Genomic DNA, 82,738 nt, shown 5'->3' on the forward strand with positions numbered 1-82,738 from the left:
AGTCCTTGCCACACTTCTGGTGACGGTGTCGGTGGGAATGAAGATCATCTCGCTCGTCCTGCTGCCCTTCGTGGCGCTACTGTGGGCTGCTGCCAGAAATGACCGTGAGATCGGCTGGTGGAGCAGGTTCACGTACTGGTTTTTCACCGCCGGAATAGCCGGCGTAGTTCTCCTGGGCGTGGGTTGGATCAACGGTTATGGGGTCCGATGGTTGATGGTGCTCGCCGGTACCGGCGATACGGGCAAGTCATTTTGGTCCCCACTGGGGATCATCGACGACACGTTGACGAATATCCTCAACGCTTTCGGTCAGGATGCCGATTGGACGTTGGATGCTCTCAGGCTGGTGGGCCGGCTGGCCAGCGTGCTCATAGTGGTGGCACTGATGTTCCTGGGCCGGGACCGACACATCATGCAACGTATGACATGGGCGTTTGCTGCACTCGTTGTGCTGTCTCCCATTATTCACCCGTGGTATCTGCTGTGGCTGCTACCCCTGTTCGCTGTGGTAGGCATCCGAAACGACTGGCAGACCAAGTGGGTCATTTTCACCGTCGGGTTCTTCATCTGTTACGGCGCCCAGGACCAGTTGTCAGTCTGGGAGTTCCTCAACCTTGATCAAGAGATGCTTCGGCTGTCACTTGCCACCTCAGTGGTGAGTATGACTGTCATTGCGCTTCTGCCCTCGGGTCGCTGGGTGTGGACGCGTGGGTGGTTGGCTACCCCCATCCTTTTCCGACTTCCTGGGCGCAGCCAGACCTATGCGCTGCACACCTATGAACACATCCACCTGGAGCCTCTCGCCTCTGACCGGGGGGAGAGCCCAGTAGCCCACACTGCGGAGCAGCTGCACACTGGGCAACTGCCGGTGACTGGTCCCCAGCGTAGGTCCTCGCAGTGACCCGGGGCTCGGCGAGACACCTCCTCGGAGTGGCTGCCGTGATGGCCGCTTTTGCGGCCCTTTACCTCACCCACTCCTTCCTCCGATTCCGCAATTTTGAGGCCCGGGGCTATGACCTCGGAATCTTCGACCAGGCGGTGCGCCGCTACGCACAGTTTGATGCGCCCATCGTCCCAATCAAAGGGGACGGCTTCCATCTCCTCGGTGATCACTTCCATCCGATCATCGCGCTACTCGCACCTCTCTACTGGCTTTGGGACGACCCGCGAGTCCTGAACATCGCGCTAGTAGCACTGCTGGTGTCGGCTGCTGTTCCGGTGTATTTGGTAGTCCGTGGGTGGTTCAGTCACCGCGTGGGCCTGCTGGCAGCTGCGGCCCTATTGGCTGGGTGGCCCTTTCAAGCCTTTATTGACTGGGACTTTCACGAGATTGCTTTTGGAGTGCCGATCCTCGGATGGGTCATCTGGGCGCTGGAACGTCAGAGACCCTGGACTGTTGTTGTTCTGGCTTCGGTGCTGCTGCTGGTGCGCGAAGATATGGGAGCCACCTGTCTAGCCATCGCTGTGGTGCTGCTGATCAGGCGGTACTGGGTTCAGGCTGGTGTCCTCGCCATTTTGGGCCTCGTCGGACTCTGGGTAGCAGTCGGCGTCGTTATTCCCCACTTTGCCCCGGATGGCGAATTCTCCTACTGGGACTACACAGCGCTGGGCCCAAGTGCCGGTGCCGCAGCTGTCTTTCTACTGACTCAACCGTGGAATGCGCTGCCGATCCTGGTGGATCATCCGTTGAAGGTTGCACTGCTCACTGCGCACCTGGTGCCACTGTGGCTGTTGCCGCTCGCCTCGCCCTACACGCTCATTGCGCTGCCCATGCTCCTGTCCAGGCTTTTCAATGACAGGCTAACCGTTTGGGGACTTGTTTATCACTATGATGCGGCCTTGGCGGTGATCTTCCTCCTGGCTGCTTTCGACACACTGCGGAGGATCCGCCGTCGCCCCAACAGCCAGAGGACTTTCCTACCTGCGGTCGTGCTTCCTGCGAGCCTGATCGTCTTGTCACTCGTGGGCGGTGCCGTGATGCAGTTCGCCACGGAGCGTGAGAACCATATCTTTCCGCTGCATTGGACCTACACCGGACAGGATTGGCAGATGACCGACCGCGCTGAGGCTCATCAGCGGGCGGTGGATCTCATCCCAGATGGTTCATGTGTCGAGGCTGCAGATACTGCAGTTCCGCATCTGACTGACCGTTCTTATGTGGGCTTGGCGGGCACCATTGATGAAGCGCGAGTGAACTGGCTCATCATCGACAGCTGGGCGGAGGAGCTGGGGGGCAATGACCCTCTCACTCCTGAGGAGGCCTTCGAGCGCGCCGAACGGTTAGGGTTCGAGGCGGTCACGCGGGACGATGAGGGCCTCTGGGTGTTTCACCGCGACATCACCAATGACCCGACCTGTACTGATTTCGTGAACTAGTCTTGTTCCCCGTGAAAGCTCAAGCCCCACGGATGCAGTGGATGGATTTCCTGCGCGGTCTCGCCGTGTTGCTGGTGGTCGTCCTGCACGCCAATAGCCAGAACATCGCCGGTGCAAGCGTTGAGTGGTGGGCTGATGTCAACCGCTACTTGACGCCTTTCCGTATGCCACTGCTGATGTTCATGTCCGGGATGCTCCTCTACCGGTCTCTGGCGAAGCCGCTGCCGCTCTACATCTGGGGCAAGGTTGCTGCAATCGCCTGGCCTCTTGTCATGTGGCTGTGCCTTTATGGGTTCTTCGTCCGCGGAGGCATCGGTGTCCCTAACATCTTAGAGTGGGCGTTCCATAGGGACTACTTATGGTTCCTGATGGCGCTGCTGCTCTGTTACACAGCGGCGATGGTGTTCAAGCCTCTGGTAGCTCGTGCGCCGACGGGCCATAGTTGGGCCTATCTAGCTATGTTCGCAGCCATGATCGGCACCTATGTCTCGACGAACGCCGTCCACGGCGGCCTGCTGGGCAGCACGTTCTGGTATGGGGCGTTCTTCTTTCTCGGTGCCTGGGCTACGCCTCAGGTTAACCGCTGGGTGAGAATGCCCTGGTTCCTCATCCTTCCGCTGACCGTTGCGGTAGCCGTGTTCGCCCATATGGGAGTCGATGATCGCAGTCTCCGGATCGGTTCGCTGACAGCCGCCGGCATCTCTGTACTGGGAATTTCAGTGGTCATATGGCTGGCACCTCGACTGCCACGGACACGAATGGTCCGATTCGTGGAGTGGTGCGGTCGGAGCTCAGTGGTCGTCTATGTGGCGCATTTCCCGATAATTGTGCTGCTCAGAGATCACGTTTTCTCACGAATGGACCTCACGGCTGGTATTCAGGTGATCTTCATGACAGTGATTTCATTGGTCCTCACCATAGCTCTAGTCTGGGCGCGGCCGTGGACGGCGTGGCTGTACGTGATGCCTCGACACCAACGAGTCGCTGCCAAACTCCGATAGGCTTCTGAATATGGCTGAATTCATTTACTCGATGGTAAAAGCACGCAAGAAGGTGGGCGACAAGGTCATCCTCGATGACGTGACGATGTCCTTCTACCCGGGAGCTAAGATTGGTGTGCTGGGCCCCAATGGGGCCGGTAAGTCGACGATCCTGAAGATCATGGCTGGGATGGACGAGCCCTCCAACGGTGAGGCCCGGCTCAGCCCGGGGTACTCCGTGGGCATCCTTCAGCAGGAACCTCCGTTGAACGAGGACAAAACTGTTCTGGGCAACGTCCAAGAGGGCCTAGGTGATATCTACACCAAGGTGGTTCGCTATAACGAAATCAGCGATGAGATGGCTAACCCGGACGCTGACTTTGAAGCGTTGATGGAAGAAATGGGCAAGCTGCAGGAAGAAATCGACGCCGCCAATGCGTGGGACATCGACTCTCAGCTTGACCAGGCTATGGACGCCCTGCGTTGCCCGCCCGGAGATGAGTCAGTCACACACCTCTCCGGTGGTGAACGACGCCGCGTGGCGCTGTGTAAGCTCCTGCTGTCCAAACCAGACTTATTGCTGCTGGACGAGCCGACAAACCACCTGGACGCAGAGTCGGTCCTGTGGTTGGAGCAGCACCTCGCCTCCTACGAGGGTGCTGTCCTTGCTGTGACGCACGATCGGTATTTTCTGGACCACGTCGCCGAGTGGATCTGCGAGGTCGACCGTGGCCGGCTCTACCCCTACGAAGGCAACTACACGACGTACCTGGAGAAGAAACAATCCCGCATGCAGGTCCAGGGCAAGAAGGACGCCAAACTTTCCAAACGGCTGGCGGAAGAACTTGAGTGGGTACGATCCAATGCGAAGGGTCGCCAGGCGAAATCCAAGGCGCGGCTGGCCCGCTATGAAGAAATGGCCGCCGAAGCTGAGCGGACCAAAAAACTCGACTTTGAAGAAATCCAAATCCCGCCCGGGCCCCGGCTCGGAACCCAGGTCATCGAGTCCAAGAACCTGCAGAAAGGTTTCGGGGACCGCATACTCATTGACGGGCTCTCCTTCTCTCTGCCCCGCAACGGTATTGTCGGCGTGATCGGGCCCAACGGTGTCGGCAAGTCCACGTTGTTCAAGACCATCGTAGGTATGGAAGATCTTGACGGCGGAGAACTCACCATCGGCGACTCGGTCAAGATGAGCTATGTGGACCAGTCACGTGCCGGTATCGACGCCGATAAGAGCCTCTGGGAGGTCGTCTCCGACGGCTTGGACTTCATCAAAGTCGGCAACGTGGAAATGCCCTCGCGGGCCTACGTCTCATCTTTCGGGTTCAAGGGCCCTGACCAGCAGAAGCGCGCTGGAGTCCTCTCCGGCGGCGAACGCAACCGCCTGAACCTGGCTCTGACACTGAAGCAGGGAGGCAACCTGCTTCTGCTTGATGAGCCCACCAACGACCTTGACGTCGAGACGCTGAGTTCGCTGGAGAATGCTCTTCTGGAGTTCCCCGGCTGCGCCGTTGTCATCTCCCACGACCGTTGGTTCCTGGACCGCGTAGCCACCCACGTGCTTGCCTGGGAGGGTACTGAAGAGAACCCCGCCAACTGGTATTGGTTTGAGGGGAACTTTGAGTCTTACACCCAAAACAAGGTCGAGCGCCTCGGTGCCGACGCAGCACGGCCTAGCCGGGTCACCCACCGGCGCCTGACCCGCGACTGAGCCGCGGACTTCTTAGGCTGCGCTTTGAAGGGCGGTTTCCCCCTCCCAGATCGCTGACGATACCGCGTCCTGGTGGTCCGGTGGCGTTGATTCCCCTTCCGGAGTCTCGTCACCGGCTGCGGGGTTCGGTGTCTCTTCCTCGGTAGGGGTGGGGCCGCTGCGGCTAACCTTGCGGTACTGCGTGGTCCCGAACTTCAGGTCGTGGCCGACACTCTGGGCACTGATCTCGATCTCGGCACCGGAGTCATTCTGGTCTGTTGTCCATGTGCGAACCTTGGGCCGCCCGACGACCACGGCCGGGTCGCCTTTGTGCAGCGAATCCGCGACATTGAGGGCAAGCCGTCCGAAACAAGCTACGGTGTACCAATTAGTCTCCCCGGACGTCCATTCGCCGGTCTGACTGCTGCGCCACCGAGGTGTAGCACCTAATCTGAACGTGGCCACAGGGTTTTCGGAATCGGGATTCTTCACCTCGGGTGTAGTGCCGGCGAAGCCCCGCACAGTGATGGATTCAGTCATGCCAATGATCACTCCTTATGTCCCACGGCCAGACTTTGAGCAGAGCCGGGGCGGGCCGTGACTAAGCGCATCCGACTCATATGTCGAGTCTGCGAGATGAAGTCACTGGACAGAGTGTTCAAGCCAGCCGCTGTGGACCGCCCGGTGTGGCACTCGCTCGTTCACTTCTCTGTGGATGATCCCGGAGCTTTTAGGAAGAGCGGGAGAGGATAAAACCGCCAGCCGATGTCAGCCTCACCCACTTGCCGTGGGTATGGATTGTGCTTGTGGCGTCCTCGGTATCCTGCAAGAAGCCCATTGACAGAGCGCCAAAAGCCGCTCCCTTAGGCATTCTGTGCTCGAGGGGAAGGCTCCAGACGTGTTCGCGGACTTGTTCGACCACATGCGGGCCGGCTGTCTGGGGCACGGCCTCGGCCACCTCTGTGATGCCCTCCTCAGCCGCCTGACGAAGATCAACGTCCCTCACGGAGCCTCGCAATTCCCAGCCGCTGCGTGGCGGGGTGACGGCAGCCCACGGAGCGTTGAGGCGACTCGGGGGCAGTGGGAGAGTGGTCTCGGCTGGGTTCATTCGCGCTAGCCGCTCCGTGACGGACGACAGTTCCACCGTGACGTCGGCCACGGACTCTTCGGCCAGCGCCATGGTGCGTAGTCCAAGTACTGCGGGGATCCGGGAGGTCAGCGTGGAGGGCGTCATCACAGGCAACCAAGCAGCCAGGACCTTCCCCACGGCTTGCAACCGGATCCCCTGTTCGTTGATTCGGCGACCGCGCGAAATGTAGGTGTTTAGGTCCTGGAGGATGGCTGCTTCGGCAAAGTGAAGGTGCTGGGTCATAGGATGTTCATTGTTTCATGCACAGACAGATGAAGGAGCCGGCGATGGCGGAACGAGAGTACCGAGTCCCGACCCCAGATGAGGCAGTCGACCGGTTGGTCGGGATGCTTGATCTGGAAGAGCTGCCGGACGACGGGGGGAGCGAGGACCGGTTCATAGCTCCCGTGTTCGAGCAGGCATTCTGGCGGGTCTTCGGCGGCCAGGTCCTGGCTCAGGCCACGACTGCTGCTATGCGCACAGTAGAGCCGGGGCGTGTGGTCCATTCCGTTCACGGGTACTTTCTGCGACCCGGAGACGCCACGAAACCTATCGAAGTGCGAGTCGAGCGGCTGCGTGACGGTGGATCATTCTCAGCCCGTCGATCGCAGGCATATCAGGACGACACACCCATCCTGTCGATGATCGCTAGCTTCCAGAGACCCTCGGGGGGGCCAGTTCACCAGGATGCGATGCCGGTCGCTGTCCCAGATCCTGAGGAACTTCCGACTCCGGAGGAGCTGCTGGGCCATATCAACCATCCTGTGATGAGAGAGTGGGGGCGCGGGCGTCCGTTCGAGCTTCGACACATTGATCGGCCCATCTACCTCGAGGCTGACCGTGACCGGCGTCCGGCGTCAGCAGTGTGGATGAAAACCAAGGCCCCGCTTCCTGATGACCCCAATGTTCACCGGGCGGCAATCCTCTATGCGTCTGACTACACACTCCTGGAGCCTGTCCTGCGGCAGCACGGATACTACTGGGCCAAACCCGGGATGAAGATTGCTTCTCTCGATCACGCCATGTGGTGGCATCGCCCGGCCCGTGCTGATGAATGGTTACTGTATATCAAGGACAGCCCTTCCGCGCAGAGTTCGCGTGGCCTGGGGACCGGAGCGATCTACACTCGCGCCGGAGAGTTGGTGGCTACAGTTGCTCAGGAGGGTATGATCCGTCCGCCGCAAGGGCTCAAATCGATGTTACGGGAGAAGGTCCAGCAGCGTGCTGTGTCATCGGGCAAGGCCCAGAGAGAGCTCAATCAGAAGTACAAGGCTGCTTGGCGATCGAGGTATATGGGCTGAGCGCACTCGCGTATGCCTGAAGTGCTTGCAGCGCTGTGGAGTCCCAGGAGTAGCTTTGTGCTAACTGCGCGGCGGCCTCGCTGAACGCCTTCCATTGGGTCCAGTCGCTGACCAGTCGCTGGATGGCTGCCGCCCATTGGTCGGGATCGAGACTGTCAATGAGCATGCCCGTAGCACCATGGTCTACAAGTTCGGCCAAACCTCCCACATTGTGAGCCAAGACGGGCGTACCGCACGCCTTGGCCTCCAATGCGACCAGTCCAAAGGACTCACTGTAGGAAGGGACAAGGAGGGCGTCCGAAGCGCGGAACAGTTCCGCCAAATCCGGGTGGGGGAGCGGTTTTCTCAGCGCAAGGATGTCGGAGATTCCTTCCTTCTCCGCCAGTTCCGCAATGTCGACACTGTCGAGTCCAGATTGTCTGCCCGCCACGGTGAGCTCCACTCTGAGACCCGGCAGCAGCGTGCGCAGCCTGCTGACTGCTGCCACGGCTACTTGGGGGCCCTTGTGAGGTTGAAGCCGCCCAGCGAACGTTAGGCGTAGTGGCCGGGGGTTGGGCGGCTCATCCCGGGGATCAGCGCCTGTAGGAGGGTGGAACGTCTCTAGTGCTGTACCTGGCTGGACCATGGCTATGCGCCGCACTGGCAGCTCAAAGATTCGCTGCAGGTCTTCGGCCTCTCGGCGCGTGTTGGCCGTCAGAGTGGAGGCAGTCGCTGTGATGAGCTGCTCTGCTTCATGCCGGCGGGGATCTTCTGCGGCGGTGGGGTCCCGCTCCTTCTTGACCGCTCCGATGGTGTGCATTGTGTGGACGAGCTTGGCGTCCAGTGACGCCGCGAGGCTTATCCCTGCAAGCCCAGAGATCCAATAATGCGAGTGCACCAGGTCTACGGGCTGAGAATCAGCTTCTAGGAGCGAGGCAAGAGCACGTGCCGAGAGATCCTCGATGCATTGCAACAGCCGCGATTTGTCCTCACGGCACCGTTTACACACGCGCAGGACATGGACCCTTAGCCCCGGTTGGAGGGTGCGGACCCGGTCTCTGGCCTCGTCTTGGAAGGCTGAGCCGTCCTCTCTGCAACCACCGTCTAGGTCGGTGGTGACAATGTCCACCGTGGTGCCCCTTTTCGCCAAGGCATGTGCCAGTTCGTTGACGTAGACGTTCAGCCCACCGGCGTCACCGGTACCGGCTTGAGCCAGAGGTGACGTGTGAAGACTGAGCATGACCACACGTCGGGCCGCCGTCTGGGAGGCGGCTCCGGACTCTATGGGCATGCGGTGCTTTCGACGACGTTGGGGATCACGGTGGCCCGAGAAGAGATTCGAACTCTCCGGACTGAGTGAGTCTACCACCACCGTATCCCGTGCAAATAAAGGGAAGTAGGCCGATTTGGGCGGTATGTATGGGCCACACGTTTACAGCGGCATAGAGGCCATAGGGCGGCATGGTGGTCCCGAGCGGGATCAACCTAATGTGACGCGATTATGACAGAGCAGTCTTCCCCATTGCGTGCCTGGAGCCTGCGCGGCAGGCGATCGGCCTCGGCCCAGTCTGAGATAACGTCCTCGTTCGTCGAGTTCACTGATGGAAACCGCAACGTCCGGCGCACCCTTGAGGGGTTAGCGGTCGCAGTTGAGCAGGGAGTAAGTAGTCTTGGATCTGTCCCAGGAATTATTACTGTTAGTGATTTCCGTACGTTCGTAAATGTCACATCCGCGCACAGCCGCATCCGAAATCTCACTTGGCCACTGGAGTGTGTAGGAGGCGCCGCAAGCGGCTCCCCAGCCTGCTGGTAAGCCTTTGCAGAGGATGCTGACAAGTGAGCCCTGATTCTGCATCTGCTGTACCTCGTTGTGGCTGATATAGGTCGTCACCACGCTGGCAGAGTCCGGGCTACCGCCACCTTCATACACAGTCGCATTTGCTGGGGTGCCGACGGCCAGAACTGCACCGCCACTGAGTACTGCAGTAGCCGCCATCGACATGATGCGCTTCTTCACGAATCTCAACTCCATCACTTGTTATAACCATATTGTGTCCAGCTCGCGGGCTGGATAACCAAGACACTATGGCTTAGAAATTACAAGGACAACGAAAACTCCAACTTTCATACCAAACGTTTACTGTGTGATCAGAAAGACATAAGGTGGCGAGTCCGGCCTCTAGAGTGCCCTTCTCGTCCACGGACGATCTGCATGAGGGGGAGCGGCCCTGAGGGGACAGGCGGGATCACCCGCGAGCTCGGCAGAGGTGAAGTTACTCGGCGGCACAAACTCGGACGCCGATGGCACCCGACAGTAGCGGGCATGGATTGTCGTACATGGCGGCGATGGTTCTTCTACCGTTGGTGTATCGAAGAGAGGACTGGGTTTGGAACGTTGGAACCAAGCGATGAGCGCCATTGAAGAACACCTCGATGGAACCCTTGACGTGCCCAAGATTGCCCGATCGGCACTGACGTCGGAATACCACTTCCGAAGAATGTTCTCCGCCCTATCGGGGATGCCCTTGTCGGAGTACGTACGTCGGCGGCGCCTGACAGTGGCAGCGGCTGCCGTGGTCGAGGGGCGTGAGTCCGTACAGGACATAGCGGTTCGTTTCGGCTACGGGTCGGCTGATGCCTTCGCTCGCGCATTCAAAGCGATGCACGGGGTCGGGCCCGAGGAGGCTCGCCAGCCGGGAGTCACATTTCGGTCCCAGTCCCAGTTGTCCTTTCACCTCAGAGTCGATGGGAGTCGAGACATCGAATACCGCATTCTCACCAAGGACGCGTTTCGGATCGTCGGCATGAAAACAAGCATTCCGCTGGTCAAAGAAGGACGTAACGGAGCGATCGCCGCATTCGAAGCGAGTATCAACGATAAGGACTACGAACGGATTGGCGCGCTATGCGACCAGGAGCCCTCAGGAGTTCTCGCCGTTTGTGACAATTTTGACCAGACACACATCGATGGCACGGACCTCGACTACTACGTAGCGGTGACCACCAGCCTTCCTACTCCTACCGGGCTCAGCGGAATTGATGTTGCTGCGGGAAGCTGGGTCGTCTTCCACACGGCCGGGCCGTTTCCCGAGACGCTCCAGCAGCTCTGGACCCAGGCATACAGCGAGTGGTTTCCCTCGAATCCTTATCGGTTGGCGCCTGGTCCGGAAATTGTCCGCGCCGATCTCCGCGAGGACGACAACTATGCAGAGGCTGAGCTCTGGTTCCCCGTGGAGCCGACATCATGACCCACCCTCTCCGGTATGTGGAAGGGATGACAAGCATGTTCTTCTTACTCGGCTAGCACTCCGCTAGCCACACGCTTGAGGCTCCGCGCCCGCGGCTAGCGATGCGGGAGCAGTCGTCCGTCAGCTCCCGAACGCTGACCGGAAGAACTTGTCATGCCTTCTACGCGCGCACACACTGCGCTTACGCCCCGTTTGCTGCCGCCTGGCTCGAAGGTCGTCGTACGCGCCACGACCGGCCTCGAACAGGTCCTTGTGTCCGAGATCGCCGAAACAGGTCATACGGTCGAGGCGGTGTCGAAACGGCAACTGATCGTTTCGCCCGCCAACGCCTCCCTGCTGAGCCACCCGCCTCGTTTGGCCGACGACCTCTTCCTCCTCGCCGCCGAAGCCCCTGACCCGGGGGTTACGCGTGCTGCCCTGTCCCGGGTCGCCGAAGCCCTCCACTTCGAGGGCCCACAGCTCGCCCTGACCACGCCGACGGTTTTCGCGGTGTCGGCGTCATTCATCGGACGCCGGAACTATTCGCGCTTCGATATTGAGGATGCGATCGGTCGGCGGTTGTCTCGTCAGGGCATTGGTTCCTACTTCTCTCGTCGCGATGGGGCAAGACCACCACATGGTGCCGCGCAATGGCGGATCACCCTCGATGGCACCACGATGCGCCTGGGCGTCCGTCCATTCGCCGCTCCGCTACACCGTCGCCCATGGCGCACCCGTACCGTTGTCGGCAGCGTGCACCCACCGGTCGCAGCAGCCATGGCACGCCTGGCCAACATCCAAGACCACCACGTGGTTCTCGATCCCTGTTGCGGCGCGGGTACTGTTCTCCTCGAAGCTCACGCCCAACGACCTGCGGCCACATTCGCTGGACGAGACATTGACTCCCGCGCCATCGCCGCAGCCGAACACAACGGCTCCGGTCTCCGCATCAGCTGGAGCCTCGGCGATGCGGGCAACACCCAGGAGGCTCCAGGAACTGTTGACCGCATCATTGTGAACCCACCTTGGGGTGTCCGCCGGCATGCGGGTGACCTCGAGGGCTTCCTCAGCGAGTGGCACAGAATCATGCACCCCAACGGGTTGCTCGTCGCGTTACTTGACGAATCTCAGGAACCGGCACTCGCGGCGGATCCGAGCTGGAGGCTAGCTTCCACCTACCCGCTGAGTCTCGCAGGCAGGCACCCTCGAATCTTCCTCGCCCGCCCCAATACGATCCGCTGACTCATACAGCTCCGCCTCGGGGCCCGGTTTGAAGGTGCCTCCGGCTGCGCTTATGGATCACCCGCCAGGCAGCAGGTGAAACAGGGCACCTCAAGCCCTAAATCTCGCTGCTGTGAACGACGATGCGCTGGTGCCCGAGGAGGGATTCGAACCCCCGACCGGCGGATTAGAAGGCCGCTGCTCTATCCCCTGAGCTACTCGGGCATGGATCGCAGGCGATCCGACAGTACATCCTACCGTCAGCTATTGACCATCGAGTGCGCGGCACGTTCCAGGTAGTCCCACAGCTCAGCTTCGTGCATCGGCGACAGCTCTGCGGCCTTCACCGCGTTGTGCATGTACCTCAACCACGTGTCGCGGGCAGTGGCATCGACTCGGAAGGGCATATGCCGCATGCGCAGGCGAGGATGTCCGCGCTGGGCCTGGTAGCGGCGTGGTCCGCCCCAGTACTGCTCCAGGAACATCAGCAGCCGTTCCTTGGCGGGGCCGAGATCTTCCTCTGGATACAGCGCCTTGAACTCAGAATCCTCGGCCACCTGGTCGTAGAAGACATCAACGATCTTCTGGAATGTCTCGCGGCCACCCACCTGGGCGTAGAAGCTGCGCGGGTCCACGGCGTCCGGATTCTCCTCCTGCGGAACAGGGCGCCCATCAGGTCCCGGCATATGTCCCAGGTCCTTCGGCAGGGGAGGACCAGGCTGGTGGGGGACAGCCGGTCCGTCCGTAGCTCCCGGGCGCCCGGTCACCCGGGAGGCAGGCTTACCGGCTGGCCGGACTGTTGCTATTGGGGCCCCTAGCCGGCGGGAGAATTCAGGCAGCTGCGGTTCCTGAGGGGCGGAGGCGTCATCGTTCTGCTCGTCGGTCATAGTCCCTTCAGCATATGATGGTCAGCGCTTGTTCCCGAAGTTGTCAGAGAGGGTTGACCATGCGCGTCCACATAGCCACCGACCACGCCGGTATGGAAGTTTCCGCGCACTTGGTCCAGCAACTCACCGCCCAAGGTTATGAGGTCATCGACCACGGGCCCCGCGAATACGACGCCCAGGATGACTACCCAGGCTTCTGCCTGCGCGCAGCGGAGGCGGTCGCTGAGGACTGGAGACACCACGACGACGCCGCAGCACCGGACTCAGCCCCTGCGCTGGGTATTGTGCTCGGCGGCTCCGGCAACGGTGAGCAGATCGCTGCAAATAAGGTCACCGGAATCCGGGCAGCCTTAGCGTGGAACCGAGAGACGGCGAGATTGGCACGGGAACACAACAACGCCAATGTGGTCGGCATCGGCGGACGGCAGCACAGTCTTGATGAGGCCGCCGGCATCGTAGAGGAATTCTTGACGGCGAGCTGGAGCGGCGACGAACGGCACTGCCGGCGCATCGGCAAGATCCGCCACTACGAAACCACCGGCGAAATCCTGGACTGAGTCCGCTGTGCCCGAAGGTCACACTATTCACCGGCTCGCTGGGCGGATTCAAAAACTGTTTGTTGGTCAGACGTGGCAGGTCAGCTCGCCACAGGGCCGCTTTGCCGCCGGGGCCGCCCGCTTGACGGACCGGACACCCAATCGGGCTGAAGCCTGGGGCAAGCACCTCATCGTGCACATCGACGCGGACATCTGGCAGGTGCACTTAGGGCTCTACGGGTCGTTCGGGTTCCGCGGCGACGACCACTTTGTCACAGCTGATGCGCTGGGGGAGGAGCGGCCTGTCTCACGGGTGGCCGCTCCGCAGTATGACGACGCCGGGTGGATCATTCCGGATGCTCCCAAGGGAGCTGTCCGAACCAGAATTCACGTGCCCCACGGGTGGGCGGATCTGCGCGGTCCGGTCAAGTGCCGGCTGCTGAACCCCATGCAGTATGAGGTGCTGATGGGACGGCTCGGACCTGACCCTTTGTGTCAGGCTGAAGGGAAGATCGATTCCCGCATGGTCGGCAGGTTTCAGAGCAACCTGGAACGACGCCGCATCAGCATTGCCGCTGCCCTCATGGACCAGGGTGTGATCGCCGGGGTAGGTAACATCTACCGGGCAGAATCATTGTTTGTGGAACGCATCGACCCGGACCTTCCGTCACAGGAGCTCAATGCTGAGCAGATTCTCGCGCTGTGGACCACGATCAGCAAGCAGCTGCACACCGGTGTTCGCGAAGGCTCCATCCGCACTCTGCGGCCAGAGGATCCCGAGCTGGGACTTCGCGGAGCGAACGTCCATGGTGACCCGCGGGGCCGGGCCCAGAATGCTGGCGCATCGGTACGCGGCCATTGGGTTTACCGGCACCAGGGCACACCGTGTCTGCGGTGTGGGCACACAATCCTCATGCGCGAACTGCAGGGACGTCGGCTCTACTGGTGCCCCGGCTGCCAAAAGAGGTAACGGCGCCGTCGTCGTGGGCCACGGCTAGCGCGTAGAATCGCGTGGTCAGTGTTTTCCACCAACTGTAGGAGATTCGAAGACTCGTGTCCGAGCAGATCAGCATCACCCTCAATGGCGCACCTACGACCCTTGAGGCGGGCACTACAGGCAGCACCCTCTTCGAAGACTCACCCACAGTTGTGGTGATGAAGGTCGGCGGTGAGCTCTGGGATCTCTCCCGTGAGATACCCGACGGCGCTGCCATTGAGCCTGTCGAGATCTCAGCGGAGGACGGGCTCAACGTCCTGAGGCACTCCACCGCACACGTGATGGCTCAGGCAGTGCAGCAGCTCTTCCCCGGCTCAAAACTGGGAATCGGCCCCTATATCACCGATGGCTTCTACTTCGACTTCGATGTGGAGCACCCCTTTACGCCGGATGATCTGAAGAAGATCGAAAAGTCGATGCAGAAGATTATCAACCAGACCCAGACTTTCGAGCGTGAGGTCGTCACGCTTGACGAAGCCAAAAGTCGAATGGCTGATGAGCCGTACAAGCTGGAACTGCTGGGCGTGCGCGACGAGGCGGAAGAAGCCGCAGAAGGTGCCGCTATGGAAGTCGGCGGCGACACCATCACCCTCTACCACAACGTCGACAGACGCGGGGAGCGTGTCTGGACCGACCTCTGCCGTGGTCCCCACCTGCCGCATACCAAGCTGATCGCTAACGCGTACTCTGTCATGCGTGCGGCCGGCGCCTATTGGCGGGGCAAAGAGACCAACCCGCAGCTGCAGCGTCTCTACGGCACGGCCTGGCCCACCAAGGAAGACCTCAAGGCCTACAAAGAACGCCTAGCCGAGGCCGAACGACGCGACCATCGCCGGCTGGGTAAGGAGCTGGACCTCTTCAGCTTCCCCGATGACATCGGTTCAGGCCTCTCTGTGTGGCACCCCAACGGAGGCATTCTCCGCGGAGAGATGGAACAGCACGCTCGACGCCGCCACCTCGCGGCCGGGTACAGCTACGTCTATACCCCGCACATCACCAAGCGAGACCTCTTCGAACGCTCCGGCCACATACCTACCTATGAAGAAGACATTTGGCCGCCCATCAGGATGGACGAGGAGCGCGACGAGGCAGGTAACGTCACGAAGCAGGGTCAGGAGTACTTCCTGAAGCCCATGAACTGCCCCATGCACATCCTGATCTACAAGGAACGCGGACGCAGCTACCGCGACCTGCCGATGAAGCTCGCCGAAAACGGCACGGTATACCGCAATGAACGCTCCGGAGCGTTGCACGGGCTGACCAGGGTGCGCGGCTTCACCCAGGATGACGCCCACCTCTTCGTCACTGCAGACCAGCTCGAGGATGAAATCCAGGGTGTCGTTGAGTTCGTGATTTCTCTGTTGCGGGACTTTGGTCTGGAGAATTTTGAGCTGGAACTGTCCATGAAGGATGAGGAAAAGTCTAAGTGGATAGGTTCAGACGAGCACTGGGAGGCTGCGACGAACGCGCTGCGCAACGTCGGCCGAAACTCAGGTCTAAAACTCACTGAAATTCCGGGTGAAGCGGCATTCTACGGTCCCAAGATCGACCTCAAAGTCACCGACGCCATCGGTCGAAAGTGGCAGTTGTCGACTGTGCAGGTCGACCTGAACCTTCCTGAGCGGTTCGAGATGGAGTACACCGCCGCAGACGGCACAAGGCAGCGCCCGATCATGATCCACCGGGCGCTCTTCGGCTCCATCGAACGTTTCGCTGCCATCCTCCTGGAGCACTACGCCGGAGCGTTCCCTGCCTGGCTTTCCCCGGTGCAGGTCCGCGGCGTTCCCGTGGCCGAGCCGTTCAATGACTACCTCGCTGATGTAGTGAATCAGCTGAAGCGTCTAGGCGTGCGCGCCGAGCTGGATGATAGTAGCGAACGCTTTCCCAAGAAGATCCGCACAGCATCGAAGGACAAGGTCCCGTTTGTGCTGATTGCCGGGGGAGACGACGCCGAGGCGGGTGCGGTCTCCTTCCGCTTCCGTGACGGCAGCCAGGAGAACCAAATCCCCATCGATGAGGCGATCGAGCGGATTGTGCGGGCGATCGAGAGCCGGGAAGCCTGAATCAGCGTGGCCGAGCCCCAGTACCAGGACGCATCAGAACTGGCCGGGGTGCCTGATGCCTTCCAACGGTTGTGGAACCCACACCGTGCTGCTTACCAGACGCGCGGTCAGGATCAGGTCACCCATGAAAACAACTGTCCCTTCTGTCAAGGGCCGCAGCGCAGTGATGAGCAGTCGCTGATCGTTCACCGTGGGGTCACCTGCTTCGTCCTGCTGAACCTCTACCCCTATAACCCCGGGCATCTGCTGGTCTGTCCCTACCGGCACATCCCTGACCTGACTGATCTGCAAGAACAGGAAGCCGGCGAATTCATCACCTTGGCGCAGACCGCCATGGAGGTGCTTCGCCGAGTCGCCCAACCTGCCGGTTTTAACTTAGGGATCAATCAGGGCAAGGTGGGCGGCGCAGGTATCGCCGCCCACCTGCATCAGCACATCGTTCCGCGATGGGGCGGGGACACGAACTTCTTGCCTATCGTGGCCCAAACGAAGAACCTCTCCGCCACCCTCGGAGAGACACGACGCCTGGTGGCTGAAGCCTGGGCGGAGGGAGCTGGCACCTGATGCTCCGGTACTTGCGTACGTTCTTCTCTGCCGTCTTCACCCCCCTTGCCCGGTTCTTGCTGAGATTGGGCCTGACGCCCAATGCGGTGACGGTGATCGGAACAGTGGGAGTGAGCCTTGGGGCCCTGATCTTCTATCCCTTGGGGCAGCTGTTCTGGGGCACTGTGATTATCACGCTGTTCGTCTTCAGCGACCTTGTTGACGGCCTCATGGCACGGCTCGGAGATAAGAGGAGCGAAATCGGCGGATTCCTGGACTCCGTCTTCGACAGGATCCAGGACAGCGCCGTCTTCCTGGGTTTGATGCTGTGGTTTTTCGGCACCGGTGACGACTACTGGATCGGGGTGGCTGCCGGCATCTGCCTCATCCTCGGGCTGCTGGTTTCCTATATTCGAGCCCGAGCAGAATCTCTTGGCTATGACGCCAACACCGGAATCGCTGAACGACCCGAGCGGATGGTGCTGACCCTGGTCTTCACCGGATTCGTCGGTCTCGGCGTGCCACAGACAGCGCTTCTAGTCGTGCTGACGCTTCTTGCAGCCGCTTCTTTAGTCACCGTCATTCAACGGATCACGACGGTCGTCCGCCAGTCCCGCTAGGCGCCCGCGGTGGTCATAGGCTTACCGGTTTCTAGCAGCGTCTTGAGGCTGGAGAGCTCCCATGGCCACCCACCGCCGCCATTTTCAACATTTCCGTTGCCCGCAACGTCCTTAGCGGTGCCCGGTGACTGCGGAAGTTCGTGTGTCAAGGTCACCCGGGTCAGGCCCGAGGGTCCTTCGACGATCTCGTAGGTGAGCCGGCTCGGCGGCTCGTCATGCCAGACGGCTGACCAATCCAAGACCAGCTTGTTCGGCGGATCGGCCTCCACCACTGTCCCGGTAACCGCCACCTCGCCCATGCCCATCTTCTTCATCACATCAGTGGTCAGATGACGCAAAGCCCCGCCGGGCACGAGATCAATCTCGATGTCGCCGCCGTATCCGTATTGGTTGCTGTACTCGGAGGAGGTCAGGGCTGCCCAGACCTTCTCCGCGGGGGCATCGATGTAGATGCCGTGGACCTGTGTGCTCAGATCATTCATGGTGATTCTCTGCTCTCTGTTTCAGATTCGTGAGTGCCCGCACCTGAGACTCGGTGTACTTGTCGATCCACCTGTCGTAGATCACACGGATGGGTACGGGGTTGAGGTAGTGCAGCTTCTGGCGTCCTTGTTTGCGAACAATCACGAGATCGGCGGCTTCGAGAACCTTCAGATGTTTTGAGACACCGAAACGTGACATATCTGTGTGGCCTGCCACGATCTCCTCCAAGGCGCCCAGAGACTGGCCGCTCTGTTCGTGCAGGGCGTCCAGCATGAGACGGCGGGTGCTGTCTGCTAGAGCCTTGAAGACGAGATCCTGATCGGTCACAATCACACAATAGGTGACTATTTAGTCACGTGTCAAGAGGTGGGTATCCAACACTACTCAGCGCATCTGCGGCTCATCGAGAGTCTCCCGGGCGAGGAGCAACGGCCTCCGGAGCCAAAGTCCGTAGGAGCGGTTCGGGATCGGGATCCCGGCCCAGCGCTGCGCGGAAGGAGTCAAGCGGATCACGAGTATTGCCTCGGGCGAGTAGTTCATGGCGGAAATGGGCGCCCCTCTGGGCCAGGGCGGCGTCGTCGGTGAGAACCTCTCGGAACCACTCATTGGCATCCTCAGCCAACACCTCAGCCCACAAATACGAGTAGTACCCTGCGGCATAACCTGCACTGGCAAAGATATGTTTGAAGCAGCCGCCGTGATAGCGCGCAGGCACCAGCGGCAGGTCGAGACCCCAGTTGGCCACCACGCGCTGCTCAAATCCTTGGGGATCTTCAGCGGCTGTCTCAGCCTCAGCGGGGGAGAGCGTGTGCCAGGCGAGATCGATCACCACGGCCGACACATGCTCTGCGGTGGAAGTGCCCTTGCCCCAGAGCTGATCCTCTGACGGCACTGTCCCGGCAGGCACCGGGTCACGATAGAGCTCCTGAAAGACCTCGTTGACCTGCGAGGGAAACTCCACGTTGTCTCGGGGAACGGCAGTCCCGGAGAGCTGTGGAAACTCAGCGACGGCCAAGAGTGCGTGCAGCGCGTGTCCGAACTCGTGAAAGAGAGTGCGCTGCTCCCCCTTACTCAGCATTGTCTGCTCGCCTACCGCCGGTGGGGCGACGTTCATGTTATTCGTCACAACAGCATGCGAGCCCGCAAGCGAGGACGGAACGGAGAAGCCGTTCATCCAGGCACCGCCCGATTTGGTGGATCGGGAGTAGACATCAAGCAGGAAGAGGCCGAGTCCAGAACCTGGCGTTGTGGCTTCACCGTCGAACACCTCGAAGCTGCGGGCACCTGCAACGTACCCAGGCAGATCATCTCGTTCCACCACAGTGATGCCATAAGTGCGGCGAGCGGCGTCGAAAAGCCGGTGCAGCGCATCATCCAGAGAAAGGTCAGCAGAGGCTGTGCCGTCGTGCTGCCTCTGGCGAACTTGTTCGATCCCGAACGTCACATCCCAGGGTTCGGGCTCGTACCCCAAATACTCAGCGATACGCCGGGCTTCCTTCTCGGCACGGTCCGTGGCCTCCGCGGCAATTCGGCGCAGCATAGACTCCACAGCGTTACGACTCGGTGCGGTACGCAGCGGCAGTACGGATTCCATAAAATTCTCATATCCCAATAACCTGGCCTTCCGGGCGCGCAGCACCGCGATCCGGCTGCCGATTTGCCGGGTGGTCCGACCGTCGGCACCAGCCAGCGAACCGCGACCCACGGAGGCTTGGTGCACCTTTCTGCGCGTGGCGCGATGCCTCAGGGAGCTCAAGACCGGCTGTTGGGCCGGCATGGTGAGGTGCAGGAGATACCCGGAATCGTGACCTGCCTGCAGAGCTGCTGTGCGCGCTGCGGAAATTTTGCTCGCACTGAGGCCAGTGAGCTCCTCAGCCGACTCGATGAAGACCGCAGACTGCGCGGCCTCGTGGACCTGGAGGCGCGAATACGCGGTTTCCTCTTGTGCTAATTGCTGGTTGAGGGCCTTAAGCTGCTGCTGGTCTGCATCGCTGAGATCTGCACCGGCCACTGTGGATTTCAGGATGAGCTGATCCAGGAACCACCTCTGCTCCGCAGTCGACTCCTCCTGACCGGAAGCGATACGTTCTTGGAGCTGCCGGAAACGGGCGAACAGTCCGGGATGCAGAGTGAGCCAGTCTGTATGAGCGGCTATCATCGGTGCGGCCTCGGTGCGTACCTGTTGTCGCGCCTCGGTACCGTCGGCGGCGACCACGACGCCGAAGGCACGCTGCAATCGGTCTAGTTCTTTGCCGGAGAGCGCAAAGGCGCGCAGAACATTGCTCACGGTGGCCGGCTCAGCCGTAGCGGCGATCTCCTCCACCCGGGTTCTCTGGGCTTCTATGGCGGCTTCACGCGCGGGGGCCCAGGCGGCGTCGTCGACCGTGGTCATATCCGGATAGTCATAATCCAGCGTCCGCGTCCAAGGTGTCTCTGCCACAGCATCTCCTTCGTTACGAGTAGTCTGGAAATCAGACTACCGAAACGTTGCCTGTTGCAACCAAAATGCACGAGGAGAACTATGGCCGGTCACTCCAAATGGGCCAATACCAAACATCGCAAAGCCGCAGTAGATGCTAAGCGCGCAAAGATCAACGGCAGGTACATCAAGCACATCGAAGTTGCTGCACGTAATGGGGGCCCGGACGTTGAGGGAAATCCCGCCCTGGCGCTGGCTGTTCAGAAAGCCAAGAAAGAGTCGGTGCCCAATGACAACATTGATCGAGCGATCAAGCGCGGTGCTGGGCTGACAGGTGACGCTGTCGAATACGAAGAGATCACCTATGAGGTCCGCGGTCCAGCAGGTTCTGCGCTGCTGGTGGAATGCCTCACCGATAACCGCAACCGTGCCGCCGCCGATGTGCGTACCGCAGTCACCCGTTCCGGGGGGACGGTCGCAGATCCCGGCTCGGTGGCTTATATGTTCCAGCGCAAGGGTGTGGTCACGGTGCCCACCGCCGACGGGGTGACGGAGGATGACCTCCTCGCAGCCGTTCTGGAGGCAGGCGTGGAAGAGGTGCTGGAACGTGAGGAGCACTTCGAGGTGCACTCTGAGCCCACCGACCTGCAAGAGGTGGTCAAGGGGCTCGACGACGCCGGCATTCGGTATGACTCCGATGATGTTGCCTTTGTGTCAGAGATGAAGATTGACCTGGAGCTCGATGACGCCAAGAAGTTCATCCGACTCCACGATGCCTTAGATGATCTGGACGATGTGCAGAGCATCCACACCAATGCTGACCTGAGCTCCGAGACACTCGCTGCTCTTGAGGCCGAGACCTAGGAGCAGAATAATCGCAGTCCAACGCGTAGCCTCCACTGCTGGAACGTCCCATGTGGCCCAGCGGATCATGGGCGTTGATCCAGGTCTGACCCGCTGCGGGTTCGCCGTGGTCGAGATGCAGCCCAACCGGTCGGGCGAGTCTCTGCATGTGGAGGTCAAAGGCACCAACAGCGCCGAGGACCTGGCAGTCCGGATACTGGAGATCCAGCGGGCGGCTGAGACCCTGCTGGACCGATTCGCTCCGGATGTGCTTGCCATCGAACGCGTATTCGCCTCTTCCAACGCCCCGACGGCGATCGCCACAGCCCAGGCTTCTGGTGTGGTGATCGCTGCTGCGGCCGCCCGGGGGATTCCGGTAGCTTGGCATACGCCCTCAGAGGTGAAAGCCGCGGTCACTTCCGACGGCCGAGCGGAGAAAGGCGCGGTGGCCAGAATGGTGCAAAAAATCCTCAGTCTTCCGGGGCTTCCCAAGCCCGTAGACGCTACCGATGCCTACGCTGTCGCGATCTGCCACGGGTGGCGTTCCGGAGTGGGCGCGAAATACAGCATGACCGCAACAACCCAGACCCACCAGGGGTCACGTACTGCACTGCAGAAGGCGGCAGCAAACAACGCAGGAGCTCTCACTGCCGCGCAACGCGCCTGGCAGGAAGCCGAGCGGCGCGCCACGCGGCGCTGATTCACCCTGCGATGGGTAAGGAACCGATATCCTAATCGAAGATAGTTTCTATTCCGCAGCGTCCGATTCACATGAGGTGACCGATGATCTCCAGTATCCGTGGTGAGGTGCTCCATGTGGGGCTCGACCGAACAGTGGTGGAAGTCTCCGGCTTCGGGTTGACTGTTCACGCCACTCCTCAGACGCTCGGGGGCCTGCGTGCTGGACAGCACGCTTTCCTGCACACCAATTTCGTGCCGCGGCAGGATGAGGCCCCTTTGCTGTTCGGCTTCGCCGATTCAGACGAGCGCGAGATTTTCACCACTCTGCTCGGCATCTCTGGCGTCGGACCCCGGCTGGCGCTGGCCGTACTGAGCGTCCACACTCCTCATGAGGTGCGTCTAGCGATTCGCGACTCGGACACTTCAGCATTCACCAAGGTGCCTGGTATCGGGAAGAAGACCGCTCAACGCATTCTGCTTGAGCTCGCCGGCAAACTCATCATCGACCCAGAAACACCTGCCCCCGGGGAAAGGCAGAAAGCTGCTTCTTTGCCGACTGACGTCACCAAGGCGGAAGTCCGGGCCGCCCTCACATCGCTGGGGTGGACGGAAAGAGATGCAACTCAAGCCCTAGACGACGCGCTCTCGGCTGATCCGGATCTGATTGACGCCGGCACATCCACTGTGCTCCGGACGGTGCTCCGAGCGCTGGGTACCGCGAAAGCGAGCACCGGATGACCGTGGCGGGAACCCGAGAATTGGAAGGCACTCTAAGGGCTGAGGAGGACCGTGAGCGGTACTGATCCACGGGAGCTGGTCGGGGCAGCTCCGGCCGTTGAGGAGAAAGCTCTTGAAGCTGCTCTGCGGCCCAAAGCTCTGGATGATTTTGTCGGGCAGACCACCGTGCGCACTCAGCTGTCCCTGGTTCTGCAGTCTTCGCGGATGCGGAACACGGCCGCTGACCATGTGCTCCTGTCAGGCCCGCCAGGCTTAGGCAAGACCACATTGGCCATGATCATCGCAGGTGAGATGCAGGCGGCCCTACGCATCACCTCGGGTCCCGCTATCCAACATGCCGGTGATCTGGCTGCGATTTTGTCGTCGTTGACCGACGGTGAGGTCCTGTTCATTGACGAGATTCACCGAATGTCCCGACCCGCCGAAGAGATGCTCTACATCGCGATGGAAGACTTCCGGGTAGACATCATTGTTGGGAAGGGAGCTGGCGCGACCTCAATACCTCTTGAGCTTTCTCCCTTCACGCTGGTCGGAGCGACCACCCGGGCGGGGCTGCTTCCAGGGCCGCTGCGTGACCGATTTGGTTTCACCGGCCACCTGGAGTTCTACAGCCCGGAGGAGCTTCAGAAAGTGCTGCGCCGCTCGGCCGGAATGCTGGACACGCAGGTCACCTCCGAAGGTTTCGTCGAGATCTCATCACGTTCGCGGGGCACACCCCGTATCGCCAACCGCCTGCTGCGCCGAGTACGGGACTGGGCACTAGTGCATGGGGTGGACCTGGTGGACATTGAGGCGGCCTCCCAGGCGCTTGACACCTACGAGGTGGATTCACTGGGTCTGGACCGCCTGGACCGTGCGGTGCTGGAGGCCCTGTGCAAGAAGTTTCGTGGTGGCCCAGTTGGACTGTCCACTCTTGCCATCCTGGTAGGTGAGGAGACCGAGACCGTTGAAACAGTCGCCGAACCATATCTGGTGCGCGAAGGTCTCCTGGCGCGCACTCCACGAGGGCGGGTTGCTACTCAGGCGGCCTGGGAGCACCTCGGGCTCACTCCGCCTGCGGAGAGTGACGAAAAGACGTCTCCGCTGTGGAATGAGTAAATGTACAGCTTGTACTGTTAGGGTGGCCGGTTGTGATTGACTCCTTGACACTGCATCTGTTCCCCGTGGCCGCAAACACCCCCGTTGCTGGCGGAGAAGGCGGTGAAGCCGGCGGCAGCGCAATCTTCATGCTCTTGATGTTCGGGCTGTTGGCGCTGTTTATCTTTGCGACGTGGCGGCGCAGTCGTAAAATGCGCGAAGATGTGCGCAAAGCCAATGAGGGAGCCGTTGTAGGTGCTGAAGTAGTGACAGCCGGCGGGATCGTTGGCCGGGTGATCAGCCGCGATGACGAACGTCAGCGCATTACCCTCGAATTCTCCCATGGAGATCGTATGGACTTTCTCCTTCAGGCCGTTCAGCAGGTCATTGAGCCGGATCCCGACCTGGCAGCTGACATCCATGCGTTGGACCCGGATCAGACAGACACTGACCCCACCGCACCTGACAACTCCGATCCTCGATAGCAGCAGCACTGATGGCCGCATCAAAACCCGTGCGGAGGGCACGCGCCGCACTCGTCGTCCTCTTTCTGCTGCTCATCGGCATGGGCGGCGGACTAGCGTATGGCGTCCAGCAAGGACAGGCCCAGTGGGCCCCGCTGCTGGCCCTCGACCTCGAGGGCGGAACCCAAATGGTGCTCTCTCCGCAGGTCGAGACGGGTGAAGAGATTGACGACGATCAGCTTGAACAGGCGGTGGAGATCATCCGCCAGCGTGTCGATGGTACCGGTGTGGCCGAGGCGGAGATCGCAGTCCAAGGTGCTGAGAACGTCGTGGTGGGAATGCCGGGGGTACCCGATGAAGAGACCCGCGAACTGATCCAAGCCAGTGCCGCCATGGAGTTTCGGCCGCTGCTCGACTCCCGGTTCGACACGAACTATGTCGAAGAGATGCGCATCGAAGAAATTGCGGAGAACCCCGATCTGACAGATGAGGAAAGAGAAGAGATCCTCAGTCAAGTCGAGGCCCTGGAAGAGGACGAGGAATTCGAAGAAGATGAGCAGGCCAGACCTGAGGACTTCGACGAACCCACCGCCGAACCAGAACACAATTCAGACCTGAACTGGATCACCCCTGAACGTGCCGCTGACTTTTACAACTACGAGTGCACTCGGGACCTGCCTCTGGCCGAACGCGAAGCCCAGGAGCCCGATGAGCCACTGATTACCTGCAACCCGGATACTGGTGAGGTGCTCCTGCTGGGTCCGGTTGATGTGGACGGTGACAATATCGACGACGCCAGTTGGGGTACCGAATCCCGTCAGGACGGCACCCCCACGGGAGCATACGAGACTGTCATCCATTTCGACTCCACCGGTACGGAGCAGTTCCGGGAGTCTTCGACCCGCCTCTTCGGCTACGAGCAGGGGACTCCACAAAACCGATTCGGGATTGTCCTGGACGGTCAGGTCGTCGTGGCGCCGAACATGATCAGCCCGATCACCGACGGCAACGCCCGCATCACAGGCGGCTACACCGATGAGGAAGCCCGCAATCTCGCTGAACAGCTGCGCTACGGCTCACTGCCCATCTCCTTCCAGATTGAGTCCGAACAGCAGATTTCAGCCACACTCGGGTCCGACCAGTTGCGTATGGGCCTTCTCGCCGGCATCATTGGGCTGATCCTCACTGCTGGCTACGCCGTGTACCAGTACCGGGCACTGGCCTTGGCCGTGACTATCCCATCCCTCATTGTGGTGGGTCTCATCACGTGGTGGGCCATCTCGCTTTTAGGATGGTCAGACGGCTACCGGCTTTCGCTGGCCGGCATCGCTGGGTTGATCCTCTCCATCGGCCTCACCGCGGACTCCTTTGTGGTGTACTTTGAGCGCGTCAAAGACGAGCTGAGAGAAGGACGGTCCCTCGCGGGGGCCGTTGAAGCTGGTTGGTCCCGAGCCAGGCGAACCATTCTCGCGTCCAAAGCAGTGAACATCATCGCCGCTGTCGTGCTGTATCTGGTGGCGGTAGGCAATGTGCGGGGTTTTGCGTTCACCCTCGGACTCACAGCGCTGATCGATGTGATCCTCGTCTTCCTCTTCACGCATCCGCTGATGCAGCTATTGGCCCGGCGCAAGTTCTTCGCCGCCGGTAAACGATTCTCAGGTCTCAGCGCTAGAGAGCTGGGCGTGGACGTCCTCTACAAGGGGGCCGGGCGCTTTGCCCGATCTCAGGTGGTCTACTCCGACCACGCTGCTGCGGCCGTCGTCGGCGGTGCCAGGGAAGGGGAGGCCTCACCGCTCGGGGGTGCCGCGGATGGCGCCAGGTCCGACTCGCGACGCGATGTTCCAGATATATCGGACGAACAGTGGGCAAATATGACAATCGCCGAGCGGCGGAAGGCCCGGCAAGACCGCCTTCACGAGCAGGAGCAGTCAATGGCAGAGGGGGCTGATCGCTGATGGCCGCAGGATTCGCCACAGCAGGCAATCAGCTCTACACCGGTGAGCGGTCTTATCCGTTCGTGCAGCGGTCGAACCTGTGGTTCCTCCTTGCAGCGCTGCTGGTTGCCGTTTCCATCGCGATACCTTTCGTCCGCGGGGGTTTCAACTTCGGCATCGAATTCACTGGAGGCAGTGAGTTCACCATTTCCCAGACTGAGAACACGGACATTGCCATCGGCGAAGATGCGGTCCAGGATGTCTCCGGTCAGGAAGCTGTTGTCACTCAGATCACGGATCAGACGATTCGTGTGCAGACTGAAGAGCTCGATGAAGAACAGACTCTAGAGGTCGGTCAGGCTCTCCAGGAGGGTTACGGAGTCGGACCGGACCAGGTGTCCTCCACTTTCATCGGCCCTGTCTGGGGTGAGCACGTCTCGCAGCAGATGATGATCGGCTTAGGGGTCTTCCTGCTGCTTGTATCGGTCTACATGGCCCTGTACTTCCGAACCTGGAAGATGTCCGTAGCGGCCATAGGGGGACTCGGGTTCGTCGTCGTGGTGACGGTTGGCATCTATTCAGCCACTGGGTTCGAAGTCACCCCAAGTGCGATTATCGGTTTCCTCACCATCTTGTCCTACGCGTTGTACGACACGATGGTGGTGTTCGACAAGATACGCGAAAACGTTCGACCGCTGAAAGAGCAGAAGGACCAGACGTTTACGGAGCGGGTAAACCTCGCGATTAATCAAACTTTGGTCAGATCAATCAACACCTCCGTAGTAGGCATACTCCCGGTAGGCTCCATCCTCTTCATCGGCTCCTGGCTCCTAGGCGCTGGCACGCTGAGGGACATTGCCCTCGCATTGTTCACGGGGATTATCGTGGGCACCATCGCGACCATTTTCGTACAGGCCCCGCTGTACGCCCGGATGCGGCGCGGTGATTCTGATGTCGTTGCTCACACTGAGCTCGTCCTCAACCTGCGTAAGGACCGAGAGGTCGGCGCCGTGACGTACTCGGGGACTCCCATGGATGAGAACGGGAAACCAGTGGCGTTCCCGCCGCTGCCCGAACCGGACGAACCTGATGACGTTGAGGATGTAGAGATTCTGGATTGGGACTTGGTCGTCAGTGGCGACACGCCGGAATCTTCAGGCGATGAACAGCGTTAGACTGTCTCCACATTGCATGCCAATTGTCATGAGGGAGCAGGCACCACGAGCGTGAACAGTAACAGCGCACCGGTTACAGGGGCGGCGGCCACAGCCTCCGAACAAGACCCCACCACAACAGCGGGTACTCACACAGCACCCGTTCGCCGGTCGCGCGCTGTTGGGTCGCTCGCCCAGTCCGAGGACTCCCCACTATTGGAGCCCCTGCTCAGGGCAGTGCGGGCCAACCGCGCAGAGAATGACTTCCCGCTGATCCGTAGAGCTTTTGCCGCCGCAGAGCATCACCACAGAGGCCAGAAGCGCAAATCAGGCGATCCCTACATCACCCACCCCGTTGCGGTCGCCACCATCCTTGCCGAACTGGGCCTCAATGGGTCGACACTGGCTGCTGCGCTGCTCCACGACACCGTGGAGGACACCGACTACAGCCTGGAGGAGCTCACTACCGAATTTGGGGAGGAGATCAGCCAGCTGGTAGACGGGGTGACCAAGCTGGACAAACTGAAGTTCGGCGACGCCGCACAGGCCGAAACAGTGCGCAAGATGGTCTTGGCAATGGCCAAAGACATTCGGGTGCTGATGATTAAGCTCGCCGACCGGCTCCACAACGCCCGGACATGGCGCTACGTGCCACCGGAGAAGAGCGCGCGCAAAGCCAAAGAGACCCTGGAGATCTTTTCTCCATTGGCTCACCGACTCGGCATGAATACTCTGAAGTGGGAACTGGAGGATCTGTCTTTCGCTGCCCTCTATCCAAAGGTGTATGAGGAGATCGTCCGGTTGGTGGGTGATCGCACACCGCAGCGGGAGAAGTTCCTCTCCCAGGTACGCGAAACCATTGCCGATGACCTCAACGGGTCAAGTATCTCGGCAACCATAACGGGCCGACCCAAGCACTACTACTCGATCTACCAGAAGATGATCGTGCGAGGAAAAGAATTCGACGACATTCATGACCTGATGGGTGTCCGCGTTCTCGTTGATTCGGTGCGGGACTGCTATGCAGCTCTTGGTGCACTCCACGCGCGGTGGTCCCCGCTGCCTGGCAGGTTCAAAGACTATATCGCCATGCCGAAGTTCAACATGTATCAGTCACTGCACACGACAGTTCTGGGCCCGGCCGGGAAGCCCGTTGAGGTGCAGATCCGCACTCATGAGATGCACAGGCGAGCCGAGTACGGTGTGGCAGCTCATTGGAAGTACAAACAGGACCAGCGTCCTAGCCAAGGCGGACAACAGGACGACGCCGCAGCCTCGGCTTCACCAGCTAAGGGCGCCACTCAACAGTCACAAGCCACTGAGGACATCGGTTGGCTGCGCTCCCTTGTGGACTGGCAGTCCGAAACGACTGACCCAGATGAATTCCTAGAGTCACTGCGCAACGAGATCAATACCCGTGAGGTGTTCGTCTACACCCCCAAAGGGGAGGTCATTTCGTTGCCTGCTGGGGCCACGCCGGTGGACTTCGCGTACGCGATCCATACCGATGTGGGACACAAGACAATTGGTGCGCGGGTCAACGGCAAACTGGTGCCGCTGAGCTCGGAGCTCAATCATGGTGACTGGGTCGAGATCTTCACCTCGAAAGCAGAAGGCGCGGGTCCTTCTAACGATTGGCTGATGTTCGTTAAGTCAGCCCGGGCTCGGAATAAGATTCGGCATTGGTTCTCCAAAGAACGCCGCGAAGAATCAATCGAGCGCGGCAAGGAAATGCTCACCAAAGCAACTCGGAAATCAAATCTTCCCCTACAGAAGGTCATGAACCCCGATGTGCTGCTGACAGTGGCTGAAGAGCTTCACTACACCGATATCTCCGGCCTTTACGCAGGAATCGGCGAAGAGCACGTCTCTATCCAGAACGTCCTTGATCACCTCAGCTCACTCTTCGACACGGACGAAGAGGAGTCCGAGGAGCACGACATCACCCCCATTACCTCGCCGTCAACTCGACCCTCGGAGTACTCCGATGCAGGGGTGACGGTCAGAGGTGCCGGCAATGTCCTGGCCAAATTGGCCCGATGTTGCACCCCGGTGCCGCCCGATGACATCGAGGGGTTTGTCACACGAGGCCAAGGAGTCTCGGTTCACCGTGCCGACTGCCGCAACGTCAAGCAGCTCAGGGAACAACCGGGCCGTCTTGTAGAAGTGGATTGGGCACCCACCAAATCTTCGGTCTTCTTAGTGGAAATTCAGGTAGAGGCCCTCGACCGGAAGTCACTCCTCTCAGACGTCACTCGCACGCTTGCCGAGTCTCAAGTCAATATTCTCTCCGCCACGGTTCAGACCTCTCGAGACCGAGTGGCAGTGTCGCGTTTCAGTTTTGAGATGGGCGACCCACGCTATCTGAACCATGTGCTGAACTCGGTGCGGCGGATCGACGGGGTCTATGACGTCTACCGGACTGTCGGTAAGCGGCGCGAAACGCACTGATTCACTAGTTGCCGGATCCTCTCTCGACGGCGATGATCCCAGCTGGTCCGGGATACGATCCGCATCACCGTATCCGCCAGCTCCTCAGCACTTGCATCCGTTTGCCGCATCAGCTGGGAGATCAAGTACCAACGCTGATGCAGAGTGCTCTCATCTTCAGCCCCGATAGCGACGACGTCCTCATCTCTACCCAGCAGAGGTTCGTGGGCTGCCGGCCACTGCTGAAGAATCCGATCAACGCGAGATCCGCCCTCCAGCAGCAAGTCTAGGGCCCGTCTGAGGTGCCGCACACCGATCCCACAGAACAGATCCCCTGCGGTACGCAGAGCAGTTGTGCAGCACAGCGGCCCGTAGATCTGTTTCTCATCATCGCTGAGCGCGGCCCTATGCACTTGTACGCCTAGAGGTGATGATTGGTGAATGGTATGCCGGCCTACAATGACGCTGACCCGCTCCGGGGCAGAGATGCCCAAGTGGACCCAGGCCGCGCTCTCACCGCAGAGAATAGACGTTTCGGCCAATGACGGATTCAGCAGTGCGTGGGCACCGGCGGCGCGCAGCTCTGGCGAGTCAGTGAGGACAGATTCTGTATACACATCAGCGATGAGATGCCGCATGATTCCACGATGGGTCATGGTCTGCAGCTCTTCGGAGGAGAAGGGGAGACCGGGACGGTACAGATGGTCCTTGAGCGAGAACTCTCCTGAGACGGGACATGTAACCTGCATAGGTTCAGCATGACCGTTCGGGGGTCACGGCGACAAGGACCTAGGCCGAGTTGTGGATAACCAGAGTACCTGGTTCTGCTCCCTGGGCGGCGCGTATATCGAGGGCGTGGGTGAGAATTTCCACGGCCGCAGCCTGATCAATGGCCGCGCGTTGATTCCGCGATTCGACCCCCGAGGCGCGCATCTTCTCCGATGCCGAGACTGTTGACAGACGCTCATCGATGAGCCGTACCTGCACATGGTGCAGCTCTGCAGAGCAGTACTCCACCAGCGCCCGGGCAAACTCACGTGCCTTTTGAGTGGATGGGGTCTCGACTCCTGAGAGTGAAAGCGGAAGCCCCACATACACCACCTTGCAGTCACGGTCCTGGATAATTCGGGTGATCATCCGCAGGTCGGATCCCTGGTTCTTATCGCGACGAAGCGTCATCACCGGGGTTGCCAGTAGTGCATCCGGATCTGAGGCTGCCAGTCCCACCCGAGCGTCGCCTACGTCGACTGCAAGTCGCACACCTGCGCGTTCAGAAGTCATAGCGCTGCGATCATCGGTTCTGCACGGCGGCAAGCACGGAACGAAGCGCATCGTCGATCTTAGCGGGATCTTGGCCACCGCCCTGGGCTAGGTCAGGCTTTCCTCCGCCACCACCGCCGAGGACAGCACAAGCTTGCTTGACCAAATCACCGGCTGAAAGACCTTCAGTGCGGGCAGCGTCCGTAGTGCCCACCACCACGACCGGTCGGCCTTTCGCCTCAGCAGCGACTGCGACCACCGCCGCCTGGGCCCCAAAACGGCCACGAAGGTCCATGACCAACTGCCGCAGATCATCACTCTCAGCCGACCCGGCGTGGTAGGTGAGAACGGTGACTCCGCCGGCGTCGACAGCCTGATCCAGAAGCTGACCGGCCTGGTGACGAAGCTGCTCAGATCGGAGTCGTTCCAACTCGCGCTCAGCGTCCTTCAGCTTCTGGAGGGTGGCGGAAATGCGGTCCGGTACCTGATCGGCTGGCACTTTGAGCATTTCTGTCAGCTGGTTGACAAGAGTCCGTTCGGCCGCGAAGTGCTTGAAAGCGTCGAGCCCCACGAGGGCCTCAACACGACGGTTGCCGGACCCGACGGAGGCCTCCGAGAGCAGGGCGAGAGTGCCGATTTCGGCGGTGGACGTTACGTGAGTGCCGCCGCAGAGTTCGCGAGACCAGGGGCCGTTGACCTCGACGACTCGGACTTCATCGCTGTACTTCTCACCGAAGAGCATCATAGCCCCTAGCGCTTTGGCCTCGTCTAGGGCCATGGTCTTAGTCTCTACGGCATAGTTGTCTCTGATCGAGAGGTTCGATATCTCTTCCAGCTCTTGGCGGGCACCGGGGGAGAGGGCGTCGTCGTGTGTGAAGTCGAAGCGCAGGTATCCTTCCTTATTGAAGGAGCCAGCCTGCACGGCGTCGGGACCCAACACATCGTGAAGAGCCGCATGCACAATGTGGGTGGCGGTGTGGGCCTTCTGCGCGTCGAGCCGTCGCCGGACATCGATGGCGCCAAGCGCACGGGCGCCCACCGACACTTCGCCGTCGATGACTCTGGCTCGATGAACTGAAAGTCCCTTGATGGGCGACTGGACGTCCTGGACATCAATGACGAAGCCATCGCCGGTAATTTGGCCGGTATCGGCCGCCTGGCCACCAGCCTCAGCGTAGAAGGGTGTGGCGTCCAGGACCACTTCAATCTCCTGGCCAGCTGTCGCACTGGACTGAGCCTGGCCCGCGGCGAGGATTCCTATCACGGTCGCCTCTGTGGCGTGCTCAGTGTACCCCGTGAAATGAGTGGCAGAACCGCCCAGTATCTGCCGGTACAGCTCAGTGTCGGCGTGGCCTGACTTCTTGGCCTTGGCGTCAGCCTGGGCACGTCTGCGCTGCTCGGCCATCAACTTTCGGAACGTCTCTTGATCTACACGCACTTCCGCCTCCTCAGCCATTTCCAGGGTGAGGTCGATCGGGAAGCCGTAGGTGTCGTGCAGGGCGAATGCGTCATCCCCGGCTAGCGGCGTTCCTGAGGCTTTTGCGGCGGCGACCGCTGATTCCAGCCGCGCGGTGCCCGCACTGATGGTTCGCAGAAAGGCCTGCTCTTCCTTCACTGCGGTCGCATGGATGGTGTTGAAGCGTTCCGCAACGTCTGGGTAGACGCCTTTCATGGCGTCCTTGGAGACGGGGATGAGTTCGCCGAATACAGGCTTCTCCACACCCAACAGACGCATACCAAGGATGACGCGCCGGATGAGCCGACGCAGAATGTAGCCGCCGCCTTCATTGGATGGTCGAACACCATCGGATATCAGCATCAGCGCGCTTCGGGTGTGATCGGCGATCATCCGCAACCGAACATCAGTTGCGTGGTTCGGATCAGAGGGATCTTCAGTTGAGGTATACGTGACACCAGCCATTTGCGCGGCGCGGTCCAGGACAGGGCGGACTTGGTCCGTTTCATACATGTTCTCGGCGCCCTGGAGGATCATCGCCAGGCGTTCGAGACCGAGGCCGGTGTCGATGTTCTTGTTCTCCAGCGGTCCAGCAACCTCGAAGTCAGACTTGGAGTGGACGGCCGAGAGGCGGTACTGCATAAAGACCAGGTTCCAGATCTCCACATACCGGTCCTCATCGGCTGCAGGCCCGCCTTCAGCTCCATACGATGGGCCTCTGTCGTAGTAGATCTCTGAGCACGGTCCGCCCGGACCAGGCTGACCGGTGTTCCAGTAGTTGTCCTCTGGGCCGAACCGCTGGATGCGCGTCTCGGGCACACCCACTGTGTCCCGCCAGATTTGGAAGGCTTCGTCGTCGTGCTCGTAGACGGTAACCCACAACCGGTCAGGGTCTAGGCCAAATCCGCGCAGCCCGGTCTGGGGGTCCCCTGCGATGGGGGTGGTAAGCAGCTCCCATGCCATAGGGATGGCAGTCTCTTTGAAGTAATCGCCGAAGCTGAAGTTGCCGCACATTTGGAAGAAGGTTCCGTGGCGGGCAGTCTTGCCCACTTCTTCGATGTCTTCGGTCCGGATGCACTTTTGGACCGAGACAGCTCGTGGGTAGGGCGGGGTCTCAGCACCGGTGAAGTAAGGGATGAACGGCACCATGCCTGCAATGGTGAACAGCAGGGAAGGTTCCGGGGACACCAGCGAGGCTGACGGCACAATAGTGTGCTTCTTCGCACTGAAGTAGTCATACCAGGTGCGGGTGATGTCCTGCGACTTCATCGGGGGGTTCTCTCCTGCGGGTCAGACTTAACGACGACGGGGCGTGCCGAGTGTGTGGCGCCCGGCTCAGTTTACGTGAGGGGGAGTACGCAGAAAGCCCGCCGCATCCACCGGGGGACACGACGGGCTCTGCGTTGGCTCTGTGGGTGTGAACGGGTCCGCAGAGCGGATCACTTCACACCCCATGGGCCCATGGCCCAGAACCGATCAGCGTGCGTAGTACTCGACGACAAGCTGCTCTTCGCAAGTGACTGGAACCTCGGCGCGCTCTGGCCTGCGGACGAGAGTTGCCTGCAGAGAATCCAGGTCCACCTTCAAGTAACCCGGTACTGCCGGAAGAACTTCCTGGTGTGCACCTGCGGCCGCGATCTGGAAAGGCTCAAACTTCTCACTGCGCTCGTGAACGTGGACCATTTGGCCAGGCTTGACGCGGAAGGACGGACGGTCCACGCGCTTGCCGTTGACGAGAATATGGCGGTGCACCACGAACTGGCGCGCCTGTGCGATGGTGCGAGCGAATCCTGCGCGCAGCACGAGGGCGTCAAGACGTGATTCCAGGAGCTCGATCAGGTTTTCACCGGTGAGGCCTTCGCTCTGGCGTTTGGCTTCCTCGTAGTAACGGGTCAGCTGAGCCTCGCGAATGCCGTACTGGGCGCGCAGCTTCTGCTTCTCACGCAGACGCACTGCGTAGTCAGAGTCAGTGCGGCGGCGTGTGCGACCGTGCTGACCGGGGCCGTAGGGACGGCGGTCCAGGTATTTTTGAGCCTTGGGCGTCAGCGCGATGCCAAGTGCCCGGGAGGCCTTGACCGTGCGGCGCGCACGCAAAGGAGTTTTTGGCATAAAACGATACTTCTTTCTGCTTTCGGCATGTGTGTTTATTCGCTGTCATGGCAGTGGCATGACATGACCTGGCCTCCGAAGAAAAACTGAGGAGAGTCCGAGCTGCCGGTCGCTCGGTAACTACGGCGAAAGGTTCGCATTCGCCTGCCAGACAATCAGTGAGTCTATCAAAGATAGCGGCATGAGATGTCCAGGCTGGCTGGACAAGCGAGAGCTAGCCGCGCAACGCCTTGCGATCGGGCCGAGCACGCCACGGATCGACCCCCTTGGGGATGGGAGGTCTGCCGATTGGGAGGGTGGAGAGACGCCGCTCGACGGCGTGGACCTCGTGCTTGTTCAGTGACTTGTCCAGTTTCTTGATGTGCTTGGTGAGCTTGGACAGCGGGACCTGCTCGTGGCCGCGTCCAGTCTGAACAATATGCACTGGAACTTCATCTCTGAGAACCGGGCGTAGTCGCTTCTGGGCCTTGCTTGCCAGCTTTTTAGCACGCGCCGGTGGACCTTCGGTCACGAGCACCACGCCTGGCTTGCCGATGGCACGGAAGACGGCGTCTTGAGTCTTGGGGTCCATCTGAATGGGTTCCTCTGTGACGACCCATCCGCGGCGGAGAGTGTTCAGGGCAGCGGCCGCGGCGCCTGGACGTCCCTCGATACGGGCGAAAGCCGCCTTCTCCGCACGGCGGTTCATGATGATCATGGCAACGAGCAGTGCGAACGGCAACGACACGAATAGTGCCACAATCCAGTGGAAGAGGAACTGCGTGATGACAAAGACAACTGCAAACGTGACGACAGCGGCAAGCAGCATCCACCATGCGATGTTTGGGTCGTAGGTGCGGGTCATATTGAAGACCTGCTTGATGCGTGAGAAGAAGCCCTCGCCTGAGGCCTTCTTGGCCTTCCGGGACGCTTTGCGCTGCTTCTTTTCGGTCTTCTGCTGCTCGCGGAGCTTTTTCAGCTCAGCCTTAGCCTGCTGTTTGGAAATTCTGGAATCTGCCATGATGCACCCAGTCTACCGCAGGGCAGGTGAGGATTCGCCGTGGTGGTCCGGTCCGATTCCGCTTACCTTAGTGGTGGAATGCCAGCGCAGATCGGCACCCCGCTCCGCTAGAACCCGGCGGCCACGAGGGTGGCGGCCTCCTGCTTCGTCTGCCCGGAGGGTTCGATGTGAGAGAGCTCGTCCGGGATGGGCCAGCCCTTTTTCTGCATGGCCTTTGCCCAGAGCGACCCGGCCCGGTAGGAGGAGCGAACCAGAGGCCCGGACATCACACCGAGGAATCCGATTTCCTCCGCTTCCTGAGATATCTCCAAGAACTCCTGGGGCTTTACCCATCGGTCCACTGGCAAGTGGCGGGGTGTCGGCCGCAGATACTGCGTAATGGTGAGGAGGTCGCAGCCGGCGTCGTGCAAGTCCTGAAGAGCTTCTGAAATTTCCTCTCGGGTTTCACCCATACCGAGAATGAGATTGGACTTGGTGATCATCCCGTGGCTGCGGCCCTGCGTCAGAACGTCCATAGAGCGCTCGTAGCGGAATGCTGGGCGAATTCGGCGGAAGATACGTGGCACCGTTTCCACGTTGTGTGCAAAGACCTCAGGCTTGGACTCGCAGATACCAGCGATGTTCTCAGGCCGACCAGAGAAGTCGGGAATGAGAATCTCGACCCCGGTCCCAGGGTTGAGCTCGTGGATCTTTCGAATCGTCTCGGCGTAGAGCCACACTCCTTCATCGGGGAGGTCGTCGCGGGCGACACCGGTCACGGTGGCGTAGCGCAGTTGCATCTCCCGGACTGACTCGGCTACTTGCAGCGGCTCTGACTCGTCCAGGGCTGCTGGGCGGCCAGTGTCGATCTCGCAGAAATCGCACCGTCGCGTGCACGCGGAGCCGCCGATGAGGAACGTCGCCTCCCGATCTTCCCAGCATTCGAAAATATTGGGGCAGCCTGCTTCTTCGCAGACAGTGTGGAGCCCTTTTCCACCGACGCGCTTCTTCATGTCAGCAAACTCAGGGCCCATTTTGACCTTGGTGCGCATCCACTCGGGTTTGCGTTCCACCGGCACTGCGGCGTTCTTGGCTTCGACCCGGAGCATCCTGCGGCCCTCCGGGGCTATGGTTCCAGTTGCTGCCGCTGCTGGGGCGCATCCACTCACCGTGAGACCTCTTCCTCGAGCGTTGACTCTTTCTTGGCAGTGAGCAAGTCAGTGACACCAGAACTGGCTGCATCTGCCCGTGATGACACATAACGTGGGAGCACTGCCTGTAATTCCTCCGCAATCCGGGGAGCGATGTCGGCAGGCGTGACGGTCCGGCCGAGTTCGGCGCTGATCGTCGTCGTAGCAGCGTCGCTGATACCGCAGGGGATGATTTTTCCGAACGGGGCGAGGTCATTGGAACAGTTCAGTGCGAAGCCATGCATAGTCACCGAGCGGTGCACCCGGATACCGATTGCGGCGATTTTTCGAACATCGCCGTTGTCAGTGAGCCACACTCCGGAACGTCCCTCGACGCGGGTCGCGCTGATGCCGTAGTTCTCGGACAGGATCTTGATGATCACATTCTCGAGAGTGCAGACATAGTCCTTGACTGAGCTTCGATCTTGGAGGTGCAACAGTGGGTATCCCACCAGTTGTCCACGTCCGTGCCAGGTGAGTTTCCCTCCCCGGTCGACGTCAATAACGGGTGTGCCGTCTACCGGGCAGTCTTGCGGCTCCGTGCGTTTACCGGCTGTATACACATCGGCATGCTCAAGCAGAAGCAGCGTCGAGTCAGCCTCTCCACTGAGGATCTGGCTATGAAGCCGGCGTTGGAGCTCCCAGGCTTCGGCGTAGTCGACGAGCGCTGGATCGAAGCCAAGGTACCGGGTCTGCAAAACGGTCATGTCAATAGCGTAGCCCCTCGCTGCGAACATGACAGCTATGGGTCGCTTGATGGCTTCTGACGAGAAGTTGTGGATAACTCCTGCAGCCGCAGAGAATTGGGTGCATCCTGACTCTATGCACTATGACGACGACGCCCCGCCTCGAAATTTCAGTCCCCTACCTTCGCAGACTCCATGCGTTCCGGGTCTCGTTACGGAGCGTCTGTTGGGGATAGGGGGCCGAAGTTCGGTCTGGCTGGTGCGGCAAGGTCCCTCCGTTGCGCCAACTATTACGTGGGCAGGGGAGAACCCACCAAGAACTCTTGCTCTGAAAGTGCCCCTAGGTGCTCTCCGCACCGCCCCACCGCTGAGGTCGGCGCAGCGTGAGCTGGAAGCGATGCTGCCTCTGATGCATCAGTATCTTGTGCGACCCTGGGGTGTCGTAAGAACCTCAGATGGCCAGCCGGGACTGCTGCTGCAGCCCTTCACAGCCGGGTCACTAGCCCAACTGCGACGGGCTGTGGGAGTGCTGAATGCGGGGGAGTGTGTGACTGCTGTGAGTCCTATTGCACAGGCACTTGCACATCTCCACGAGTCGGGTGCAGCCCATGGTGATGTCACCGCAGCCAATATCCTGCTCACTCCGGAAGGCCGTCCTGCCCTAGGAGATTTGGGGGATTCCGTACTGCTGGGGATGGACAGCGCTCACGGGACACCAGAATCAGATGTGAAGTCCCTCGCAGCTGTGGCGTGGAGTTGTCTCACGGGTAGAGAGCCGGAAAGCGTGGATCGAAGACCACCGCTACAAAGTCTGGTGCCGGGGGTGTCTGATCAATTCGCGGAACTTCTCGAAGCAGCCCTGAGCGCTACACCGTCGCAACGCCCACTTGCTGGAGAGTTCGCGGCAGACCTTCATGAATGTGCATCTCCCGAACCGCTCGACATACTGTCAGCGGCGGATGACCACGCCTTGACGGAGGTGCCCACTGTGATCCCGCAGATGAGGCTGAGCAGCCCAGGGCGCAGTGCATGGAAGTGTCTGATTCGGCGCCTGCGCATACTCGTGCGGGGACCCGCCCGTAGGCGAGTCCCCGCACATTGAGTTGTCTCGAGCTAGCTCTGAAGCGTGCGCCCCGTCGCCACGGTTACAGGCCGAGCTGAGCGTCGAAGTTACCCTCTTCTAGGCGCCCCTTGAGGGTCTGCAGGAAGCGGCCAGCGTCTGCGCCGTCGACAATTCTGTGATCGTAGGTCAGCGACAGGTACATCATGTGGCGAATGCCGATGCTTTCCTGGCCTTCTTCGTCCGTGACGACCATTGGGCGTTTGACGATGGCACCAGGACCGAGAATGGCGACCTGTGGCTGGTTGATGATCGGAGTGTCGAACAACGCGCCGAAGGAGCCCAGATTGGTGATAGTAAAGGTGCCGCCGGAGAGCTCTTCGGGGCCTATCTTGTTCTCGCGTGTCCGTTTAGCCACATCGGATATCTTCTTTGCCATACCAGCCAGTGAGAGATCCCCTGCATCAGCAATCACTGGGACCATGAGTCCCTTTTCAGTGTCGACTGCGAAGCTCAGGTGCTCCGAGTCGTGATAGGTGATCTGCTTCTGGTCCTGGCTGTACTCAGCATTCAACACCGGATGCTGCTTAAGCGCTTCGGTGACCGCGACTGCGATGAAGGCCAAATAGGTGAGGTTCGCACCGTTCTGTTCTTTGAAGGCGTTCTTCGCCTTGGCCCGGAGATTCACGATTCGTGTCATGTCGATTTCGTGTACCTGGGTAAGCTGCGCCGAAATCTCCAGCGACTCGTTCATGCGCTGGGCGATGACCTGGCGGATACGCGGAGCTTTCTGTGTTGTGCCACGCTTCGCTGTGTCGACCTTCACTTCCGGTGCTGGCTTGGACGACTCCGCTGGTGCTTCAGCCGGTGATTCTGACTTCTTTGCCTCAGCAGCGTCGAGAACGTCCTGTTTGCGAATCCGTCCACCCACACCAGTGCCCTTGACGGACGACAGGTCCACGTCTTCTTTCTTTGCCAGACGCCGTACTAGGGGTGTGACATACCCCTCGGCTGAAGTGTCCTCAGAATCCTCAGACTTGGGTTTGGCCTTTGGCTCTTCCTTAGATTCAGCCTTGTCGGCCTTTTCCTTCGGCGCCTCCTCCTCGGCATCGTCAGCAGCCTGAGATTCCTCGGTGTCCGGCTCTGCCTCTTGCGTTTCGGGCTCAGGCTCTGAGGCCTCCTCAGCCTCGGGAGTGGGCTCCTCCGACGTGGTGGAGCCGGAAGAGCCGGAACCGACCAGTGCCAGCACGGCACCGACCTCGACTGTTTCGTCCTCAGAGACTTTGAGCTCCTGGACAGTACCGGCGACCGGAGACGGCACCTCGGTGTCAACCTTGTCGGTAGACACCTCCAGGAGAGGTTGGTCGACTTCCACCTCGTCGCCGACCTCGACCAGCCACCGAGTGACAGTGCCTTCGGTCACGGACTCACCCAAGGCAGGGAGCGTGACCTCTTCAGATTCTCCTCCGGTGTCGCCGGCAGGACTCTCCTCCTCCGGAGTCGCTTCGCCGCCTGCTGACTCGCCTGCTGCTGGAGTAGGGGCTTCCTCTTCAGCGGCCTCTTGCGTCTCTTCGGGCTCTTCGGCCTCAGTAGCAGCCTCTTCCTCTTCAGCTTCGGCGGCGTCGCCGTCCGAATCATCAGCACCTGCGTCAGACCCACTGCCTATCTTGATGAGGGGCGCACCGACCTCCACGGTCTCGTCCTCAGCTACGAGGAGCTCGTCCACAGTTCCGGCAACCGGTGAGGGGACCTCTGTGTCCACTTTGTCAGTGGAGACCTCCACGATGGGTTGGTCGACCTCTACCTCCTCTCCGACCTCGACGAGCCAGCGGGTGATAGTGCCTTCGGTGACTGACTCACCTAGTGCGGGAAGATTGACGGTCTCAGACATGGGTCCGGCTCCTACTCATGAGTTCTCTTGGATGCTTCTCAGCCGTGGAGGGGGTGACCGAAGAGAGCCATAGCGGCCTCTCCGAGTGCTTCGTTTTGTGTCGGGTGTGCGTGAAGGAGCGTTGCAACATCCTCGGGGTAGGCCTCCCAGTTGACGATGAGTTGAGCCTCACCGATCTGCTCACCAATCCGGCTTCCGATGCCATGAACGCCGACGATCGGACCGCCTTTTACAGCGATCATCTTAATGATTCCGGAAGTGCCCAGGATGGAGGACTTTCCGTTGCCGGCGAGGTTGTACTCGGTGACTTCGATGTCGTCCTTGCCGAACTTCTCCTCAGCCATAGGCTGGGTATACCCGATGGACATGATCTCGGGTTCGGAGTAAGTCACTTTGGGAATGTTGATGTCCTCAACAATCATCGGATTGTTGCCGGCGATTTCTTCTGCGACGAAGATGCCGTGCTGGAAGCCACGGTGAGCCAGTTGCAAGCCGGGGACGATGTCGCCGACGGCGTAGATGTTGCCCACTCCTGTGTGCAGTCGCTTGTCTGTCATAACGAAACCCCGGTCCAGGGTGATGCCCTGTTCCTCGAGCCCGAGGCCTTCTGTGACGGGGCCACGTCCGACCGCGACGAGGCAAATCTCTGCTTCAAAGGTTTTGCCGTCTTCGAGGGTGACTTTGACGCCGTCGGAGGTTTCCTCGACGTCTTTGAAGAAGGTGCCGACATTGAACGTGATGCCGCGCTTCTTGAAGGTCCGTTCCATGATTTTGATGATTGAGGGATCCTCATTGGGAACCAGGGTGGGCAGCCCCTCAATGATCGTGACGTCAACGCCGTAGGAGTTCCATGCGGAGGCGAACTCTGAGCCGATGACGCCGCCGCCGAGCACGATGGCCGATTTCGGAGTGTAGTCGAGCTCGAGAGCCTCTGTGGAGGTGATGATCTTGTCAGAGAGGGGCAGGCCGAATGTCTTGGAGGTGGAGCCGGTGGCGAGCACGATGTTCTTCGCCTTATATGTGGTGCCGTCAACCTCGACTTCATTCTGGGAGACGAGCTTGCCTTCTCCCTCGATGACCTGCACTTTGCGCATCTTCAGCAGCCCGGTGAGCCCCTTGAATTTTCCGGCAACGATGCCGTCCTTGTACTCCTTGATCTTGGCCATATCGACGCCGTTGAAATCGACGTGGACGCCGTATTTCTCTGACGATCGAGCTTCGTCGGCGATCTCTGCGGCATGCAGGTACGCCTTTGTCGGAATACACCCGGTGTGCAGGCAGGTGCCGCCCACCTTGCTCTTCTCCACAAGTGCTACGGAATAGCCGTGCTGGACACTGCGTAGAGCTGCGGCGTATCCAGCGCTGCCACCTCCGAGGACCAGTACGTCGAATTCTTCGGCCACGAGTCAGGCTCCTTTGGGGTGAGACGTTTGTCGCTTCATTGCTTGGTCGTCAGACTATCAGCGGGACAGGCCTTCGAGGTATGAAACCAGGGTTCGCACGGTCACACCCGTACCGCCCTTCGGTACATAGTTGTAGGCACCCTTTTCATTGAAGGCCGGGCCCGCGAGGTCAATATGTGCCCATGGGATCCTGTTGGACTCAGGGTCCAGAGCATCCTTGTCGGCATCGGTTCGCTGCGGAACAAACTCACGCAGGAAAGCCGCTGCGTTGAGCATCCCGCCTTCCCTGGCACCCAGATTTGTCAGGTCTGCGATGGGGGATTCGAAGCTGGTAATGGCTTCTTCGGGAATGGGCATGGCCCAGTGTGACTCGCCAGCGTCTTTGGAGGCTTCCACGATCCTGTCGCGCAGAGCGTCCTGCCCCATGACGCCGACAGTGCGCAGCCCGAGTGCGATCATTTGCGCGCCTGTCAGGGTGGCGACGTCAATGATTGCATCAGGGCTCTCCTCGCCAGCGGCGACGATCCCGTCAGCCATGACCAACCTGCCCTCTGCGTCTGTATTGAGCACCTCAACGGTCTTTCCACCATAGATAGTGATGACGTCTTCGGGGCGCTGGGCGGTCGATGAGGGCATATTCTCAGCCAGGCAGAGCCAACCCGTGACTTTCACGGGCAGATCCAAGTCGGCGGCAGCTCTCACCACGGCGGCTACGGTTGCGGCACCTGCCATGTCGAGTTTCATGGTGGTCATTGCGTTGGCCGGCTTCAGAGAAATGCCGCCGGTGTCGAATGTGATGCCTTTGCCAACCAGCGCTATATGGGCCACCGGTCGGGATGGGGAGTGCTCGATACGCACCAGGCGCGGTTTTCGGGACGAACCATTGCCCACACCCAGGAGGCCTCCGAAGCCATCCTTCTCCAGGTCTTTGTGGTCCCAGACCTTCACCTTGAGCTTGGTGCCCTTGGCGTTGGCTTTCACCACATCAGCAAAGGACTCGGGGTAGAGGTGGCTCGGCGGTGTGTTGACCAGATCCCGAGTCGCGCGCACAGCTGCAGCCACGACGCTGGCGCGAGCTACAGCTGGTTTCGTATGTTTGTCACGAAGCTCAGTGAGAACAGCGATCTCAGAGACGGGAGTCTTCGCCTTTGCCTCTTCTGAACCCTTGAAATGGGGAAAGTTGTAGGCCCCCAGTGCGGCCCCCTCGGCGACGGCGGCAACCTGTTCGACTGTCGCGGCGGGCAGTGCAAGAGCGACAGACTGCGCAGACGACAGTTGCCTTACGGCCGAACCGGCAGCCCGGCGCAGCGCTTCCAAGGACACTCCTCCATCAGGTTCTCCTGTGAGCTTGCCCACGCCGACTAGCACGAGAGTCTCCGACCGGTAACCGTCGACACCGGGAAGCCGCAACAACTGATCTGCAGCGCCCGAGGCGCCCAGCGCGGTGAGCGAGTCCGAGACTCCCTTAGCCGCTTTCTCGGCCAGTGGATTGGGCAGCAGCACCGGTCCCTCCGGGCCTTTGGCAACACCAAGCACTAGTGCGTCAGCGTCGACTTTCTGAATTGCAGAGGAAACGGCGGTCACGGTGGGAGCAAATTCACTAATCACAACTCTGATCCTATCCACATTCTGCGACCGAATGTCATTGTCGGCGGGAATGGGATGCTATGGAGAAACTGTTACTCCACAGAAGACTTAGTCCGCGTGCGCTGCACACCCAACTAACACCAGAGGGAGGATCCACAGCCGGTGAGCAATCCTTATGAGTTTGATCTGCTGCATATCCATACCGAGGACCCTGAGCAGGAACCGGGGGAGACCTCCTCCGAGAAGGAGATGGTGCTCCACGGCGAGCACGGTGGTGGCCCCCGGCGTCCGATGGTGATCTCCGTAGCCGGCCACACTGATGCGGGGTCGCTCTCAGAGCAGCTGGCAGAGGGCTTGTTGGGTGCTCTGCCGCACAGGCAGGTCGCCAGCTTCGATGTTGATGAACTTTTTGACTACCGCTCCCGACGACCGCAAGTCACCTTTACCGAGAACAGATTCTCCGACTACCGGGGCCCTCGGCTCGATCTCTTCGAAGTTCGGGATGCCATGGATCGCCCCTTCCTGCTGCTGACTGGCGATGAGCCGGACTTCCAGTGGGAACGAGTAGCAGAGACTGTACTGAACCTGATTGAGCACCTTGATGTGAAGCTTGTTGTGACCGTGGACTCGTTGGGCCTTCCTACACCCCACACCCGCCCCGTGGGAGTGACCGCGCACGGCAACCGCGCCGACCTCATCGAAGGCATGTCGACATGGTCGCCCAATGCGCAGATCGAGGCTGGTCTGTCGCAGATGCTTGAGCTACGAGTCGATGAGGCTGGGCGGGACGTCGTTGGCTACACCCTGCACGTGCCTCACTACCTTGCCTCAGGGAGGTATCCGCAGGTGGCTGTGGCGGCTTTGGAATACGCAGGAGCGGCTTGCGAACTGATGCTGCCCACGGATGAGCTGCGTGAGGCTGCTCGTTCCGTGGAGGTCGATGTCTCCCGCCAGGTGGAGCAGGCTCCAGAGATCGCACAGGTGGTTCAGAAGCTAGAGGCCAACTTCGATCAGTATTCCTCCACAGCTCAGCGTTCCCTCCTTCTTGGGCAGGATGACGTTGTCCCAGATGCAGAAGAGCTGGGAGCGGCCGTTGAGGAGTTCCTCCGAAGCCGCCCCGATGATGTGATTCCGGGTTCCGCCGAAGGAACTGATACACCAGAGAGCGACGACGACGGCCCCCACCCCGAGCAGTCGACGGACTAGATTTTTCCCCAAGCTGTGTGAGTCAGCAGCGACACGCCGAATGCTCCCCAACGGCAGACTTCAACCCTGTGAGTTAGTACGGGTATTCGGGAACGTGGGGGGCATGAACGATTCATCCACACCCTACAATCCCGAACAAGCTGAACCTGGAAAAGCGTCGCGCCGCTCTGCGCAGCCACTATGCGTCGATCGCCCCGGGGACGCGCTGGCCCTGGTTCAGCACACCTTCGGATATTTGCCCGCGGAGTCTCTCGTCGTCATCGGTCTCAGCGCAGGGGTTACCGGCGGTCACCTCCGCGTGGACCTGGCTCCAGTCCTCGAGCAGCCAGAACGCATGGGAGCCCAGTGCGCTGCGTGGATCGCTGGGCCTGAGGCGGCGCCAGCTCCGGAGGCGGCTATGGCTATCATCTTCGACTCTGAGCTTCCCGCCCCCGACTCACCCGACCAGTACGAGGTCCTCATGGCCCGATTGGCGGAGGGGCTGTTTGAACAAGCTGGTGCCTCCTTGGTGAAGGTGTGGCACGTGGGTCAGGGTTTCATCCGGGACTACAGATGTTCCGACGTGAGTGAGGCACGGTCGTTTCCCGGAGAAGATGCTGATTCAGTGCTGCAAGCGACGCTTCAACGTCTCCCGGAATTGGCCTGGAGCCGCGCTGCTAGCCCCGCAGAGGCGCTCAGCGGGTTTCTGGCTGCCCCTTCGCGTGCAACACATGCTCAGCAGCGGGCTGTTCGAGAGCACACGGCCCCGCCGCCGAACAGAGCAGAAGCAGTGACCGCCCTCTGGGACGCCGCGCTGCGCCGGTGCATCCGGGAAGCCCATGGCGGAAGCAGGACCGAGGCTTCATGGATTCATCAGTCGCCAGAACAGGCCTCAGCGCTACTCCGGACCTTGGAACAGGCGGAGAACCTCGAGTTGCTGATGGCGCTGACCGTGAGCAGTGTCGATGCTGTGGGGGACGCCCTTGAGTTGGTTGGATCAGGTGCTGTTCACAGTGGATCCATGGAGTTGGCATGGGGATTTTCACCGCATCCGCCGCGATGGGAACGCGTTGAAGGACTCTCCGAACTGCTCTATCACCTGCTGCCCTATGCTCGAGGTGTTCAACGTGCTGAGATTCTGGGTCTGCGGTCCTGGATCGAGTGGCTTCGCGGGAGCTCGAGCACTGCCACTGTCTTTGCTGAAGAAGTGCGTCAACAGCATCCGGAATTGTGGGCAAGCATCACTGCTCCGCCTGTGGCGCGCAGCGTCGTGCACTGCATCAGAGCCTTGGGCATATGCCCCTGGGCGCGTGTCAAAGAGTCGAGTTACTCATGGTGGTTGGGCCATCGATAATTTTTTCTCGGACCAGGGAATGTATCGGACTATGGCACTGTTGGACCCCGTAAGACCCTGCAGCCCGAGGACGATTTTGCTCCGAATCGGGACTTGACAGGGTCATAGGCGCGTTGAGCGCTTGAACCTCAGTAAACGAGACGGAAGGTCATCGTGCCCACCACTGCGTCGAAGTCCACACAAGAGACTGCCGCCGCTGAGGAAGCCGAGAAGACCGCTGCCAAGAAGTCAACACAGACCTCGTCCACTAAGACGACGGCCAAAAAGACGACTTCCCAGGCAAGCGGAAAATCCCGGTCCTCCTCCGCAAAGCAGAGCAGTCCACCATCGACAACCAAGACAGCGCCCGGTCCTGCAAAGAAGACCGGTGGCCGAAAGAAGGCTGCTGACCCAGTCGATGAAATTCTTGCAGAAGAAGCCGCCTCACCGACTGAGGCTCTGGAAACAGCTGTTGCCAAAGCCGAAGAGTCCGGTGAGGACGCTGAAAAGATCATGGAGCCGAAGTCCGGGGCGAATGAGGAAGATGGCTCAGGCCGAGGATTCGTCATCTCCAACGCTGATGATGACGATGCCCCTGCCGTGCAGGTCGTCTCCGCCGGTGCGACTGCAGATCCTGTCAAGGACTATCTGAAGCAAATCGGTAAAGTTGCACTCCTCAACGCCGAACAAGAAGTGGATCTAGCACTTCGCATTGAAGCCGGTCTCTTCGCAGAGCATAAGCTCAAGAACGACACGGTGAAGGACAAGCGGCTCAGGCGAGACTATGAGCTAGTCGTCGCTGATGGGAGGAAGGCCAAGAACCACCTGCTGGAAGCTAACCTCCGACTTGTTGTGTCATTGGCGAAACGGTATACCGGGCGCGGCATGCTCTTCCTGGATCTGATCCAGGAAGGAAACCTAGGACTGATTCGTGCAGTCGAGAAGTTCGACTACACCAAGGGTTTCAAATTCTCGACCTACGCCACCTGGTGGATCCGTCAGGCGATTACCCGCGCCATGGCCGACCAGGCACGGACCATCCGCATCCCGGTGCACATGGTGGAAGTGATCAACAAGCTGGCCCGCGTCCAGCGCCAAATGCTCCAAGACCTCGGTCGAGAGCCTGCACCTGAAGAACTCGCCGCCGAACTCGACATGACTCCTGAGAAAGTCGTTGAAGTTCAGAAGTATGGTCGCGAGCCGATCTCACTACACACGCCACTCGGTGAAGATGGTGACTCCGAGTTTGGGGATCTCATCGAAGACTCGGAGGCGGTCGTGCCATCCGACGCGGTGAGCTTTACCCTGTTGCAGGAGCAACTGCACTCGGTGCTGGACACCCTGGCCGAGCGGGAAGCCGGAGTCGTCGCAATGCGCTTCGGACTGACTGACGGCCAGCCGAAGACTTTAGACGAAATCGGAAAAGTCTATGGGGTGACTCGTGAGCGTATAAGGCAAATCGAATCTAAGACCATGTCGAAGCTGCGGCACCCCAGTCGTAGCCAGGTCCTCCGGGATTACCTGGACTGATCAACCCCATGGTCGTGGTGAGGAGTATCTCCTCACCGGCTTAATAGGCCCGCACAACTGAATACAACGCAAAAAAGATTCCCCGGGGTAGGCCCCCGGGGAATCTTTTTTGTAATCTGGAAAATCAGAACTGAGAACAGATGCGCATCCGAGACGAACTACCTACGGACAGCGTGCACAGCGCAGCTGGTCAGCTGATTCTTTCAGACTCGTCAGTCCACTCAACAGTCTGTGGGCGAAGCTTAGGCTCCACATCGCGACCGTGGTGGTTGCAAAACAGAAGCGCGCCGCCAGAAGCGAGCACAGCACGAATATAAGCCTGAGCTCCGCAGCGGTCGCAGCGGTCCAGGGCAGTCAGCGTGGGAGTGGCTTCGAGGGTGCCGGATGTAGCTGTCATGCTCTCGCCTCCTAGCGTTACGTGATGATGTCACCTATACAACCACGTCATAGGGCTGCGCATTCGCGATTTCGCTGACAAAGGCGTGGCTTTCGCCACCGGCGAATCATGGGGGAGAGCTCAGCGGCGCTTCTGCACGGAAGCACCAGGACGTCGACGTAGCCTGGGAGATAAGTTCCTTTCACCAATCAATGGAGGCCCCTGTTGGCTCAACGTGACGAATACAGTGCCCGGCACTTATCGGTCCTCGAAGGGCTCGAGGCCGTGCGGAAGCGGCCCGGCATGTACATCGGCTCCACCGACTCCCGGGGCCTGATGCACTGCGTCTGGGAAGTCATTGACAATTCCGTCGACGAGGCGCTTGCCGGTCATGCATCCAATATCCACATCACCCTCCACCCCGACGACTCGGTCGAGGTCTCTGACGATGGGCGCGGGATCCCAGTTGACATCGAACCCCGCACCGGGCTTTCCGGGCTGGAGGTCGTCTTCACGAAGCTCCACGCTGGGGGCAAGTTCGGCGGCGGCTCCTACAACGCCGTTGGTGGTCTCCATGGTGTAGGTGCCTCAGTAGTCAACGCGCTCTCCTCCCGTTTGGACGCGCATGTCACCCGGGGTGGCAAAGTTCATACGATGAGCTTTAGGCGCGGTGAGCCTGGCACATTTGCCGGACACAAGCCGTCTGACGCATTCACTCCGGCTGAGAAGGGCTCCCCGCTGCAAGTGTCGGGGAAGGCTAAGCGAGGCTTGACCGGGACAACCGTACGCTATTGGGCGGACCGGGAAATTTTCTCCCCGGAGGCGCAGTTCTTGGAGCAGGAGTTGGTGAACCGCGCAAGACAGACCGCATTCTTGGTCCCGGGCCTGCGCATTGTGATTCATGACCAGCGTCGCACTGAGCATCTGGAGGAGGTCTTTCAGTATGACGGAGGTATCAGCGAGTTCGTCGATCACCTCTCCACAGACTCAGCTGTGACGGACATCTGGCGAATTCAGGGTCACGGCGGCTTCACCGAACGCATTTCGGTAGAGGGTGTGATGACAGATGTGGAACGCGACTGTGAGGTGGACATTGCGCTGCGGTGGGGCGTCGGCTACGACACCACGGTGAAATCATTTGCCAATATCATCGCCACGCCCAAGGGCGGCACCCACGTCACTGGTTTCGAACAAGCCCTGGTCAAAGTCTTCCGTAAGGTCATCGACTCCAACGCCCGCCGGCTCAAGGCCGGGAGCGACAAAGTGGACAAGGATGATGTTCTTGCTGGTCTCACAGCGGTGATGACAGTTCGAATTGCGGAACCGCAGTTTGAAGGTCAGACAAAAGAGATTCTTGGCACCCCAGCGGCTAAGCAGATTGTCAACAAAGTGGTTTCCGATGCGCTCGAGCGGCGCCTGACCTCAGCCAAAAAAGCGGAGAAGCAAGAAGCCACCGCAGTGCTGGAGAAGGTGGTGTCCGAGATGAAGTCCAGAATCGCGGCCCGTCAGCACAAAGAGACCCAGCGACGAAAAAACGCACTCGAAAACTCCACTATGCCGGCAAAGCTGGTCGAGTGCAGAAACAAGGACGTCGAATCCAGTGAGCTGTTCATTGTGGAGGGGGACTCCGCGCTCGGCACTGCAAAGCTTGCCCGGTCCTCAGACTTTCAGGCGTTGCTGCCCATCCGCGGAAAGATCCTCAATGTGCAGAAGGCCTCCGTCTCCGACATGCTGTCGAACACCGAATGCGCCGCCTTGCTGCAAGTCATCGGAGCAGGTTCGGGACGTAGCTTCGATCTTGATGCTGCGCGCTATGGCAAAGTCGTCTTGATGACAGACGCCGATGTGGATGGAGCGCATATTCGTACTCTGCTCTTGACTCTCTTCTTCCGCTACATGCGCCCCATGATCGAAGCCGGCCGAGTTTTTGCCGCCGTGCCTCCGCTCCACCGTGTGGAAATCATCAACTCAGGCAAAAAGCCGAATGAAGTCCGTTACACCTATTCCGAGAACGAGCTCGTCACACTTCTTGCAGACCTGGAGACCTCAGGGCAGCGATATAAGGAACCCATTCAGCGGTACAAGGGGCTGGGAGAAATGGATGCAGATCAGTTGTCAGAAACCACCATGGACCCGGTGTACCGATCCCTGCGCCGAATTAGAGTGCAGGACGCTGAAGCCGCTGAGCGCGTGTTCGACCTTCTTATGGGGTCTGTCGTCGCACCCCGCAAGGAGTTCATTATTGAAGGAGCGGCTGCCTTAGACCGTGAAAAGATCGATGCGTAATGCGACTCGCACCAATTTCTACAGTCGGTAGAACAAGGTAGACTGTCCCAGTGACCGATTTGAGCACTCGTACCTCTGACAACAAGGCCGCCTCAACGGCACCGGTGTCAGGGCAGAGGCTCGGTTTCAAGCGCAAAGCCGCTGCCTACCTGTCGCTCACCAAGCCCCGAGTTATCGAGTTGCTCTTGGTGACGACTCTTCCCACCATGTTCTTCGCCCAGGGCGGACTTCCCAATTTTTGGCTGGCGTTGGCCACCATGATTGGTGGTGCTTTCGCCGCGGGTTCCTCAGGTGCGTTCAATTGTTACCTGGATCGTGACATGGACCGGTTGATGAACCGGACCAAGAAACGCCCGCTGGTCACGGGTGAGCTTTCGCCTCGGGAAGCGCTGGTCTTCGCCTCTCTGCTCGGGGTCGCCGCAATCGCTGTTCTGTGGTTCGGCGCAAATCCCCTCGCCGCAGCTCTCGGGGCTACCGCCATGTTCTTCTACGTGGTGATTTACACCATGCTGTTGAAACGGCGGACGGAACAGAACATCATTTGGGGCGGACTTGCAGGCTGCTTCCCAGTCCTGATCGCCTGGGCCGCTGTGCGCGAAGCTGTCGAGTGGCCGGCGGTGGTCCTGTTTTTCATCATCTTCCTCTGGACTCCTCCCCATTACTGGCCATTGTCGATGAAGTACCGTACGGACTACCAAAATGCGGATGTCCCCATGTTGGGAGCTGTCGCTTCAGCAAAAACGGTCTCCGTCCAAGTGGTGCTGTACTCGTGGGCGACCGTCGCATGTTCATTGCTGCTCATCCCACTCGGATGGGCTGGCATCACGTATTCGGCATTCGCAGTCGTCGCCGGGGCGTGGTTCATCTACGAGTCCCATGTACTGTACCGGCGGGCTCAGAACGAGTCACTGACTGATAAGCGCGCCATGAAGCTGTTCCACCTTTCTATTCTTTACCTGACGATGCTCTTCATCGGACTCTGGATTGACCCGTTTGTCGGCAGCCCACTCATGGGCTGATGACAGTCACCGTTGAATGTCGAGGCCTGGGTGTCTGGACTGACGACTCCATTCTCCTCCCCGAGACCACCTTTTCACTCTTTACTCCTGGACTTGTGCCGCTCACCGGGGCGAACGGGGCAGGAAAAACCACACTGCTGAAAACTCTTGCGGGAAGGCAGCTCCCCAGCGCAGGGGAGTGTCGCGTCAATGGCCAGGTTCCAAACGAATTTGATCCCAGCTTTCGAGCATGCGTCGCGTCCCTTATCGATACTCCACCGATGGCTCGGGATATGACTCTGATCGAACAGTTGTCCCTTGTGCGAGTGTCCTGGGGAGATGGGGTGTCAGCGGCGTTCAGCGCTGCAGAACATACCCTGGAACAGCTGACCATAGCGCAGCTGGGCGAACGTTTTCCGTATGAGCTCTCAGCTGGACAACTGCAACTGTTCGGTGTGGCTTTGACCCTGAGCCGGCCTTTCAAACTGCTGCTGCTCGATGAACCGGAACGCCATCTGGACGAAGAACGGGTGGAAGCACTGGTGCAGATTCTGGAGTCTCTAGCCGATGACGGAGGCCTAATCATCGCTGCAACCCACCGGGCTGAGATCCTCGACCGTGCCTCAGTGATCGAGGATGTGCCTGTGCGGGTCGACCTGGTGGGGCCCTCCAGTGCCGACGAGATCTGATAATCTCCGGCTCAGGGCAGCCAAAGGAATCTACCTGGGACGTGAAGGCGCTCCCACCTCAGGGGACCGTTGGTTTTCGCTCTACCTCATAGTGTTCGTCCTAGGTTCTTACGTCGTGCCGGTGGCATACGCCATCGGACAGTTTCTTGATTTCGAACTGGCTGCTCTTTTGGTGTCACCCGCATCCGCCCCCTACGTGTTCGGTGCATTGACGCTAATGGCTGCGGTCTCCCTATGGGTGGGGCGGGTGCAAGGTCCAACATTCCTGACACCGTATCTAGCTCACACCTTGCTCTCGACGGACATTAGCCGACGCCGGGTGCTCGTCCGGCCAACTACAACATCAGTTCTTGGGATTGGTCTGCTGGTTGGCGGGATTGTCACAGTGGGAGTCTTTGCCCTCACCCAGGCTGGCGCCTCGGACTGGGTGAGGTTCGGGCTGCTGAGTCTCACTGGGGGATTGGCTGCAGTGCATGGAGGACTTCTAGCGTTTCTCGGACAACGTCTCACCACAAGGTGGCTAGGGATCCTGACGTGCACCATTGCAGGCTTAGGTGGCTTGGGAAAGCTGATTCCCGGAATGTTCCTCATTACTCCAGTAGGGTGGACCGCAGCCTTGTGGGCCGGAGGAAACGCCTGGCTAGTGGTCCTCCTGGGGCTGACGGCAACCACTGGTCTGGTGGTTCTGTTGGTTGTGCCCAGAGCGCTGGGCCGTATGCCAGCGTCGCGGATCGTCACTCAGAGTATTCGGCTCTCCGAGGCTCGGCTTTTTACCTCGACCGGCAACGTCAACGATGCAATGCAGGCTTTCCGCGCCCCGCCGCGCCACCGCTTTGGAGGCTTGGCTGTAGGGGCCGGCTTTCCCCTTGCCAGTGGACTGCGACAAGACTTTGTCACCGCGTGCCGCACCCCTCTCTCATTGGCGAGCGCATGTGTTCTGATTCCCTGCGGTGCAGCACTCCTAACGTTGGTGGTCCCCGCGATTGGTGCAGAGCTCTTCGATAGCCGGCTGGTGGTGACGGTACCCTTGGCCGTTGCTGGAGCGCTTCTCATGTTCTTCGGCACTGGGGGTCTTACAGAGGGTTGGCGTCATCTGAAAAACGAGTTTGACGCCTCTGCGCTATTTGGCTGGGGGCCTAGGACTGCAATGATGCGCCGTTTGCCGTGGCCTGTGGTCGGGACAATCGTCCTGACTCTGGCAGGTGCGCTACCGACTGTGGCTGTTTCTATGGACGCTGCGTCGGTTGTGCATGCCGTGGTCTGGTCCCTGATAATTTCGGTCGCAATACTCTGCGCGAGGTTTTTTCAGTCGATGCGCAGCCGAGATATTCCAGTGGATTTTCTGGCTCCAACTGTGATCCCAGGTGGTATTGATTTCTCGGCGGTGAAAATCCTGATCTGGCTTGGTGACGGCATCATCGTCTCGGTGACATCGGTGCTGGCACTCGTTCTCCTGCCGTGGGATCACGGGACACTCGTGGCAGTGCTGGGTGGGCTTGTTATTGTGACGGTGATGTGGGCCTGGGCCCGGACAGGGCAAGCATTCTCCGCCACCGCGCCTTCAGCAGTCTCGGATAGCTAGTTCGGTGAACATAGCTAATGAGTTTAGTGCACAGTTCTTCATCGGCCGGGTGGAGTTAAGGACGTCGGAACCGTTGCAACGTCCACACGTTTCCAGAGTCAGTCTGACGCTCGAGCCGATCCAGCACCATCGTTGATATGACGAGACCTCGGCCGGACTCTTCCAAGACATCGTCCGGCAACGAGAGGTTATCGAGAGCCACATTAATTGGTTCTGCTGTATCGCGAAGAAAAGCTTGCAGTTGGTGAGGGTCGACACAGATCTTTGCGTGAATGGCGATTTCGGCCGCTCCGGGATGTGCCCGGCCATGTGTGATCATGTTAGTGAGGATCTCACTTACCGCAAGTGCAAACTGCATCTGGTCTTCGTCTGCAACTCCGCCCGAGCCCTCACACAACTGATCGAACGCGTCAAGGACCTCCTCGACGATTCCTAACTCCGCCGATCCGTCTATCTCACAGCATTTCTGTGCGTCAACTGGCATGGTAGGCAGTCTCCGCGGTGGGATACGCCCTGAGAACCTTGTCTAGGTTGGTCAGCTTCAAAACACTGCTCACGGCCGGTGTAGGAGCGGCGATTCGGAGATCGCCTTGCGCAAGCCGGGCAGACTTCAGCCCACCGATGAGGGCGCCCAGTCCTGAAGAGTCGATGAACGCCGTCTCTGAGAGGTCGACAACAATGCGAACACTTCCTTGCTCCAGAAGACGCTCTAGGGCCTGGCGCAATGTCGGCGCGCCCACCGCTGTGAGTCGACCCTGCGGTGCTATGACCGCGTAATTGCGCATTTTATTCACTTTGAGGTCCATGTGTCTCCTTCTGTGTGATCGAGGACCGCTGCCGGACCACGATAGCGGGCTGCTTGGATGATGACGCTGAGGGCAAGCAGGATATAAATGACCCATACGGTGTTGACGAGGGTACCCGTGCCGTCCAGAGTGCCGAGCATGACACGAGTCGCCCCGATGATGAGAGATATGGCCAGCAGCGCCATGACAGTCAACTGCGGCCAGATTTCACGCCAGGGGACGCCACCTTCGGCTTTTCCATCTTTACGTGTAACCACGAAACCCAGGGGTTTTCCCAAAACTACGTTCGCGAAGGTCGTCCAACAAGCTTTGATCCACAGCGGAAAGAGCGCTAGAGAATACTGTTGGCCGCGCCACGTGCGCATTCCTCGAGCTACGTAGATGAACAATATCTGGTTAATCAAGAAATACGGCAGGAACCTCGCGAAGAACTCCACGCTCCAGGCATTGACCGGCATCACACCAAGCATCAGATACATGATGGGCGCTGCCATGTACGCCAGGGCTGCGAAGCCCGCCAAGTAACTCCACATCGTTCCGAAGTACATCAGCCGCTGACCCGCCGATAGTCCCTTCTTGACGAGTGGGTTGTCACGCAGCATGACTTGGAGAGTCCCCTGGGCCCAACGCAACCGCTGTTTGAGCATGGTGTTGAGGTCTTCTGGGGCCAAGCCGCGGGCAAGGACTTCATGGTGGTAGACGCTGCGCCATCCCATCGAGTGCATTTGCATAGCAGTGGCCATATCCTCGGTGATAGAGATGGTGGCCAACGGCTGGACCGGTTGTGCTTCGTCAGGGCGGTCCACTCTGAGTTGCTCGAGCAATGCCACGACGGACTCAACGGCGCCAAGCGGTGAATGTTCCTGAGCTGTGAGTGCATCAAGAGAAGCCTGATCAATCACGACCGCCCCGAGCTCCTCATCACGTTGAACAGGAACGTGACCGAGAGACTCCAGGTCTGCGTACATAGTGGCCAGGTCGTTCTCAAATAGGCGACGAGAGGCTGCCGTGGCAGCCTCTTGGACTCGGTAGACCACTTCCGCAGCTGGTTCGCCTCGGCGGAAGTCCGCAAGTGACTCAGCTGTGAGGGCATGCAGTTGCTGAAGCTCTTCGCTCAGTTCAGGGATATTGTGGTGACGTTTGGCCTCCCGTCCCAGGAGTTTTTCGGCAGCGCGAAGTGTGCGCTTGGTGGATTCCTGAAGGTCGTGGACGTACCCCACGATCCCCAACTGCATGAGGGCGTCTCGTCACAAAACAGCATTGGACCCACAGAAGAACGCTGCGTTCCACCCGTCTTTACCCTGCTGAATTGGACCGTAGAACAGCGGTGCCTGACTTCCCAGCGGGTCAGCTTCGTCAACGTTGCTGAACCACTGCGGTGTCTGAACCAGAGCCACCTGCGGATCATCCGCGAAGTAACCCAATGTGCGGTGAAGAATAAGCGGATCGGGGACCTGGTCGGCATCAAGAATGAGGAGGAACTCACCATCAGTGCGAAACAGTGCATTGTTGAGGTTGCCAGCCTTGGCGTGACGAGGTTTGTCCAGCCAGTCCTGGGACCGGGTGATGTAACCTAGGCCCGCACTCTGTGCTGCGGCGGCCATCTCCGAGCGATCACCATCATCGAGGATCCACGTCTTATGCGGGTAGGTGATCCTCTGGGCAGCCTGGGCAGTCTTCATCACCATTTCGATAGGTTCGTTGTATGTGGTGATGAGGACATCCACCGTGCCTTCAGGTGCAGATTTGGGGCCCTCTCTCTCCTTAGACTTCCACATAGTGGCTGCGAAAAGGAAGGTATCTATCAGGCTGAACGTTTCAGCCACGATCAGCGGGACGGCAATCCACCAGGCCTCCCAATTAACAGACTCGAGCCACCGCCAGGTGACGTAGTTAATGCCTGTCAGGACGGCTAGAACTGCCAGGATCCGAATGATGATCATGCGCCGGGTCATGAATCGCATCTCACAACTACGATGGTGACGTCATCTGTAGCTTTGGCAGTCTCTGCGAGGTTGAGAACCTGCTGTACTGCCATCTCTGGCTCGGTATCGCGGAAGAGACGTTCGATTTCTTGCTCGCCGGATTCGAGATTAATGATGTCTAGCAGTCCGTCGCTGCTGCAAATGAAAAGATCACCCGGGTTGAGCTGAATAGAGGCTTCCTTATGCTCGGTTTCCATCCCCATCCCCAGGGGTAGGCCGTCAGTGCGGATCCGCTCCTGTTCGCCTGTGGTTCGCAAAACGAAACTGAGGTTGTGACCTGCATCCACGAAGGTCAGTTGCCCAGTAGAAACATCAAGTTCACTGTGAAAGGCAGTAACAAAGATGTTCAAGTCCCCGATTTCTTCTTCAAGGAGCTTGTCAGTCTCGGTGACAGCGCGTGATAGTGGGCGGTCCGGAGCTGTGCGCAGTGCGGCACGGACAGCTGAGGCGACAATGCTTGGGCCCATTCCTTTGCCCATGACGTCCGCTACTGTCAGACGCAACCCGCGTTCAGAGCGGTGGAGGTCATGGAAGTCTCCCGCGATATCCCCGGCCGACCGCGCCCCGGCGGCCACTGTGTAGCCAGGGACCTGCGGGACGCTTCGTGGTCTGAGTGTTCGCTGTATGACAGCAAGGTCATCCAACTCAGACTGCCTGGCCATTTCGGTTTGGACCCATAGGCTGAGGTCCTGAAGGAGGCCCCGCTGGCGCTCGTTAAGAACGCGAGGCGTAGTGTCCATAATGCACAGCGTGCCGACCTGTTCGCCGCAAGGCGCGTGAAGAGCGTTGCCTGCGTAGAACCTCAGGTGAGGATCGCCGGTCACAAAAGGACTAGCGGAGAATTCAGCGTCCTGTGAAGCGTCTTCGATCACGAGACTGCCGCCGCGGCGAAGTGTCGCGTCACAAAAGGAATCCGTCCGCGGAGCTTCAGGGCCGCCCAGGCCAATTTCTGATTTACGCCACTGACGTTCCCGGTCAATCAGCGTCACACTAACCATGGGAACTTGAAAGAGCTCCTGAGCGAGCCTCGTTACCCGGTCGATTCTTTCATCGGGCGCAGTATCAAGGATTCGTAGCGAGTCAACGGCTTTTTGTCGGCGTTCCTCGTCTGATAACAACATATGCTCCCAAGCAATTCGAGCGGGTCCGATCCCCGCAATCCTATCCTCTTGAATGTGCCGCTGACCTGTCGGCCAGCAGGTGGAGCTGAGATCAAGTGTCTGAACGTATATCGCGCCACTCGTAGGAAGTCGGATTAAGTTCAGCGTCTCCACCGCTGAGCGTGGCAACCAGTGAGCTAAGCCTATGAAGCGCCGCGTGGTCGTCTGGAATGGCAGCGTCCATTATTGCCACCCCCGTTTGGGAGGTGTAGTCAACGTTGTTCACTGTGATGCTGGAATGCCTGAGCCGGTGCTCCCAGCGGCCAGCCTCCCCGATGGGAGCGACAAGCTGAAATGTGCGCATCCGTTGCCGCGCTCGAAAGGCATCGAGTTCACGCGCTTGTTCCAACGCTGTGACCACAGAGTCCGAGTAGGCACTTACCAGACCCCCGGCGCCCAGCAGCGTTCCACCGAACCACCGGATGACCACCACGCAAACGTCGCTGAAGTCCTGGCTGCCGCCGGGGGTCTCAGCTTTCATGAGCGCTTCCAGCATCGGTGCTCCGGCGGTACCTGAGGGTTCGCCGTCGTCATTTCCCCTCTGGTGCTGGCGGTCATGTCCGATGACCCAGGCAGAGCAACAGTGGCGGGCGCCGCTGTTCTCCTTCCGGAGCCTGTCGACGAGATCTTGGGCTTCGCCTGGTGACCGGGTCCGGCGCATGACAGTCAGAAACCGAGATCTTTTCCGAACAAGCTCCGTCACCACCTCGACGTCGGGCGAGAGCACTGTATAGACCGAATCTGCAGGCACGGTTCCCCACTCTATGCCGGTCTCGCCAGGGTGGTAGAAAGTCTGCTGTGGTCCAGTCAGCGTGTGATGGAGTTCTCAGGAGGTTGAATAGTCGATGACAACGCGGCCATCGATCTTCCCGTGGTGCATCTCATCGAACACGGCGTTGATGTCCTTCAGGGGACGCTTGGAAATGGTCGGATGGATCAGCCCACGTGCGTAAAACTCGAGAGCTTCGACCATGTCCTGTCGGGTGCCCACGATAGATCCGCGGATGGTGAGTCCCTTCAGGACGATGTCGAAAATAGGTGCGGGGAAGTCGCCAGGGGGTAGACCGTTGAACACAATGGTGCCGCCGCGTCGTGTCATGTTGATCGCCTGGCCGAACGCACTGGGGTGCACAGCAGTTACGAGAACTCCATGGGTCCCGCCCACCTGCTGTTGAATCTCATGGGCTGGGTCTACACCCATTGCATTGAGGCAGAGTTCGGCACCATGCCTTTTGGCGAGTGCGAGCTTGTCATCAGCGATGTCCACTGCGATGACCCGCATCCCCATTGCGACCGCGTATTGGACCGCAATATGGCCCAATCCACCGATCCCAGAGATCACGACCCATTGCCCCGGGCGCACATTGGTCAGCTTGAGCCCTTTATAGACAGTCACGCCGGCACAGAGAACCGGGGCGATCTCATGGGGGTCTGAACCGGCAGGGATCAATGCCGCATATCGGGCGTCAACCAACATGTACTGTCCGAAGGACCCATCTGTTGAGTAGCCACCGTTGGTCTGCTCCTCGCACAGAGTCTCCCAACCGGTCCGGCAGTATTCACATGAGCCGCACGCGCTCCAGAGCCAGGCGTTTCCCACGACATCACCGACGGCGATATTGGTGACCTCGGCCCCTAGTTTCTCTACGATTCCCACTCCTTCGTGGCCCGGGATGAAAGGCGGAGTGGGCTTCACCGGCCAGTCTCCTTCCATGGCATGCAGGTCGGTGTGGCACACACCTGAGGCGATGAGTTTCACCAGTGCCTGATGAGGTGCTGGTTCTGGAAGCGGATACTCGGTGATAGTTAGATCTTTGCCGAAGTCTTCAACGACGGCTGCGGTCATGGTGGTCATGGCGGCTCCTTTGTCACAGGTGTGTACAAGTGGTGCCACTGACGTTATGTGCAAAAAGGTTGCGTTAGGGTTGCACACTCGCCACTAGGGTGGCCCGCTGCGGGGAATCGGCAGGAAGGACACGCAGTGCGGTGTACATCACCTGCTGGTCTGTCGCGGCTTCGCGGAGCTGCAGATATCGGCACAGCTCATCGGGACCACCGTCAGCGAGCAGGGCTTCGCGCAGAACGGCCGATATGTGCTCCCTCAGGGAGCGAATGCCTGGAGCTTCAGAGGCTGGCAGCAGCGGGCCGGTGTACATATCTAAAGCAGCAGACCGGTCTCCCGCGGTGAGTGCAGTCATGGCGGTGAGGGCATCTAGGTCCACCGGAGCGGACAACCGGTAGGGCTTGGACTGAAGATCCAAACCAGCGGAGACCGGAGTGGACCGCAAGAATCTGCGCAGACGGACGATCTCAGCTCGGAGCGTCACCTCATGGCCCATTTCGCCAAAGAGCAGTTCCGCCAACTCCCCGGCACTCAAACCCCTCTGGTGCTTCGTTGAATACCAGGCTAAGAGTGTGAGGATCTCCGCGTGGCGGAGGCAGAGTGTCTGGCGAGCTGTTCTAAGGCCCAGCTGCGGTTGCGCAGTGCCCAGTGTGGTCAGGTGAACCACCCCAGTGTCCGCAGGCAGTGACTTCAGCTCAGCTTCTGCGGCGGATACTGCGGCACAGACCAGAGCCAACGAGTGCGTGGCTACGGCTTTTTCGTCGCCTGTCAGATCTACCACGCCTAGTATCCTCCCGGTCTGAGGATGCCGGATGGGCGCAGCTGAGCAGGAGAACTGATGTGCCGACGTCGCGAAGTGCTCATCCTGGTGAACTTGAGCTCCACGCCCTGTGGCTAGGGCTATACCGGGTGCCGAAGTGCCGATAGCTTCCTCTGACCAGGTGGCACCAGGGTGGAAGGCCGAAGACTCTGCCCGTCGCAGTGAGGCACGGTCGCCATCAACCCACAGCAGTCGCCCAGCTGCATCTCCAATCGCAACTATCAGCCCGGCCTCGGCAGCTGGTTGAATCAGAAGTTTTTCGAACACCGGCAAAACGTGACGCAGGGGGTGCGACATCCGGTAGTCAGTAAGATCTGCGTCACTGATACCCACCGGCGCCACAGCACGCCCGGGATCAGCCAGGAACTGTGCCGATCGAATCCACGAATCACGCAGCAGAGGTTTCAGCACCTCCCACGTTTGGGGCTCGTCGGGGACAGCCTTCATCATCCACTCCTTCCCGGGCCAAGAGTGTGCGGCACGTCACAGCTTACGCCACATATCTTCGGGCTCCGCCCGATGCAACGTCGATGCAACTCCACGCACCATATGATGAAAATAATAGTGATCCAAGTCACTATCTGTACTAGCCGACGAAGGAGTCGCCATGACGGTCTATGCACAACCCGGCGCTGAAGGCAGCGTTGTCAGCTTCAAGTCACGCTACGAGAACTACATCGGAGGTGAGTGGGAGGCCCCGGTCAAAGGCCAGTACTTCGAAAACCCATCCCCGGTCACAGGCAAGCCATTTACCGAGGTGGCCCGTTCAACGGCGGAAGACATTGAGCTAGCTCTCGACGCGGCCCATAAGGCAGCTCCCGCCTGGGGCAAGACGTCGGTGGCCGAACGCGCAGTGATCCTCAATAAGATCGCTGATCGTATTGAAAACAATCTCGAGATGCTCGCCGTGGCAGAAACTTGGGACAACGGTAAGCCCGTTCGAGAGTGTCTCGCCGCAGATCTTCCGTTGGCTGTTGACCACTTCCGTTATTTCGCGGGAGCGATCCGGGCCCAGGAGGGCGGCAACAGTGAGATCGACGCCACCACGGTGGCCTATCATTTTCATGAGCCTCTGGGAGTAGTCGGACAGATCATCCCCTGGAACTTCCCCATCCTGATGGCGGTCTGGAAACTTGCCCCGGCCCTCGCCGCTGGCAATGCGGTCGTTCTCAAACCTGCTGAGCAGACTCCAGTTTCAATCCTCCTCCTGATGGAGCTCGTCGGCGATCTACTTCCTGAAGGTGTGATCAACGTCGTCAACGGTTTCGGCACCGAGGCGGGCGCACCACTGGCGTCCAGCCCCCGTATCCGGAAGATCGCCTTCACCGGAGAGACGACTACCGGCCGGCTGATCATGCAGTACGCGAGCCAGAACCTCATCCCTGTCACACTCGAGCTCGGCGGCAAGTCACCCAATATTTTCTTCGAAGACGTCGCCGCTCGCGATGACGCCTTCTATGACAAAGCTCTGGAGGGCTTCACCATGTTCGCCCTGAACCAGGGCGAGGTATGCACGTGTCCCTCCCGGGCGCTCATCCAATCGACCATCATTGACGAGTTCCTCGAGGCCGCGGTCGAGCGCACTAGGGCGGTCAGACAGGGAAACCCGCTGGACACGGAGACCCAGGTCGGCGCCCAAGCTTCGAATGACCAGTTGGAGAAGATCCTCAGCTACCTGGACATCGGCCAGAAGGAAGGCGCGGAGGTCCTCATCGGCGGCCATCAGGCCAACCTCGGAGGAGACCTGGCTGAGGGATACTACGTGGAGCCGACGATCTTCCGCGGACACAACTCGATGCGCATCTTCCAGGAGGAAATTTTCGGCCCCGTCGTGTCAGTGACGGAATTCTCAGATTACGACGACGCCATCTCTCTGGCCAATGACACGCTCTACGGCCTGGGAGCCGGGGTGTGGTCCAGGGAGCAGAACATTGCCTACCGCGCCGGTAGAGATATCCAGGCTGGCCGAGTCTGGACCAACTGCTACCACCAGTACCCCGCCCATGCCGCCTTTGGCGGGTACAAGCACTCAGGGATCGGCCGCGAAAATCACCTGATGATGCTGGCCCACTACCAGCAGACCAAGAACCTCCTGGTGAGCTACTCGGAAGACAAACTCGGGTTCTTCTAGGCAAACCGGACAACCCACCTACAAGAAAGTGAGACAGCCATGGATGCTGAGCGTGTCGCAGTAACAGATGAAGCTGCCGCTCTGCTCCGTCGACTTCGTGACGAGCACGGCAAGCCGCTGATGTTCCACCAATCCGGCGGATGCTGCGACGGCTCAGCACCCATGTGTTACACGCAGGGCACCTTCATGACCGGACCTCAGGACGTTTTGCTGGGTGAATTGGAGCCCGGTACGCCTGAGTCGGTGCCGGTGTGGATATCCAAACCTCAGTATGAGTACTGGTCTCACACACACATCACTATCGACGTCACGAAGGGGCGGGGGTCAGGCTTCAGCATTGAGGGGCCCACCGGGAACCGATTCATCGTCCGCTCCCGTCTTTTCACCGAAGAGGAGACAGCGGCTCTCCCACCGGTGACCTTCGGCTCGCTGACCTGAACCTCGGGATGGCTCAGATGACGCCCTGGGCAAGCATGGCGTCAGCGACCTGAATGAAACCGGCAATGTTGGCACCTGCTACATAGTCACCCGGGGCACCATACTCAGCGGCGGTCTCTGCGCAGCGGGTATGGATGTTCTCCATGATGTTCGACAGCCTCTGCTCGGTGTACTCACTGGACCAGGTGTCGCGACTGGCGTTCTGCTGCATCTCCAAAGCGGATGTCGCAACACCGCCGGCATTGGCAGCCTTACCGGGGCCGAATAGGACGCCGGCTGCTTGCAGCGCGTCGATAGCCCGCGGCGTGGTGGGCATGTTGGCACCCTCAGCCACAGCCTTTACTCCTCCGGAGATCAGTGTGGCGGCGTCGTTCTCATCGAGTTCGTTCTGTGTGGCGCACGGTAGCGCTACATCGACTGAGATTCTCTCTGCTATGGACCAGGCGTTCTTCCCCTCCAGGTACTCTGCGTGAGGGCGTTGATGCACGTATTCACTGATCCGGCCGCGGCGTTCCAGCTTGATGTGCTGAAGCAGAGCCAAGTCGATGCCATCTGCGTCGTAGATGCTGCCGCCGGAATCCGATGCCCCGAGCACGGTGCCGCCGAGTTCATGGACCTTTTCGATGGCGTAGATTGCCACGTTTCCAGAACCGGAGACGAGAACATTTCTGCCGTCGAATCCCCGGCCATCAACCCTGAGCATGTGTTCTGTGAAGAAGACAGTCCCGTACCCTGTCGCCTCTGTCCGGAGCCGCGAACCACCCCAGGTGACGCCCTTGCCCGTGATGACACCGGCTTCGTACCGGTTAGCGATGCGCTTGTACTGACCAAACAGGTAGCCAATCTCGCGCCGGCCTACGCCGATGTCCCCGGCGGGGACATCAAGCCGATCTCCTAGGTGCCGGTAAGCCTCAGTCATGAATGACTGGCAGAAACGCATGATCTCAGCGTCACTTCGTCCCTTAGGGTCGAAGTCGCTGCCGCCCTTGCCTCCGCCGATGGGCAGACCAGTCAGCGCGTTTTTGAACACCTGTTCGAAACCCAGGAACTTGACCGTGCCCAACAAGACGTCCGGATGGAAGCGTAACCCACCCTTATAAGGTCCCAACGCGGAGTTGTACTGCACACGGAAGCCTCGATTGATGCGAACAGTACCGTTGTCCTCAGTCCACGGGACCCTGAAAATGATCTGGCGTTCGGGTTCGCAGAGACGTTCCAGGATGGACGCTTCCACATACTCGGGATGTCTGGTGAGCAGCTGCGGCAGAGAGTCAAAGACTTCCCGGACGGCCTGATGAAACTCACGTTCTCCCGGGTTGCGGCTGGTGACCTGCTTAAAAACTTCTTCGATCCGCTGCCGACTGGGACTCACTGCTGCCCTCTCTGGTGGACGTTTCCACGATGCGAAAGCCATGCTATCGGTTCGAGCGGTCGAGGCCCGGCATATGACGGTGAGCAGCTCACCGAGACTGTTTAGTTATCGAGCAGGCACCATGACTCCGGGAACACTCCATAGACCACAACTTGGGCCAGTGGCATGGATCCATACTCCATCGGCGGTGGAGGTGAGCTCCGCTGTGCCCCATAGACGGTCTGGAGTTGCCGCAGCTGAGAACACATCATGGGGCAGCAAGACTGAGTGCTGATGCTGACTATTAGGACCGGATGCGAAGACCAGCACAGATTCGTCAGCCGTCTCCCGCAGGAAGGCGAGGCTGTGGTGGTCAGTGTGCAGCCAGCGCATGCCACCGCATCTCAGCGCATCGTGCTCCCGGCGGAGCGCAATGAGGTCACGGTAGAGACCGATGCGTTCCTCCACCTCAGGTTCGTTCAGCCGGGCCCACGGCAGGGGAGTGCGGCTGAGCTCGCCGTCTGCACCAGTCAGTCCGAATTCATCCCCAGCGAAGAGCGTAGGCAGTCCTGGAAGAGTCATCTGCAGAGCGACCGCCACGGGAACCGTCCCAGGGGCGGCATTCTGTGCGAATCGAGCAGTGTCATGGGTATCCAGGGGATGCATGTTCCCCAACCGCACACGCCAGGGGATCGGTGCGTTGAAGCGATCGACAGCGGTGGAGAACTCCCGGGCCGTACCGGCGGGAATCCCGCCAACCGGCTGACCGAAGAACCAGGGAACAGTTTCCTCAGTACCCGCTGCGGTGCGGTAGGAAGAGAGTCCCGGGGCGGACAGCCAGCTCCACAGGGGCCGGGTGAAGGATGGATAGGTCATGGCCCCGTGCCATGCATCTCCTGTGAGATCTCCAGTGGCGTCATTGGTGGACTCCGCCAGCAGGATCGAGTCCGGCTTTGTCTCACACATTGTGCGTTGAAGAATTGTTCTGACCTCTGTGTTGAGATCGACGTCGCGGAGACGGCCAGTCATATTCGCCACATCGATACGCCAACCATCAAGGTTGAACGGCGGTTTCAGCCACTTCGCGACCACAGAGTCGGGCCCCTCGATGAAGACCTCGCGGAGTTGCTGTGACGCCCAGTTGAACTTGGGGAGGGTGGGGGCGCCCAGCCACGATTCGTACTCAGGTACTGAGCTCTCATCAGAGAAGTAGTAGAAGCTGCGCTCCGAAGAGTCAGGATCCCTAAGTGCTCGTTGAAACCACTCGTGGCAGTCTCCGGAGTGGTTTGTTGTCAGATCTCCGATAACCTTCATGCCCATGCGATGAGCGGTTTCGACCAGCCGGATCAGAGCGTCTTCACCACCCAGGTGAGGATCCACGGTGGTGAAGCTGGTGGCGTCGTAACGGTGGTTGGAGGCGCCGGGAAAGAACGGAGTCAGGTAGATGATCCCGATGCCAAGGGCCTGAAGGTGAACGAGCCGGTCGGTGATACCGTCGAGGTCCCCTCCGAAGAACTGACGTACCCGTGCCGGCATGACAGGATCCACTGGGTCATCCCACTGTGCAGGCTGAGCCCAATCCGGCGGTGTTCGTTGACGGCCTGCCGAGGACTGGGAGTATCGGTCGGGAAAGATCTGATACATCACCGAATCGGTGAGCCAGTCCGGAGGTGACGTCTGCGTCACGAGGCTGAAGTCAGAGGCATCGAGCACCTCTCCGGTGTGCACACCAGACTGGTTGACCCACACGATCTTTGGTGATGCCCTCGTGGCGTCGTCGTCGTGCATCAGCATCCACCGGTAGCCGTGGCGCGGGTTCGCCACGGTGATTTCGGCCTCCCACCAGTCCCAGCCTTGGGCAGAGCCGAGCCTCCAGGCTGTGTCCCAGTGCGGTTCATGATCCGGGTTTGAACGGACCGTCACGTGGCGCAAACTCGGATAGCTCTCGGGCACGCGGAGTCGGACGGCTACCTTCTCGCCGAGTTCTGGGGTCTGGGTGGAGACGTGAAGCGCTGAACCATCGTGGTGGGGGAGAGGAGCGTGTGTCATTTCACACTTCCTGCAGTGAGACCGGAGACGATGTAGCGCTGCAGTAGGAGGAAGAGCGCTACCGGGATGAGAGCGGCCAGGACTGCCCCGGCGGCAAAGACCGACCAGTTCTGGGAGGTCTCCTGGGAGATGAATTGGAAGAGACCCACAGCCAAAGTCTGGCGCTCTGGGTCACGCAGGAGTACTGAGGCGATGACGAATTCGCTGAGTGTGGCGACAAGTGACAGCAGAGCGACCACCGCCAATATTGGGGAGACCAGGGGAAGGATGATCGTGAAGAAGATCCTCGCGTGTCCGGCACCGTCGATATGTGCTGCCTCGTCGATCGATGTCGGCACAGTGTTGAAGAAGCCGTACATCAGGTAGGTGTTCACCCCAAGAGCACCGCCCAGATAGACCATGATCAGACCGATCTGGCTGTTGAGCCCAATGGCGGGGAAGACTTCACTGATGCCCATCATCAGCAAGAAGATCGCGACCATGGCCAGCAGTTGCGGAAACATCTGGACCAACACCAGGGTAATGAGACCCACACGGCGTCCGGTGAACCGCATCCGAGAGAACGCGTAAGCTGCCAACGCGCCTAGCAGAACGGAGCCGGCTGAAGCAGTCAGTCCGATGACGAGTGTATTGAGAAACCATGCCGCATAGGGTTGCTGAGGACGGTTGAAGAGTTCCACATAACTGCCCAGGCTGATGCTGCTGAACAGGCTGTTGGCCGAGATGAGGGTGCCGCCTGGATTGAGCGAAGCAGACAGGACGTACACCAAAGGGAACACGGAAAAGACCACGACGGCCGCGCCCACGAGGTGCCGCCATCCAGTTTCTCTCCACCACTTTTTGAAAGGACGCCGAGGGAGCCTAGTGTCCTCGGTGCGGCCGAACCGCCACCATTGCAGAGGGTCAGAGCCCACTTTCTGGCGTGCGGGAGTTATTGGGGCTGCCGAGCCAGGAGCCGTTACGGCCATATCAGTTCAGCTCCTCTAGTGCTTTAGTCTTGCGGAACGCAAGTACGGAGATCGTGCCGACGATGATGAAAATCAAGATCGAGAACGCACTGGCGAGTCCGTAGTCTGCTTGCGCCCCGACGAATGCCACCTTGTAGACCATGGAGATCAGAATGTCGGTGGATCCGACGCTCACTCCGGCAGAGACATCGCGAGGACCGCCGCCGGTGAGCATGTAGACCAGATTGAAGTTATTGAAATTGAAGGCGAAGGAGCTGATCAGCAGCGGAGCTAGTGCGGTGAGAAGCAGTGGGAGTTTGATGCTCTTGAAGGCCTGGAATGCTTTAGCTCCGTCCACCTGGGCCGCTTCGGTCAGTTCTTCAGGAATGGATTGAAGCGCGCCGGTGCAGACCAAGAACATGTAGGGGAAGCCAAGCCAGAGGTTGACGATAAGAATGCTGACTTTGGCCAGCCAAGGGTCAGTCAGCCAGGGAATCGAGGCGCCTCCGAAGAGAACATTGTTCAGGAAACCGAACTCCTGGTTCATCATGCCGGCCCAGACCAATGCAGATAAGAACCCTGGAAATGCGTAGGGCAGTATCATCACTAGCCGGTAGTACTTCCGGGACTTCATCTGCTTGTCGTTGAACACCATTGCCAAGAACAGTCCAAGTGCGAACGTCGTTGCTACCGAGAGGAAAGCGAAGGCGAAGGTCCAGAGGGTGACGTAGATGAGGGGACCGCGAATGGACTCCTCGGTGACGGCTCGGACAAAGTTGTCCATCCCCACATTGATCTGCCAACCCGGCAGAAGTTGTTCTCCGTCATCTGCGATGAACGCCCCGTCACCGGTATCTCGGTAGACCGCACCGGTCTCCGTGCTGGTCATAGTGTCGGCGGCGTCGTCGTAAATGTACCGGGATGTGTACACGTAGGCTCTCTGCCCGTCCTGGGTGCGGAGGTATCCGTCATTGGGATCCTCGCTCACAGCAACCGAGAGGTCTGTGATATCAGTTTGGCGCTCCAGCAGGTCACCAAACTCCAAGACCTCGTAACCGTCGACCGCTACGACGCGACCTTCCTCGACTTCGGCTTCAGTACTCTGCTCCAATGGCTGGTCCGCGCTTCCGATGAGAACTTCGTCCTCACTGGAGACGATCGCGAAGAAGAGATCATCCGAGGCCAGGAGATCTCCGGACTCCTCCAGGACAGAGACGGCGTAGGTGGGGGAGTCTGGGACCCGGTCCTGGGACTGAAGCATGATGGCCTGGATCGCGTGGTCCTTAGTGGAGTTATGGCCAGTGCCGTAGTTAGTGAAGGCCACGTAGCCCGAATAGAGCACCACGAAAATCTGAAAGATCAGCAGGAAAACGAGTCCCGGTGCCAGATATTTGGCAGGGAGGACGCCGCGTTTGAGGTAGATCCATGTCAATGCGGCGGCCCCCACCAGGACTAACGAACCCACCAGCCAACGGTCGTTCATGAACAACACAAGTGCGGCATAGACCGCCGTGGCACAAAGCAAGCCAAGGACGATGATCTTGAACAACATCATCTTCCACCCAACGGTGGTGGCATCGACGAACGCCGAAGCCTGCTTCTGCCGTCGAGTCAGCTTCTGTGAAGTGGTGATCCGTCCTGACTCGCCGGTGGTGGTTTCGTCAACCATGAATTACTCCGTGGCCTCAGCGATGTCTTCAGCCATCTGATCCCACAGTCCAGCCGGATCACCTTCGCCGTTAATGATCGCTGCCTGACTCGCGCCCCAGTAGTCCCACACAGCACCCATCTCAGGAATGGCAGGCATGGGCACGGCTTCCGCTCCCACTTCTCCAAAGCCGGCAACGATGTCATCGTCGGCCATCGCCGCCTCGAAGGCCTCAGTCAGCGCAGGTGCACGGCCGCCGACTTCGTACAGGGACTGCTGGACCTCAGGGGAGCCGACATAGTCGACCAAGAAGGTGGTTGCGGCCAATGTGTTCTCACTCTGAGCGGAGAGGAAGAATCCCTGGACGCCAGCAAAAGGTTGTGCCTCTTCGTCACCAGCAGGGGGGATGGCATCGACTTCAACGTTGATGCCGGCCTCTTCAGCCGCCGGTACGTTCCACGGTCCGGTGAGCAGGAACGGTGATTCCCCGTCGATGAAGTTCTCGCGGGCCAGGTCACCATCAATGTTGGTGTTCAGCACGCCTGCCTCACCTTGCTCAGAAAGCCATTCGGCGAACGCTGTACCTCCCTCATTGCCGATCATCAGTTCCTCGGCGTTGTAGGATCCGTCCTCATTCTGTCCAAACACTGGCGCCCCGAAGGACATCTGGAAGGGATACAGATGGTATGGGTCGGCGGTCTGCGCATCGAGCCCGACAAGGAACGGGTATGAGGCATCTGCCTCCTCGCCCAATTCGATCATTTCATCGAAGGAGCCGGGAGCCTGGTCCACCAGATCTGCGTTGCGAAGCAGCGCAATGTTCTCAATGGAAATTGGTACCCCATACACCTGCCCCTCATATGTCCAAGCTTCGACCGCTACGTCTTCGAAGTCCTCGGCGGCATCACCGAGCTCAACGGGTGCCACAACACCATTGGTGACCAGGACCCCCAACCAGTCGTGAGCTCCGACTGCGATGTCCGGGCCTTCTCCGGTGGGGACTTGGGAGACAAACTGATCACGCACCTCTTCAAAGTCCTGCTGCACCAAGGTGACGGCGATACCGGTATCGTCTTCGAAATCGCTTGCTGCGTCAGCTAGGTCGTCGGCACGCTCAGCGTCGACCCATACCGTCAACTCCCCGGTGGCGTCTTCAGCGGTGTTGTCATCGGTGTTGTCACTGGCGGTGTCGGTGTCCGCTGCGGCGTCACCTTCGTCGGTGCCGTTACCGCCGCAGGATGTCAGCACCAAAGCGGAGATGCCGAGCACTGACGTAAACCGAAAAAGATCTGGTGCGTGTGTCCTCATGGTGTGCCTCTCTGGATGGAGTCTTAAGGCTTGATCAGGGAGATTCAAACTGCAAGCGCTTCCAGTATGCCGTCATAATGTGACGCACGCAACTCACGCCAAGCGGCGGCATTAGTGAAATATCTCGAGTAAATACATGAACTAACCCTTCAGGCGCGGCCATGAGTGGAGTATGGAATCGCTTCCATATAGGGTGGAGTCATGACCTCACAGCATGACGTGTATCACTTCAGGGATGCATCGGACGGCAGCGAATGGTGGCGCAGCGCTGTCATCTATCAGATTTATCCCCGTTCGTTCGCTGATGCCAGCGGTGACGGTGTGGGTGACCTGCGCGGGATCGCGTCCCGCCTTCCGGAGCTCCAAGATCTCGGAGTCGATGCCATCTGGCTGAGTCCATTCATGACTTCTCCGCAGAAAGATGCCGGATACGACGTCGCCGACTACTGTGACGTCGATCCGATCTTCGGTACCCTGGCTGACTTCGATGCGCTTCTGGCTCAAGCCCATGCGCGAAGCATCCGCGTGATCGTTGATCTAGTGCCGAATCACTCCTCCGACCAGCACCTGTGGTTCCGACAAGCGCTTGAGTCGGCCCCGGGTAGTCCCGAGCGAAACCGGTACATCTTCCGCGACGGCACCGGAGAGAACGGCGAGCACCCACCAAATAATTGGGAGTCCATTTTCGGAGGGCGGGCTTGGACACGGATTCGAGAAAAGGACGGCTCTCCGGGTCAGTGGTATCTGCATCTGTTCGACTCGAGCCAGCCCGACTTCGACTGGTCCAACGAAGAGGTCAAAGCGGAATTCCGCAGGATCCTGCGCTTCTGGCTCGACAGGGGAGTTGACGGCTTCCGGGTCGACGTCGCGCACGGCCTCGTCAAGGACCAGGACTTCCCGGACTACACACCTAATCCTGACTCGGCTTCTATGGGTGGAGAGGAGACGCCAGCGCCGTATTTCGAGCAGGTTGGGGTCCACGAGATCTACCGCGACTGGAGGCTTGTCCTGGAGGAGTATGACGGTGATCGCGCTCTGTGCGGTGAGGCGTGGGTCTCGTCAGTGGACAAGATGGCGCTGTGGGTCCGTCCTGATGAGATGCACCAGACCTTCAACTTCGAGTATTTGCTTGCTCCATGGGAGGCCTCGGAATTGAGGTCCATCATTCATCGGTCCCTTGCCGCATTCTCAGCCGTGGGCGCCCCCGGCACCTGGGTGTTGTCGAATCACGATGTGATCCGGCACGCCACCAGGCTCTCTTTAGTGGAGGAGAGCCCCCAGGGAAGCGGAATCGGACCGGACTTCCCAGACGTCCCTTCACATAGCGAATTTCTCCCTCGGGCCCACGCGGCGACAGCACTGATGCTGGCACTTCCCGGTTCCGCATACTTGTATCAGGGAGAGGAACTGGGTCTTGACGAGGTACACGACATGCCACCCGAGGTGCGACAAGACCCCACCTGGTTCCGGACGAAGGGCCATAGGTACGGCCGTGACGGATGCCGCGTCCCCATTCCATGGGAGGCCGGGGAGCCTGCCTTCGGCTTCAACGCCACGGGTCGATCATGGCTTCCCCAGCCGGAGCGCTGGCGATCTCTTGCCCGTGATGTTCAGCAGGGCGATGAAAGGTCCACCCTAAGCCTGTACAGGCGGCTCCTCAGGCTCCGGAAACAGTTCGGGATGGGACAGGGAACATTGGAATGGGCCGCGGGTTATCCTGAGGGCGTGGTGGCGTTCCGCAACGGGGACATCCTCGTGATCGCTAATATCAGCGCCTCACCCGTCACGATTCCAGCAGACGCCCGGGTGCTGGCTGCAAGCATGCCGTTGTCCGGTCACCAGCTCGAAGCTGACACCGCAGTATGGTTGGAGCTCCAAGGCGATATCTGAAGGGGAGTAGCGACGTGGTCAGTCTGGATGAAGTCGCCCACGCGGCAGGAGTCTCGGCGGCCACCGCCTCGCGTGCTCTGAGCGGTCGTGGGCATGTCTCTGCGGCCGCCCGGCAGCGGGTAACTGAAGCGGCTGAGCGGCTCGGGTACGTCGTGTCCTCGGCAGCTTCCACGCTGGCATCAGGGAGAAGCAGAAGCATCGGGGTGATGATCCCAGACCTCCACCGATGGTTCTTCAACTCGGTGCTTAGCGGCATTTCAGACACCCTGACCCGGTCCGGGTATGACCTGACGCTCTATAACGTCACCCGAGATGTCCAACTGCGCAGGGAGATTTTCCGTGCATTCCTTCACCGACGCCGTGTCGACGGAGTGATCGTCGTTGCTCTGGAACTTGATGACTGGGAGACTAAGCAGCTCCAGGAACTCGGCCTCCCTGTGATCGTGTTGGGCGGCCCGCTTCACGAGCTGCCGAGTATGGCCATTGACGATCAGGCTGTCACTCAGCTTGCTGCGGACCATCTGCTCGCATTGGGGCATCGCAAGATTGGCTATATCGGTGGAGATCAGGCGTTCGATGCGGACTACCACGTACCAAGCCGACGTCGCCAAGGATTCATCTCAGCGCTGCACCGCTACGGCATCGAAGCCGATGAGTCACTTGTGCAGTCTGCGGACTTTACGATCGAGGGTGGCTACGCCGCTGCCAAGCAGCTCTACGGTGCCCCAGGAAATCACATGACGGGAATTGTCGCCGCCTCCGATGAAATGGCCATCGGTGCACTCTTGGCCGCTAGGGATCTGGGCGTCTCCGTCCCACAGCAGATGTCAGTTATCGGTATTGACGGCCACGAGTTGGGTCACTTGTTTCAGCTCACGACGGTGGATCAGCAGCCAGTCAGTCAGGGACACACTGCCGCGGAGCATATGCTCAGAAGGGTCGAAAGCGATGACAAGGTGACGATCGATCTCCCGTACTCTCTGGTGGTGCGGGGAAGTACCGCCGTCCCGGCTCATGATGCGCCGAATCCCTGTGTCTAGTCGATGAGGCCGGCTCGACGGCGGGTGGCCCTATTGGCGTGGTCGGAGTAGCGCGGGAGCCAACGCTGCATCCCTATGGCGGCCAAGGGGCCAACGGCTGACGCTGCCCACACGCCTGCGGCCAATGAACCTGCAGCAGCGCCGGCTGCCAAGATCAAGGGGCCCGACCCCAGGCCGATATCGGTCAGAAGCCGCCACGCTCCGAGGAACTGCGGGCGTGCCTCTGGCGGCGAGATGTCAGAAGAGATAGTCATCATAATGCCCGACCCCAAACCATTGGCGAAGCCCAGCAGCATCGAGACCAGGGCCAATTCGGCTGCTGTGGAGGTCAGGGGAAACAGCGCCATCGCGACCCCCAACATCGTCATGGCTGGGACTCCCACCCAGAGGCGGCCCAACTTATCCATCACCCTGCCCGCAGGGTAGAACAGCAACATGTCGATGCCCCCGGCAAGCCCGAACAGGAGCGAGATCGTGGTGGGGTCGAGCTCGATGTGTTGCCCCCACAGTGGGATTACCTGTTGTCGGGCGCCCCGAATTGCTCCGACCATCATGCCCACAGACCCCAAGGTGACAAGCATTTGCCGGTGATCGCTGAGCACTCTCCAGAACCGGGGTGTGGTGATCTTCTCGGCGACTACGACAGTGGGGGAGTGCTCGGTGCCGCGCTTGGGCGGGCGTGCAAGCCAGACTGTGACGGTAGCCGCCAGGGCGGTGGCCACCGCTAAGAAAAACACTGCACCCATATCGAAGAAATGGATCACTCCAGCACCAAGGAACGGACCGATGAACTGCCCAATACGGTGGACTCCGCCGAGAGTCGACAGCACCGTCGCGCGATTCTGCGCCGGCGTCACGTCGGTGAGATACGAATGCCGTGCCAGATGAAAGACGGCATTGGAGGCGCCAACCAACAACACAGCAGCAGCCAGGGTCAGGACCGAGGGTGCGAACGCGGCGAGAAGAAACCCGAGGGCGGCCACACACCCAGCTGCAAGCATGGCTGGTCGGTCACCAATTTTGGCTGCCAGCTGTCCTGCGGGTAGATCAGCGAGGATCTGCCCCACCGGCAGCATCGCGGCCACCACCCCAGCAGTTGCGAGCGTGGCGCCACGTTCGACGCTATAGGGAGCGATGATGGGCAAGAGTGCGCCAATTCCGGTGCTGAAGATAAACGCAGGAATGAGCGCGCCCAACACCACCTCCCTGAAGGGGAGGGTAGGACCGGCGGAGATACTCTTCACGTTCACCCACACTACTTCCTCGGCGCATCGGTAGTTGCTTCGCGCAACAGACATGGTGGGCGGATTATCGCCCCGTGTCAGCTAGGAATGAATATCCAGGTATCGATCTCCACGTCCCGTTAGGCTGTCATGAGAGAGTCGGCACCCCGGCTCGGACAATGCCGAAGGAGGGAACCGAGCGAGCCATGAGTTCACCGGCCCAGCGCTACGCAGAATCCAGACGCCGCGCAGCCGAGGCCAAGACGGAGCTCGGTGTTTTCAAGGCGCAGCAGACCTTTGAGCTGGATGAGTTCCAGCTGCAGGCCTGCCGTCATCTTGAGTCAGGCAAGGCCGTGTTGGTGGCGGCACCCACCGGGGCGGGTAAGACCGTTGTTGGGGAGTTCGCGGTTCATCTGTCATTGACTCAGAATAAGAAGACGTTCTACACCACCCCCATCAAAGCCCTGAGCAATCAGAAATTCCACGAGTTGCGTCAGATCCATGGCAGTGACCGGGTGGGACTGCTCACCGGAGACACCTCCATCAACTCTGAGGCAGATGTGGTGGTCATGACCACCGAGGTCCTGCGCAATATGCTGTACCAGGAATCCACGACCCTGGATGATCTGGGATTCGTAGTGATGGATGAAGTGCACTATTTAGCCGACCGCTTCCGCGGAGCGGTCTGGGAAGAAGTGATCATCCACCTCCCGGAGTCGGTCCAGGTAGCGGCTCTGTCGGCCACCGTTTCCAACGCTGAAGAGTTCGGTGCGTGGCTGGACACTGTCCGCGGTGAGACTGCCGTGGTCGTCTCCGAGCACCGGCCGGTTCCCCTTTCGCAGCACATGATGGTCGACTACCACCTCTATGACTTGTTTGTTTTGGACCAGGGCACCGGTGGCACCGATCCAGACATTGGGCCGGCCCAGGGCGCGAAAGGGAAATCCGCGCAGACCCAGCTGGTCAACCCCGAACTTCAAAGGTTGGCTCACATTTCCCAGGCGCCCGCTTCGCGCCGTTCAGGAGGGCATCGTGGAAGGGGGAGGGGGCGGCGTGATCGGCGCCGCGAGTTCGGCCGCTCGAGCCAGAACACCGGGGGCGAGGTGTCTCGGCTGTCAGGCTCTCCGCAGGGGGCACCCCGTCTCAGCCGTCCACGGATGATCCGAGCGCTTGACCGTGAAGGGCTGCTGCCCTGCATTACCTTCATTTTTTCCCGAGCCGGTTGTGAGGCCGCGGTTGAGCAGTGTCTGCATCATGGGATCCAACTGACCTCTGCGCACGAGGCCAAGCAGATTGCGTCCCGGGTTGAAGAGATGGGGTGGGAACTACCGGCCGAAGATCTCTCCGTCCTCGGTTTCGACAGCTTCCGCGAGGCCCTCATCAACGGTGTAGCCTCCCATCATGCCGGTATGCTGCCCCCCTTTAAAGAGCTGGTGGAGAACCTCTACGCCGAGGGGCTCCTGAAGGCGGTGTTCGCCACTGAAACGTTGGCCTTGGGCATCAACATGCCTGCGCGCACGGTGGTGCTGGAGAAGCTGGACAAATTCAATGGGGAAAGCCACCAGGACATCACACCTGGTGAATACACTCAGCTCACCGGTAGGGCCGGCCGGCGGGGCATCGACGTTGAGGGACACGCGGTTGTCATCTGGCAACCCGGAATGGATCCCCGCCAAGTGGCGGGTCTGGCATCGAAGCGGACCTACCCGCTGAATTCCAGTTTCAGCCCCAGCTACAACATGGCGGTTAACCTCACCGCCCAGTTCGGTCGTCGACGAGCACGCACAATTTTGGAGTCTTCCTTCGCGCAGTTCCAGGCCGACCGCGGGGTTGTCGGAATGGCTCGCGACGTCGCGAAACGCGAGTCATCGCTAGCTGGCTATGAGGAATCCATGGCCTGTCACCTCGGATCGTTTCTAGAATATTCGGAGCTGCGCCGCCGGCTCAGCGAGCAGCAGAAGGATCAGGCCAAGGCCCGCACTCGCCAACGCAAACGAGAAATCGTTCGGGTTCTGAGTGCCCTGGAGCCTGGCGACGTGATCGAGATCGGCGGGCGTCGTCGTCTTGGAACCTGCCTCGTGGTGCATTCCGCTCCAGAACACGATCCTCGACCGGGTGTGATCACTGAGGACGGGAAATTGCGCAACGTCACGGTCGAGGACTTTGCTCAGCCACCGGAGGTGGTGACCAGCATTCGCCTACCCCGCAAGCCTCAGGTCAAAGTACCTAAGATTCGGCGGGACCTTGCTTCGGCTATGCGCAGCGCATTGCGGGACCGAACACCACCACGGAAGAACGCTCCTCAGCCTGGATTTGGTTTTGTCGGAGATGAGGATGCCGACTTAGGAATAGGTGTGGAGGAACTGCAGGCACAACTGCGACGGCACCCCTGCCACTCCTGCCCGGAACGCGAAGACCATGCACGCTGGGCTGATCGTTGGTGGACTCTACGCCGTGAGACTGACCAGTTGAAGACCAAGATCGACCGGCGGACCGGAACTATTGCCAAGACCTTCGACCGAGTGTGTGGTGTCCTCTTCGAGCTCGGGCACCTGCAACCAGCCCAGGAGGAGCGGATCCCCACTGCAGATCCACTTCCGGATGAGTTCCAGGCGGAGGAGTTCTTGGTTACCGAGCGCGGACAACGATTGCGCAGAATCTACGGAGAGCGCGACCTCTTCACTGAGCTCTTGATGGATAGGGGAGTGCTGGGCCAACTCAGCGCCGAAGAGCTTGCGTCCTTCTCTACGCTGTTGGTCTATCAGGCCAAGCGGGACGATGAGGGGGCCATGCCCCAACTGCCCACGAAGAAGCTCTCCCAGGCTGTCCGCGCTGGGCTTGAAGTTCATGCTGAACTTGAGGCTCTCGAGAAGCGGCATCATGTGGAGCCCACCGCGGGACCTGAGCTCGGACTAGCAGGTCCTATGTACCATTGGGCCACCGGTGCAAGCCTGCGAACGGCCTTGGCGGAGTCCCCCCTCGCTGCTGGAGACTTCGTACGCTGGACCAAGCAGTGCATTGACGTGCTGGACCAGCTTTCTGCGGTGCCGACCGCCACTGCGAAATTCGCCAACCGCTGCCGAGACGCCGTGGATCTCATTGCCAGGGGAGTGGTCTCCTACTCCTCAGTCACCTACCAGCCCCAAGAGGAAGATTTTGACGACGATGTCTTCGACGGTTTCTGATCTCGCCCCCCACGCTCCGAAGCTGCTGCACAACGGCACTATCCACTCCACCGCGGAACCCTATGCGGAGGCCATGATCGTCGAAGACGGTCAGGTGGCCTGGCTGGGTTCTGATGAGACCGCTGAGCGGATGCGTAACGAGCGTCTGGAAGTTCAAGACCTGAACCGCGGCCTTGTGGCTCCCGGGTTCGTCGGTATGGTGGGTCTGGAGTTGGGCCAGCTCAGTGCTGGTGCAGTCGCGGAGGTCCTGGACGTGGCGGCACACGAGCTCGGATACTCCGGAGTGCGCTTGCGAGTCGATCTGGCAAGCGATGACATCAATGCGGAGAATGCAGCTGCTACCGCCCAGCGACTGACAGAGACACTGAGCGCGGCCGCCGGGCATCCTGTGGAGGTATGGCCCACCGTTCACCTCCATGATGTGGAGGCCGATGGTGGTGCGCCGTCGATTGCGCCGGTCAACCATCTGTTGGACATGCTGGAGTCTCTTGATGCATTGGGCCGGGAGACGGCCGTGCAATTCACCATCGGGGAGATCCTGCCAAACCTCCTGGGAGTGCGTTCCTGGTGCGCGGAAGCCGGACGGCAACTCCTCCTGGAGTGCTCAGCGACCGAAGCAAGCGTCGTCGTTGACGCCATCACCACTTCTCAGAAACACCTTCGTGAGCTGAAGCAGAGCCCCTCGCCCATCACCCCCACGGTCTTAGTTGGGTTTGACACTGCCGAGCGCGGCCATTGGGAGCAACTACTCAACACTGGTGTGCATGTTCTCCTGACCACACCGGGTCACCTGGCCACGGCACTCAGCGTGGGAGTGCCGACCGCCGCGGCGCCACCGGAGGGCGAGAACCCATGGCAGCTGGTTGCTGCCCATGTTCACCACAGCTCTGATCCGGTTTCGGTGAGGGCCGGATTTAACGCGCAGACCAGGGGAGCGTTCCGCTCGCTCCCGGACTCGCGGCCCATGGCGGGTCAACTGAACCCCGGCACTGAGGCCACCTATGCGGTGTGGGAGGTCGAGCAGTTGTCCGTCCAGACACCTCATTCGACAGTCTCCGCATGGAGCACCGATCAGCGGGCGCGCACTCCGCTACTGCCGTATCTGGACGGGGAAACGCTTCCTCAGCTGGTCAGCACTGTGATTCAGGGACGGTAAATTGGAACCTATGAAGTCCTTAACCGTCATCCCCACCTATAACGAGATCGATTCGCTTCCCACTATTATTGACCGGTTGCGGGCTGCAGTACCGGAGACGGACGTGCTGATTGTGGACGACAACAGTCCCGACGGCACTGGCGAGCTGGCCGATCAAATGAGTGCAGGCGATGAGCAGATCCACGTCTTGCACAGAGTGAAGAAGGACGGACTCGGTGGAGCGTATATCGCGGGCTTCAAGTGGGGCCTAGACCGGGACTACGAGACGTTCATCGAGCTCGACGCTGATGGCTCGCATCAACCTGAACAACTCCCTGATCTGCTTGCCGTCCTCGATGAGGCGGATTTGGTCATAGGATCGCGGTGGGTGCCTGGGGGATCCGTGGTCAACTGGCCTCTGCACCGGGAGCTGATCTCTCGCGCAGGAAGCCTGTACTCGCGGACCCTCCTGGGGTTGCGGGTTCGGGATATTACAGCTGGTTTCCGCGTATTCCGCCGCAGCGCCCTAGAGGAGATCGACCTGAACTCCATTGAGTCCGTTGGTTATGGTTTTCAAGTTGATATGACGTTCCGAGTGGCTCGACTGGGGAAGACCATCAAGGAAGTTCCTATAACGTTTGTGGAGCGGACGGTGGGGGAGTCCAAGATGAGCGGGAATATCGTGGTTGAAGCGGTCCTCAATGTCACAAAGTGGGGACTCTCGGCACGCGCAAAGGCCCTGGCTGCGAGAGCCAGGGCCTTTAGACGATGATGACGGCGTGCTAGACCTTCTCGCCGCGCTTACTACGGAGAATCTTTAGCCGATCTTTGAGGATGTCTTCAAGCTCCTCTTCGCTGCGCCGTTCAAGAAGCATGTCCCAGTGAGTGCGAACTGGCTTATCTGGTTCGGCGGCGGGCGCTTCGCCCTCAGCGAGGACTCCGACCTTGCCCGCTGAGGATGACCAGGTTGCCGGGATGTCAGCATCTGCGGCGAAGGTGACGGTAATCTTCTCGCCATCTTCGCAGACGTAATCCACGTTCTGTCTTGGGGCCGGCTCGACGCCGGACTCAGTCTCCATAGACTGTGCGCCCAGGCGCATGCCGCGCAGGCTGCGATCGCTCATCGCTGCTCCTTTATCACTTAATCGGACAGGTATTATCGTTTCGCAGAGTCAACGACTCAGCGCGCTCAGTTATTCCGGTCCTGCTCGGAGGTCTCATCGTCGAGCTCATCTGCTGAGGCATCGAGGTCGAAATCAGGCGTGGTTTCTGGGGGAGCGGTTTCTGCCACACGCCGAAGGGCTGCACTGCTGTCTTCTTCTAGACCAGGCACCTTGGAGCCGCGTGCCGCAGTCGCGTTGCCGTGTTCAGCTTTCCGAGCCTCCTCTTCCAACTCCTTAGAGCTCAAGTAGCTCGCGTGATCGTCTGTCACGGACGTCGAACGGGCTGACTCGGCCAAATCTGCGATGGCTGAAGAGATGCCCGGTTTGCCGGTGCCGCCGCGGGCTTCGTCAGCGCGGCGTTTCCGCAGCCGCTCGGCCCGAGACTCCAGTGCCTTTTCCCGCTCTTCGAAGGAGAGGTTACCGCTTTCGTCCTTGCCGCCGAACGCTCCTGAGAGTGATTTCAGGGCCTCTCCAAACTCGCCCGGGATGACGAACATGGTGTTGGACTCAGACTTCGCCATTTCGGGAAGTGTCTGAAGGTACTGGTAGGAGAGCAGCTCCGGGCTGGGCTCGGAGGCATGTACGGCGTTGAACACAGTCTCAATTGCCTGCGCCTCAGCGTTGGCTGAGAGGATGCGTGACTGGGCATCGCCCTCAGCCTGGAGGATGGCTGCCTGACGTTCGCCTTCGGCGTTGAGGATTGAAGACTGCTTATTGCCCTCGGCGGTGAGGATCGCTGCACGACGGCTTCTTTCGGCGCGCATCTGCTGTTCCATGGAGTCCTGGATGCTGTGCGGAGGATCAATGGCCTTTAGCTCCACTCGGGCGACCCGAATACCCCACCGTCCAGTTACCTTGTCCAGCTCACCGCGCAGCATAGAGTTGATCTGGTCACGGGAGGTGAGTGCCTCTTCGAGGTTCATGCCGCCAACGACGTTGCGCAATGTGGTGGTAGTCAACTGTTCGACGGCCACGATGTAGTTCTGAATCTCGTAAGTCGCGGCTTTAGGGTCAGTGATCTGGAAGTACACCACAGTGTCGATGGAGACTACGAGGTTGTCTTCAGTGATGACCGGCTGGGGTGGGAAGGAGACCACCTGTTCACGCATGTCCAGCATGGGCAAGAGTCGGTCAATGAAGGGGACAAGTAGGGTCAGACCCGGACCCTGAGTGCGCTGGTACTTTCCGAGGCGTTCGATAATGCCGGCGCGGGCTTGGGGGACGATGCGTACGCTTTGGGCGAGCACCACCACCACGAAGGCCACAAGCGCCAGGAGTACGACGATCACGACTATTTCAGGCATGTCGGCTATCCGTCCTGTTGAGTTGCGGTATACATATTAGGCTTCACGTGTTTGTGGATCGTTCCACTCAATACTAGGGGCCGGCCTGAGATAGACGGTGGCGCCGTCCACCGATTCCACCACCGCCGTGGTCCCAGGCTCAATCTGGAAGTTCCCGGCCGCTCGCGCGGTCCAGGTGTCTCCATCGACTTCGGCCAGACCCGCTGTTTCAGTCACAGCTTCGATGGCTTGGGCTTCCATGCCTTCCATCCGGTCAATATTGGTGAGCTGGTCTGCTGAGCCCTTTTTCAGGTGCTTGAGAGCAATGGGCCGCACCGCGCCCAGCATGAGGAGGGCGGTCACGGAGCCGACGACAACCTGCATCCAGGCTGCACCTCCGGCCAGCGATACTGTCATGGCGGCTAGAGCGCCGACAGCAAGCATGAGGAACATCAGATCCAGCAGGAAGGACTCCACGACTGCCAGCACAAATGTCAGAGCAAGCCAGGCGGCCCAGAGGTTTTCACCGAACCACTCGATCATTCCAAAACCTCCTGATTCTGTGACGCGAATCTCTCTAAGGACCCTGTGACCTGCGTCTGCATTACCTGATAACTCTATCGAGCGCTCCTGGGAACGTCGAGGTCACTGCGGCGGCGGTCACACTGTCTGCTGCTCTTCACACTACGCGCAAATGCTGCGAGCCCAGCATTACGGGACGAAAAGTGTCACGCCACGATGCGCCGAAGCTGGGTGTCTCTGTGCGATGGCTGCTCTGAGCTGCTTGAGAAGCCCATGACCGGAACTCCTCTAGTCCGATAATCTACATTATGTCAGGTTGTGTCTCTTGCTTGGCTAGTAAGGGCTACCCCGTCCCAGACACGAGGGCTACGACTAGTTGTCGGCATATGGACTGCCCGATTAGAGCTGTCTTCTTACGGTCACTACAGACACATCATCGGAGGCCTTTCGGCGTTCTGCGAATGCCAGCGCCTCCGCGACAGACCCATCGACGCCGTGCTCGGCCAATATTCTGCTGACTTCCTGGAAGGGATCGTCTGGATCCAGCAGATCCAAAACACCGTCACTGCAGCATAAGAGCGCGTCTCCAGGATTCAGTTGCGCACTGTTGACCCCGTAGGGCTCCCCCAGACCCATCGCCAGCGGCAGGCCCGTCGAGTGCAGATGTTCCCACGATCCGTCGGCGCGGTAGATGAAGCTCAGACTGTGTCCGCCGTCAACGTATTGAATGTGTCCGCTAGTGACATCTATGTCTGCGCAGAAAATTGTGGCGAACATGTTGAGGTCCCCGATGTCCTCCTGAAGCAGCGCATCAATGTCAGTCACAGTTTCCAGGAGCGTCCGAGTCGGCACAGTGCGCATTGAGGAGCGCACCGCAGAGGCGATGATCCCCGCTCCAGTCCCTTTGCCCATGACGTCTGCCAAGGTGATACGAAGACGACCGTCGCGCAGAATGACAACGTGAAAGTCACCTGAGACGCCGTCGGCCGGCCTCGATCCTGCCCTGACAGTAAATCTTGATGGTTGAGGCAAGTCGCGCGGATGAAGTGCGCGCTGGATAACAGCTGCGTGATCAATTTCTTGCTGTTGCGCCAACTCAGTCTGTACCCACCGGGCGAGGTCCCGAAGCAGTTGGCGATCCTGCTCGTCGAGCCGCCGAGGCTTAGTATCCATAAGGCACAGTGCTCCGACGCGTTCACCGCCGGGTGCCTCTAGCGGGTGCCCCGCGTAGAAGCGGAGATTGGGTGCGCCAGTGACGTAGCGACTATCGGCGAAGGGCGCATAGAGTTCCAAGTCTTCAATCACCAGGCTGTCCGGCTCTTGAATCGTGGTGTCACAGAAGGTCTCTTGGCGAGGTACGTCCTCGGCTTCAAAACCCATCGCAGATTTGCTCCACTGACGTTCTCGGTCTATCAGATTCACGCTGGCCATAGGGA

At 59.8% G+C, this 82,738-nt stretch carries 72 protein-coding genes and 1 tRNA gene (1 of these 73 only partly in view); 35 read left to right on the forward strand and 38 right to left on the reverse strand.

Annotated elements, in window-relative coordinates; all coding sequences use genetic code 11:
- The 4 genes in view from mptB to ettA are tightly spaced (at most 11 nt apart) and all read left to right on the forward strand, a layout consistent with a single transcriptional unit that may run on beyond the window.
- A protein-coding gene (gene mptB, locus FH975_RS01335) for a polyprenol phosphomannose-dependent alpha 1,6 mannosyltransferase MptB (protein ID WP_162319695.1) crosses the window boundary here: on the forward strand, positions 1 to 901 show its 3' portion. The gene continues 818 nt to the left of window position 1, outside the view; only the last 901 of its 1,719 coding nucleotides appear in the window; the start codon falls outside the window, past its left edge; it ends in the stop codon at positions 899 to 901.
- Positions 898 to 2,376 carry a DUF2079 domain-containing protein gene (locus FH975_RS01340; RefSeq protein ID WP_328821722.1) on the forward strand — a complete coding sequence of 493 codons (1,479 nt, stop codon included), beginning with the start codon at positions 898 to 900 and terminating at the stop codon, positions 2,374 to 2,376. Before mptB ends, FH975_RS01340 begins: the two co-directional genes overlap by 4 nt.
- Before the next feature lie 11 nt (positions 2,377 to 2,387).
- Positions 2,388 to 3,377, forward strand: a complete 990-nt coding sequence (locus FH975_RS01345) for an acyltransferase family protein (RefSeq protein WP_162319696.1) — start codon at positions 2,388 to 2,390, stop codon at positions 3,375 to 3,377.
- A 10-nt stretch (positions 3,378 to 3,387) separates the two neighbouring features.
- Positions 3,388 to 5,070 (forward strand): energy-dependent translational throttle protein EttA, encoded by a 1,683-nt coding sequence (gene ettA / locus FH975_RS01350; RefSeq protein ID WP_153077575.1) that lies wholly within the window; start codon positions 3,388 to 3,390, stop codon positions 5,068 to 5,070.
- 12 nt (positions 5,071 to 5,082) lie between these two features.
- On the opposite strand, the gene FH975_RS01355 is transcribed toward ettA, so the two are convergent.
- A complete protein-coding gene (locus tag FH975_RS01355) occupies positions 5,083 to 5,589 on the reverse strand; it encodes a single-stranded DNA-binding protein (RefSeq protein ID WP_153077576.1) in 507 nt (168 codons plus the stop codon).
- A 190-nt stretch (positions 5,590 to 5,779) separates the two neighbouring features.
- The gene (locus FH975_RS01360) at positions 5,780 to 6,421 is read right to left on the reverse strand and encodes a hypothetical protein (protein WP_153077577.1); all 642 of its coding nucleotides are present in this window, start codon (positions 6,419 to 6,421) and stop codon (positions 5,780 to 5,782) included.
- A gap of 44 nt (positions 6,422 to 6,465) precedes the next feature.
- On the opposite strand from FH975_RS01360, the gene FH975_RS01365 reads away from it, so the two are divergent.
- Complete coding sequence (locus FH975_RS01365) at positions 6,466 to 7,479, forward strand: acyl-CoA thioesterase (RefSeq protein ID WP_153077578.1); 1,014 nt, start codon at positions 6,466 to 6,468, stop codon at positions 7,477 to 7,479.
- Here the strand turns inward: FH975_RS01365 and FH975_RS01370 are convergent.
- Positions 7,433 to 8,749: a glycosyltransferase gene (locus FH975_RS01370; protein ID WP_162319697.1), complete on the reverse strand. Its 1,317-nt coding sequence runs from the start codon at positions 8,747 to 8,749 to the stop codon at positions 7,433 to 7,435. The genes FH975_RS01365 and FH975_RS01370 overlap by 47 nt on opposite strands.
- Before the next feature lie 345 nt (positions 8,750 to 9,094).
- Complete coding sequence (locus tag FH975_RS01375) at positions 9,095 to 9,475, reverse strand: hypothetical protein (protein WP_162319698.1); 381 nt, start codon at positions 9,473 to 9,475, stop codon at positions 9,095 to 9,097.
- A 391-nt stretch (positions 9,476 to 9,866) separates the two neighbouring features.
- On the opposite strand from FH975_RS01375, the gene FH975_RS01380 reads away from it, so the two are divergent.
- Positions 9,867 to 10,706 (forward strand): AraC family transcriptional regulator, encoded by an 840-nt coding sequence (locus FH975_RS01380; RefSeq protein WP_162319699.1) that lies wholly within the window; start codon positions 9,867 to 9,869, stop codon positions 10,704 to 10,706.
- A gap of 153 nt (positions 10,707 to 10,859) precedes the next feature.
- On the forward strand, positions 10,860 to 11,927 hold the full coding sequence (locus tag FH975_RS01385) for a methyltransferase domain-containing protein (protein WP_162319700.1): 1,068 nt from the start codon (positions 10,860 to 10,862) through the stop codon (positions 11,925 to 11,927).
- 128 nt (positions 11,928 to 12,055) lie between these two features.
- Here the strand turns inward: FH975_RS01385 and FH975_RS01390 are convergent.
- Both FH975_RS01390 and FH975_RS01395 read right to left on the reverse strand, forming a co-directional pair.
- Positions 12,056 to 12,131, reverse strand: a tRNA-Arg gene (locus FH975_RS01390).
- A 35-nt stretch (positions 12,132 to 12,166) separates the two neighbouring features.
- Positions 12,167 to 12,541 (reverse strand): globin, encoded by a 375-nt coding sequence (locus FH975_RS01395; RefSeq protein ID WP_328821760.1) that lies wholly within the window; start codon positions 12,539 to 12,541, stop codon positions 12,167 to 12,169.
- Between the two features lie 311 nt (positions 12,542 to 12,852).
- Between FH975_RS01395 and FH975_RS01400 the strand changes: the two genes are divergently transcribed.
- The 5 genes from FH975_RS01400 to pgsA all read left to right on the forward strand — a co-directional run bounded on the left by FH975_RS01400 (position 12,853) and on the right by pgsA (position 17,552).
- On the forward strand, positions 12,853 to 13,350 hold the full coding sequence (locus FH975_RS01400; RefSeq protein WP_153077580.1) for a ribose-5-phosphate isomerase: 498 nt from the start codon (positions 12,853 to 12,855) through the stop codon (positions 13,348 to 13,350).
- A 7-nt stretch (positions 13,351 to 13,357) separates the two neighbouring features.
- The gene (locus FH975_RS16845) at positions 13,358 to 14,299 is read left to right on the forward strand and encodes an Fpg/Nei family DNA glycosylase (protein WP_162319701.1); all 942 of its coding nucleotides are present in this window, start codon (positions 13,358 to 13,360) and stop codon (positions 14,297 to 14,299) included.
- Positions 14,300 to 14,382: 83 nt separating this feature from the next.
- The gene (gene thrS / locus FH975_RS01410; protein WP_162319702.1) at positions 14,383 to 16,389 is read left to right on the forward strand and encodes a threonine--tRNA ligase; all 2,007 of its coding nucleotides are present in this window, start codon (positions 14,383 to 14,385) and stop codon (positions 16,387 to 16,389) included.
- Between the two features lie 6 nt (positions 16,390 to 16,395).
- Complete coding sequence (locus FH975_RS01415) at positions 16,396 to 16,953, forward strand: HIT family protein (RefSeq protein WP_328821723.1); 558 nt, start codon at positions 16,396 to 16,398, stop codon at positions 16,951 to 16,953.
- Positions 16,950 to 17,552 (forward strand): phosphatidylinositol phosphate synthase, encoded by a 603-nt coding sequence (pgsA, locus tag FH975_RS01420; RefSeq protein ID WP_162320030.1) that lies wholly within the window; start codon positions 16,950 to 16,952, stop codon positions 17,550 to 17,552. The genes FH975_RS01415 and pgsA overlap by 4 nt, the downstream gene beginning before the upstream one ends.
- Here pgsA and FH975_RS01425 read toward each other — a convergent pair.
- From FH975_RS01425 to FH975_RS01435, 3 genes are all read right to left on the reverse strand, one after another.
- Complete coding sequence (locus FH975_RS01425; RefSeq protein WP_153077585.1) at positions 17,549 to 18,034, reverse strand: SRPBCC domain-containing protein; 486 nt, start codon at positions 18,032 to 18,034, stop codon at positions 17,549 to 17,551. The two genes, pgsA and FH975_RS01425, sit on opposite strands and share 4 nt — an antisense overlap.
- Entirely contained in the window at positions 18,027 to 18,362 is a 336-nt protein-coding gene (locus FH975_RS01430) for an ArsR/SmtB family transcription factor (protein ID WP_162319703.1), read from the reverse strand. Before FH975_RS01430 ends, FH975_RS01425 begins: the two co-directional genes overlap by 8 nt.
- 73 nt (positions 18,363 to 18,435) lie before the next feature.
- Positions 18,436 to 20,475, reverse strand: coding sequence for a M3 family metallopeptidase (locus FH975_RS01435; protein WP_162319704.1), 2,040 nt, complete (start codon positions 20,473 to 20,475; stop codon positions 18,436 to 18,438).
- Positions 20,476 to 20,556: 81 nt separating this feature from the next.
- Here FH975_RS01435 and FH975_RS01440 point away from each other — a divergent pair, with 81 nt between their 5' ends.
- The 8 genes from FH975_RS01440 to FH975_RS01475 all read left to right on the forward strand — a co-directional run bounded on the left by FH975_RS01440 (position 20,557) and on the right by FH975_RS01475 (position 29,796).
- Entirely contained in the window at positions 20,557 to 21,318 is a 762-nt protein-coding gene (locus FH975_RS01440) for a YebC/PmpR family DNA-binding transcriptional regulator (protein ID WP_153077588.1), read from the forward strand.
- Between the two features lie 52 nt (positions 21,319 to 21,370).
- Positions 21,371 to 21,997, forward strand: coding sequence for a crossover junction endodeoxyribonuclease RuvC (gene ruvC / locus FH975_RS01445; RefSeq protein WP_328821724.1), 627 nt, complete (start codon positions 21,371 to 21,373; stop codon positions 21,995 to 21,997).
- Between the two features lie 83 nt (positions 21,998 to 22,080).
- Positions 22,081 to 22,716 carry a Holliday junction branch migration protein RuvA gene (ruvA, locus tag FH975_RS01450; protein WP_162319705.1) on the forward strand — a complete coding sequence of 212 codons (636 nt, stop codon included), beginning with the start codon at positions 22,081 to 22,083 and terminating at the stop codon, positions 22,714 to 22,716.
- A 75-nt stretch (positions 22,717 to 22,791) separates the two neighbouring features.
- Positions 22,792 to 23,814: a Holliday junction branch migration DNA helicase RuvB gene (gene ruvB, locus FH975_RS01455; RefSeq protein ID WP_162320031.1), complete on the forward strand. Its 1,023-nt coding sequence runs from the start codon at positions 22,792 to 22,794 to the stop codon at positions 23,812 to 23,814.
- Positions 23,815 to 23,846: 32 nt separating this feature from the next.
- Complete coding sequence (locus FH975_RS01460; RefSeq protein ID WP_162319706.1) at positions 23,847 to 24,278, forward strand: preprotein translocase subunit YajC; 432 nt, start codon at positions 23,847 to 23,849, stop codon at positions 24,276 to 24,278.
- Between the two features lie 11 nt (positions 24,279 to 24,289).
- Positions 24,290 to 26,212: a protein translocase subunit SecD gene (gene secD, locus FH975_RS01465; RefSeq protein ID WP_162319707.1), complete on the forward strand. Its 1,923-nt coding sequence runs from the start codon at positions 24,290 to 24,292 to the stop codon at positions 26,210 to 26,212.
- Positions 26,212 to 27,366, forward strand: a complete 1,155-nt coding sequence (secF, locus tag FH975_RS01470) for a protein translocase subunit SecF (protein WP_162319708.1) — start codon at positions 26,212 to 26,214, stop codon at positions 27,364 to 27,366. The genes secD and secF overlap by 1 nt, the downstream gene beginning before the upstream one ends.
- A gap of 51 nt (positions 27,367 to 27,417) precedes the next feature.
- On the forward strand, positions 27,418 to 29,796 hold the full coding sequence (locus FH975_RS01475; protein ID WP_194250981.1) for a RelA/SpoT family protein: 2,379 nt from the start codon (positions 27,418 to 27,420) through the stop codon (positions 29,794 to 29,796).
- Here the strand turns inward: FH975_RS01475 and FH975_RS01480 are convergent.
- The 7 genes from FH975_RS01480 to lipB form a co-directional block, all read right to left on the reverse strand.
- Complete coding sequence (locus FH975_RS01480; RefSeq protein ID WP_153077594.1) at positions 29,760 to 30,524, reverse strand: hypothetical protein; 765 nt, start codon at positions 30,522 to 30,524, stop codon at positions 29,760 to 29,762. The two genes, FH975_RS01475 and FH975_RS01480, sit on opposite strands and share 37 nt — an antisense overlap.
- 40 nt (positions 30,525 to 30,564) lie before the next feature.
- The gene (gene ruvX / locus FH975_RS01485) at positions 30,565 to 31,056 is read right to left on the reverse strand and encodes a Holliday junction resolvase RuvX (protein WP_153077595.1); all 492 of its coding nucleotides are present in this window, start codon (positions 31,054 to 31,056) and stop codon (positions 30,565 to 30,567) included.
- A gap of 10 nt (positions 31,057 to 31,066) precedes the next feature.
- The gene (gene alaS / locus FH975_RS01490) at positions 31,067 to 33,760 is read right to left on the reverse strand and encodes an alanine--tRNA ligase (RefSeq protein WP_162319709.1); all 2,694 of its coding nucleotides are present in this window, start codon (positions 33,758 to 33,760) and stop codon (positions 31,067 to 31,069) included.
- 207 nt (positions 33,761 to 33,967) lie between these two features.
- Complete coding sequence (gene rpsD / locus FH975_RS01495; RefSeq protein WP_162319710.1) at positions 33,968 to 34,600, reverse strand: 30S ribosomal protein S4; 633 nt, start codon at positions 34,598 to 34,600, stop codon at positions 33,968 to 33,970.
- Between the two features lie 214 nt (positions 34,601 to 34,814).
- Positions 34,815 to 35,600: a DUF4191 domain-containing protein gene (locus FH975_RS01500; protein WP_162319711.1), complete on the reverse strand. Its 786-nt coding sequence runs from the start codon at positions 35,598 to 35,600 to the stop codon at positions 34,815 to 34,817.
- 107 nt (positions 35,601 to 35,707) lie between these two features.
- Complete coding sequence (lipA, locus tag FH975_RS01505) at positions 35,708 to 36,688, reverse strand: lipoyl synthase (RefSeq protein ID WP_162319712.1); 981 nt, start codon at positions 36,686 to 36,688, stop codon at positions 35,708 to 35,710.
- A 56-nt stretch (positions 36,689 to 36,744) separates the two neighbouring features.
- Positions 36,745 to 37,476, reverse strand: coding sequence for a lipoyl(octanoyl) transferase LipB (gene lipB, locus FH975_RS01510; RefSeq protein ID WP_162319713.1), 732 nt, complete (start codon positions 37,474 to 37,476; stop codon positions 36,745 to 36,747).
- Positions 37,477 to 37,591: 115 nt separating this feature from the next.
- On the opposite strand from lipB, the gene FH975_RS01515 reads away from it, so the two are divergent.
- On the forward strand, positions 37,592 to 38,557 hold the full coding sequence (locus tag FH975_RS01515; RefSeq protein ID WP_268896655.1) for a protein kinase domain-containing protein: 966 nt from the start codon (positions 37,592 to 37,594) through the stop codon (positions 38,555 to 38,557).
- Positions 38,558 to 38,600: 43 nt separating this feature from the next.
- On the opposite strand, the gene sucB is transcribed toward FH975_RS01515, so the two are convergent.
- From sucB to FH975_RS01530, 3 genes are read right to left on the reverse strand one after another with little or no spacing between them, the layout of a single operon-like run.
- Complete coding sequence (gene sucB / locus FH975_RS01520) at positions 38,601 to 40,406, reverse strand: 2-oxoglutarate dehydrogenase, E2 component, dihydrolipoamide succinyltransferase (RefSeq protein WP_162319715.1); 1,806 nt, start codon at positions 40,404 to 40,406, stop codon at positions 38,601 to 38,603.
- Positions 40,407 to 40,444: 38 nt separating this feature from the next.
- Positions 40,445 to 41,809, reverse strand: a complete 1,365-nt coding sequence (gene lpdA, locus FH975_RS01525) for a dihydrolipoyl dehydrogenase (RefSeq protein ID WP_162319716.1) — start codon at positions 41,807 to 41,809, stop codon at positions 40,445 to 40,447.
- A gap of 57 nt (positions 41,810 to 41,866) precedes the next feature.
- Positions 41,867 to 43,417, reverse strand: a complete 1,551-nt coding sequence (locus tag FH975_RS01530) for a leucyl aminopeptidase (RefSeq protein WP_162319717.1) — start codon at positions 43,415 to 43,417, stop codon at positions 41,867 to 41,869.
- Between the two features lie 141 nt (positions 43,418 to 43,558).
- Between FH975_RS01530 and FH975_RS01535 the strand changes: the two genes are divergently transcribed.
- The 3 genes from FH975_RS01535 (at position 43,559) to FH975_RS01545 (ending at position 47,444) form a co-directional block, all read left to right on the forward strand.
- Positions 43,559 to 44,602 carry a PAC2 family protein gene (locus FH975_RS01535; protein ID WP_328821725.1) on the forward strand — a complete coding sequence of 348 codons (1,044 nt, stop codon included), beginning with the start codon at positions 43,559 to 43,561 and terminating at the stop codon, positions 44,600 to 44,602.
- Between the two features lie 103 nt (positions 44,603 to 44,705).
- Positions 44,706 to 45,935: a DUF4192 family protein gene (locus FH975_RS01540; RefSeq protein WP_162319718.1), complete on the forward strand. Its 1,230-nt coding sequence runs from the start codon at positions 44,706 to 44,708 to the stop codon at positions 45,933 to 45,935.
- Positions 45,936 to 46,088: 153 nt separating this feature from the next.
- The gene (locus tag FH975_RS01545) at positions 46,089 to 47,444 is read left to right on the forward strand and encodes an RNA polymerase sigma factor (protein ID WP_162319719.1); all 1,356 of its coding nucleotides are present in this window, start codon (positions 46,089 to 46,091) and stop codon (positions 47,442 to 47,444) included.
- A gap of 190 nt (positions 47,445 to 47,634) precedes the next feature.
- On the opposite strand, the gene FH975_RS01550 is transcribed toward FH975_RS01545, so the two are convergent.
- Positions 47,635 to 47,841: a DUF7455 domain-containing protein gene (locus FH975_RS01550; RefSeq protein ID WP_162319720.1), complete on the reverse strand. Its 207-nt coding sequence runs from the start codon at positions 47,839 to 47,841 to the stop codon at positions 47,635 to 47,637.
- Positions 47,842 to 48,045: 204 nt separating this feature from the next.
- On the opposite strand from FH975_RS01550, the gene FH975_RS01555 reads away from it, so the two are divergent.
- From FH975_RS01555 to FH975_RS01570, 4 genes are read left to right on the forward strand one after another with little or no spacing between them, the layout of a single operon-like run.
- Complete coding sequence (locus FH975_RS01555) at positions 48,046 to 50,106, forward strand: DNA gyrase/topoisomerase IV subunit B (RefSeq protein WP_162319721.1); 2,061 nt, start codon at positions 48,046 to 48,048, stop codon at positions 50,104 to 50,106.
- 59 nt (positions 50,107 to 50,165) lie between these two features.
- Positions 50,166 to 51,125 carry a heme o synthase gene (locus tag FH975_RS01560; RefSeq protein WP_202922974.1) on the forward strand — a complete coding sequence of 320 codons (960 nt, stop codon included), beginning with the start codon at positions 50,166 to 50,168 and terminating at the stop codon, positions 51,123 to 51,125.
- Entirely contained in the window at positions 51,125 to 51,793 is a 669-nt protein-coding gene (locus FH975_RS01565) for an ABC transporter ATP-binding protein (RefSeq protein WP_162319723.1), read from the forward strand. Before FH975_RS01560 ends, FH975_RS01565 begins: the two co-directional genes overlap by 1 nt.
- Entirely contained in the window at positions 51,777 to 53,375 is a 1,599-nt protein-coding gene (locus FH975_RS01570) for a hypothetical protein (RefSeq protein ID WP_162319724.1), read from the forward strand. The genes FH975_RS01565 and FH975_RS01570 overlap by 17 nt, the downstream gene beginning before the upstream one ends.
- Before the next feature lie 55 nt (positions 53,376 to 53,430).
- On the opposite strand, the gene FH975_RS01575 is transcribed toward FH975_RS01570, so the two are convergent.
- The 8 genes from FH975_RS01575 to FH975_RS01605 all read right to left on the reverse strand — a co-directional run bounded on the left by FH975_RS01575 (position 53,431) and on the right by FH975_RS01605 (position 60,439).
- A complete protein-coding gene (locus FH975_RS01575) occupies positions 53,431 to 53,859 on the reverse strand; it encodes an ATP-binding protein (RefSeq protein ID WP_162319725.1) in 429 nt (142 codons plus the stop codon).
- Complete coding sequence (locus FH975_RS01580) at positions 53,849 to 54,181, reverse strand: STAS domain-containing protein (protein WP_162319726.1); 333 nt, start codon at positions 54,179 to 54,181, stop codon at positions 53,849 to 53,851. The genes FH975_RS01575 and FH975_RS01580 overlap by 11 nt, the downstream gene beginning before the upstream one ends.
- Positions 54,166 to 55,416, reverse strand: a complete 1,251-nt coding sequence (locus FH975_RS16850; RefSeq protein ID WP_328821726.1) for a glycosyltransferase family 2 protein — start codon at positions 55,414 to 55,416, stop codon at positions 54,166 to 54,168. The genes FH975_RS01580 and FH975_RS16850 overlap by 16 nt, the downstream gene beginning before the upstream one ends.
- Before the next feature lie 12 nt (positions 55,417 to 55,428).
- The gene (locus FH975_RS16855; RefSeq protein ID WP_328821727.1) at positions 55,429 to 56,136 is read right to left on the reverse strand and encodes a glycosyltransferase; all 708 of its coding nucleotides are present in this window, start codon (positions 56,134 to 56,136) and stop codon (positions 55,429 to 55,431) included.
- Positions 56,133 to 57,287 (reverse strand): PP2C family protein-serine/threonine phosphatase, encoded by a 1,155-nt coding sequence (locus FH975_RS01590; RefSeq protein WP_162319727.1) that lies wholly within the window; start codon positions 57,285 to 57,287, stop codon positions 56,133 to 56,135. The genes FH975_RS16855 and FH975_RS01590 overlap by 4 nt, the downstream gene beginning before the upstream one ends.
- Positions 57,288 to 57,378: 91 nt before the next feature.
- A complete protein-coding gene (locus tag FH975_RS01595; RefSeq protein ID WP_328821728.1) occupies positions 57,379 to 58,077 on the reverse strand; it encodes an IMPACT family protein in 699 nt (232 codons plus the stop codon).
- Positions 58,078 to 58,152: 75 nt separating this feature from the next.
- Positions 58,153 to 59,181 (reverse strand): alcohol dehydrogenase AdhP, encoded by a 1,029-nt coding sequence (gene adhP / locus FH975_RS01600; RefSeq protein WP_162319728.1) that lies wholly within the window; start codon positions 59,179 to 59,181, stop codon positions 58,153 to 58,155.
- Positions 59,182 to 59,245: 64 nt separating this feature from the next.
- Positions 59,246 to 60,439, reverse strand: a complete 1,194-nt coding sequence (locus FH975_RS01605) for a GAF domain-containing protein (protein WP_162319729.1) — start codon at positions 60,437 to 60,439, stop codon at positions 59,246 to 59,248.
- Positions 60,440 to 60,596: 157 nt separating this feature from the next.
- Between FH975_RS01605 and exaC the strand changes: the two genes are divergently transcribed.
- A complete protein-coding gene (gene exaC, locus FH975_RS01610; RefSeq protein ID WP_162319730.1) occupies positions 60,597 to 62,120 on the forward strand; it encodes an acetaldehyde dehydrogenase ExaC in 1,524 nt (507 codons plus the stop codon).
- A gap of 39 nt (positions 62,121 to 62,159) precedes the next feature.
- Positions 62,160 to 62,558, forward strand: coding sequence for a DUF779 domain-containing protein (locus FH975_RS01615; RefSeq protein WP_162319731.1), 399 nt, complete (start codon positions 62,160 to 62,162; stop codon positions 62,556 to 62,558).
- A gap of 13 nt (positions 62,559 to 62,571) precedes the next feature.
- On the opposite strand, the gene gdhA is transcribed toward FH975_RS01615, so the two are convergent.
- From gdhA to FH975_RS01640, 5 genes are all read right to left on the reverse strand, one after another.
- Entirely contained in the window at positions 62,572 to 63,972 is a 1,401-nt protein-coding gene (gdhA, locus tag FH975_RS01620) for an NADP-specific glutamate dehydrogenase (protein ID WP_162319732.1), read from the reverse strand.
- Positions 63,973 to 64,035: 63 nt separating this feature from the next.
- A complete protein-coding gene (locus FH975_RS01625; protein ID WP_162319733.1) occupies positions 64,036 to 65,958 on the reverse strand; it encodes a glycoside hydrolase family 13 protein in 1,923 nt (640 codons plus the stop codon).
- Positions 65,955 to 66,926, reverse strand: a complete 972-nt coding sequence (locus FH975_RS01630) for a sugar ABC transporter permease (protein ID WP_162319734.1) — start codon at positions 66,924 to 66,926, stop codon at positions 65,955 to 65,957. Before FH975_RS01630 ends, FH975_RS01625 begins: the two co-directional genes overlap by 4 nt.
- 1 nt (position 66,927) lies before the next feature.
- A complete protein-coding gene (locus FH975_RS01635; protein WP_162319735.1) occupies positions 66,928 to 68,574 on the reverse strand; it encodes an ABC transporter permease subunit in 1,647 nt (548 codons plus the stop codon).
- Between the two features lie 3 nt (positions 68,575 to 68,577).
- Positions 68,578 to 69,861, reverse strand: coding sequence for a sugar ABC transporter substrate-binding protein (locus FH975_RS01640; protein WP_162319736.1), 1,284 nt, complete (start codon positions 69,859 to 69,861; stop codon positions 68,578 to 68,580).
- A 201-nt stretch (positions 69,862 to 70,062) separates the two neighbouring features.
- Here FH975_RS01640 and FH975_RS01645 point away from each other — a divergent pair, with 201 nt between their 5' ends.
- Both FH975_RS01645 and FH975_RS01650 read left to right on the forward strand, forming a co-directional pair.
- Positions 70,063 to 71,751 carry a glycoside hydrolase family 13 protein gene (locus FH975_RS01645; RefSeq protein ID WP_162319737.1) on the forward strand — a complete coding sequence of 563 codons (1,689 nt, stop codon included), beginning with the start codon at positions 70,063 to 70,065 and terminating at the stop codon, positions 71,749 to 71,751.
- 14 nt (positions 71,752 to 71,765) lie between these two features.
- A complete protein-coding gene (locus FH975_RS01650) occupies positions 71,766 to 72,791 on the forward strand; it encodes a LacI family DNA-binding transcriptional regulator (protein WP_162319738.1) in 1,026 nt (341 codons plus the stop codon).
- Here the strand turns inward: FH975_RS01650 and FH975_RS01655 are convergent.
- Positions 72,788 to 74,035, reverse strand: coding sequence for an MFS transporter (locus FH975_RS01655; RefSeq protein WP_328821729.1), 1,248 nt, complete (start codon positions 74,033 to 74,035; stop codon positions 72,788 to 72,790). The two genes, FH975_RS01650 and FH975_RS01655, sit on opposite strands and share 4 nt — an antisense overlap.
- A gap of 185 nt (positions 74,036 to 74,220) precedes the next feature.
- Here FH975_RS01655 and FH975_RS01660 point away from each other — a divergent pair, with 185 nt between their 5' ends.
- Genes FH975_RS01660 through FH975_RS01670 form a run of 3 tightly spaced genes read left to right on the forward strand, consistent with a single transcriptional unit; the run spans position 74,221 to position 79,106 of the window.
- Complete coding sequence (locus FH975_RS01660; RefSeq protein WP_162319740.1) at positions 74,221 to 77,199, forward strand: DEAD/DEAH box helicase; 2,979 nt, start codon at positions 74,221 to 74,223, stop codon at positions 77,197 to 77,199.
- A complete protein-coding gene (locus FH975_RS01665) occupies positions 77,180 to 78,355 on the forward strand; it encodes a hypothetical protein (RefSeq protein WP_162319741.1) in 1,176 nt (391 codons plus the stop codon). Before FH975_RS01660 ends, FH975_RS01665 begins: the two co-directional genes overlap by 20 nt.
- 10 nt (positions 78,356 to 78,365) lie before the next feature.
- Positions 78,366 to 79,106, forward strand: a complete 741-nt coding sequence (locus tag FH975_RS01670; RefSeq protein ID WP_162319742.1) for a polyprenol monophosphomannose synthase — start codon at positions 78,366 to 78,368, stop codon at positions 79,104 to 79,106.
- 10 nt (positions 79,107 to 79,116) lie between these two features.
- Here the strand turns inward: FH975_RS01670 and FH975_RS01675 are convergent, their stop codons facing one another.
- The 4 genes from FH975_RS01675 to FH975_RS01690 form a co-directional block, all read right to left on the reverse strand.
- Positions 79,117 to 79,458 (reverse strand): RNA polymerase-binding protein RbpA, encoded by a 342-nt coding sequence (locus FH975_RS01675; RefSeq protein ID WP_162319743.1) that lies wholly within the window; start codon positions 79,456 to 79,458, stop codon positions 79,117 to 79,119.
- Positions 79,459 to 79,523: 65 nt separating this feature from the next.
- The gene (locus FH975_RS01680; RefSeq protein WP_162319744.1) at positions 79,524 to 80,801 is read right to left on the reverse strand and encodes an SPFH domain-containing protein; all 1,278 of its coding nucleotides are present in this window, start codon (positions 80,799 to 80,801) and stop codon (positions 79,524 to 79,526) included.
- A 36-nt stretch (positions 80,802 to 80,837) separates the two neighbouring features.
- Positions 80,838 to 81,323: an NfeD family protein gene (locus FH975_RS01685; protein ID WP_162319745.1), complete on the reverse strand. Its 486-nt coding sequence runs from the start codon at positions 81,321 to 81,323 to the stop codon at positions 80,838 to 80,840.
- 378 nt (positions 81,324 to 81,701) lie between these two features.
- On the reverse strand, positions 81,702 to 82,738 hold a 1,037-nt coding region (locus FH975_RS01690; protein ID WP_235928264.1), incomplete at its 5' end, for a SpoIIE family protein phosphatase.

It is taken from the genome of Nesterenkonia haasae, assembly GCF_010119385.1.
In the GTDB taxonomy this organism is placed as follows: domain Bacteria; phylum Actinomycetota; class Actinomycetes; order Actinomycetales; family Micrococcaceae; genus Nesterenkonia; species Nesterenkonia haasae.

Bases quoted from the DNA above. Each gene is read 5' to 3' on its own strand.
- ettA (WP_153077575.1), top strand. From the start codon at position 3,388: ATGGCTGAATTCATTTACTCGATGGTAAAAGCACGCAAGAAGGTGGGC.
- FH975_RS01355 (WP_153077576.1), bottom strand. From the start codon at position 5,589: ATGACTGAATCCATCACTGTGCGGGGCTTCGCCGGCACTACACCCGAG.
- FH975_RS01360 (WP_153077577.1), bottom strand. From the start codon at position 6,421: ATGACCCAGCACCTTCACTTTGCCGAAGCAGCCATCCTCCAGGACCTA.
- FH975_RS01365 (WP_153077578.1), top strand. From the start codon at position 6,466: ATGGCGGAACGAGAGTACCGAGTCCCGACCCCAGATGAGGCAGTCGAC.
- FH975_RS01370 (WP_162319697.1), bottom strand. From the start codon at position 8,749: ATGCCCATAGAGTCCGGAGCCGCCTCCCAGACGGCGGCCCGACGTGTG.
- FH975_RS01380 (WP_162319699.1), top strand. From the start codon at position 9,867: ATGAGCGCCATTGAAGAACACCTCGATGGAACCCTTGACGTGCCCAAG.
- FH975_RS01385 (WP_162319700.1), top strand. From the start codon at position 10,860: ATGCCTTCTACGCGCGCACACACTGCGCTTACGCCCCGTTTGCTGCCG.
- FH975_RS01400 (WP_153077580.1), top strand. From the start codon at position 12,853: ATGCGCGTCCACATAGCCACCGACCACGCCGGTATGGAAGTTTCCGCG.
- FH975_RS01425 (WP_153077585.1), bottom strand. From the start codon at position 18,034: ATGAATGATCTGAGCACACAGGTCCACGGCATCTACATCGATGCCCCC.
- FH975_RS01440 (WP_153077588.1), top strand. From the start codon at position 20,557: ATGGCCGGTCACTCCAAATGGGCCAATACCAAACATCGCAAAGCCGCA.
- ruvA (WP_162319705.1), top strand. From the start codon at position 22,081: ATGATCTCCAGTATCCGTGGTGAGGTGCTCCATGTGGGGCTCGACCGA.
- secD (WP_162319707.1), top strand. From the start codon at position 24,290: ATGGCCGCATCAAAACCCGTGCGGAGGGCACGCGCCGCACTCGTCGTC.
- secF (WP_162319708.1), top strand. From the start codon at position 26,212: ATGGCCGCAGGATTCGCCACAGCAGGCAATCAGCTCTACACCGGTGAG.
- FH975_RS01480 (WP_153077594.1), bottom strand. From the start codon at position 30,524: ATGCAGGTTACATGTCCCGTCTCAGGAGAGTTCTCGCTCAAGGACCAT.
- ruvX (WP_153077595.1), bottom strand. From the start codon at position 31,056: ATGACTTCTGAACGCGCAGGTGTGCGACTTGCAGTCGACGTAGGCGAC.
- alaS (WP_162319709.1), bottom strand. From the start codon at position 33,760: ATGAAGTCGCAGGACATCACCCGCACCTGGTATGACTACTTCAGTGCG.
- rpsD (WP_162319710.1), bottom strand. From the start codon at position 34,600: ATGCCAAAAACTCCTTTGCGTGCGCGCCGCACGGTCAAGGCCTCCCGG.
- FH975_RS01500 (WP_162319711.1), bottom strand. From the start codon at position 35,600: ATGGCAGATTCCAGAATTTCCAAACAGCAGGCTAAGGCTGAGCTGAAA.
- lipA (WP_162319712.1), bottom strand. From the start codon at position 36,688: ATGCTCCGGGTCGAAGCCAAGAACGCCGCAGTGCCGGTGGAACGCAAA.
- lipB (WP_162319713.1), bottom strand. From the start codon at position 37,476: ATGACCGTTTTGCAGACCCGGTACCTTGGCTTCGATCCAGCGCTCGTC.
- FH975_RS01515 (WP_268896655.1), top strand. From the start codon at position 37,592: ATGCACTATGACGACGACGCCCCGCCTCGAAATTTCAGTCCCCTACCT.
- sucB (WP_162319715.1), bottom strand. From the start codon at position 40,406: ATGTCTGAGACCGTCAATCTTCCCGCACTAGGTGAGTCAGTCACCGAA.
- FH975_RS01540 (WP_162319718.1), top strand. From the start codon at position 44,706: ATGAACGATTCATCCACACCCTACAATCCCGAACAAGCTGAACCTGGA.
- FH975_RS01550 (WP_162319720.1), bottom strand. From the start codon at position 47,841: ATGACAGCTACATCCGGCACCCTCGAAGCCACTCCCACGCTGACTGCC.
- FH975_RS01565 (WP_162319723.1), top strand. From the start codon at position 51,125: ATGACAGTCACCGTTGAATGTCGAGGCCTGGGTGTCTGGACTGACGAC.
- FH975_RS01575 (WP_162319725.1), bottom strand. From the start codon at position 53,859: ATGCCAGTTGACGCACAGAAATGCTGTGAGATAGACGGATCGGCGGAG.
- FH975_RS01580 (WP_162319726.1), bottom strand. From the start codon at position 54,181: ATGGACCTCAAAGTGAATAAAATGCGCAATTACGCGGTCATAGCACCG.
- FH975_RS16850 (WP_328821726.1), bottom strand. From the start codon at position 55,416: ATGCAGTTGGGGATCGTGGGGTACGTCCACGACCTTCAGGAATCCACC.
- FH975_RS16855 (WP_328821727.1), bottom strand. From the start codon at position 56,136: ATGACCCGGCGCATGATCATCATTCGGATCCTGGCAGTTCTAGCCGTC.
- FH975_RS01590 (WP_162319727.1), bottom strand. From the start codon at position 57,287: ATGTTGTTATCAGACGAGGAACGCCGACAAAAAGCCGTTGACTCGCTA.
- adhP (WP_162319728.1), bottom strand. From the start codon at position 59,181: ATGACCACCATGACCGCAGCCGTCGTTGAAGACTTCGGCAAAGATCTA.
- FH975_RS01605 (WP_162319729.1), bottom strand. From the start codon at position 60,439: ATGATGAAGGCTGTCCCCGACGAGCCCCAAACGTGGGAGGTGCTGAAA.
- exaC (WP_162319730.1), top strand. From the start codon at position 60,597: ATGACGGTCTATGCACAACCCGGCGCTGAAGGCAGCGTTGTCAGCTTC.
- FH975_RS01615 (WP_162319731.1), top strand. From the start codon at position 62,160: ATGGATGCTGAGCGTGTCGCAGTAACAGATGAAGCTGCCGCTCTGCTC.
- gdhA (WP_162319732.1), bottom strand. From the start codon at position 63,972: ATGGCTTTCGCATCGTGGAAACGTCCACCAGAGAGGGCAGCAGTGAGT.
- FH975_RS01625 (WP_162319733.1), bottom strand. From the start codon at position 65,958: ATGACACACGCTCCTCTCCCCCACCACGATGGTTCAGCGCTTCACGTC.
- FH975_RS01630 (WP_162319734.1), bottom strand. From the start codon at position 66,926: ATGGCCGTAACGGCTCCTGGCTCGGCAGCCCCAATAACTCCCGCACGC.
- FH975_RS01635 (WP_162319735.1), bottom strand. From the start codon at position 68,574: ATGGTTGACGAAACCACCACCGGCGAGTCAGGACGGATCACCACTTCA.
- FH975_RS01640 (WP_162319736.1), bottom strand. From the start codon at position 69,861: ATGAGGACACACGCACCAGATCTTTTTCGGTTTACGTCAGTGCTCGGC.
- FH975_RS01645 (WP_162319737.1), top strand. From the start codon at position 70,063: ATGACCTCACAGCATGACGTGTATCACTTCAGGGATGCATCGGACGGC.
- FH975_RS01660 (WP_162319740.1), top strand. From the start codon at position 74,221: ATGAGTTCACCGGCCCAGCGCTACGCAGAATCCAGACGCCGCGCAGCC.
- FH975_RS01665 (WP_162319741.1), top strand. From the start codon at position 77,180: ATGTCTTCGACGGTTTCTGATCTCGCCCCCCACGCTCCGAAGCTGCTG.
- FH975_RS01670 (WP_162319742.1), top strand. From the start codon at position 78,366: ATGAAGTCCTTAACCGTCATCCCCACCTATAACGAGATCGATTCGCTT.
- FH975_RS01675 (WP_162319743.1), bottom strand. From the start codon at position 79,458: ATGAGCGATCGCAGCCTGCGCGGCATGCGCCTGGGCGCACAGTCTATG.
- FH975_RS01680 (WP_162319744.1), bottom strand. From the start codon at position 80,801: ATGCCTGAAATAGTCGTGATCGTCGTACTCCTGGCGCTTGTGGCCTTC.
- FH975_RS01685 (WP_162319745.1), bottom strand. From the start codon at position 81,323: ATGATCGAGTGGTTCGGTGAAAACCTCTGGGCCGCCTGGCTTGCTCTG.